The following is a 115,343-nucleotide window of genomic DNA, read 5'->3' as shown; positions in this document are numbered from 1 at the left end:
ACGCTGGTGAGTTTATCGACAGTCTCGTGTGCGAAATTCGATGCTTTATCTACGGTTTCCATGATGGTTTCCTGGGTTATTTAAGACGCATGTCGTTTTTGACCGACTCCACACCTTTTACACTGCGAGCAATCTCGACGGCTCGATTAATGTCCGCCCGATTACTGACGAAGCCGCTCAATTGCACGACACCCTTGAAGGTTTCGACATTGATTTGTCCCGATCTGAGATTGGGCTCGTCGAATAGCATCGCCTTCACCTTGGTGGTGATGACGCTGTCGTCGACATATTCGCCGGTTCCCTCGTGCTTGGACGTTGAAGCACAGCCGGTTGCGGTGATTAATGCGAGGGCCACAATAAATGCGGTTAACGCTTTGCTTAGTTGTTTCATGATGAGTTCTCCGATTGAAGAAGCGCTGATTAAGTCTCTCGACAGGCTCCGCCGCGTGGGCGGTTTGGATAGATGAACGGCGCGTGGTTGATAGCCGTTCATGGCGAGCTTGTCGAATCGTGGGCGGAATCAACGGATCGATAGATTCCTTGTGAAGCACTCTAGCCGCAACGTTGATCTTCGTCGGTACGCTAACGAACATACTCGTAGCGGATTTAGCGATTCACTCGATAAGCATTAACAGTGGGGATTTTTAGGCTATGTGCGGTAACGCACCGACGCCATGCGGATGTTGCAGTTAAGCTACAACTGAGATTTTGTAACAACATATCCTGCTTTTTCGTTGCTCATGAGTGAAGGGGTAACCGTTGCTTCGAGAAGGTGAGTGCGTTTCTGGAGTCCGGCGACGAGAGGATGTGGCGCGTGGACCTCGATTTTTTACATTTAACGAAAGGTAAGCATCATGCTGAAACTAAAACAATGGGGCATAGTATCGTTGGTCGGCGCGGGTTTCCTGCCGTTGGCCCAGGCCGCCGATCAATTCGACGACAATCGTTGGTACGTCGCGCCTTTCGCTTCGTTCGTGAATACCGGTGGCGATAGGCATGCTGCCGATGGCTGGGGGGGCGGCGTCGGCGTCGGCAAGATGATCGATAAACATTTCAATGCCGAATTGAAGGCTTTTTATGAAGGTTTCGGCGGCGATAACGGACCTTGGGACTTGGTTGGCGGTACGGCCGATCTGCAATACTATTTTTTCCGCGACAAGTTCTCACCGTATGCGGTGGTGGGTTTGGGTGGCATGAATACTTGCGCTTCCGCCAACTGCGGCGTGGGCTTCATCGGCGAAGCCGGCGTGGGGGCCAGTTACGAAGTTAACGATCACTTGTTGATCCGCAGCGACGTACGCTACCGCTATAACAATAATCTCAATGCCCACGTTCAAGCCGGTACCGACGAGTTTCACGACATGACGGTTAATTTGGGTGTGGTGATACCGTTCGGCGACAAGCCTAAATACGTGGCCAGATCCGAAACCCGCATGGAAATAGCTCCGGTTACTGCGGCCAAAGTCGATTGCAGCAAGCTCGATGCCGATGCCGACGGCGTCAACGATTGTCTGGATAAATGCCCCGGCACCATCAAGGGCGCCATGGTCGATGCCAAGGGCTGCGCGGTCAGGCTGATCCTCAGAGGTCAACACTTTAAATATGATTCCGCTGAACTGAGTTTGAATGCCAAGGAATTGCTGGATGGCGTTGCCAGGGATCTGATGGCCTTCCCGCAGAAAAACGAAATCGAAGTGCAGGGGCATGCCAGCAGTGAAGGCACGGATTCCTATAACATGAAGTTATCGGAACGCCGGGCGCATTCGGTGGTGGAATATCTGAAGATGAAAGGCGTCACCAATAAACTGTCCGCGAAAGGTTACGGGGAAACGCAGCCGATTGCCGATAACGCGACCGAGGCGGGTAAATCCGAAAATCGCCGGGTCGAATTGATCTGGATTGAAGAATGATGAATTTTTAAGCCAAAAGCGCTTGGGATTTAAACGAAAGCCTGCTGTTGAAGCGGGCTTTTGTCATAAAAATCAAATGCACATTTTCAGGTATTTGCGTCAAACGCCGTTTGGCGGAATTCAAGCGCGGCGACCGGCCTCCACTAGGCGTCGCATCGCCGACTGAAAAGACACACCACATCTCCCAGATTATTGCGGCAAAAGTGAATATCGCTTGCGCCGCTACCTTCCTCGGTATTTACACAAGCAAGCACAGACCATTCCGGCGCAATAGAATCTCGGTCACGGCCGGCAAATGGCGTTAAGTGCGCCCTATGAATATTGATTCCCTGTTCGGACCAAAAGCGTTATGTCTGTTAACGCACCGATAGAATGATCGTACTGTGTTATCTTGAAAATTATTAAGGACGGAGAACTAATTGGTCTGCAAACCTTATAAAACCTATCTAACAGATTCGCGCAAAGAGATGACAAAAATGTAGTGGCGTGTTTATCTGCATTCTTCCAATTCCAAGTGAGCTGAAAAATGGTTAAAACTCAAGCTACCACTGTAGGTTCCGACGCCTTAACGCTTATCAGCTCGCATCACCTAGCCTCCAAAGTCAAATCCCGTGCCGATAGCAATAGTACGCCGCCTATCATTGCTATAGGCGCATCGGCGGGTGGCCTGGATGCCCTGGAACATTTTTTTGCCCAGGTACCGCCTGCTAGCGGTGTGGCATTCGTCGTCATTCAGCATCTCGATCCCAATCATCAAGGCATGCTTCCGGAATTGTTGCAGCGCGTGACGCCGCTGACCGTCATTCAGGCTGGCGATCGCATGGCCGTCAAACCGGACTGGATTTACGTCATTCCGCCCAATAAGGATTTATCCATACTGCACGGCAAACTGCACCTTCTCGAACCTCAGGCTCTTAGAGGCTTGCGATTGCCAATCGATGCGTTTTTTCGCGCATTGGCCGACGACCAGTATGAACGGGCAATCGGCGTGATTCTGTCGGGTATGGGGTCGGACGGTACTCTGGGACTGCGCGCGATCAAGGAAAACGCCGGCTTGGCTCTGGTGCAAGCGCCGGAATCCGCGCAATTCGATTCGATGCCGCGTAGCGCCATTGACGCTGGTTTGGCGGATATCGTGGCGCCGCCACATGAGCTATGGGCAAAGATACTGGCTTATCTCCAGCACAGTCCGCGCGGTCTGCATGCAGTGACGAACATGGGTTTGGAATTGAAAAGCCGAAGCGCGTTGGAACAGATTGTTATCCTGCTGCGCGAGCGCACCGGTAACGATTTTTCGCTGTACAAAAAAAACACCATCTATCGCCGTATCGAACGGCGCATGGGCTTGCACCAAGTGGACGCGATAGCCAAATACGTGCGCTATCTGCGCGAGAATCCCCAGGAACTGGATTTGCTGTTCAAGGAATTGCTGATCGGCGTCACCAGTTTCTTTCGCGATCCTGCGGTTTGGGAGTCGCTAAAGAACGAGGCGATCCCGGCCTTGCTGGCCGAATATCCAGCCGGTAAAGCCCTGCGGGCCTGGGTGCCGGCTTGTTCGACGGGTGAGGAGGCCTATTCCCTGGCCATGATATTCAAGGAAGTATTGGCGGAAACCCCGAGTCCGCTGCCGTTTAAACTACAGATTTTTGCCACCGACCTGGATCAAGATGCCATCGACAAGGCGCGGCAAGGGTTATATCCGGCCAATATCGCCGGCGATATTTCCGAGGACAGGCTTAGTCGATTCTTTACCATCGATGGCAGCGGCTATCGCATTAAAAAGGAAATTCGCGAGATGGTGATTTTCGCCCCCCATAACGTGATCATGGCGCCACCATTTACCAAACTGGACCTGCTGTGCTGCCGCAATCTATTGATTTACTTAAGTCAGGAATTGCAGCAAAAACTAATTTTGCTGTTCCATTACACCCTCACCAGCCACGGCATTCTGACGCTTGGCAATGCCGAAACCATAGGCAATGCCAATCACTTATTTAGCGCGATCGACAATAAATTGAGGCTTTATCGGCGCATCGACACGCCTTTTCCGTTGAATGTCGACTTCCCCACCAAATATTTTCCTGTCGCAACCATGGTCGAAGAAACCGAAAAAAACCAACCTATCGCCAACCTGCAAACCCTGGCCGATCAATTACTGTTGCAGCACTTTGCGCCGGCGGCGGTATTGGTCAATGCCGATGGTGACATCCTTTACATCAGCGGCAGGACCGGTAAATATCTGGAGCCGGCCGCCGGCAAAGCCAATTGGAATATTCACGCCATGGCCCGCGAGGGATTGCGAAACGAACTGATGGGGGCGCTAAAGAAAGCCAGAACTCAATGCGACGTCGTGCAGATACCGGGACTGACGGTCGCGACGGACGGCGGTAGCCAAACCGTTAATTTGACGGTGCAAGCCATTAACAAACCCGATGCGTTAAAGGGCATGTTGATGGTGGTGTTTACCGATGTTGCGACACCACCGGCCGGTAAAATGTCGCGCAAGTCGCCGAACGCGGCGCAGAAACTACTCCAGGCAGAGCTGCTTCAAGCCCAGGAAGATTTACAAACCTTACGCGAACAAATGCAGACTTCGCAGGAAGAGCTCAAATCCGCCAATGAAGAGCTGCAGTCGACCAACGAGGAGTTGCAATCCACTAACGAAGAGTTGACTACGTCCAAAGAAGAGATGCAATCACTCAACGAGGAGCTGCAAACGGTGAATGCCGAATTGCAGGTCAAGGTCGACGATCTGTCGCGGGCCAGCAATGACATGAACAATCTGTTGAACAGCATGGAAATCGCCACGGTATTTCTGGACAGCGCGCTCAATATCCGCCGTTTTACCAGCCACATCAGCCGTTTGTTCAAGTTGATCGCCGCCGATGTCGGTCGGCCGCTGTCCGACATCGTCACCGATCTGGACTATCCGGAATTGCAACAGGACGCTCAAGAGGTGTTGCGTACGTTAGTGTTCGTTGAAAAACAAGTCAGAGCGAGCGACGAATGCTGGTTCAAGGTGAGGATCATGCCGTACCGGACTCAGGACAATTTGATCGACGGCGTGGTCATTACCTTTATCGATATCTCCGAAACCAAGAAGTTGGAAGCCGAATTAAGGAACAGCCATGAAAAATCGGGATAACGCCGCTGACCATAAATGGGACCTGCGCCAGCGTGCCGAAAAGCAGTTGGGTGATGATGAGCCGGACAAATCGGTTGATCCAAAACAACACCGTTTGCTGCATGAATTACAAGTGCATCAGATCGAGCTGGAAATGCAGAACGAGGCCTTGCGGGATGCCCGCGCCAGCGCCGAGCAGGCCTTGGAACGCTACGCGGAACTGTTCGATTTTGCGCCGATTGCCTACCTTACCCTGGGGGATGACGGCTGCATTCATCAAACCAATTTCAGTGGCGAGCGTTTGTTGGGAGTCGAACTCATCAAGATAAGCGGACGACGCTTTGCCGAATTTATTGCTAACGACTATCGGCCGGCATTCCATCAATTTCTGCAACAGGTCTTTGCCAATGTCGGCGTACAGCATTGCGAGATGGTTTTGGTATCGGGCGGTATCACCCGCTGGGTGACCATCGAGGCGAATGCCGATAAGCATAATCGAACCTGTCTGGTAGCAATGGTGGACATCAGCGAGCGCAGACGCAACGAGCAAGAATTGCAATTGGCGGCGACCGTCTACTTGGCTATCGAAGAGGCGATTATGGTTGCCGATGCCGACAGTCGAATTGTCGCGGTCAACCCTGCATTCAGCAAACAGACGGGGTATTGCGCGGAAGAAGCCATCGGGCAATCGACCTCGCTGCTGAAATCCAGTCGTTACGATGAGACTTTTTTTCAGCCGATGTGGCAAACCTTGAATCAAACGGGCCAATGGCAAGGCGAGCTATGGAACCGCCGTAAAAATGGCGAGGAATTTCTGGCCCGTTTAGCCATCAGCACCGTGTATGGCGACAACGGTCAGATCGTTAGACGGGTGGCGATGTTTTCCGACATTACCGAACAACGACGAGCGGAGGAAATCATTCAGAGACAAGCCAATGTCGATCCGCTTACCGGCCTGCCTAACCGGCGCCTGTTTCTTGATCGCTTGCAGCGAGCCATCAATAAAAGCCATCGCGGCCATCAAAAACTGGCGTTGATGTTCTTGGACCTTGATCATTTCAAAGACATTAACGACACCTTAGGGCATGACGTGGGCGATTGCTTGCTCAAGGAAACCACGCAACGTCTGATGGCCTGCATCCGCGAAACCGATACGCTGGCGCGGCCAGGCGGCGACGAATTTACCCTGATCATGGGTGAATTGCAGGACATCAACAGTATCGAGCGGGTTGCTCAAGCCATTCTGCGGACCATGACGGCGCCGTTCCAGTTGAAGGATGAACGTTGTTACATCTCGGTCAGTATCGGCATCGCGCTGTATCCGGACGATGCCGCTAATCTGGAGGATTTGCTGAAAAAAGCCGACCAGGCCATGTATGCCGCCAAGAAAATGGGACGCAGCCGGTTTTGTTACTTTACGCCCGCGATGCAGGAAGCCGCGGAAATTCGTTTGCGGCTGACCAATGATCTGCGCCATGCCTTGGTCGAAAAGCAAATCTGGGTGGCGTATCAACCCATTGTGGATCTGGCCTCAGGCGCGATTTACAAAGCAGAAGCGTTGATACGCTGGGAACATCCAACCCGCGGCCTCATCAATCCCGCCGAATTCATTCCCATCGCCGAAGACACCGGACTGATCACCGAAATAGGTTCCTGGGTGTTTCATCAAGTGGCTGAACAAGTCGCAGCCTGGCGCTGCAATCATCACGCTCAGTTTCAGATCAGTATCAATAAATCGCCCGCCCAGTTTCACAACAATAGCGACAAACTGGGCGACTGGTTCGACCATTTGCAGCGTCTCGGATTGCCGGGCGGTTGCATTGCGGTGGAGATTACCGAAGGGCTGTTGCTGGATGCGTCCAATACCGTCGCCGACAAATTGCGGGCCTTTAAAAACGCAGGCATGCAGATGTCATTGGACGATTTCGGCACCGGCTATTCGTCGCTGTCCTATCTGAAAAAATACCACATCGATTTTTTGAAGATCGATCAGACCTTTGTCTCCAACCTGACCGCCGGTTCCACCGATATGGCTCTGTGCGAGGCTATTATCATGCTGGCGCACATTCTGGGTATGAAAGTGATTGCCGAAGGCGTGGAAACCGAGGCGCAGCGAATTTTATTAACCCAGGCCGGCTGCGATTACGGACAAGGCTACCTGTTCTCGAAACCGGTCACGGCCCTGGAGTTCGAGAAACTGTTCAGTTCAACTCAGGCCTGAAGCTGTATGCGCTGATTTCTTGATTGACTCATTCGCCTCTGCTGGCGTCAACGAATTTCTCCGTCTCGTCATCCAATTGCCGACTGGCTCGTCCCAACGGTTGATGGACATATAGCGATTGCGACAGCGCCTTGGCGCTGGCGAATTGAGTATCGCGAACCGGCGGTTTCATTTGGTATTTGACCGGCATTTGGTGATCGGCCAGTTGCAGTGCCGGGTTGAAGACCTTGTCGAACTTCCATAAGTTGCCGACGAAATTGGTTTGCCCGCGCAACAGGTTGCCGCCGATGTTTTTTGACAGTTTTTTCATCGCCGTCCAGCCCATGTGCTTGGTGAACATCACCCGTTGGGTTTCAATCAATTCGGCGTAAAACTCTTCGATCGGCATCCGCGTCGGCAGCACCGCATGTTGTATGTCGAACAGGCGGTAATCACGGGTGGTCAGCTGGCGCGATTCGGTCAGCCAGCTTTCGGTGCCGGGGTAGGGCGTATTAATGCTGATATTGACGATTTCCGGCACCTCCTTGCACCATTCGCGGACCACTCTGAACCGCTCGTGATCCCAATCGGTGTCGGCGATGATATTGATGGCGACCATAATGTCCAGCGAGCGGGCAAATTCCAGCGCTTCGAAATTACGGCTCAAGTCAATGCGTTTGCGGTATTTTTCCAGACCGCCCTCATCAATAGCTTCAATACCCAAAAACAGATAACTCATCCCCAGCTGTTTCCAAAGCCTGAAGACGTCCTTATTGCGGAGCAGCACATCGCCTCGGGTTTCCAGATAATATCTTTTGCGGATGCCTTTTCTGATCAGCGCTTCGCCGATTTCAAAGCCCATTTTCTCCTGGATGAAGGCGACATCGTCGACGATGAAAACGCCCGGTTCACGGATGAGTTGCATTTCCTCGACAACTTTGTCCGGACTCATCACCCGATAGCTGCGGCCGTAAAAAGTCCAGGCGCTGCAGAACGAACAATCCCAGGGGCAGCCGCGGGAAAATTCGATCGATGCGCATGGGTCGAGCATGCCCAGAAAATATTTCTTGCGGTGTTTGAGCAGATCCCTGGCCGGGGACAAGTCGTCCAAATCGGCAATGAAGGTCGGTTGTCCACCCGCGCCTTTCATGGTCACGACGCCTGGAACGCTGTGAAGGTTGGCGCGGTCGTCTTTCAGGGCGTCCAGCAACAACGGTAGTCCCGATTCGCCCTCGCCCTTCATGACGGCATCGATTTTGCCTTCGCCGTGTTCCAACAATTCTTCGGCGGTGAAGGAGGCGCTATGACCGCCGATGAATACAAAACTGTTCGGCAAACGATCTTTTGCAGCCTTGGCCAGATCGATTACCTCCGGCACATTGGCCAGATAATTCAATGAAAAGGCAACGATGTCGGGTTGCCAGTCATTCAGCAGCCGGTTCAAGTCTTGCTGCGATTCCACCTGCAAATCGATCAGACGAACTTGGCAACCGGCGCGGCGCGCGGTATCGGCGACCAATTCCAAACCGAGCGGTTCGAGCCGCAAAAACACCTTGGTATACATCAACGGGCCGGGATGAACAGCAAGAAACTTCATGGCATTGACTCCTCGATGGGTAATGACTGTTCGCGGCGTTCCATGCTTCAGCATCAGCATAAACGTTTGCTGGTAACCTTGGATTCGAGTTCACTATAAGAACCCAAGTCGCGGCGGTCAAACTTAATTAATTCAAGGAATTAGACGGTGGCAAAGGGAGTTGTCTTATGTTCGATAGCGTACAGACCAGGCTCGATCAGGCTTTTAGAATGGCGTCAAGAGTACAGCGCACTGCCTATAGCGATTTCGAAGTTTGTCTAGCGGCAGTGTTTTCGCTCCAATTTGACGCGATTTTAAAAACACAAGCCAACAGGTAAGCCATGAACACCATCAATCAGCACACGCAAAACAAATTACTCGCCTTAAGTTGCATCCTTATAGCCTTGGGGCTTGGCGCCTGCCAACCCGAGCATTCGGCGGAGAAGGCCGGGCAAAAAATCGATAAGGCCATGGACAATGTCGGTCAAAAGATCGAGCAAACCAACGAAAAAGTCGGGCAGACAGTAGATGCGGCCAAACAAACGGTCGAACAGAAGGCGGAACAAACCGGCGTAGCCATGGATGAATCGGCACAGGCCTCTAAAGACGCACTGGAAAAAGCCGGGAAACAGTTTGATAAGGCCATCAACAACAGCGAAAAACGTATCCAAGGCGCCAAGGAATCGATCGTCGATGCAGGCAAAGCGACTGGCGAATACCTGGACGATGCGGCGATCACGGCCAAGGTCAAGACCGCGCTGCTAAACGATGATTTCCTTAAACTTGCACCGATCGAAGTGACCACGGTAAACGGCGTAGTGAAGCTGAGCGGTGCCGTTGATTCCGAACAACTGATCGGCAGGGCCATTGGCTTGGTCAATGTTCAGGAACACGTTAAATCGGTGCAAAGCGAATTGACGATTAAAGCAGCCACCCCGAGCAAGCCATGAGTGGCTGTTCCGGCTTCATGTTGGTCGCCGGCATTGCACTGATGCCGGTTGTTGCCCATGCTACGGTTGCCGACGATGCATACATCGCCGGTTATGCCGCCGCCGCGTTAAAGCATGATTTAAAACTCGATATGCCGACATTGGCAGTAAAAGATGGGGTAATAACCTTGCCCGCTGCCGATCTGACAAACACGCAACGGGTCGAAGCGACCAAGATACTGTCTGAGATCCACGGTGTTAACGCGGTCAAAATAGCGGAAACCACCAGCGAGCAATCTAGGGAAGCCGCTTCACTTGCCGGTGATACAACGACGGTAACGACAGTGGATACGCTGGTATTACCGACCGGGTTGTTGCCGACAGGTCATTTGTTCAAACCCTTGTTGGCCGATCCGCGCTGGGCGCATTTTTCCGCGGCCTACCGCAATTACCAAAGCAACAATTTCGACGGCCGGGACATCGCCTCGGTGAGTTTTGGCGAAACCATCCCGTTTTATCGCGCCAACATCGGCCATTCCACCGCGCAATGGGAAACCGGCATTCAGGCCGGCGTTTTTAGCGATTTCAACCTGGACGCTGCGTCGTCCGATCTGGTCAATACTGATTTTTTCGCCGCGCTCTATTCCAGCGTACGTGCAGGGCAGTTTTCCGCGTTTGGCAGGATTTATCATCAGAGTTCGCATCTGGGCGACGAATTCTTGCTGCGTAAGCTCGACACCAAGTTCGAACGGGTGAATCTGAGTTACGAAGGGGCGGATTTGAAGCTGTCGTACGAACTGCCTTACGGCATCAGGATATACGGCGGTGGCGGTGGTTTATTTCACCGGGAACCTTCGGCACTGAAAATATGGTCGGCCCAATACGGTATCGAGTTTAGAAGTCCCTGGCGCTTGGATTTCGCGGCGATGCGCCCCATCATTGCCGCCGATATCAAGAATTACGATGAAAACAACTGGAGTACCGATATATCGGCCAGAGCCGGCGTTGAGTTCGATAACTCAAAGGTCCTGGGCCGCAAACTGCAGATTCTGGTCGAATACTTTAACGGTTACACCCCGAGTGGCCAGTTTTACAAAGACAAGGTGGAATATGTCGGTTTGGGGGCACATTATCATTTTTAACTGTCGAAAGCGGGCGCTTTGCTAAGCGCCCTGGTGGGCCGAGTGTTTTCGTTGCGATTGGGAGGCCGCTGCCAGTGGGCGTGATGCATCGTTTGCAAATCAAGCACGTAACGACTTATCGGTACAGCGAAGTTGTAAGGTTTTTGCCGCACAAATTATTGTTGCGGCCTCGCGAAGGTCACGATATTCACATTGAATCGAATCAGCTGACGATTCAACCGAACCACCGCCTGCAATGGCAGCGCGACGTTTACGACAATGCTGTCGCTCTGGTCAATTTTACCGAACCCGGCAATTGCTTATCCATCGACAGTTGGGTTGTCCTTCAGCATTACGACGACCAGCCGCTGGATTTTCTGGTAGCGGATAGTGCCGTTTTTTATCCCTTTCTTTACGATCCCGCCGAATATGCCGACCTTGGTCCTTATCTGATCCCGATTTTTATCCCCGATCCGCAGCTAGGCGAATGGTTGCGAACGATCTGGCGACCGGGCCAGGTTCTGGAAACCTATGTCTTGCTTGACAGAATCAACCGCGCCATAGCCTCAGACTTCCGTCATTTGCAACGCGATCAACCTGGGGTTCAATCGCCGTTGTTGACCTTGACGAGCAGAGCGGGTTCGTGTCGCGACTTTGCTACCTTATTCATCGAGGCGTGCCATTATTTGGGCCTAGCTGCGCGATTTGTCAGCGGGTATCAATATTCGCCCGGCTTAATGCCGATGCAGGGCGCAACCCATGCTTGGTCAGAAGCTTATTTACCGGGTGCCGGATGGAAGGGCTTCGATTCGACGACGGGTACGGTAGTCGGCAACGATCACATTGCCGTCGCCGTCGGTCGGCATCCGGAATCGGTGCCGCCGGTATCCGGTTCGTTTGTCGCCAATCGCATGGAGTTTCCGCAGATGGAAGTGGCAGTCTCGGTCACGGAAATACAGGAATAGCTACCATATTGGACAACTTCTTTAATAAAGCGGAAAAGGGTGTTGATGCAACGGTGCTCTAACGTTTGGCGATGATCTTGGAAGCGAGTATCCGGGCTGCGCGTATCCAGTAACCCCAAAGCAGGGTGCCAGCCACCACCAGTAATGCCAATACGCTGCAAGCCCAGATAAACGCGTTGACGTAGGCCACGAGCACGGCACAGGTGGCGAGGTAGAAACCCAGCAGACTGAATTGCCAGCCTATCCGCATACCGTCCAACATGGTTGCCAATGACAATATCAATAGAATCACCAGACTGGCGCTAATTTCCGAAATATCGCCCGATTTATTTAATAAGGACGATGCGCCGACGATCAGCAAGGTTTGCAGCCAGTGTAAGCCCTGGATTCTGACGATTTCCCGGATGTCGTTTTCAAGGGTTTTGGCTTGCAACCAGGAAACAAAGATCGAAAGCGCGCCAAACACCAACACCATGAACATCCAGTAGCCGTAGCCATCGTGCTGTGAAAAGTCGGTAATGACGATGCCCAATAGCGATAGCATCATCATGACGACAAATACGGTTTCTTCAATGCTGAAGTGGCGCTTGTACGTACTAACCTGAAGTTCTTGTTGGTCAAGTTGCATGGTTTTTCCTCGTGGTAAAGAAGTATTGGTTCCGTGGTTAAGCAAGTCGGCACGCGAGCTTCCTTTCACGCGAGGTATTTAGGCGAAATCGACCCAAGGCGAGGTTGGCTTGGTTTATTGAAAGGCTTATTCCAGCGATAGAACCCCCGCTTGGCCAGTTCCACCACCAACAGATACGACACCGCCATTCCGGCCAGGATGAAATAGAATTGGGCAGGTGGTGGCACGAAGCCGAAGTAGTGGCCTAGCGGGGTGAACGGCAGGATGGCGCCGATCAACGCAATCGACAGCGAGGTGGCAACCAGCACCGGGTGGGCGCGGCTTTTGAATGGGTTGCCGCGAGTGCGGATGATGAAAATCACCAGCACTTGGGTGCATAGCGATTCGACGAACCAGCCGGTTTGGAAGAGGGCCTCGTCGGCTTTCAATACCGTTAACAGAATGTAAAAGGTCAGGAAGTCGAATGCCGAACTGATCGGGCCAATCACCAGCATGAAATTGCGGATGAAGTTCATGTCCAATATGCGCGGTTTGCGCAGTTCTTCCGCATCGACCTGATCCAATGGAATCGGCACTTCGGAAACGTCATACAAAATGTTGTTGAGCAGAATCTGCGTCGGCAGCATCGGCAAGAAGGGCAGGAACAGTGCTGCGCCCGCCATGCTGAACATATTGCCGAAGTTGGAGCTGGTGCCCATCATGATGTACTTCAAAATATTGCCGAAGGTGCGCCGGCCTTCCAGCACGCCGTCGTGCAACACCTGTAAATCCTGATCCAGCAAAATCATCTCCGCCGCTTCCTTGGCCACGTCGACTGCTGAGTCCACCGATAAGCCGACATCCGCCGAATGAAGCGACGGCGCGTCGTTGATGCCGTCGCCTAGATAGCCGACCACGTTGCCTCGGTCTTTCAAGGCCAGGATGACCCGGTTTTTCTGCGCCGGGTTAACCCGGCAGAAAAGGTTGGCTTTTTCGACGCGAACGCGCAAGGCGTGGTCGTCCATCGCCTCAATGTCTTTACCGGTCAACACACCTGTCACCGCTATGTTCAATTGTGCGCAGACGTGCCGAGTTACCAGGTCGCTGTCGCCGGTGACGATCTTTACCGTCACCCCGCTATTTTTCAGGGCCGCCAATGCCGCACCGGCACTTTGCTTAGGCGGATCGAGAAAGCCGGCAAAACCGGCGAAGATAAGCTCGCTTTCGTCGCCGACCACCGCATGCGGATGATCCGGCGGTACTTCGCGCCAGGCGATGCCCAACACCCGGAAGCCTTCTCGTTCCAGCGCATTATGTTGCTCGTGGATACGTGCTCGACTGACCGGATCGAGCGGCAGTTGCGCGTCGCTGCCTTGTTGTTCGTAGCGGGTGCAGAGGGTGATGATTTCCTCGGAAGCGCCTTTCACTACCAACAAGCGGCCGTTGCCTTTGTCCAGCAGCACCGACACCCGTCGCCGTTCGAAATCGAATGGCACTTCGTCGATCTTTTTCCAGGCGCCGACATCGATGGTTTCGTGGGCCAGAATGGCCTCGTCGAGCGGGCTTTTCAGGCCGGTTTCGAAGAAGCTGTTCAGATAAGCCAGTTCCAGCACTCGTGCGCTGGGCTGGCCTTGCGGGTCGACATGCTGTTCCAGTCTGATCTTGGCTTCGGTTAAGGTGCCGGTTTTGTCGGTGCAGAGCACGTCCATCGAGCCCAGATTCTGAATCGCGGCCAGACGCTTGACGATCACTCTTTTCTTGGCCATGTGCATGGCGCCGCGCGATAACGTAACCGATACCACCATTGGCAATAGCTCAGGTGTCAAGCCCACCGCCAGCGCCACGGCGAATAGAAACGATTCCAGCCAGGGTTTACCCAAATAGGCATTGACCAATAACACGAACAGCACCAGCAACACGGTCAGACGCATGATCAGCAAACCGAAACGGTGTGTACCTATCTCGAAGGCAGTCGGCGGCGGCTGGCGGGTCAGGCTGTCGGAGATGGCGCCGATCGCGGTGGCCGGACCGGTCTTTATGACGTGCATTTTCGCGCTACCGCTGATCACGGTGGTGCCCATGAATACGGCGTTGCTGGCGTCCTGCAAATCGGTGGCGTCGGCTGGTAATTCGCCCGGATGTTTTTCGATAGGGTAGGCTTCCCCGGTCAGCAAGGCCTGTTTGACGAACAGATCGCAGGCTTCTACCAGCAAACCATCGGCCGGCACCATGTCGCCGGCGGCGAGCAGCGCAACGTCGCCGGGAACTACCTCGATCACCGGCACGTCCCGTGGTTTGCCGTCGCGCATAACCCTGGCCTTGACCGAAACCGAATGGCGCAGGCTTTCGGCGGCCTTGCCGGCGCGGTGTTCCTGGACGAAATCCAGTGTGACGCTGAACAATACCATGACGCTGATAATCACGAAATTGGTGATCTCGCCGGTGAACGCGGAAATGGCACTGGCGACCAGCAATAAAATCACCAACGGGTTTTTGAAGCGGGACAAAAATTGCAGAACTAACGATTGCTGTTGGCGGTCGCGGAACAGATTGGGGCCGAATTCGGCCAACTTGGCTTTGGCTTCGGCGCTGGATAATCCGTCCATATCGTTAGCGCGTGCCGTTTTAAGTTGCGAGGCCGATTGCTGCCACCAACTTGCAGTTTCAGCGATTATTTCTTTGTTCGATATTGTCATGGGCTACTCGATGACGCAGTTAGTAGGACACTGTTCGGAAATGTTGGCAACTGCCATCGACAAATCCGGGGTGGGAGCCTGTCTCGCTGGCTGTTCTTTGGCCAGTAAGACTTTAACGCCTCAATACAGCCAAAGCCAACGATCGTCTTTCGACCGGTCCATACCGTGTTCGTGGGCATAGTTGCGACTGCCGATTTGGCGGTTGCGTAGGTAAATCATTCCAGCAGATCAGGGGTTAGTCTTGGGCGCACATCGAACCCGATGCTACAGCCTATACGGATAAGGCAAAGCAAGTCTGTGCGCTAGCGTACTTACTTAGGTCTAGTGTTAGCGGTGAAGGGATTAGGTTCTCAAGGTGAGGCGTGTAAGTACGCTGGCGCACAGACAACGACAGTGTTTGAGATTAGCCTTGGAGTAGCGCTCGATGCTGTTGAGCGCGGCTCGACTTAAGAGAGAGATTGCCTCTGCAGAGTCGCAAATAGGTTTTTCACGATGAGGTAACTATTATGAACACGATAATCACAAAGGAAAAAAACACCGAAGATTTTGCCGGACTCAAAAAACTGACCGCGACGGTTTACCTGTGTCAGGTATTAACGTTTGCCTTTGCGGGCCTACCTTTGTTGGTGGGTGTTGCCATTAATTTCATTTATCGGAGCAACGTCGCCGATACCTGGCTGGAATCGCATTTCAATTGGCAAATCAAAACCGCGTGGATGGCTTTGGCGGGATTTGCCTTTTCCGGTCTGGTGCTGATGGTGGACATGCAGATGAGTTTATTGATTTTGATTCCGACATTACTGCTTCTGATTTACAGAATCGTGGTCGGTTGGACGACGTTTTCGGCGGACCAAGCCATCGGCAGAGATATCAGCTGATGTCTGAGCGCGATTGTTGCCGGTGACTTTAGCTTAACGGGCAACCGACCCCCAGAATTCGCTCGTAGGTTTCGGTTTCGGTTCGATAACAGGCGCAAGCGGCAGTTTCCAATCCCGCTCGATCCAGAATCGTAATGTCGCCGCGCCGGTAACTGATCAACTTTTTCTGCTGTAGCGACAGCGCCGCTTTCGTGATGCCGACCCTGCGCACGCCTAATACATAAGCCAGGAAGATGTGCGTGACATGAAAGGTGTCGGCTTGCGCTCGATCATGAGTCATCAACAGCCAACGCGCCAGACGAGCCTCGACCTGATGATAACGGTTGCAGGCGGCGGTTTGCGCGAGCTGACTCATCGATACATACAGGTAGCGTTTTAACTCCAATTGCAATGCCTGGCTCCTTGCCAGTTCCTCCAGAAACAATGGCACCGCGATTCGTAAAGCGGAACCGGATCCTTGTACTAGCGCTTGAAATGGCGCGATATCGATGCCCAGCGTCAGGGTGATACCCAGTAAACCCTCGTTACCGATCAAGCCCACTTCCAGGCCACTGTTCTGATTCACAGGCGTGATCAGGGAAATAAAACTGCTGGTGGGAAAATAAACGTGATGAATACGTTCGCCGGCGAAATAGAGGATCTCGGCAAACACCAACTCAACCGGTTCGCAATGATTGAGCACGTTGTTGCGATCCATGGGGGGAAGTGCCGTCAGGAGCCGGTTGGTGGCATGAATGGATTGGTTGGATGGCAAGCTTGCTCTCCGGCGATGTCGTGGAAGCTAGACCGGAAAGTAACGTAATTGCCGGCGATTGCCGGAGTAATCATTTTCCGGGCATGGATAGAGTACGCAAGCGGAATTTTGTTGTCTGTATGTTGGCGCACGTTGGTGGGGTGCGTCCAAAAACTAAATTTCGGTTCGAGCCGGTGTTATGTGCCATAGCGTACAGACCAGGCAGAAATTTAAAGCTAATTTGTCATCACCCAGCAAACAAGATGGGGACGCTGTACGCGTTAAGTGACCATCAATTGTCGGGTGCATCTTCAATAAACTATTTATAAAGGTAACATTATGAAAATAAGTTATTTTTTGGTGGCGCTACTGTTGTCTTGCGTATCGTTGAGCGCGCAAGCTGCGGGTAGTCCGATGAACGAAAGTTTTACCAATCTGATCGCCCTGTCCAACAGCGCGGTTGAGATCGGTAAAAAAGGCGATACCCAAGGGTTTATCGACAGCACTAGAGCCGCTTGGGAAGCGTTGAAGCAACAAAACGAGAAAGGCAGTTCCATTCGCCTGCAACGGGCTAACTCCAAACTCAAGGCAGCGATCAAAGCGGCAAAAGCCGGTAATTTGCAAGAAGGCATCGCCGATGTCGAGCAAGGTATCGTGGAAATGCAGGCCGATCGCTAGGATCGAAGCTCGGACGGTGTTCGTCGGAGGTACTCGGCAAGCGGCTTTTTATTGATCGACTTGATCCTTCCCCTGCGGAACAATGAAGTGTGTTCCTAATTCAGCGACATCGGGGGGGGGGGGAAGAGTCGATCGGATTCGGCTTTGACGACGTGATAGCATTCGCAGACGCGGGCCTCCAGGCCCGCGCGATCGAGTATGGTGATGCGACCGCGGCTGTAATGTATCAATCCGGCCTGTTGCAATTTTCCCGCGGCTTCGGTGACGCCTTCGCGGCGCACGCCGAGCATATTGGCGATCAATTCCTGGGTCATGGTCAGTTCGTTTGTGGGCAGGCGATCCAGGCTCAGCAGTAGCCAGCGGCACAATTGTTGGTCCACCGTGTGGTGGCGGTTACAGACCGCGGTCTGGGCCATTTGGGTAATCAGCGCCTGCGTATACCTAAGCAACAACTGCAACATCGCGCCAAATTGGTTGAATTCCTGCATCATGAGCTGTCCCCGTAAGCGATAGGCCTGCCCCGCGCTTTGCACCACCGCCCGATTGGGCATGCTGCCGCCCCCCATGAACAATGCCACGCCAATCATGCCGTCGTTGCCGATCACGGCAATTTCCGCCGACGCGCCGTTTTCCATCACATACAACAGCGATACGATGCAGGTGAGGGGGAAATAGACATAGCGCAACTCGCCACCGGGCTCGTAAATTACCTCGCCGAGCGGCATCTCGACAAGTTCCAGATGCGGTTTTAGTCGTTGGTATTCAGCGCTTGGCAAATTAATTAACAAACGGTTAAGAGCTGAATGGTCGAGGTCGGTCATTGGCTACCTTCGAGAGAAATGGGTCATCGCGGATTGGCTCCATCAATCCGAGCTTAGTGTAGCGTCAATCGTACAGGGGGAGGGAGGTTTCGCTCTGTTCGCTACAGCACAGAGCATTTTGCCGGTTATATGCTAGATCTGGTCGTCGCGCGCGTTTGCTGGCTTTACCCGGGAGTATTGTCGCTATGTACGGCAGCGCACAGACCGTGAACGGCCCGGCGCTTAAACTGACTGTGGCGTTTTTAGCCATGCCGGCGCAATATCCAACCGCGTCGGTGTCGGTTGAAACCGCCAAGACAGTCTAACTAGGAACCATGGGGTGCCATTCGCCGCGGCAACGTCGTTACAGTTGCGGCGGTTTATTTTGAACGGCCAAGGGCCTGCGGGATACTGAACAGAGCTTACTCAGAGCAGCGAAGGCGGACCAATCTAAATCATGTTAACAGAAAACTCGTCACTGTCCGGCGCGGATATTGAGACCGCCGATTTCTGTCATTCCTCGTCAGTACTGGACAGGGCCATTGCCTCGGCCAAAGCCCAACTGCTAGGCTTGCAAAATCCGGCCGGATATTGGGTGTTCGAACTGGAAGCGGATTGTACGATCCCCGCCGAATACATCATGATGATGCATTACATGGACGAAATCGACACGGGCCTGCAGCGCAAGATCGTTAATTTTCTACGCCGCCAACAAAGCCTTGACGGCAGCTACCCGCTTTATAAAGGCGGCGAGGGCGAGCTGAGTTGTACCGTAAAAGCCTACTATGCGCTGAAACTGGCCGGCGAATCGCACGAAACGGCACATATGCGCAAGGCCAGGCTTTGGATACTTGCCCGAGGCGGCGCGGCCAAAGCCAATGTGTTTACCCGCATCATGCTGGCGATGTTCGAGCAAATTCCCTGGCGCGCCGTACCGTTTATCCCGGTCGAAATCATGTTGCTGCCCAAGTGGTTTCCATTCCATTTGGATAAGATTTCCTACTGGTCGCGCACCGTGATGGTGCCGCTGTCCATTCTTTGTTCGAACCGGGTCGCGGCGCGCAATCCGCTCAAAATCGGCGTTGCCGAGTTATTCATAACCGCGCCGGAATTGGAACGACAGTATTTTTCTCACGTCAACACTCGGTTGGGCAAGGCCATACTGGTGCTGGATCGCATCGGACGGCTGATGGAGCCCTTGATCCCCGGTAAGGTTCGCCGTAAGGCAACCGCCCAGGCGCAAGATTGGTTCATGGCCCGGCTGAACGGCTACGATGGTCTCGGGGCGATATTTACCGCGATGGTCAATGCCTACGAAGCCATGGATTATCTCGGTATTCCCGCCGACAACGAGCAGCGGCAAATCGCCAGAGCGGCGATCGATCGATTGTTGGTGGTCAAGGACGATATGGCCTACTGTCAACCCTGCGTTTCACCGATCTGGGATACTGGTCTGGCGGTGTTGGCATTGCAGGAAGCAGGGCTCCATGACCATGACGCGCAAGGACCGAAGGCCATCTACTCAGCCTTGCGCTGGCTGGCCGACAAGCAATTGGGCGACGAGCCCGGCGACTGGCAAGTTCAGCGTCCCAATCTGCGCGGCGGTGGCTGGGCTTTCCAGTTCGGCAACAGTTATTACCCGGACGTCGACGACACGGCGGTGGTTGCTTACGCGATGATGCAGGACGATAGCGAGGAATTTAGCGAGAATATTCACCGCGCAGCCAATTGGATTGCCGGCATGCAATCCAACAATGGCGGTTACGGCGCTTTCGATGCCGACAATACCCATTATTTCCTCAACCAAATTCCGTTTGCCGATCACGGTGCGTTGCTGGACCCGCCCACCGCCGATGTCAGCGCCCGCTGCATCATGTTGCTCGGCAAACTAGGTGCCCGTCATCTGGAGTATCGCGATGCGATCGACCGATGCCTGACGTATTTGCGCGACCAGCAGGAGCCGGACGGTTCCTGGTTCGGCCGTTGGGGCACCAACTATATTTACGGCACTTGGTCGGTGTTGTTGGGCTTCGAATCGGTCGGTATCGATAAACAAGATCCCGGCATCCGAAAAGCCGTTGCCTGGCTGAAATCCAAGCAACGCGACGATGGCGGTTGGGGCGAGGGCAACCTCAGTTATCACGATCCCGGCCTACGCGGCGAATTTTCGACCGGCACGGCCTTCCACACTTCGCTGGCGCTACTGGCCTTGTTGGCCTCCGGTGAAAGCGACTGTGCAGAGGTCAAAGAGGGCGTGAATTATCTACTGAAAAATCAAGGCGCCGACGGGTTCTGGCAGGACGAATGCTTTAATGCGCCAGGGTTTCCGAAGTTCTTTTACCTGAAATACCACGGTTACGACAAATTCTTCCCGTTATGGGCGCTGGCGCGCTATCGTAACGAGATTCGACGGCGCGTTGGGTAAATTGGCAACTACTTCGTTACCGACGCAATCCGCATGCAGGAGAATGATGTCATTCGTCTTTGCCATTCAGGCGAGACAGGCCTATTCGTCTAGGTCGTCCGGTTCAATCAGCTTAATTTTAGCGCGGGCACCTTTCTTTGCTTTGGGCTTTGTCTCGATTGTGACTTGTGCCGTTCCGTCTTTTTTCATGTCCAGCTTATTGGCGGCACCGGATGAGAGATCGATGACGCGATTATTGACGGTAGGGCCGCGATCATTAATAGTGACCTCGACTTGTTTGCCGTTATCCTGATTAGTGACGGTGGCTTTGGTGCCCATCGGCAAAGTGGGATGAGCGGCGGTCATCTTTTTTTGGTCGAAGGTTTCGCCGCTGGAGGTTTTCTGGCCTTGGAACCCCGGCCCATACCAGGATGCCTCGCCGACTTCCTTATTATTAACACGGCCCTCAAATACCCTGTAATTTGATAAAATAAGCGGATGGAAAAACAGAAAATTGATGCGCGGAAACTAACGATTGAAGGGCGTGCTTTATTACGTCAAATGGTGATTCGATTGCGCAAGCAGTCAGGTATGAGCCTCAAAGAGTTGGCCGATGTGGCCGGGGTTCATCATCGTACGATTGAAGAGTGGCTCGCCCGAGCCCGTAAGGAAGGCGAAGGTGCTTTACTGGAAAAAAGCCGAGGGCGTCGCGTTGGTAGCGGACGTAAACTAACCATGGCGGATGAATGCTGGTTGCGTGATCAAATCGTGGGCGAATGCCCACAGCAACTGAAGCTGCCGTTTGCCTTATGGACGCGTCCTGCGATCAAGGCACTCATCCGGGAACGCTTTGGCGTGGAGATGCAGGATCGCCTGGTGGGCAAGTATCTCAAGCGGTGGGGTTTTACCCCACAACGCCCGATCAAGCGCGCCCTGGAGCAAGATCAGGTCAAAGTCGCTACCTGGTTGGAGCAGACCTATCCACAGCTATTGGCGAGAGCCAAAGCAGAAAACGCCACGATTTTATGGGGCGACGAGACCGCCGTTAAAGAAGACACGCATTGGATTCGAGGCTATGCCCCTAAAGGCCAGACACCGGTGCTGAAGACACCGACGCGCTGGCACAAACTGTCCATGATTTCAGCCATTTCCGCACGGGGTGAATGTGCCTTTCAAATCGTCGAAGGCTCGATCAATACCCCGCGATTTCTGGAATTTCTTGGCCGCTTGATCGAAGGCGTGACACGAAAAATCTTTCTGGTGGTCGATAACCTCCGCGTGCATCACGCCAAACAAGTTAGCGAATGGCTACAGGACAAACAAGACCGGATTGAACTGGTTTTTCTACCGCCTTATGCGCCCGAATCGAACCCTGACGAATACCTCAATCGCGATTTCAAAACCGCCTTACGCAGTGGTCCCGTCAGCCAAAATGCGGAAGCGTTACTTGAAAAAGCCCACGCCTTCATGAACCGTATCGCGGCTCTACCCAATCATGTCGCCGCTTATTTCAGGCACCCAGCCGCTGCTTACGCAGCACAGGGTATTTAAGGGCCGGGTTAATAGGTTTCTTTGGAGCTTCCTGTCGAGGCACGACATCCGCCTTTTCGTCATCTTGACGGGACGGTTGATCCGAACTGCAACCGGCTACCACAAGCATATACCCCAGCAGCAACTGTTTGAAAAAAACCGAAAACCATCGATGGAAACGCATCGCCATTCTCCCGATCTACCCCTTATTGCATAAGATGCACTTGATCGATTGTCGAGTCTGTACGCTAGCACACCAACAGTCGATTGCTGTCAGCACGCCATAATAAGAATCGGCATAGTCGCCTCACTCGAGTATTTAGGACATCTAGCTTGGCTGAAGCACAACCCAATATTGAACGTCGCTTCCGCGTGCTTTTACCAAACCGAGATTGCTGCCTTCGATAATCATGCGCGAAATCAGATTGTCTCCATCAATCCAAGGCCATTGTAGCGTCAAGCGTACGGGGATAATAAACTCCATTGTGATAAAGCTAAGTAGAGGTAATTGCCGAAGGTTAGAGCGTCCCCAGTGCCCTTGGGCCGGTTGGCAGTTTGCTGGATAATAATTCCAGCCCCATCGGCATACCTTTGACAAAATGCTCATGGTGGTGCCATTTTGTTTGTTGTGTGGCAATTTTCTAGCCAAATTAATAGGCTGAGCTTGAACAAAGTGGAGGCTGAACATGAAACCAATGCAAACTAAAGAAGCGACTCCCGTTTCCATCAATATCCGCGCTAAGGCTAGGCAGCGGGATATCATTCATCAAGCTGCTGAGCGCCTAGGCCGCAGTCGATCAGACTTTATCTTGGAAGCCGCTTGTCGCGCGGCAGAAGATGTGTTGTTAAATCAGGCATTTTTCGCAGTCGATGACGGCGCATTTGCACAATTTCAAGCGTTGCTCGATCAACCCTTACCACCCACCGATAAGCTTCGCCGGTTACTTAAGACAAAAGCGCCTTGGGATAAATGACGGCTCTAGATCTGTCGCCCCCAGGACCTGTCACGTCAGATCATCGGTTAGTGGATTTCGATTGCGGAGATATGACGCTGAATGATTGGCTCAAAAAACGTGCCCTCAAAAACCATAGGGCAGGAGCTTCGCGTTGCTTTGTGGTAATTGCTGGCATGGATGTTGTTGCTTACTACCGCCTGTCTGCCGGTGCAATCAGCCATCAGGCTTCGCCCAAAGCCATGCGACGCAACATGCCCAATCCTTTGCCTGTATGCTGCTCGGCCGACTGGCTGTCGACAAGCGTTATCATAACCAAGGGATTGGCAAAGCGCTGTTGCGCGACGCAATGTACGGGCAGTCAACGTCTCGGGGGTTGGCTATTTTGGTTCATGCTCTGTCCGAACAAGCCAAACAATTTTATCTTTCACAGGGATTTGTGGAGTCACCTTTGCAAGCAATGACCTTGATGGCGACGTTAGAGACGGTTCGGGAAATTTTGGTTGAACCTGACTTATAGCGTCTATACGACCGGCTCCTTATGCGTTGGGTACCATAGGTCCATGATCGACCATAGTTTAAGGAAACACCTGTGAAGGCAAACGTGTCGCGACCAATCAAAACTTTTGATTTGATTAATTTTGGAGCCCGTAAATAGCTCGATTTGTCATCAGAATTCTGATGACAAATAAAATGAAACTTCTTTAGAATCAAGGGCCTGATTTGAGCTAATGATGACAAATGAGTTGATTAAGTCATTGATTAGTATATAAAACAGGCCTAATTGTGATTCCGGTTGTCGTGGGTTCGAGCCCCATCGTTCACCCCATCAAGATCAGATGTTTAGCCGTTTTGTGGTTGTAAACGAAAGTGTTAGCTTTCCTGGATAACGACTAGGCCATCAGAGATTTCGTCGTTCTGGCGAATAGCCTCATAAATAATTCAAAATTTACGATTTTTTCCTACGCAAAGTACAGCGTTCAGCTTAGAAAGCTACCGCTGCAACGTTTGCGATTGGTGTTGCATTTCTTCCCTGCGTAATAACGCAGCTTTGCGTTCCAGGCCCCAGCGATAACCCGATAATTTTCCGTCAATCCTTAATACCCGGTGGCATGGTATGGCTATGGCCAAAGGATTGGCGGCGCAAGCGCTTGCCACCGCACGCGCCGAATTCGGCGAACCTATGCGCCGGGCAATCTCGCTGTAACTAGCGGTGGCACCGACAGGGATTTCCCGTAATGCCTGCCAAACGCGCTGTTGGAACGGCGTTCCGCCTGTATCCAATGTCAGCTCCAGTCCTTGTTTCGGTACGTCGATAAATTTTCGCAATGCGGCGAAAATGCGTTCGAATTCGAGTGAGCCGTCTATAAACTCCGCTTCAGGATATTTATCCTGGAAGGCTGTGGTTAAATTGTCCGGAGCATCGCCCAAGGCGATTGCGCAAACGCCGGTTGGTTTAACCGCCACTAGCAGCCAGCCCAACGGACACATCCCGGTTGCAAATAGAATTTGGTTGCCGGGTTCACCGTTATGGTTCGGAGAAATAGTATTGTTCATATTTAGTCCCATATTTATGCTGGCCTACGGCAACAGTGTTTGGCAAAATTTGCTGTTCGCATGTTACTTAACAAAATAATGAAAAAATTACTGAATCAAAGCTTTTTAACTAACTTTATCTCCCTGCTGATTATCGCTGCCGGCTATGTCAGCCCGTTTTATCCGGAAACGCTGAAAGCAATTGGTTTTTTTGCATTTTCCGGGGCAATTACCAATTGGTTGGCTATTCATATGCTGTTCGAAAAGGTGCCGTTTTTGTATGGCTCGGGGATTATCCCGGCGCGTTTCGAAGAGTTTAAAGCATCGATCAAGGCCTTGATGATGCAGCAATTTTTCACGGTGGAAAATATCGAACAGTTCATCGAACGAGAGGAGCAGCAGGGCGGCAAGGTGTTGAATTTGCAGCCCTTGTTAAACGCTGTCGATTACGACAAGGTTTACGAAGGCTTGGTATCGTCCATTATGGCTTCTTCGTTTGGTGGCATGTTGTTGATGATGGGCGGCGAAGAGGCGCTATTGCCGCTAAAACAACCCTTCACCGAGAAAATGCAGCACACCCTCTCGGAAATGGTGGAGTCAGAACGGTTTAAACACGCTTTACAGCAAGGATTGAATGCGCACAAGATTGGCGAGGATTTGACCGGCAAAATCGAAATGGTGATCGACAGGCGTTTGAGCGAATTAACGCCGCAATTGGTCAAGGAAATGGTGCAATCCATCATCAAGCAACATTTGGGTTGGCTGGTGGTGTGGGGCGGCGTATTCGGTGGGATATTGGGCGCAATCTTCGGTTTTGCTTGAGCGCAGTGACGATGACGACCATCGAACTGGCTTACGATAGTTTCGGCGAACCCGGCGACACGCCATTACTGATTGTGCATGGTTTTCTGGCCGCCTCGCGTAACTGGCGTTCGGTGGCCAAACGCCTGGCTGAGCAGCGGCACGTTTATGTGTTGGATATGCGCAATCACGGCAGTTCGCCGCATGCCGAGGTGCTGGATTATCCCAGTATGGCCGCTGACTTGTTGGCTTTTATGGATAGCCACGCTATTCCCAGCGCGCATCTGCTCGGGCACAGCATGGGTGGCAAGGCGGTGATGTGGTTTGCCTTGCATCATCCGCAACGGGTGGCTGGTTTAATCGTTGCGGACATCGCGCCGGTCAGTTATCAGCATAGCTTCGACGATCTTGTAGACGCTCTGAGTCGTTTGCCAGTCAATAGCATCGGCAACCGAAAGCAGGCCGAAGAGGCGCTAGCCGAAGCGGTTCCGGATTTAGCCTACCGACAGTTTTTGCTGCAAAATCTGCTGCTGAAAGACGGCAATTACTACTGGCGGATCAATCTGGATATTATTCAAAAAAATGCCCATCACATAGTCGGCTTTCCGGAAGTCGGCGAACGCCGGTTTGTCCGGTCGGTGTTATTCATCGGTGGCGGCAATTCCAAATATCTGGATGAAGAAGCGATTTATGCAGTGTTTCCGCAAGCAAAGATCGCGAAAATTCCAGATACCGGCCATTGGTTATACGTTGAGGCGCCGGATGCGTTTTGTCGCTTGGTGGAAGATTGGTTGCTGGCCGCTTAGCGTTTAAGTGCTTGATCTAGGCTGGTTTAGAACCTTGGTACACTGGCGATAAATCGCAAGGACGATAAGCTTGCTACCGCAATTTAGCTAGTTCAGTGCGGAGCGGTAACAGATGACAGATAATTCATATCAACACATTCAAGGTATCAAACGAGGCAAACTTGCGGTGCCGCTTGAGGATTTGTTGCTCACACAGGCCGAACACGGGCTCAGCGATTATTTGTCGCTTTCGCTAAGCCATTGCGGTGAATTAACCAAAGTTAGTATCACTACGACCGATGTCGAGCCGCTAACCTACTCCGCTTTTATTCGGGCCTCCGCGCCACTGGATTTTGCTGCGGTAGTGTTTGTGGCGCAGCCGGTTAAGCTGGGTGAACTGAGCGATCATCGAACGTTGCCTGATAAAAGAAAAGCTTGTGTTAGAATCGCGCGGCTTGCACCGTTTTGGCGAGTGTTGCGGCAAAAGGGATCGCAACGCCGGCGCTGAGACGCGGCGATAGCTGATGGTTGGTACGCCGAGCCATCACACTTTTTCTTAACTTTTTATTTGAAACGCCCATGAACAAACCCAAAAAAGTTGCAATCCTCACGGCCGGCGGTTTGGCGCCTTGCCTGAACTCCGCTATCGGCAGCCTGATTGAACGCTACACAGAAATTGATCCTAGCATCGAAATTATTTGCTACCGTGGCGGCTACAAAGGCCTGCTGCTGGGTGACTCCTATGTCGTGACCGATGAAGTCCGCAAAAAAGCCGGCTTGCTGCAACGTTTCGGCGGTTCAGTAATCGGCAACAGCCGCGTCAAGCTGACCAATATCAAGGACTGCGTGAAACGCGGTTTGGTGAAAGAAGGCGAAGACCCGCAAAAAGTCGCTGCCGACCAGTTAATTAAAGACGGCGTCGATATTCTGCACACTATCGGCGGTGACGATACCAATACTGCGGCGGCCGATTTGGCGGCATTTCTGGCCAAAAACAACTACGGTCTGACCGTGATCGGTTTGCCAAAAACCGTTGATAACGACGTATTCCCGATCAAACAATCCCTGGGTGCCTGGACTGCCGCCGAACAAGGTGCACGTTACTTCATGAACGTGGTGGCCGAGAACAATTCCAACCCACGCATGCTGATCGTCCACGAAGTCATGGGCCGTAACTGTGGTTGGTTGACCGCTGCGACTGCACAGGAATACCGTAAATTGTTGGACCGCGCCGAGTGGCTGCCTGAGCTGGGCTTGTCTCGTGAATCGTATGAAGTGCATGCGGTATTCGTTCCGGAAATGGCTATCGATCTGGAAGCCGAAGCGGCGCGTTTACGCGCGGTGATGGATAAAGTCGATTGCGTGAATATCTTCGTGTCCGAAGGCGCCGGTGTGGAAGCTATCGTTGCCGAACTGCAAGCTAAAGGCCAAGAAGTGCCGCGTGATGCGTTCGGCCACATCAAGCTGGATGCAGTCAATCCAGGCAAATGGTTTGGCGAGCAATTCGCGCAAATGATCGGGGCGGAAAAAACCCTGGTGCAGAAATCCGGTTATTTCGCCCGCGCTGCTGCTGCTAATGTTGATGATATGCGTCTGATCAAATCTTGCGCTGATCTGGCCGTGGAATGCGCGTTTCGCCGCGAATCCGGCGTGATGGGGCATGACGAAGATAACGGCAACGTATTGCGCGCTATCGAGTTTCCACGCATCAAAGGCGGCAAGCCGTTCAATATCGATACTGATTGGTTCACCCAAACGCTGGCGGAAATTGGTCAGAAAAAAGGCGGCAAAGTCGAAGTTAGCCATTAACAAGTTTTTGGCTTGATCATAGGGGCGGATTTATCCGCCCTTTTTTATTTACTGGAAGCGAATAAATTCGCCTCTACCGCCAAGTTTCACAAGCCCAATTCGCTTAAACCGGCATGATCGTCTGGTCGCCGGCCCAACGGCCAATGGAATAAGCGGTCGTCGGCCTTAATCGGCAAATCGTTGATGCTGGCAAAGCGACGCTGCATGAATCCATACTCGTTAAACTCCCAATTCTCGTTACCGTAGCTGCGAAACCAGTTGCCGGCATCGTCATGCCACTCGTAAGCGAAACGCACCGCGATACGGTTGTCGGTAAAAGCCCATAATTCTTTGATTAGTCGATAATCCAATTCCTTGGCCCATTTGCGCTGTAAAAACTCACGAATTTGCCCGCGACCTACCGGAAACTCGGCGCGATTGCGCCAGCGGCTGTCTTCGGTATACACCTGCACGACGCGGTCCGGATCGCGGCTATTCCAGGCATCTTCTGCCATGCGGACTTTTTGCGTGGCAGTGTCGGCGGTAAAGGGCGGTAGAGGCGGTTTGCTGTCCATCGTTAAGCTCCTGACTGGGGTGAGAAAGTAAGTAGACAGGTTTGTCTACTTGTGGCGATGGTAGCAATTGTAGACAGACTTGTCTACAATCGAAACATGATCTCTGATTCCACCACACTGCTGTCGGACCGCCCGCCTCGCGAGCGGATATTACTGGCCGCGCATGATTTGTTTTATCGCGACGGCATCCGTGCCACCGGCATCGACAAAGTAATTGCCGAATCTGGGGTAACGAAAGTGACGTTCTATCGTTATTTTCCCAGCAAGAATGATTTGATCCGGGCGTTTTTGGCTTATCGGCACGACCTGTGGATGGCCTGGTTTGGCGACGCTTTACAGCGGCACGGTGGCCGGCCGAGTGGTGGCTTAATCCCGCTGGTAGCCACGCTGGAGGAATGGTTTCGCAAGCCTATTTATCGCGGCTGCGCGTTTATCAATACCGTCGCCGAATTGGGCGGCGTGTTGCCTGATGTGCTGGAAATTTGCTACCAGCATAAACAAGATATGGTGCGGGTAATTGCCGAACTGTTGCCGGACGGCCTAAACCGGCAGCAGTTGGCGAATGCGGCTGCGGTGGCGATAGACGGCGCGATTGTTAAAGCGCAGATGGAAGCGCCAGAGGTCGCGGAAAAGCAGTCCCTAAAAAGCTTGGAGACGCTATTAGTTGCACTGAATGCCTTCGCGCAATCAACGCCGGCGGTTAAAGCGCCGGACGACTAGTTTTTCCAGGCCTATCGCTACGTAAATAACCGAGCTAACCCCCAAAATCAACAGCCACTCCTCCCGACCGATTGCCTCGCTGCCGAATAAGGCCTGCATCGTTGGCCAATAGGTAAACAGCAGTTGCAGCAAAATCATGCTGAAGACACCAAAAATCAGCCATAAATTGGAAAAAACGCCGACTCGGAACATCGAGTAATTTAGCGAGCGACAGTTGAATAGGTAAAACAATTCGCCAAACACAAACATATTGACGGCGACTGTGCGGGCCTTAGCTAGGGTTGCGTTTTGCGATAGTTCCCATTCAAACAAGCCGAACGCGCCGGCCAGCAACAATAGGCCGACCAGACAGATACGAAACATTAGGCGTTTGGTCAGGATAGCTTGCTTGGGATTGCGTGGCTTATGGAACATCAGACCCGGTTCCTTGGGTTCGAAAGCCAACATTAAACCCAGCAGTACTGCGGTGGTCATATTGATCCAGAGAATTTGCAGGGGGGTAATCGGCAACGCCACATTGGCGAACACCGCGGCGGTAATCACCAGGCCCTCACCGAGATTGGTCGGTAAGGTCCAGGCGATGAATTTGACCAGATTGTCGAACACGCCGCGGCCTTCTTCGACGGCGGCTTCGATGGTGGCGAAATGATCGTCAGTCAGCACCATGGCCGCCGCTTCTTTGGCGACTTCGGTGCCGCCCATGCCCATCGCCACGCCGATGTTGGCTTGCCGTAGTGCCGGGGCATCGTTGACGCCGTCGCCGGTCATGGCTACCACGTGACCATTGGCCTGCAAGGCTTGCACCAATTGCAACTTTTGCTCCGGCGCGATGCGGGCAAAGACATCGCAGTCTTTGACGTGTTTGCGATAGTCGGCTTCGCTGTAGTGTTGCAAGTCGGCGCCGCTGATCACATGTTCGGTATAGCGCATGTTGAGCTGCTTAGCGATGGCCAGCGCGGTGACGGGATGGTCGCCAGTGATCATCTTCACCGAGATGCCGGCCTTATAACAGGCGGCAATGGCTCGGGCAGCTTCGGGGCGGGGTGGATCGATCATGGCTTGCAAGCCCAAAAAGGTCAGGCCGCCCCCCACTTCGCGGTGTTCAACCGCATCGTCATCATGCTCGAGGCGCGCAAAAGCCAGGACCCTAAGGCCTTGTGAGGCAAACGCTTCGGCTTGTTGGTTCAGGCGGTCTCTATCCAGTGGTACAAGTTGCATGTCGGCGGCAAAGGCCTTGTCGCAGCGCTGTAGCAGGCTTTCCAGCGAGCCTTTTAAATAAATATGCCGGGCGTCTTCGGCCAGGTTGTGATGCAGAGTGGCCATGAATTGGTACGCGGATTCGAACGGAATGGCGTCCAGGCGCGGATGGTCGCCGCTGACGCTGGCTTGATGCAGACCGGCTTTGTGGGCGGCTACCAGCAAGGCGGCCTCGGTAGGGTCGCCTTCGATACGCCAGTTGTCGGTGTCGGCGATTAATCGGGCGTCGTTGCACAGCAGGCCGGCTTTTAAACATTCCAATAGTGCTGGTTTAAGGGACGGGTCGACCGCTTGGTTATGGCTGGTAAATTCACCGTCCGGCGTGTAGCCGCTGCCGCTTACTTCGAATATTTCACCGCCTGCCTGCACGAATTGCACGGTCATTTGGTTTTGCGTCAAGGTGCCGGTTTTGTCGGAGCAAATCACCGTGGTGCTGCCCAGGGTTTCCACCGCCGGCAGTTTGCGGATGATGGCGTTGCGTTTGGCCATACGCGAGACGCCGATAGCCAGCGTAATCGTCAGCGCCGCGGGCAGACCTTCCGGGATGGCGCCGACTGCCAGTGCCACGGAGGCCATGAACATGTCCAGCATGGTTTCACCGCGCCAGACGCCGACCGCAAAGGTAATGGCCGCGCAGCCGACGATCACCCAGAGCAACAATTGACTGAATTGGCTCATTTTTAGCGTTAGCGGCGTTTCCAGCGGTTCGGCGCTGCCGATCAGCTTGTTGATGCGGCCAATCTCGGTGTTATCGCCGGTACTGACCACTACGGCCAGTGCGCTGCCGTAACTGACCAGCGTCGAGGAATACGCCATATTGGCGCGATCAGCCAATAAAGTGCCTGCTGGCAGCGTTTGTGCCTGTTTTTCCACCGGCACTGATTCGCCGGTTAGCGCGGATTCGTCGATTTTCAGTTCGCGGCTTTGCAAGAGGCGCAGATCGGCAGGCACCTTGTCGCCGGATTGCAGGAATACCAAATCGCCGGGAACTAACTCGGCAGCAGCAATACTTCGGCGCTGGCCGTCACGCAGGACGTTGCTGCTGATATTCAAGGTCTGAGCCAGGGCGTTAATGGCTTTCAGCGCGTTCGCTTCCTGAACGAAGCCGATCACCGCATTGATAATGACCACACCGAAGATGACGCTACTGTCGGTCCATTCCTCTAAAAAAGCGGTGGTGGCCGCGGAAAACAGCAGGATGTAGATCAAGGGCTGATGAAATTGCGCCAATAGCAAAAGCAAAGGGCCTTTGCCGCGGCGAGCGGTCAGGCGGTTGGCGCCGCTAGTCGCTCGGCGTTTTTGCGCTTCCTCGCTGCTCAGGCCTTGACCCAGCTCTACGCCGAAATGCGTTAATACGGTTTCCGGCGTTTGGCTGTGCCAGTTGGCTTTAGGGTAATGGTCCATATGCTCAGATTGATAGTTGAAAATGGCGTTGGCGTAGTTGCCCCAAGGCTAAATTAGCCTGAGGTTAAAACCATAAGTTGACAAAGAATACTTTGTGCTTGTTCCCTAAAAGGGATGGGGTTATAGTCCATGCCCGAGGTCTATGGCCTCATTCTAAATTAAAATAAAAACAAATAGTTGGAGGTATATATGGGCGGAGTTATCGAATTAGTGGTGTTGATGTTGATTATTGCCATCTTCGCTTTCGCACCGTTGGGGTATTTCATTTACATGTACACCATGAAGAATGGCGAACCGTTCGGCGACATCGAGCCGCACGGCGATAGCGATTCGGCGCTATTGAGAAATGTCAGCAAAGCCATTCTGATGGTTAAAGGCAAACTGGGAAAAAATTAATTACGTCTTATTTGCCAGCAATAGAAAGCCGGGATTAGCCCGGCTTTTTTATGCGGATTGGCTTATTTCTCGCCACAGCTCGGGCAATGTGGGTTTTTCTTCAAGCGCATGCTGTGCCATTCCATACTCAGTCCATCCAGCAACAGTAAGCGGCCCGTTAATGTGCTGCCGGTGTTGACTATCAGCTTTATCGTTTCCAAGGCCTGTATGCTGCCGACGATGCCGGTGATCGGCGCAATCACGCCGTTGCGGGCGCAATTTTGCAATTCCTCGCCATCGCTTTGATAAAGACAGTTATAGCACGGGCTATCGTTTAACCCTGGGGTAAATACGCTGACTTGACCCTCAAAGCGGATCGCCGCGCCGGATACCAATGGGGTTTGTTGGTCTACGCAAGCCTTATTGATGGCAAAGCGGGTGGTGAAATTATCGCTACAGTCCAGCACTACGTCGGCGTCAGCCACTTCTGCAAGTAGCTGTTCGCCGGCTAATCGCTGTTTGCGAGCCAATACTTTTACGCCCGGATTAATTTTTTCCAAAGTCTGTTGGGTTGAAATAACTTTATCCAACCCTATATCGCTGGTGTAGTGAGCAATCTGGCGTTGCAAATTGGTCAAATCGACTTGGTCGTCGTCGTAGACGGTGATCTGGCCGACACCGGCCGAAGCCAGGTACATTGAGGCAGGCGAGCCCAAACCGCCGGCACCGACGATTAATACTTTGGCATCGAGCAATTTTTGCTGACCGGCAATATCGATTTGCGGCAGCATGATTTGCCGGCTGTAACGGAGTAATTGTTCGTCGTTCATAGTGTGTATGGCTTGGGTAAGGCGCAGATGATGCCAAAGAGCTTGACAGAGTGCAAAAGCCGGATATTATTAGCACTCGTTGCTAGAGAGTGCTAATAAAACTGAGGCCGCTTAAAAGCTCGCTTCCTCCGTAAGGGGTAGCTGTTTTTTAAATCGCTTTACACAGTTTTTAACCTTTAACTTTATCTACATTAAGGAGACATTGATGAAAATTCGTCCGTTACATGACCGTATTGTCGTAAAACGTGTTGAGGAAGAAACCAAAACCGCAGGCGGCATCGTGTTGCCGGGTTCAGCTGCTGAAAAACCTAGCGAAGGCGAAGTGTTGGCAGTAGGTTCAGGTAAACCGTTAGACAACGGCCAAGTACGTGCCCTGGAAGTTAAAGTTGGCGACCGCGTGTTGTTCGGCAAATATTCCGGCACCGAAGTTAAAGTCGATGGCGAGCAATACATCGTCATGCGCGAAGAAGACATCATGGGTGTTTTGGGTTAAGCCCAACTCGTTCGACACACTCTTTTTCAATTTAACCAATATCTCAGGAATAAGAAATGGCAGCAAAAGACGTAAAATTTGGTGGCGACGCGCGTGCACTGATGGTGGCAGGCGTTAACGTTCTGGCAAATGCAGTAAAAGTGACTTTGGGTCCAAAAGGCCGCAACGCTGTATTGGATAAAAGCTTCGGCGCTCCAACCATCACCAAAGACGGTGTATCGGTAGCCAAAGAAATCGAATTGAAAGACAAATTCGAAAACATGGGCGCGCAAATGGTCAAAGAAGTGGCTTCAAAAACTTCTGACGTAGCTGGCGACGGTACTACGACTGCGACCGTTCTGGCGCAAGCCATCGTTAACGAAGGTTTGAAATCAGTCGCAGCGGGCATGAACCCAATGGACCTGAAACGCGGCATTGATTTGGCAGTCACCACAGCGGTTGCGGCGATCGAAAAAGCGGCTACGCCTTGCAGCGACAGCAAAGCGATCGCGCAAGTAGGTACCATCTCGGCTAACTCCGACGAATCAGTCGGTGCGATCATTGCCGAAGCGATGGAAAAAGTCGGTAAAGAAGGCGTCATCACCGTTGAAGAAGGCACCGGCCTGAACAACGAGCTGGACGTTGTAGAAGGTATGCAATTCGACCGCGGCTATTTGTCTCCATACTTCATCAACAAACAAGAAAGCATGAGCGTCGAATTGGACGATCCTTTCGTGCTGTTGTATGACAAAAAAATCTCCAACATTCGCGAAATGTTGCCTATTTTGGAAGGCGTGGCTAAATCCGGCCGTTCTTTGTTGATCATCGCGGAAGACGTTGAAGGCGAAGCCTTGGCAACGCTGGTTGTCAACAACATGCGCGGTATCGTTAAAGTGGCTGCCGTTAAAGCGCCTGGTTTTGGTGACCGTCGTAAAGCCATGCTGGAAGACATCGCGGTGTTGACCGGCGGTGTAGTCATTTCTGAAGAAGTAGGTCTGTCTTTGGAAAAAGCCGACATCAGCCAATTGGGTACTGCCAAACGTGTCCAAATCAACAAAGAAAACACCACCATCATCGACGGTGCCGGCAACGAAGATCAAATCAAAGGCCGCGTCGCGCAAATTCGCGCTCAAGCTGATGATGCGACTTCCGATTACGACCGTGAGAAATTGCAAGAGCGTCTGGCCAAACTGGCTGGCGGTGTCGCGGTGATCAAAGTCGGCGCTGCGACCGAAGTGGAAATGAAAGAGAAGAAAGCCCGCGTTGAAGACGCGCTGCATTCAACTCGCGCCGCGGTTGAAGAGGGTGTGGTTGCCGGTGGCGGTACCGCGCTGATCCGTGCACTGTCTGCCCTGGACGGCCTGAAAGGCATCAACCACGACCAAGATGTAGGTATCAGCATCCTGCGCCGTGCTATGGAAGAGCCTTTGCGTCAAATCGTCAGCAACGCCGGTGATGAAGCGTCTGTGGTTCTGAATGAAGTGAAAAAAGGCACCGGTAACTTCGGTTACAACGCTGCTACCGGCGAATACGGCGACATGATCGCCATGGGTATTTTGGACCCTGCGAAAGTGACCCGTTCTGCCTTGCAAAACGCCGCATCGGTTGCTGGCCTGATGATCACCACCGAAGTGATGATTGCCGATGCACCATCCGACAGCAAAGCCCCTGCAATGCCTGATATGGGCGGCATGGGCGGTATGGGCGGCATGATGTAATCGCCTTCGGCCTTGGCCTGAAAACCCCGGTTGCCGCAAGGTGCCGGGGTTTTTTATTGCCTGGCGCTTTGGGTGTGGAACGGTTTACGATGGTTTGCCGCACTATAGATTGATTTTTGCCGCGAAACATTCGATAACGGCATCAGCAAATTATTCACAGCTCGAAGCTATTAACCATGACCAACGATTTTTCGATTCTGATCGCCGACGACAATGAAATCAATCTATGGTTGTTACGCGAACAGTTGGAATACTGGACGACCAATATCACCTCGGCAAAAGACGGGCGGGAGGCCTGGCAATTGTTGCAAGAACGCCGCTACGACTTCATCTTTCTGGATGTGAACATGCCGTTTTTGAGTGGTTTCGATGTCGCCGCCAATTTGCGCGGCACCGAAAACTACAATCGGCAAACGCCGGCAGTCGCCGTCACGGCTCACGCGCAAAATCAGCAGCAGGAACGGGCAATTGCAGCCGGGTTTAACGAATGTCTGGTCAAGCCGGTCCGCCTTTATCAATTGGAACAACTATTGGTGCGTTGGCGGCAACACGAGCCAGTGAATGCCGAGTATTATGCCGGGCAACTTTTGCGTAAAGCCCAGGATAACAGGCAGTTGAGCCAAATCCTAATGGCCAAATTATTTGACCAGTTGCCGGGGTTGATACTTGAGATCGAGCGGGCTGTGGACAATCGCTTGCTGCAACAGGCTTGGGAGTTGAACCATAAACTGCATGGTACCTTTTGTTTTTACGATTTTGCCGACTGCCTGGCGGTCGTCGAGAACTTGCAAAAAGCGTTGGCACAAGCCGACGCAGAGTTGGCGCAACAGCGCTTTAATAAAATGAAAATTAAGCTGATTCGGCTGTTGGATAACCAGGATCAAGTTCTGAAATGTCTCGGTGACGATGACGCCATATTATGACCAAGGTGACACTCGCGTGGCTCTAATTTGGCCGCTTTTATCGGCTGCGGCGCTTTGGCGTTCGACGCGCCCGCGCAAATGATGCAAACTGCACCCTATATTGCAAAGTAAAGACAAGGTGGCTTTTATGAATACAGACCCCTGCACTTACGTCATTTTCGGTGCTACCGGCAATTTGGCGCGCTTGAAGCTCATGCCGGGCTTCTATCATCTGGAATTGGAAAAAAAACTGCCGGAAGGCACACGTATCCTGGCGGTGGGCCGCCGTCCCTGGGATAGAGCAACCTGGCTGGCCGAAGTGAAGGCCTTGCTACTTGAGCAGGCCAATACGCCGCTGGACGAGGCCGTATTCAATCGGTTTAGCGAACGGCTGGATTATCATCGCGGCGATCTCGATCAACCGGAATGCTATAAAACTCTGGCGGAAACGCTAAACGCTCAGCCGCGATTTTCCCGCAATATGGCCTTCTATCTGGCCATCGGTCCCAGCGATTTCGGCAACGTCATCGAGTCTTTGAGCCAAGTGGAGCTGCTGAACGAAGAATACGGCTGGCGACGAGTCGTGATCGAAAAGCCATTTGGTTACGATCTGGAGAGTGCACAGGCCTTGCAAAAACGTCTGAGCCGCTATTTAAGCGAAGACCAGATTTACCGCATCGACCATTATCTGGGTAAGGGCATGGTGCAGAACGTCTTGGTGTTTCGTTTCGCCAACGTCATGCTGGAGCCCTTGTGGAATCGCAATTACATCGACCATGTGCAGATCACCCACTCCGAAGAGCTGGGCATTGGCAGCCGCGGCGAGTATTACGACAGCGCCGGGGCCATGCGCGACATGCTGCAAAGTCACCTGTTACAGCTTTTGACCTTGGTGGCGATGGAGCCGCCGGTGTCCATGGATGCCGAATCGCTGCGCGACGAAAAAGTCAAAGTGCTGAAGTCCATTCGGCCGATCCCGAAATCGGCTGTGCATGCGCATGCCTTTCGCGGCCAATATGCCCGCGGCAATATCGAAGGTCAAAAAGTGGGCGGTTACCTGGAGGAAGCCAATATTCCCGCTGACAGCAGTACCGAAACCTATGCGGCAATGAAATTGTTGATCGATAACTGGCGCTGGCGCGGCGTGCCGTTTTATCTGCGCACCGGCAAGCGTATGGCCAAGGGCCAATCCTCGATTTCGATCTGCTTTCGCCACCCGCCGTTTCAGTTTTTCCGGGATACCCATGTGCAGTGCATGACGCCGAACTGGATATTGCTGGGGATTCAGCCGGAAGAATGCATCCGCATCGAAATGACCGTCAAGGAGCCGGGCTTAGAAATGCGTACCCGCACCACCAGCCTGGACGCCAGCTTTCGCAATCCCGACGAACGCCGCGTGGATGCCTACGAAGATTTGTTGTTGGATGTGATGAAAGGCGACCGTTCATTATTTTTGCGTTTCGACGAAGTGGAATACGCCTGGCGCATCGTCGATCCGATTTTGCAAAATTGGGTCACCGAGCGGGACTACATCGCCACCTATCCGGCTGGTTCCTGGGGGCCGGAAGAAAGCCGCCGCTTGTTCGAGAAGGAAGACCAGTACTGGCGCAGTTCCTTGATGCCGGAGTGTCAGTCATAACTGCGACTCCCTCGGTTTCTGTTAACAATGTGTCATGATGCGGTAGCGCCAAACTTATTCCGTTTTCGGATTAAGTGTTTCGGGCTAACGGAAAACAAAGCTGTGTGAAATGCCGAGATAGCTGCGGCATTTCACACAGTTTTATGAATGCTAACAAAGCTCTGATTTTTTCGAACGAACGAAAATCTCATATTTTCAGGCGGTTAAGTCTTTGAGTTCCGTCATGGCGTAAACTTTGCTGCGCCAAATGCCACGATTAACTCCAGCATGGCCTGGCTTCGCGCATGGCATTTTCAGACCACGATATTTACCGAATTTTTTTAAGTACCCGCCCGCAAATCCAGCGTTTTTTGCAGCAGCGCATTCGGTGCGACGACACTGCGGCCGATTTGATTCAAGACATTTTTTTGAGATTGACGCTGCTGAAGCCACCTCCCGCCAGTGAGACCGAAGTCCAGGCCTGGCTGTTTAAAGTGGCATCCAATCTATCTCTCGATCATCTGCGCACGCAAAAACGCCGTTGTGAATTGCTTGATCAATATCTGGGCGACGAAACCGACATCGACGCTTCGGCAGCGCCGGAACGAACGGCGGAAGCGCAAGATCAATTGCAGCACATTCAGCTGGCACTGGCCGATTTGCCTGATCAATGCGCCGAGATTTTATATTTAAGCCGTATCGAGGGCTTAAGCCATATTGAGATTGCCAAGCAACTGAAAATCTCGACCAGTTGGGTGGAAAAACAGCTGGCAAAAGCGTTGCTGCACTGCCGGCAGGCTGTTGATAGCCAATGTACTTAGTGTGGATTTAAGCGCCTTGGATCGTTATAGTAAATATCCCGCTCCAAACAACACCGTAATGAACGAAACTTCTTCAACTCGCCGAGCAGCTTTGCAGCAACAAGCCGTTGCCTGGCACGTGCGCCTAAAGTCCGGTGCTGCCGATGACACGGTATTGACTGAGTTCGAAAACTGGCGGTCGCAAACCCCCGAACACGAGCAAGCCTATCGTGATGTCGAGACCCTTTGGCAACACCTGCCGCGGCCGCTACTCGCTGATCGGCAACACCGTCGCGCGCTGGCGATAAGGCAGCGGCGAGGGCGTAGGCTAAAGCGCGGATTGGGCTTGGCTGCGGCCGCTGCGCTGCTGCTGTGCGTGATGAGTAGTTTTTATCCGGATTACTTGCAACATCCGCTGGCAGACTACCGTACCCGGATCGGTGAGCAGACCTCAATTACGCTGGCCGACGGCAGTATCGCCCATCTGAATACCGATACCGCCATCGATGTATCAATCAATGCCAATGAGCGACGCATTGAATTGCTGCGCGGCGAGGCCGAATTTGACGTGGCGCATGACGAGCACAAGTCGTTTCGGGTCGTATCCGGTGCTACGTCGACAGAAGCGTTAGGCACCCGCTTCATCGTCCGTTACGACGGCCAAACCGGCGCGGTTACGCTATTGCAAGGCAAAGTCCGCAGTAGCAGGCCGTCCGCGCACGGTGCGCAAGCCGATAGCGCCACACTGCAACCCGGCCAACAACTAAGCTTCAATACCGAGATGTTGGGCGTGCCGCAAGCAGTCGAATTAAGCAACGCCGACGCCTGGCGCCGCGGCCGCTTGTTGATGAATTTCGTACCGTTAAAACAGGTTATCGCCGAAATCAACCGCTACCGGCGCAGCCAAATCCGTTTATTGGACGACAGGCTGGCGGAGCGGGAAGTCAACATCGCCGTCGACATCCAGCAAATCGATGCCTGGCTGGAAGCCCTGCAACAGACCTTGCCGGTTAAAGTCATCCACGCCGGGCCGCTGGTGTTTTTGCAGTCCTGATGGCCCGCTTTGCTGCCTGCGACAATTTGTCACACATCCTTTAGTACGGCTCAGCCAGCCGCCAATCGTTCTCAGCTAAAACCCACTCAAACTGAGGACACATCATGAGAAAAACCGGAAACCCAAGCCGGACGCGAACAGCTCAAACTAAAGGCTCATCGACCATCGGTGCATTGCCGCTTTGTCTGAGCTTGATAAGCGCTGCGACGCTGCCGACAGCTCAGGCCGAAAGCCCCAGCGCCACTAGCGAAAGTCGCACCTACAACATCGCTGCGCAGCCCTTGTATTCCGCACTGAGCGCGTTGGCCGAACAGTCCGGCGTGCAGTTTGTTTACAACTCGGAGTTGGTCAAGGGTATCGACTCGCAAGGCGCTAGCGGACAGTATTCGCTGGAAGGCGCATTGAAATGCTTACTGTCCGGGTCGGGGATTAGTTATCGATTCAGTAGCGGTAACACCGTCACGCTGCAAAATACGGCCGAGTTGGAGCCGCAATCGGCTGCAACGATGCCGGCTGTGACGGTCGTTGGCAAAACCGATCTCAACTCCGATGATCCCTACAACTTGAGTTATACCCGCACCAACACGGCGCTGGCGACCAAAACCGACACACCCATCATGGAGACGCCTGCCTCCATTCAAGTCGTCAACAAGGCGGTGCTGCACGATCAACAATCCTACCGCTTACAGGACGCCATCAAGAATGTCAGCGGCGTGCAGTCTTACCATTCGTATGGCGGCGACCACGAACAATTCGTGATGCGTGGTTTTCTGCAAAGCACCGTCAACTATCGCAACGGCATCCGCATACCGTTTACTAAATTCGATCTGGCCAACGTCGAGCGCGTGGAAGTGATTAAAGGCGCATCGGCCATGCTGTTCGGCTTCGGCGATCCCGGCGGCTTGATCAGTACCGTGACCAAGCAGCCCAGCTCGACGCCCTACTATTCGCTGGAACAACGCTTCGGCTCCTACGATTTCTATCGTACCGAAGCCAGCGCAACCGGTCCGATCAGCAAGGAAGCCGGCCTGAATTACCGGTTGGACATGTCGTATCTGGATACCGGTTCGTTCCGGCAAAACATGGGTAATGACCGGATCTTTTTCGCGCCTACCCTGAGTTGGGAAGCCACGGCGGACACCAAGTTCACCTTATCCTATGAATACTTCGACGAGAACAACGCCTATGACTACGGTGTGCCCGCGGTCGGCAACCAATTGGCCAGAATTCCCATTTCCAGAACCTTCGTCGGCCGTTCGGATTTAAGAAATTCCACGACCAACAATTTGGTCGATTTCAGAATCGACCACCGCGTCAACGACCAGGTCAAGCTAAACGCCGGCGTGGTGTCGTCGCAGTATCAAAAGTATTGGCAGGGTTTCTATACCGGCCGCGTCAACGAAACCCCCGGCAACGCCTTCGGCAACGTGTCGCGCAATTACTGGTTTAGCCCGGAAAACGCCGAGTCACTGACCGCCTGGGTAAACGGCACGTTCGACTTCGAAACCTACGGCATCAAGCATAAACTGTTGCTCGGCGGCGAGTACTACAACAGTCAATTGAAATACGAGGTTGCCAGCGGCGGCGTCGACACGATCAACATCTTTAACCCGAATATTGCGGCCGTTACCGACGCTCAGGTAAGCCGAATCCGGAGTGCGTCTTACAACGACGTCATCGCTACCGAGAACACCTCAAAGGCCATTTACTTTCAGGATCAAATGACGCTTTGGGACAAGCTGCACATTATGGGCGGCTTCCGCTATGACTGGGTGGATAGGATGCAAGACCTGAGCTGGTGGGCGCCGGACGGCAAGGACGCGCGTAACGACGATGTGGTCAGCCCCAGGGTCGGCATCGTTTACCAGCCGGTCAACTGGCTGTCGTTGTTTGGCAGTTTCACCGAATCGTTCGGTCCGGCTAACGATTACGACAACGGCGGCGCCAAGTTGTACGATCTATTCGATGCCACCCAGTTCGAGGGCGGCGTGAAAACTCAATTTTTCGACGGCAAATTCAACGCCAGCGTAGCTTACTTCGACCTGGAAAGAACCCAATTTTTCCAAGATCCCAACAGCGATGTGATCTATGCGCAAGTGCCGGTTAAGGGCAGCAGTAAAGGCGTCGAACTGGACGTACAAGGTCAGCTGTACGAGGGCTTGAGTGTTATCGGCACCTACGCTTACACCAACGCCAAGGTCATCGACGACACGGGGACACCAGCCAACATCGGCAACCGTATGCCTTTTGCGCCCAACCATCAAGGCAGCGCTTGGTTGAAGTATGACTTCGACGGCGACATGCTGAAAGGCTTTAGTGTCGGTGCCGGGGTCTACGTTTCCGGACGCCGTTACGGCGATGCGGCAAACAGCTATTTCGACCGGTCCTATGCTCGGCTGGATTTGATGGCGGCCTACAAGCGCAAACTGGGCGGCATGAATTTGACCACCCAAGTCAACATCAACAACGTCAACGATGCCGAGTATTACGTGCTGCGCTCACGGCGAACCAATCTGCCCGCCGAGCCGTTGGCGGTCATGGGCTCAATCAAGCTGGAGTATTAGACCGTTCTAAGGGGCACGTAGGTCGGGTTAGGCGTTAGCCGTAACCCGACATGTTGGCTTGAGGTTGCCGGTTTAAGCACTATCGCGCTGACCCGGCCCACGCCCAGAAATAGCACTTTACGGCATTGCTTCCAAATTCTTCCCAGCGAAAAGTAACTGGGGCTTTCCGGGGCCAAAACGTCATATTTGGGAATCGCCGCTTTTTGATTTTTCCGGTTTCCGCATGCATTGGACTAAGCCGATGGACTCAATCGGATTTTTCATAAGGCGGCGGTTTTTACCTCGCATATTTTTCGCACCCTTTACCTGACCGTTTTACTATCGCCATGAACGCCATCCATCAACCATCGCGCTCGACCATTCCGGCGACTCCGCAAAACTCGGCCTTGTCCCGCCTGAAAGCCCGCCGCAAACGCTGGCTGGACGTGCATTTGTGGCTGGGTTTGAGCTTGGGATTTTTGCTGTCGATTTACGGGATTACCGGCAGCTTTCTGGTTTTTTACGCCGAGATCGACGAATGGCTGCATCCCGAATTATTGGTGGTTGAACAACCGGCTGGTGCACAGTATCGGCCGCTGGCCGAAATCTTTGCCGCCGGCAAAACCGTGATGCCGCCGAACGCCAAACATATTTTTTCGGTATATCCGCGCAATGCGGAGGCCGCCTTCAAACTGCGTTACCAATTTCCAACCACCGATACCGAAAACGAACGCTGGATCGTCGGCGTCAATCCCTATACGGCGCAAATCACCGGAAAAATGTTGCTGACCCGCTCCGGCGATTGGTTGCCGGCAACCTTCATCGATTGCGTGTTCGAGTTGCACTACGCCTTGTTGATTCCGTCCGAGGACATCAGCGCCGTCATCGTTGGCGTCTCGGCGGCGCTGCTGATTATCTCGACGCTGACCGGCCTGATCGTATGGTGGCCGTTGACCGGACATTGGCGCAACGCATTAACCTTCAAGGCCAAGGCCGGCAAAGTGCGCTTCAATTACGATCTGCATAAAACCAGCGGTTTTTACACCTTGCTGGTGATGTTGCCGGTGCTGTTCTCAGGGATTTACATGGTGCTGCCGCACAACGTGGTGCCGGTGCTGGAACTGTTCTCACCGGTGACTTACCGCTACTGGTTTCAATCCCAACCGCCTTATCCAAATGCTCCGGCCATCGGTATGGATCAGGCGGTGGCGATTGCCTTTAAGCAGTATCCGCAAGGCCGGCCGCATTGGATTTACGGCGCCAGCGAACCCACTAAAACCTATACGGTGTGCCAGGACGGCGTCGATGCGCCCGGCAGTATTTTGCAACGCCGTTGCACGGTGATCGACCGTTACACCGGCAAGATTCTGGATCTGGACGACCCCAGCCTGCCGACCGCCACAGCCGGCGAAATCTTTACTCATTGGCAGTGGCCGCTGCATTCCGGCCAGGCCTTCGGCATGACCGGACGGATTTTGGTGTTTATCACCGGCTTGGCTTGCCCTGTGTTGTTCGTGACCGGGGTGATTCGCTGGCTGCAAAAAGCCACCGCCCAGCAAAGACGCAAGTGTTGAAACCGACTGGTTTTTAGCTGCTGATAACCACTAGGGCGTAATGGCGGACCGATGCTTGGTATATGAATTTTCTGCTGTGTGAGTCGTGAATTGAAGCTGGAAGCACGAGTTTAAAGGTGTGTCATATGCCGCACTTTGCCGCTATGCGTCCAGGATTTTTGCCGTCAACTGATCGCAATCCCTTAATGCCACTGTTTTACGAAGTTAGAGGCTTAAAAATTGCCTTGGCATAAGACGTTTCATTTCCGGCTTTGTTTGCATGCGTGCAATCACCGATTTCGATTTACTTGCCAGCCCGCGTAGGTTAGGGTGAGGTAACGAACCCCAACATTTTTGGCCTTCAAATTGTCGGTAACTTTGATGTTCCGTTGCCGACAGTTGGAGGGTGGTTTTGCGCTTGTCGTGTGGTGGGCTATGGTTTCATGCCCGAAGGGTACACCCTAACCTACGCTCTCTACCCGGCCCTTAAAAACTGTTCGCCCTGAGATAGCCTGTCGAAGGATGTGAGGGAAAATCCGGCCATCCTTCGCCCCAACCGTTCACGCTTAGCCTGAGCTTTCGGCAATTGCGCTTGTATCCATGCAAGTCGAGCAGGAACGGTTTGGCGGGTAAGACGCTTCGGGACCTTATTTTTAGCGGCATCCTTAGCCTCCCGCCAAAACAGGAAATAGCTCAGTCAAGCCGTCGGCGATAAATTCGACGGCGGTCGAGGTCAATAACAAGCCCATCACCCGCGTCACCACGTTCATGCCGGTTTGTCCCATCACGGCGATGATGCGCGGCGCCAGCAGCAGGATGAGTAGCACGATGACGCTGACCGATACGATCACTCCGCTGAACAACAAATAATGCGCCAAGGACAAGTCGCGATGGGCATAGACGATGGTGGTGCTGATGGCGCCAGGCCCCGCCAACAAAGGAATCGCCAAGGGCACCACCGCGACCGAGGACTTTTCGTGTGACTCGGCGTCTTCTTCCGGTGTGTGCCGGGAACGATCATCGCTGACCCGCAGCATCGATATGCCCATCAACAGCAGCAAGAGTCCCCCCGCGACCCGAAAGGCTGGCAAGCCGATACCAAAGAAATTCAGGATAGGCTCGCCGGCCAACAGCGAAGTGAACAACACCATCGCCACGGCAAATGCGGTGCTTATTGCCGTTTGCCGGCGCTGCCCCGCAGATTTGGTCGCCGTCAACGACAGAAAAATCGGCATCGCACTGATCGGATTGACCACTGAAATCAAGCCGGCCAGCAATTGCATATATTCGTTCCAATTCATTCGGTGGGATTCCTGTTTTTAGACCCTATCGCGTCAAATAATTACGCCAGCCGCTACCGTGTGCAAAGACACTGGATCGATGACGATGAAACTGCCGGTGGTGCGGTTATCGGCATACGCATCCACTAACAGTGGCTGTTGCAATTTCAGTTTGACCCGCAGGATGTCGTTCATGACCGCCGTTTCCGGGGTGGCCTGGTGCTGCAGTGTGTTGACGTCAACCCGGTAACTTAAGGCTTCGAAAAACGCATTCACGGTGCGGGTGGTATGTTTAATTAGGTACTTGCCCCGCGCTTGCAGTGGTTGCTCGGACAACCAGCAAATATCGGCGGTGAGTGTCTTGACGACCTGCGGCGGCTGCACGGGGTTGGACAGCATATCGCCGCGCGAAATATCGATTTCACTATCCAGAGACACCATCACCGCGCGGTCTGCGCTGGCCACGGCCAATGCCTGTTCGGCCACATTCAAACGTGTGACACGCGCTCGCTGGCCGCTCGGCCACACCGCCACCTCATCGCCAACTTGTAGTTGTCCCGAAGCCAGTGTACCTTGATAACCGCGAAATTCCGTGTCGCTCGCACCGTTGGCGGCATTGCCGAGCATTACCCGCACCACCCGCTGCACCGGCAGTCTTAGCGGTGCCTGTTCGGCATCGCGTCGGGCCGGGACGGCTTCCAAATATTCCAGCAAACTGGGGCCGTGATACCAAGGAATCGCCTCCGCGCGCGTCGCCACATTAGTACCGTTTAATGCCGATAACGGAATGGCTTGCACATGATGACGACCCAAGGCACTAACGAAGGCGTTGAAGTTATCGACGATGCCCTGGTAAACCGCAGGTTGCCAATCCACCAAATCCATTTTGTTCACTGCCAGCACTAACTCGCGGATACCGAGTAAATGTGCCAGATAGGCGTGGCGGCGGGTCTGGGTGGTGACGCCTTTCCTGGCGTCGACCAACAAAATCGCCGAGTCGGCGCTGGAGGCGGCGGTGACCATGTTGCGGGTATATTGCTCGTGGCCGGGCGCATCACCGATGATGAATTTACGCCGCGATGTGGCGAAATAACGGTAGGCCACATCAATCGTAATGCCTTGTTCCCGTTCGGCGATCAGGCCATCGGTCAACAACGACCAATCGATAGCCGCCAGCCCGCGTTTTTGCGAAGTGGCTTGAATCGCCGCCAATTGATCCGCGGCGACGTTGCCGGTGTCGTACAACAAGCGACCGATCAGCGTGCTCTTGCCGTCATCGACGCTGCCGGCGGTGATAAACCGCAGCAGGCCGGAATTAGCGGGTTGCACGCTCTCGTCAAATTGGCTTTCAAGTGTCACATAGCTAGGTGCGTTCATCAGAAATACCCCTCTTTTTTACGTTGTTCCATCGCCGCATCGGAGGAGCGGTCGTCCAGGCGGGTGGCGCCGCGTTCCGTCAGCAGGCACTGGGCGGTTTCGGCGATGATGTCGGCCACGTTACCGGCTGACGACGCCACCGGTGCGGTACAGGAAATATCGCCGACGGTGCGGAAGCGGCAACTGATAGTCTCCACGGTATCGCCGGCCAGGGCCGGTGTCAGATGCGTTACCGGCACCAGAATGTCGCCGCGTCTCACCACTTCACGCGGATGGGCGAAGTAAAGCGCCGGCAGTTCGATGTCTTCGCGCTGGATGTATTGCCAGACATCGAGTTCGGTCCAGTTTGAAATCGGGAATACCCGTAGATGGTCGCCCAGTGCCACGCGGGTGTTGTACAAAGACCAGAGCTCAGGGCGCTGATTTTTGGGTTCCCATTGACCGAACTCGTCGCGCACGCTGACGATACGTTCCTTGGCCCGCGCTTTCTCTTCGTCACGTCGGGCACCGCCCAGACAGGCATCGAAACCAAATTCGGCGATTGCTTCCATCAAAGTCACCGATTGATAGGCATTGCGCGATTCCAACGTATGCCGCAAACGCACGGAGCCTTTGCGGATCGAGTCTTCGACGCTGCGCACGTGCAACTGGCAAGCGTAGCGTTCCGCCATCCGGTCGCGATAGGCAATTACTTCGTCATAGTTATGACCGGTATCGATGTGCAGCAGCGCGCAGCCAATGCGCTCGGGATGAAACGCCTTGTAGGCCAGATGTAACAACACCGCCGAATCCTTGCCGCCGGAAAACAACAACACCGGATGGCGACATTCAGCAATCACCTCGCGGAGGATGAACAGCGCCTCGGCTTCCAGTAAGTCCAGGTGGTCCGCCGCTACGTGTGTCTGGTTGACGGGTGTGTTTACTTGCTCGTTCATATTAGCTCTCCTTGCCAGAATCGGTGACGGCTAGCCAGTGCTGCGGCTGTAGATAGCGATAGCAGCGGTTGTCCAACGGATCGATGCGCGTCAGGTGTAACCAGTGGTTGTCTACCAATTGCCGAACCTCGGCGTGGTTTGCCAATACTTGCTCGATCATCTCGGCGGGTGCCTCGATGACCACGGTCAAACGCACCGGCTCGTGGCGCAGGGTTTTGCCGTCATGTAGCGATTGCCAAGGCAAGCCGGTGCGCAAATCGCCGCCGTTGCCTTCGAGAATGCCGATGGTGCCGACCACGTTATGCAAAGCCTTGTTACCGCTGCCGAAGCGGCAGTTATCCACGGTCGAAGCGTAGTACTGCAGATTAATCCAGCTGGCCACCACCATTGGCGCGCTCATGATCAGACTCAAAATCGCAGTATCCGAGTCTTGCCGGTAATCGTAGTTGTGTAGAAATACCCGACCGTCGAATTCAAAGTGATACGTGCGTTGTCTGGGTGCGGCAATAAAAGCCATATTCCCCGCCAGACCCCATTCCGGACGAATCTGCGACCAATCGCGGCTGCGTTGAGTCACGGCTTTCATTAGCGCAGCGGCATCGTGGCGGGGTAATCCCAAACCCGGCGCGCGCTCCTGGCGAGTGAGTTGTGAAGCCTGATTCAGCCAGCGCTGTAATAGCAACAGGTCTTCGCCGAAGCAATGCGGGATTTGCTCAAGGTCGAACAGCCGCACCTCATCCGTGGTCGTATCGTGCAAACCGGCGACAAACCAGGTGTCTTTCGGGATAGTCAGTCCCTGCGCAGCCAAGCCGGCGCGGACCTCGCGATCATTCAACACCGCCGCCGCCACCCTGGCGTTGGCTTCGCCGCTGTGTCCTCCGCATGCGCCGCAATCCAGGCCGGCAGCGTAAGGATTGTTGACGGTGGTGCTGCCGTGGCCGCATAACAACACCAGCCGGGCAAAACCGCCTGTCAGGCTCATGCCCTGCAGCGCTTTGCGCGCCAGTTCGATGCGATCGCCAAGGGCGATACCGGTTTCGACTACTGACCCCTTGGCAATCAGACGGCCGCGCTGGCGGGTAATGACCGGGCCGATGCGGTGGACGATGGCTTTGTCCAGACCGGCGATACCCGGTTTCACTACCGGCCGGGTCAAACCCAGGCTGTCGCTTAGCAATTTGCCGGCGAAGCTCAGACCGGAAATTTCCACGTAAGAGAAACACGACACCGCGGAATTTTTAAAGCCCTTCCAAAGTCTATTCAAGCGCTTGCGCAGCCAGCGCTTTTCCAGGATGCCGCGCAGTTCGCCGACATCGGCATCGGTTACACTTTCCCGAATCCGGAATCTAGGCTTCAGCAAAACCGGACATTGCGGCTGACCATGATGGTGCCCAAGAGCGATGTATTCGATGGGGAAACCGAAGAAACCGGCAAAACCAAGGGTTTCGATAGTATGAGATTGCATTTCCAGAGCGCGCCGATAAATTTCGGAACGCACGTCGATACAAAACACTGCCTGCAGGTTTTTACGCTGGGCTTGCCAAGGGCCTGTTGAGGCCAGCGCCGACGCGAGTTTTTCGAACAAGGGGCGTTGCGTTGCCAATTCGTAGGCCGACTGCATAATATGCCGTACTTCAAGCGCTACGCCGGTATCGGTATCTGTCAACGGCGCGTCTTGCCAATGGCCTCGCCATGTCTCGACATCTTGCCGGCTTGCCACCGCCGAAATGAGCGCATAGTCATAGCTGAGCCGTATGGCCAGTAGTTGCCGCAAGGCATCCTGGTTTTTCTCGGGGCTGGTTTGCCAATGTTTGTAACACACCCAAGAACTCCAGCCGGCCACCGTTAGCAACTGCCGATGACAGGCATCATCGAGTCGGGCGCTGGGCAAACCCATTTCAGTGAGTATCTGCGTAATCGCCTCAATGGGCTCTTCAGGCAAGGCGTTTATCGTCTGACGAAACGCCGACAGGCCGGCTAATTCCGGCGTGCGATCAAAGGCCGCAGCGCGGCGCCAGGCCGCATACAGCGGCAGCCCCCGCCAGGGCATGCGCCATGCGGATTGTCCTTGATCGAAGTAGGCCGCGCACCATTTGGATATTTCCTCGGTAATCAATACCGACCACTGGCTACCACGCATGGCGTCCAGATGCTCCGCCAAGGTCTGCCAGCGCTTGCCGGTCAACCCGAAATCCTGGCCCGACGCTTCATGCAATAGGGACAGGCATTGTTCTAGCGACATACTGCTGCCGGCAAGTTGTAGTGCCTGCCTGACATCGGACTCTTCAATGCGGCCCGAACGATAGTGTTCGGCATAGAAACTCGCCGGCATCAGCATCTCGCCTTGACCCATCCGCGCGCTAAAGGTGCAAGCGTCGCCAAAAGACCGCTCGCTCAGGCCAAGAAAGGGGTTGACCGCCACGAATTGTTGCAACGGCCATACCGGAGCGATGCGGTCGCAGGCACGCTCTATGGCTGCCAGTATGCCTGGGGTCTGCCAGGTATCCCGGCTATCAGCGCGGACGCCTGTCTCGGTGCCGTCGAATGGGTGGGTGGTTTTAAATGACAATACGGCTGAGTTCATTGCGGCATTCCTCCAGAGTGACGATGGCTAAGACTGACGAGCTTGGACCCATACCGATGGATCATGCGGTTGGCCAGAGCACTGATGTAAAAGCCGTTGTAGATATGCACGTAGGCTGCTTGCCAAACCTGGGCAGCCGCCGGGCCGGGGTACTGAATCTGTAACATCAAAATCGTGAAAAAGCCCGCCAGTACGATGATCAGCAAAACACTATCGAACAGGCTGTCTATCGGCATCTGGTCAGCAATGTCTGCGCGCAGTAAATGCAAGAAGCCGGTTTGCAGGGCGAAATACAAAAGGCTAACCCCGGCGGCAATCAGCAGGGCTTTGCCGATTTGCGCTGGACCGGTTTGATGGGCCACGGCATTCCACAACAAGTAGGTCAAGGCCATTTGCAAGATGGCACCCAACATTACAATGCCCGGCTCTTCCCTAAATGTCAGATCGAACAAGCCGGCACTGCCAACGGTCAAGCCCAAGGCCGCGATGAACGCCAGCAACAGTTCGCCTGGATGGCGACTGTCGCGAATCGGCGGAGCCCAGGCCGCGCGAGCAATGTCCACCACGCTGCCGCTGGATAAAAAGGCGTGGGCCTTGTACAAGGCGTGGGCGACGATGTGCAGCATCGCCGAGGAAAATGCGCCGAGTCCACATTGCAGCATCATGAAACCCATCTGGCCGACGGTGGAAAAGGCCAGCGATTTTTTGATACTGGTTTGGGTCAGCATCACCAATGAACCAAAAAGCGCGGTAATGGTGCCGATGACTGCCAGCAAGTGCAGCGCTACTGGCGCCTGCACCAGTAAATGGCTCATGCGGATCACCAGAAATCCGCCGGCGTTGATGATGCCGGCGTGCATCAGCGCCGATACCGGTGTTGGGGTTTCCATCACCTCTGGCAGCCAACTGTGAAAAGGAAATTGCGCCGATTTGATGACAGCGCCAATCACCAGCGCGAAGGCTGCGGCGTTCAATAAGCCGGTGTCCGCAACCGGTTTGTCTGCAAGGGCGAACAATTCCTTGAATTCAAGCGTACCGAAGACTTGATACAGCCAAACCCCTGCCAAAATCAGCGCGCCATCGCCTAGGCGGCTGAAGATAAACTTCTTGCGCGCGGCGATACGAGCGCCCTGGCGTTCCGGATAAAACAATAACAATTTGTGCAAACACAGACTGGTGAGAATCCAGGCCAGCACAAAGAGTATGAAATGGCCGGCGATTACTAAGGTCATCACTGCCGCGATAGTCCAGGCGAGCCACTTGAAAAACCTGCCCTGGCTGGGATCGCCATCCAGGTAACGACGTGAATAGCGGATGACCACGGCCCCGATGAAAGCCACCAGCATCAGCATCATGGCCGAGAGTCTGTCGATGTATAAGCCGTTATCTGCGACACTAGCCGGCAATGAGGCCTGAGAAAATATGCCGATGCAGGAAAGCCCGGCTGTCAGTACCGCCACGATAGATAAAGCGCCGCACAGTTTGCCCATTTGCTGCGGGTGGCGCGTCGCCCAGGAGGAGGACGGAGTGCCCGGATAGAAACAACAGCAGCGGAGTTGAAACCGCTAAGTAGCTGATCAAGGATGTCATGGCAGTAACTCCTGTCTAGTTAATAATGCAGCGTTACTGTCAGGTTGTTCGATACCTAAGATTGCCCAGCGGATAGTGCGGTTCATGAGAATCTCCGATGTGTTGAGGGTAGGGTCATGCTAGCAATCGGCTATTAATTCATCCAATATATGTCTTTAATCTAAACGTTCTTTTTTATTAATGTATAAATGGCCTCGCTGAACTATCACCATCTGCGCTATTTCTGGATGATCGCCAACGAAAACAATCTGACGCGGGCGGCTGAGCGCTTGCATGTGTCGCAGTCGGCACTGAGTATTCAATTGCGTCAGCTCGAAGAGTCATTTGGGCAAAAGTTGTTCGAGCGTGAGGGCAAACGCCTGCAATTAACCGAAGCCGGGCGGATTGCCTTGGATTATGCCAACGCCATTTTTCGAGCTGGGGATGAATTGATCAGCTTGATGCATGGCCGTTCGGCGGGCGAACGGCAGTTATTGCGGATTGGTGCGGTGTCTACGCTGTCGCGTAATTTTCAACTGGAGTTGGTCCGCTCCTTGGTCCAGCGCAGCGATGTCGAACTGGTGTTGCATTCCGGCAGCCTGCGCGAATTACTGGCGCAAATGCACACCCATACCATCGATCTGGTGTTATCCAACCGGCCGGTACCACGCGATGCGCAAACCAATTGGCATTGCCATCTATTGGACGAACAGCCGGTCAGCCTGGTCGGTAAACCCTGCGTCGACAATCTGCCGTTTCAATTTCCGCAGGATCTGCATGGCAGACCACTGCTGTTACCGAGCATTGAAAGCGAAATCAGGGCCGCGTTCGACTTCTTGCTGGAACAAGCCGGCGTGAGGCCAATTGTGGTGGCCGAAGTCGATGACATGGCGATGCTGCGCTTGCTGGCGCGCGAATCGGGACATTTGACTCTGGTACCGCCGGTGGTTGTGCTGGATGAATTACGCCAAGGCCTGTTGGTGGAGCGCTACCGTATCGCGGATATTCGCGAGCGTTTTTATGCCATCACGCCGAGCCGGCGTTTCCCGAATGCTTTAGTCAAGGATTTACTGGCCAACGCATCTGAATGAAGGGTTTCGGAGGTTGATCAGGTTTCAACAACAAGCAGCAAGGCATGATGCAGAATGGACATGCGTGGTGAGGTTGCATGCCAATTTACCGAGGCACTGGCAATGCCTGAAGTGCTATAAGAAACCATTAAGCTACTAGCGGAATGTTTAGCCTTGGAACTAAGCGTAGTGATTGGGAAGGCATCGCCCCGTAAACACTTCTGCCATTGCATTGCTGACAATGTTTTCCGAATGTTGCAATCTTGTCGCATCACTGTCTCAAAACAATACATACAAACTGTGACACATCCCTGAAAGTCCTTGTGTTTCCAGGCTTGCGGGCGTGGTGTTCCATGGCATTGATATTGCTGCGGGTCAATTGAAAACCATTGGGATTTTCAAGAGGGCGTCAGGTGCGTGCCAAAGCCTGTCGCCGATTTTTTGGCAATGTCATTAAGGTGATGAGATGAGTGAAGTGATATGGGTCGGTTTGATTATGTTGATTGTGGCGGCCTGCGCATTCGCGCCCTTGGGTTGCATGCTGTCGGCTTATGCAAAGTCCGTTAAATCCAGCGGCGCTAGCAAAGCAGCGGGCGATGTCAGTGGTTCAGCGCCGGGACTGCCCGAGGATTCGGTCCTCAAGCGGCATTTTTTGACGCAATTGCAAAGCGAGATTGAGGCAACCTTGTTTCCGCGGCCAACCGATTCGATGCTGCAACGGCATTACGATGCCTTGGTGGCGGCCAAGCTGGAAAACCGTTTGCAGATTATTGGAAAGTAAGCCCTGGTTGTTAAGGTCGCCTTGATGTTCCTGAGGGTACTGAGCCTGTCGAAGGACGCACCAGCCTGGACTTCGACAAGCTCAGCCCAAACGGCATAGCCTTGATCAATAGGGCTTGATTGAGAATCAGGCCAGGCGCTGACCAAGCAGCGCCTATGTTGCCGATACCCGTCATACCAGCAGTTTTTCTAAAAGCCAATGCGTATTTTGCTGGCGTTCTACCCGTCCGATTAGCGAAAATAGACGGCAGATGTGTCGCCTAGTAGCGATTTTTCCGTCACTCAGACCAAGCCTGCATGCTAAACGCCGCCGATCTCGATACCTTGTTTTTGACCTTTCGCGTGGCCAGTCTGGCTACCTTACTCTTGCTATTATTGGGCACGCCGCTGGCCTGGAAGTTGGCGCGCAGCCGCTCGCGCTGGAAAGGCGTCATCAATAGCGTGGTGGCATTGCCGCTGGTATTGCCGCCGACGGTATTGGGTTTTTACTTATTGGTGTTGATGGGGCCGGCCGGGCTGGTGGGAAAATTTACCCAATCGCTGGGTATCGGCACTTTACCGTTCAGCTTTGGTGGTTTGGTGGTGGCGTCGGTGTTGTATTCGTTGCCGTTTGTGGTGCAGCCTTTGCAGAACGCCTTCGTGGCAATGGGCGATGCGCCATTGGAAGCCGCCGCAACTTTGGGAGCCGGACCGCTGGATCGGTTTTTCAGCGTGGCGCTGCCATTGGCGAAGCCGGGATTTTTAACTGCCGGGGTGCTGGGTTTTACCCATACCGTCGGCGAATTCGGCGTGGTATTGATGGTCGGCGGCAATATTCCCGACAAGACCCGCGTGGTATCCGTGCAAATTTACAATCATGTCGAAGCCTTGGAATACGGCCAGGCACATTGGCTGGCCGGCGGCTTGCTGATCTTTTCTTTCTTGGTGTTACTGCTGTTGTACAGCAGCCAACAAACCCAAACGCTGACGCAATCCTTGAAATGATTATGTCCCCAGTGCCCAGCATTCAGGCGCGCCTGCGCTTGGCGTATGACCAATTTGCTTTGGATGTCGATTTAAACCTGCCCGCCAGCGGCGTGACGGTGCTGTTCGGTCATTCCGGTTCCGGTAAGACCACCTTGTTGCGGTGCATCGCCGGCTTGGAACGGCCGACGCAGGGCTTTTTGAAAATCGGCGCAACGCTTTGGCAAGACAGTGAACACGATTTTTTTCTGCCCACCCATCGCCGTAATTTGGCCTATGTGTTTCAAGAAGCCAACCTGTTTCCGCATCTTTCGGTACGGGGTAATTTGGATTATGCCGTGCGGCGTTTGCGAACTAAAGATAGGCTGTTTTCCCTGGGGCAAGCGATTGAATTACTGGCGATAGGACCGTTGCTGGAGCGTTTGCCGGACCGCTTATCCGGCGGCGAACGGCAACGGGTAGCGATAGCCAGGGCCTTGGCCGCCAGTCCGGATGTGTTGTTGATGGATGAGCCGCTGGCCGCGCTGGATGAGCAACGCAAGCAGGACATCCTGCCTTACCTGACCGGCTTGCATCAGAATCTGCAAATCCCGATTCTGTACGTCACCCACTCCTTGCAAGAGGTCAATCAACTCGCAGACCATCTATTGGTGATGGCTGCCGGCAAAGCAGTAGCGTGCGGGCCGTTGGCAGAAACCTTGACTCGGCTGGACGGCCCCATGGCTTTGGACCGGCAAGCGGCCAGCGTTTGGCAGGGCAAGTTGATCAGCCACGAAGCCGAATATCATCTCAGCCATGCCGAATTCGCCGGCGGCAGCTTGAGTTTGCCGTATTTGGACATGCCGGTCGGTAGCCCGGTGAGAATCAGAATTTACGCCCGCGACGTCAGTATTACCCTGCAACCGCCGGAAGCCTCCAGCATCCTGAATATTCTGCCGGCCAGGGTGCTGGCGCTCAGCGAAATGGGGCAAGGCCAAACCGTCGTGCAACTGGCGGTCGGCGACGAGGTTTTATTGGCGCATATCACCCAAAAATCGGCGATGTTGTTAGATGTGCAGCCAGGTATGGCCGTCTACGTACAAATCAAGGGTACTTCCATAGTTCGGTAAGGATTACCACTCACTTTTACGGATCGGCTGCAAATTGCGCTGCCCGCTGCCTTAGCGCCGAGCCGATTACTTGTCGCTGGTGCGCAATTCCGCCGCATGAAATGTGATAGCCCTCAAAAAACGCAATGAATTTGTCGATGTTGGCGCGTTGCGGACGCCTTATCGGCATTTAGCGACTATCTTGATAAACGGTTTGCCGGAGAAGGTATCGCTGGATGGATAGCCGACGGCCCTCCTCGTCAAAATAGTTGTCACCTCAAAATAATAAAAAAAATGAAATCAACGATATGGCTGACTGGCCGGTATCAAACACAAGCGACGAATCGATTAAATCTGTTCCTGTTCGGTGTGGCGCTTAACATCAATATCTTCGGTAGCGCGGTAGCCGATAACGCGCCGGATATCGAAGCTTTTTCCATCAACGAACTGATGCAAATGGAAGTGTCCTCGGCGTCCAGAAAATCGCAGACCGTATCCGATACCGCGGCGGCGGCGTTCGTGATCAGTCAGGAAGACATTCGCCGTTCCGGTGCCACCAGTATTCCCGACGCACTGCGCCTGGCGCCCGGTCTTGAGGTAGCGCAAATCAACGCCAGTGTCTGGGCGGTGACCGCGCGTGGCTTCAATAGCCGTTATGCCAATAAATTGCTGGTACTGATGGACGGCCGCAGTGTTTATACGCCTTTATTTTCCGGGGTGTTCTGGGATTTGCAGGACACCCTGATGGAAGACATCGAGCGTATCGAGGTCATCCGCGGACCGGGCGCGGTGATGTGGGGCGCCAACGCGGTAAACGGGGTGATCAATATCATTACCAAGAAGGCCAAGGACACCCAAGGCAATTTGTTCGTGGCCGGTGGCGGCAATCAGGAGCGCGGCTTTGCCGGTTACCGGCACGGTGGCCGTATCGGCGACGACGGCAGTTACCGGGTGTACGCCAAAACCTTTGAACGCGATACTTTTGTTAATGCGGCCGGAGACAGGCTGCACGACGATTGGCGCTCGGTGCAGGGCGGTTTTCGTATCGATGACCGGATCTCCAACGACAGCCGTTACACGATACAAGGCGATGTTTACCGCAAGACCATAGGCAATACCGTCACGCCGCAAACGGTGCTGCCGCCGTTTAACCGCGAGTTCAGCTTCGACGACCATGCCGACGGCGCCAACCTGCTGGCGCGTTGGGAAGGTAATTTCAGCGACGGTTCTGAATTCATGCTGCAAGGCTATTATGACCGGGTCGCTTTCAGCGCCGCAGCGTTGTCCGACAGTCAAGATATGGTGGACATCGACTTTCAGCATCGCCTGCATCCCAATGCCGACCACGATTTGATGTGGGGCGCCAGTTACCGATTCATTCACAGTACCACGGTCAATACCTCGGCCATCGCCTTTACGCCCAACAGCTTGGGTTACCACAACGGCAGCGTGTTCGTGCAGGACGACATCACGTTGATCGACAACACCTTGCGCTTGACGTTGGGTACCAAGTTGGAAGAAAGCCATTTCGGTAACACCCAAGTGCAGCCCAACGCCCGCCTGATGTGGACGCCGGATCAGGTGCATTCGCTGTGGGCCTCGGTTTCCAGGGCGTCGCGCACGCCGGCGCGCGGCGAAGCGCAGGCCAATGTGGGACTGGGTGGCGTACCGACCGGTTTGCCGGCGCCTTTCGATCAGATTCAAGTTATCGCGCAGCCTGACCCCAAGCTGCGCGCCGAAAAAATCTTTGCCGCCGAAATCGGTTACCGCACCCAATGGACCGAAAAATTCTCCACCGACATTACCGCCTTCAGCAATCATTATTCCGACTTGGTGCTGTTCCGCCGCGGCGAGTTGGTGGGCCTGACCCAGTCTTTGATCTGGAGTAACGCCCAGCAAGATTTCACCACGCGCGGCATCGAGATTGCCAGCGAATGGCATGTGTTGGATTGGATGCGCTTCAGCGGCAATTACAGCCACCTGAAAATGGAAATCCCCCAGGACCCGCTCAATCCGGATATCGCCGGTCTGAGTCCTCGCCATCGCGGCTCTTTGCGCTGGCAGATGGATTTGCCGGAAAAAATCAAGTTGGACTTTACCCTCAGGCATGTCGGCCGCTTGCATTCCAACAGCCAGGCCGTACCGGCCTACACCACCTTCGACGCCAGACTGGCTTACGAACCCTATAACGGTGTGGAGTTTGCCGTTATCGCCCAAAACCTGTTCTCGCCCAGCCATCCCGAATATAAGGATTCATCCGCACTGTCCTTGCCGAGTAGCGCGGTGGAAGTCCCGCGCTCGATCTACGGCAAACTCAGCTGGCGCTTTTGATTTTTCAACCCGTAAAGAGTATCGACCATGCGTAAGCTCTGGAAAAAATTGCCCTGGATTATTGCCGGGATTGTGTTGATTGTCGGCCTGCTGAAGCCGCCTTTATTGCCTTGGCTGTTGTTAGTATTAACCGTGCTCGCGTGTTTGTTCCTGCCGCGCCGCGGGCTGATCGGCCCGGTCGAATTACCGGCCGACGATGCGTTTTTACCCAGTGAACAAGTGCAGTGGTGGTATTGGACCGGGCATTTGTTCACCGACGACGGCCGCCGCTTCGGCTTCGAAATCGTGTTTTTCTCGTTCGACAGTTTGGTGATTTTTCGCGATCAGCTGGTGCAAGCAGCGGTGACCGATGTGAATGGTCAACGTTTCTCGTTCGAAGAGTTCGTTGAATTCCATCTGCCCAAGCGCATTCCCAACGGCTTTAACCTGACTTCCGGCGCCGACAATAAAGTGACGGCGGTTGGCGGCGACGGCCATGACCGCTTGCACGCGCAAGTCGGCGACTATGTGCTGGATCTGGAGCTCAATGCCACTCAGCCGCCGGCATTACATTACGGCGGCGATCCGCATCCCTATCGTTTCGGCGGCTATACCTATTACTATTCTCGGCCGAAAATGGCGACCACCGGCACTATCAGTATCGGCGGCCAGACTTTTCAAGTCACCGGCAACAGCTGGTTCGACAGACAATACGGCGAACTCTATCAAGCCATTCTGCAAGGTTGGCAATGGTTTGCGATCGAACTCGATGACAACCGGCAAATCATGTTGTTCGACTTCAAGGGCAGCGACACGTCGGTCGAAAAATCCGGCTCGATTACCGATGCCCAAGGGCAAACCGTCACGCTGGCGGCACACGAATTTACGGTTACCGTGCTGGGCGAATGGGTCAGTCCGAATACCGGCTGTACCTATCCTTCCGGTTGGGAAGTCGAGGTGCGCGGCGAAAAATTTACCGTGCAGCCCTTGGTGCTGGACCAGGAATTACACGCGCAGCATACTTTTTGGGTGGGGCCCACATACTGGGAAGGTGCGTGTAGCGTAGCCGGTGCCGCCGCCGGAAATGCCTACGTAGAATTGAACGGTTTTTGCCGTTGCCCCGGCCGAGGCGGTTAAACTATTAAATCATTCGACATCAAGCATAGAAACGCAAGCCGGTCCCCGACAGGACTGCTGGGGTTTGCGTTTCTACTTTCACAAACTTGATTGCCGGCTTCCGCCAAACCACATCGTCGTAAAGCTACCCGGACGGTTCTTAACCAAAACCCGATGCAAAAAGGATCTCGCATACATTCCGAAATGGCCGGACAGAAACGTTTAGCTGACGCGATGGGCGTGATGCGGGGTATTGTCAAAAACTATCTGCGCCCGCGTTTTTTCGCGCCGCAATCCAGACGCTATCTGGCGCGCCAATGGGTTTTCGCCTGTCTTTGCCTAGTGGTGCCAGGCTGGCAGGTATTGCCGGCCGCCAGCCTGTCGGAGGCGCAGATCAAAGCCGCTTATCTCTACAATTTTGCCAAATTCGTGGAATGGCCCGCCGACGTATTGCCGCCTGGTGCGGACATTTTGTTGTGTGTGGTCGGCAATAGCGCGCTGGACAGCGAGTTGCAAGCCCTGGACGGGCGCAAGGCTGGCGAACGCATTTTGCGGTTTGTCCAACATAACAATACCGATCCCGACTTGACTACGTGCCATCTGTTGTTTCTCGGCAGCTCCGAGAAATCTCACTTTGTGGTGACCTTAAAAGCACTAGGCGATGCGCCGGTGCTGACCCTATCCGACATCGACGACTTTGCCGAAAAAGGCGGCGGTATCAGCTTGCTGTTTCGCGAAAACAAGGTGGTATTTGAAGTGAATCTGGAACCGATTCGTAACGCCCGGCTGCATTTGCCCGGCCAACTGTTGAATATTGCCGCCATTGTTTACGGGAGATAGTGTGATGCGCGTTTTGCCCAATTTTGCCGACTGGTCTCTGCGGCGCAAACTGGTGTCCATCATCATGTTCAGTTGTGCGGTATGCCTGTTCGTCAGTCTATCGGTGATGGTGGTTAGCTCGGTGGTGAGCCGCTATCGCAGCGTATTGCACGAATTGTCCAGTTTGGCGGACGTGTTGGCCGAAAACGGCCAAGCCGCGTTGGTGTTTGCCGATAAATCCGAAGCCAGCCGTTTGCTGGAGTCGTTGAAAGACCGGCCGGAGCTGTATGCGGCCTGGATGGTGTCTGTCGATGGCAGCGTACTCGCTTCATGGAGCCGGGGAACGGCGAATATTGATGTACCCAGTGACTTTCGCCGGCCGTTCCGTGAACTGCGCACCAACTTCTGGAGCCGGCGCGCCGAGCTATTCACGCCGGTGATCAAAAATACCGAGTTGGTCGGTTATGTGTTGTTGCAAGCCGATTTCACCGCGCAATGGAACGATCAACTGGTCGATTTAGGCAAGAGTTTGGGGGCGGCGGGGCTGGCGCTGATATTGGTTTATCTGTTGGCAATCCGCTTGCAGCGCATCATTTCCAGACCGATTGAGGAGTTGGCGACGGCCGCGCGGCTTATCGCCGAGGATAAAAATTACACTTTGCGGGTGGCGCAGCGCGACCGAGACGAGATTGGCGATTTGGTGCAGGCGTTTAATACCATGTTGGGCGAGATCCAATTGCGCGATGAAACCCTTACCGGGCATCGCGACCGCCTGGAAGCCGAAGTGGCGCAGCGTACCGAAGAATTATTGCAAGCCAAAGACGAAGCGGAAGCGGCCTCGCGTTCCAAAGGTATGTTCCTGGCAAATATGAGTCATGAAATCCGCACACCGATGAACGCGATCATCGGTTTGTCGGATTTGGCCTTGAACAGCGATCTGTCGCCCAAGCTGCGCGATTATCTGCGGAAAATTCACACCTCATCGCTGGCCTTGCTGGGGATTACCAACGACATTCTCGATTATTCCAAGGTCGAAGCCGGCCGCATGGAATTGCAGGCCGAAGCGTTTAGTTTGGAGGATGTGCTGGAGAATGTGCTGAATCTGTTCATCGTCCGCGCCGAGGAAAAAGGCTTGGAACTGGTGCTGGAACTGGATTCCGCTTTGCCGCCGCGCTTGATTGGCGATGCGTTGCGCTTGGGGCAGATATTGAACAATCTGGTGGGCAATGCCGTGAAATTTACCGAGGCCGGGGAAATTCATATCAAAGTTTCCCAGTTGGCAAAAACCCACGGCTACTCCACTTTGAGTTTTTCGGTACGTGATACCGGTATCGGCATGTCTGCGGAGCAGCTCGAGCATTTGTTTCATGCCTTTACCCAGGCCGACGGTTCGATTACCCGCCGCTTCGGCGGCACCGGGCTGGGATTGACCATCAGCAAGCGGTTGGTGGAAATGATGGGCGGTAATTTAGCCGTGCAGAGCCAGCTTGGCGAAGGCAGCCTATTCGAGTTTACGCTGCTGCTGCCGTTTCCGTCCGAGCAGAAAGCCCGACAAATTCCCGGCCATCTGCAAAGCATGCGGGTGTTGATCGTCGATGATTTGGACATTTCCCGGCAGATGTTGCGCGATATTTTGCTGGCCTGGGGCTTTCAGGTCGAGGAAGCGGCATCCGGCGCACAAGCCTTGGAAGCGCTGCGCGCGGCCAACGACGCTGATCGGGACTTCGAATTGGTGTTGCTGGATTGGAAAATGCCCGGTCTGGATGGTGTGCAGGTCACCAGGGAGATTCGGGAGATGGTGCGCCGCACCGAAATCCGCAACGCCCCGGTGGTGATTATGGTGACTGCTTTCAGTCGTGAGAAATTGTTAAGTGCGGCCGGCGATGCGGTACCCGATGATATTTTGGTCAAGCCGGTGATGCCATCCACCTTGCTGGAAGCCTTGACGCGCTTGCAGGGCGGCAATCCCGAGCAAGGCAATGAACAAAGCCGGCCGCTGTTGGCGGGTATGGCCGCTTCGATACGCGGGGCGCGCATTTTGTTGGTGGAGGATAACGAGGTCAACCAAATGGTAGCCAGAGAATATCTGGAAAGCTCCGGCTTGCGCGTCACCGTGGTTAACAACGGCCGGGAAGGGGTGGAGGCGGTCAGGAAAAATCGTTACGACGCGGTGCTGATGGACTTACAAATGCCGGAGATGAGCGGTATCGAAGCGACCCGGCTGATCCGCCAGGATGCGCGGTTTGCCGATTTGCCCATCATTGCCATGACGGCTGCGGTGCAGGAGCGTGAGCGCAACGATTGTTACGCTGCCGGCATGAACGATCATATAGGCAAGCCGGTGTTGCCGCAGACTTTGATGGCTGCCCTGTTGCGCTGGATAAAGCCGTCCGAACGCAGTGTGTCGGTCGAGCCGGTGCCGCCGAAACCGGAGTCTATAGTCTCCGGCCTATCCAGGGAGCTGCCTGGATTCGATATGGGGTATATTCGGATTATGATTGGCGAGGACAGCCATAAATTGCAACTTTTGTTCGAGTGCTTTCGAGATAAATTTGCCGATACCATGCAACGCCTCAGAGCGTTGCATGGCGCCGGAAAAACCGAGCAGGCGGTTGATTTACTGCACAATTTGAAGGGCGCAGCCGGCGTGCTTGGCGCTGTAGAACTGAGCCGGGCCGCGGCGAACTTGGAGGAAGCTTTGCATGTCGGTATGCCGTTTGACGCTAGCCTCCCCGCATGCGAGGCCAGTCTGACGGCCACCCTGAACACGATTGCCGATTTCACCGCTATGGGTGCCGTTGCCGAGCTACAGAATCAAGCCGCCGATTGGTCGGCGGCAGACGAGTTGGCCGGCCAGTTGCGCGACTTGTTGGAAGGTAGCGATTTTGTCCCCAATGATTTGATCGAGCAATTGAAGGCCGCGCTACCTTGTCCGGAAACCCGGCTACTGATAAAAAAAATAGAAAAACAGGTCGGCAATATCGACTACGGTCAGGCTAGAGTGACCTTGGCGGAGTTGCTGGCCTTGATAGCGTCACAGCGACAAAACAGAGGATAGTCATGACTGCCGAGATCTCCAAGCCCTTGATTTTGATCGTAGACGATACGCCGACCAACATTCAGGTGTTGGCTGAAAATTTGATCGACGAGTATCGCATCAAGGTGGCGGTCAGCGGCGAGGCGGCGCTGGAGGCCATCGACCGGCAAGGTCCGCCCGATTTGATCCTGTTGGATGTGATGATACCGGGCATGGACGGTTATGAAGTCTGCCGGCGTTTGAAAAGCGACCCGCAAACTGCGGCAATCCCGGTGATATTTGTGACGGCTATGAACGCGGCGACCAACGAAGAATACGGGCTGAATTTGGGGGCGATGGACTACATTACCAAGCCGTTTTATTTGCCGGTGGTTAAGGCGCGGATCCGCAATCATATCCGCCTGAAACGGATGACGGACATGTTGGAAGCGATGGCCTGGATGGATGGCCTCACCGGTATACCCAATCGCCGGCGCTTCGATCAGGTCTTGGAAAACGAATGGAAGCGCGCGCAGCGCAATCAGTTGCCCTTGGCTTTAGTGATGGTGGATGTCGATTATTTTAAAGCCTATAACGATTGCCACGGCCACGGCGCGGGCGACATTTGTCTGCGGCAGGTGGCCACCATATTGGCGGCTTCGGTGAGTCGCTCCGGCGATTTGGTGGCGCGTTACGGCGGGGAGGAGTTTGTGATGCTGATGCCGGAAACCGACATTGAAGGCGCGCAGCGCGTATCCGAATTGCTGTGCCGGCGTGTTGAAGCGCAGCACATTTCGCATACCCGCTCCAGCGTTTCGCCTTGGGTGACGATTAGCGCCGGTTTTGCGGTGGTGGTGCCGGCGCTGCAACAATTGCCGTCCGAATTACTGGACGAGGCTGATCGGCAGTTGTATTTGGCTAAAGAAAACGGTCGAAACGGCGCCCGCGGAAGCTATTCGACCGTTTAGCTCGGCCGCTTGTTCGCTGGCCGAGCTGCGGGATTTGTTTTAAGCGGCCACAGCCGAAGCTTGCACCGATTGCAGGAAATCCTGGCAGTCGGCGTTAATCAGTTCAAAGCCCATTTTCGCGCTAAAGCGTTTTTCCTTGTCGGTAGGGTTTTTTCTTAAAAACCAGCCTCTATGTTCGTCGGCGCCATAGGTGATGTCGCTCATCACCATCCGCTCGGAATCGCGATTGAGCGGCAAACCCAACAACAGGTATTTTTTGCCTTTGCGGTACTCCTTTAAAAAGTCCGGAATCGCGAAACCGCCCATCAGCTCGGTGATGTAATCCACATAGTCGGCATCGGAGGCGATGTAATTGGCTTCGGGTTTTGGCGTGCCCATCGGTTTAAACAAAATCGGCAGATTTCTATCGACTTGTTCCTGCGGAATCTCGAAATATTGGCTGCCGTCGTAATGATAAATTTTGAAGCGAAAGGCGGTAGCGACGATGCGGGCTACGCCGACAATCAAGGTGTGTTCTTCGTCGGCATAACTGTCTTGCAATTGGGTATCCCGATTAATGTCGATCACATATTTGGGCCGCCATTCTTTCAGCCAGTCGTGCATCGATGCGCGGGTGTATTGAATTTGTCCGTAGGTTTTGTCAAGAAACTGCGATACATAGTTGCGGCCGCGCTTCAGCTCCTGGTTCATCGCTGCGCGCGGAAACTCGTACATCAGTTTCGGCGCCATCGGTTTGCCGCCGTTCATCGCCAAAATCAGGCTGTCGCTGTCGGCGGGCATCGGCTCTTGCGTCAGTTTGCTTTTGGCGTCGAACACCGCTCCCGGCCCCAGATAGGGAATGACTTGGTTATCGTACAAACCGCTTAGAATTTCGGAAAATACCGTATTTGACATGGTTGGCCCCAACTAAATGAAAAGTAATGCTTAGCCGAAGCAAAATTCAATCCACTTTAGCAGGATGGGCCACCAAGCCCCGATGTGGCTGAGATGTGGCCGGAGCGGGCTGCAGGAGATTTCGGTAACAACCGTACGAATTGGCGGTGATTTGTCGTAAGCCCGACAATTGCCACTGTTACCGGGGTAGTGCGTTAATGCCAGCCGCCATACTGAGTGGTAGGATCGCCGCGAAAACCGGCTGTGGTTTTGTTGGCATCCGGCACATGGGCGGTACTTTCCGCGGCTTGCACCATATTGTTATGGGTATAACCGCCCATGGCCTTGGCGTGTTTGGCAATGGCTGTGGTCGTGGGGTTGATGTCGTATTTGCTGGCGTCGGGATGGATCACCACGCTGATTAATTGCGCGTCTTTCGGCGCGTTGGGGGCGGGCGTGTAACTGAGAACGACCGGAAGCTCGGTGCCGGCGGGTACTTGAATTTCATAGCGCTGGCTATTGTTGAGCTCGGTACTGGCAAGCGTTTTTCCGGTTTCGGACAGTAAGCTGACGGTGCCGGTTTTGAGCGGTCCGGCGTTGTCGCTGACCGCGCCGAGCAACGATGTGGTTCGCAGGGTTTGTTTGACCGCGGCTTTGCCTGGAGTACTTGATTTTGCTTGGTCCTGGCCGCAACCGGACATTATCGGCAGGCTGAGGCAGGCGATCAGGGTAAGTGTGAATGTGGTCGGGTTTTTCATCGGTATCTCCGTCGGCGTTAGTTAAAGATACCCGCTAAACCGGCCACCGACAAGTGGGCTTTACGCGCCATCAATCGACATTGGGCGCTCATATAGCAGTTGAATAAAGCCGCTAAGGCCGTTATAGTTGCCCCACTTTTATACTTGTAAATCAATGCTATGCCATCATTCGACATCGTTTCAGAACTCGACAGCCACGAAGTAACCAACGCAGTGGACCAAGCCAATAAAGAAGTCTCCACCCGGTTTGATTTCAAAGGCTCCAATGCCTGTTTCGAGCAGCAGGAAGACAGCATCCTGATGAAAGCCGAATCGACCTTTCAACTGCAACAAATGTTGCCGATTTTGTATGCCAAAATGGGTAAACGCGGCATTGATATTTCCAGTTTGGAAAGCGGCAAGATTCAGGATACCGGCAAAACCGCTCAGCAATCCATCACCTTGAAGCAGGGTGTGGGTAGCGATCTGGCGAAAAAAATCGTCAAGCTGATCAAGGATAAAAAGCTCAAAGTGCAGGCCGCGATCAATGGCGATAAGGTGCGCGTGACCGGTAAAAAGCGCGACGATTTGCAGGAAGTCATTCAAATGTTGCGCACGGAAGATTTGGAGCAGCCTTTGCAATTCAATAACTTTCGGGATTAGTCCTCACCATTACGCCGACGAGCTTATCCGGCGTTGCAGCTATGGTGCCGCGGGTGTGGATTCCTCAGGGAGTTTTCAGTTAAATTCTCTCGGTTGGCACAAGGCGTCCGGTAAGCTAATGATGTTGGTTGACGGACGCTGAGCAACATAAATTTGGTCGGGACTTGGTTAAAGCTATCGGGGGCGCGCGATATGAAAACGGTAATGATTGGTCAAAAAGTACCGCCCCTATCGGTTTCCGACTGGGTGCAGGGACAGCCTGTCAATTTCGAACAATTGCTTGGACAAGTCGTGTTGGTGGCGGTGTTTCAAGTCAACTGCCCAGGCTGTTTCTTGTCATGTCTGCCGCAGGTGTTGGCGTTAAAACAACGTTATGCCGAGCGCGGTTTGACCGTACTGGGGCTGGCCACCGCCTTTGAAGACTTCGATAAAAATAATCTGCAAAATCTAAAACGTTTGGTTGAGACCGGTGAGGTGATCGGCGAAACCTTGAGGGTTTTAACGGAGCGAGGACTGCTACAGGACGGCAAGTTGCCGTATCGTATTGATTTTCCGGTAGCCATGGATAGATTGACCAAGCGCGAATTCGGCAGTATCGAAAGCGAAATTGACGCTTTTATCAGCCAACGCTTGAGCGATTTGGAACAAGACATCGGCTTACGCCAACCGCATGTGCGAGCGCAGGTAAAACAATATTTACAAACCCTGGATTATCATGCCGAAACCTTCGAGTTTTTCCAGTTACAGGGTACCCCGTCTTATATTCTGGTTGATAGAGCAGGCTTGCTGGTTCAATGCAGGTTTGGCGCGTATCCCGATCTGGAAACAGATATTCTCAAGCTATTGTAGTTCCCTTTCCTGCTCCGTAGGACCGTGCTACCGGCGAATGCCGCGCCCGCTTTCGCAAGGGGCTTTAGACGAAGCAGTTACAAGGCTGGCGGCTGCTTGTGGAGAAATCTTAAGGCGACATCCGTGTCTATTGTTAACGTTTTTTTAGCTGGCCCGACACGCCGTTTTAGGCAGCGTTAAGCTGGGGTGTAGCAATACTGTATTAAGCGATTGTTTTGCGACGCAAACCCATCAGGCCAGCCAATGCCGAGCCAAATAACCAAACCGCACCGGGAACAGGCACTGCGGTAGTTCCGCCTTCAATAAACGGTGTAAATACCAGGCTTTGTGATGACTGTTTTTTCTCGATCAATGCAGAATCACCCACATTGAAAGCTTCGGCGGTCAAGTCGTTTTGAATCCTGACACGCACATCCGCGTTACCCCATGCGACAGGCGTATCCAGTGTTGCGGCAGCCGACCAAGTGCTTAGCGGGCAGCCGGACGATGTGGCGCATGAGTCTGTCAACGGACCGGCGGAAAAATTGGTCGCGATATGATCCACGCCATTCCACAGATTGGTTAAACGCAATTGACCGGAAGCATCGACCGAAGGTGCCAGGGTGACGCTACCGGAGCGATTGACCAGGCGGTAATCACCGTTTTCCACCAGGCTTACGCTGCTTAAACTTAGATCCGCATCGGGTCTAATATCGAACTGCACATTGCTGTTGGCGAAGACCGTGCCCTGAGTACCGGTTGCTTGGGCTTTAAAATTTAACGGCGAGAATAAAACGCTCTTGCCGTCGCCCGATAAAGTCGGCGCGCCAAACAAGCCCAGATTCGTATCGTCATAGATGGCCGTAAAGCCGTTGCCGTCCAACGAAATTAATGCCGCCGAGGCATGTCCGCTTAACATTGAAATAACCCCGGCGCTTGCCAGGAACAAAGTCTTGATTTTCATAGGATCTCTAAATAATTCATGAATAGACAAGGTAACGAGCCGCCACAATAGCTTTACCTATCGGCTTATCGAAGCGGGTTAAAGTTTGCTGGCCGCATTATGTTTGGGGTTTGTCTAATGCGTTGCCGCGTCCATTGCCAGCTACCTGCTACCCGTCTTTGGTCGAGATAAGCTCGAATAAAAACAAAGTTATAGGCTTCTTCCTGTGAGTTCTGTCTCAGCGACCTAGCAGAGTTCTGGTCGGTGCGCAATCGTACGAATTGTCTAAGTCAAAACAGTTACCGGTCCGTGAAGGTTTGAAGAAATGTATTACAAAGGTATTCTGCCCATTGATAGATGGCGATACTGAAAGCCTGGGGCTGGCCTCTGTTTTACGGATACCAAACTGCTTCAGCGGCGGAACATAATGCCAACCTATACCTAACAATTCAGGTCATGGTATGGTGGCGCGACCTTTTTATCCTTGTCGCTTTTTTCAGGAAACGCCCATGACCGAACCCTTGCTGATTGCCAAATCCCAGACTGCCGAACTGTGTCTGCTGCCGAGCATGGCTAACCGCCACGGCTTGATAGCCGGCGCGACCGGTACCGGCAAAACCATCACCTTGCAAACCTTGGCCGAGGCTTTTTCGCAAATCGGCGTGCCGGTATTCATGGCCGATGTGAAGGGCGATTTATCCGGCATCAGCAGGACGGGGGGCGGCAATGCCAAAGTCGAGGCGCGGCTGGCTGAGTTGGGGTTAGCCGCCGACTACGCGGCGATGCCGACGCTGTTTTGGGATGTGTTGGGTAAAAAAGGCCATCCCTTGCGCTCGACGGTGTCGGAAATGGGGCCGCTGTTGCTGGCGCGGATGTTGGATTTGAACGAGGTGCAAAGCGGCGTCCTCACCGCGGCTTTCAAAATCGCCGACGACAACGGCTGGTTGCTACTGGACTTGAAGGATCTGCGGGCCTTACTGCAATACGCATCCGAAAATGCCTCCGAGTTGTCCGGTGAATACGGCAGCATCTCGGCGGCCAGCGTCGGCGCGATCCAGCGCGGCTTGTTGCAACTGGAGCACGAAGGCGGCGAGAATCTGTTTGGCGAGCCTGCGTTGGACTTTAACGACTTTCTACAAACCGACGGCGGCCTGGGTGTGATCAATATTCTGGCGGCCGACACGCTCTACAACTCGCCGCGTGTCTACGCCACTTTGCTGTTGTGGTTGTTGTCCGAGTTATTCGAAAATCTGCCGGAAGCCGGCGATCTGGACAAGCCTAAATTGGTATTTTTCTTCGACGAAGCGCATTTGCTGTTTAACGACGCGCCGTCCGCGCTGCTGCAAAAAATCGAGCAAGTAGTGCGTTTGATTCGTTCCAAAGGCGTGGGCGTGTATTTTGTCAGTCAAAATCCGTTGGATATTCCGGACGTGATCTTGGGCCAGCTCGGCAATCGGGTGCAGCACGCCTTGCGGGCGTTTACCCCGCGCGATCAAAAAGCCGTGAAAGCGGCGGCGGAAACCTTTAGAGCCAATCCGGGTGTGGATGTCGAAACTGCAATCACCGAGCTCGGTGTCGGCGAAGCTTTGGTATCTTTTCTGGATGAAAAAGGCACGCCCTTGCCGGTACAGCGGGCCATGATCAAGCCGCCAAGCTCTCATGTCGGCGCGGTCAGCGACGCTGAGCGGCAGGAATCGATCAATACTTCCGTCATCGCCGGCCATTACGAAAAACAGGTTGATCGCGAATCGGCCTACGAAATTCTCAAAGGCCGCGCCGAAAAAGTCGTGCCGCTCGAATCTGCTAGCGAAAGCGGCGATTCCGGATCCGGTTTCAATTGGGGCGAAGTGTTATTGGGCGGCGTCGGGGCCGCTACCAAATCCCGGCGCGGCCGCAGCAGCGGACAAAGCGTGCTGGAAGCCGCCGCGAAAAGCGCCGCCCGCAGTATCGGTCAGGAAGTGGGCAAGCAAATTATTCGCGGGGTGTTGGGCTCGCTGTTGGGTGGCCGGCGCTAACCAGAAAACATTGCTGACATAACGCTGTCAGGAGGGCTGTTTTAGGATGACGGCTCTTTTAACCACAACGAGGAGAACATCATGATCAACAACGTCGCAACCTGGTTTGAATTACCCGTCATCGATATGCCGCGCGCGCAGGGTTTTTATCGCAACATTTTGAATGCGTCTTTCAAGGAAGAGGAAATGAGCGGCTATCAAATGGCGATTTTCGACGCTGAAGAAGGCGCGGTCAGCGGTATGTTGATATTGGGCGAGCACTATCAACCTAGCGCAACCGGCGCGGTGGTGTATTTCAACGGCGGTGCCGATTTGAACGAGCCGTTGGCCAAGGTGGAGGCAAACGGCGGCAGCGTGTTGATGCCGAAAACCCCCATCCACGACGGCGAATGCGGTTACTTTGCGATGTTGCTAGACAGCGAAGGTAATCGGGTTGGCCTTTATTCCCAAGCTTAACGGCAATTAAAACAGCGGGCAGTCTCAAAATCTTGACTGCCCGTTCTGCAAATGCGCCGCGCCGATCGTCTGTTTCAAATCGTCCAAATCCTGCGTAACCGGCGAATGGTTACCGCCAAGGCGCTCGCCGAGCGTCTGGAAGTTTCCGAACGCACCATCTACAGAGACATCCAGGTGTTAAGCCTGTCCGGCATTCCTATCGAAGGCGAGGCCGGCGTCGGTTACATGCTGCGCCATAGTCTGGATATCCCTCCCATCATGTTCAGTGCCGCCGAACTGGAAGCTTTGGTCATCGGCGCGCGCATGGTGAAAACCTGGGCCGGTAAGGAGTTGGGGCATTCCGCGCAGTCGGTACTGGATAAGGTGACGGCGGTAGTGCCAGCGGAATTACGCGAGCAACTGGAGCGCAGCAAATTATTCGCGCTACGTTTTTCACAACGCGAAGATTTGGATGTGACCATGGATATTTGCCGTAAGGCGCTGGATGGCAAGCGTTTGCTGTCCATGGATTACCGACGTGCCGACGGCACGTTCAGCCAGCGGCGGATCAGGCCGCTGGGCCTGTATTTTTGGGGCAATGTCTGGACCTTGGTGGGCTGGTGCGAACTGCGTGGCGATTTTCGCAACTTTCGCTTGGACCGGATCCTGCGCGCGCTAGTACTGGAGGAAGTGTTTACCGACGACGCCGGCCAAACCTTGCAGGATTTTATTCGGCGGATGCATTGCTTGCCGCAGTGAGCTTGTCCGGTTAAGGTGAAGATTCGGGTTGCCGAACGCCAGGTTTTCTCTATCATGTCTGTTTAAACCGGCATTCTTACCGGTGTTTTCATTTTATCGACTCTCAACTGATCCTGCTCATGACAACAATCAACATCCAACAAATGATGGCCGACAGCGGCGTGGCGTTCGGTACCAGCGGCGCGCGCGGTCTGGTTAGGCAAATGACCGGCGAAGTCTGTGCGGCGTATACACTGGCGTTTATCCAAGGTTTAAATCTGGCGCAGCCCGGCCAAAAAATCGCCTTGGGCATGGATTTACGTCCGTCCAGCCCGGAAATCGCCCAAGCTTGCATAGCCGGCATTCGGCAGGCCGGCTGCGAAGTAGATTTTTGTGGGGTGTTGCCGACGCCGGCGCTGGCTTTGTATGCGTTGGCGAACAGTCTGCCGGCGATCATGGTCACCGGCAGTCATATTCCTTTCGACCGCAACGGTATCAAGTTTTATCGGGCTGACGGCGAGATCAGCAAAGCCGACGAAGCGGCGATGACCGATGCGACGGTGGATGTGCAAAACGTTTCCGCCGAATTGCCCACCGTAAATCCAGCCGCGTTGACGCAATTTCAGCAACGTTACACTCGCTTGTTTGGAAAGGATTTGTTAAACGGTTGGCGGGTTGGCGTCTACGAACATTCCAGCGCCGCCCGCGATGTGTTGAAGGAAATTTTGGCCGAGCTGGGCGCTGAGGTGATTGGCTTGGAGCGCACTGATACTTTCGTGCCCATCGACACCGAAGCCGTCGGCGAGGCGGATCGGCAACGCGGCCGCAACTGGGCCGCCGAATACAAATTGGATGCTTTGATCTCCACCGACGGCGACGGCGACCGTCCCTTGATCGGCGACGAAACCGGCGAATGGCTGCGCGGCGACATTGTTGGTTTGCTGTGCGCGAAATTCCTAGGTGCCGACACCGTGGTGACGCCGGTGAGCTGCAATACTGCCATCGAAGCCTCCGGCTGGTTCAAGCAAGTGGTTCGCACGCGGATTGGCTCGCCATACGTGATCGCCGGCATGGAGGATGTGCATAGCGGTAGCGTGGCCGGCTTCGAAGCCAACGGCGGCTTTTTGGCCGGGAGCGGTTTGTCGGTAAACGGCAAGGTTTTGGCGCCGTTGCCGACACGCGATTCATTGCTGCCGGCCTTGGCTTTATTGGCGATGGCGAGCACCCAAGGGGTGAAGTTATCGGGGCTGCTGCAAGGCTTGCCGCAACGTTACACCGCCAGCGACCGCATCCAGGCGTTTCCGGTCGCCAATAGCCGGGCCTTGCTGGAACGATTGCAAGCCGATGAGACCGCTTATCGCGGGCTATGGGGCGACACGCTTGGGGCTCCGGTTAATCGCGATACAACAGACGGCCTGCGCTTGACCTTCGCCAACGGCGAGATCGTGCATCTGCGTCCCTCCGGCAATGCGCCGGAATTGCGTTGCTACGCCGAGGCCGACGCTATGGCGCGCGCGGAAGAGTTGGTGGCTTCGACGTTAAAACGGATTGCCGGCTAGCGGTTAATCCGCCGTTAAGTTTCCTTGTAGTATTGTCTAATCTCGATAACAACTAAGTACGAGGGTAACACCATGCAACATAAAGCGATTTTATTCAGTTCTTTAGTCTTGGTTTCCGGTGCCGCGTTTGCGCAGTCGGCGGTATTGGAAGGCGTGGCCAAACAAGCGGCGAAAGATACCGCGACAGCCGTTGCCCCAGGCGCTGTGCAGCGCGCCGAACAAGCTAACGAAGCATTGCAGCGTGCCCAGGAAGTCAAGCAAGGCGTGGAAAATGCACCGGGCCAGTTGAAAAGCCAGGCCCAAGAAGCCGTTAAAGACGCTGCCCAACAAAAACTGGAACAAGCCGTGCCGGCCGAAGTGAAGCAAGGGGCCGAAACCCTGAAGGCTGGTAAGGAAACGGCAAAACAGTTGAAAGGTAAAGTCGACGCGGCGCCGAAATCAACCGGCGAAGCGGTCAAAGCCGTGAAAGGCAAAGCCAAGCAAAAAGCGGCGGCAAAAGCGCTGGATTTGTTGAACTAATCTGCTGGAAAAAGGGCGGCGAGGTTCGCCGCCCTTCCTAAATATCGCACAAGACCAGTGCTTGGCGAATACATCATTAACGAATCACTTCCCGATTTTTCAATGCAACGTAGATGTCATCGACGCTGTATTGATCGCAATCAAAGCTCAAATCGGCTGCGGCCGGTTTTCCATCAAGGCACAGGCACAATAAACCAGCGTTTTTGATCGCGGTAGCCAGCGCATCGTTGGCTTGTTCCAATACCGTCGTGGCATGGCCGGTATCGAACAGTTTGCGTTCCAATTGGTAAGCCACTTGTTGGGCATTGGCGCCGCTCAAGGCGATGATGCTGGCGGTTTGGCTGAAGCGTATCGCCCGCTCTGCCGCGGACACCGGTGACCAGTCTTCCGCGCTGGCGTCGCCCGTAATCATGCCGGCGCCGACCGTGACGTTGGTCAGGCGGTCTATGACGATGAAGGAGCCGGTGGTTTTGTTGCGTTTGTATGGGTCGAATACCACCGGCGCATTGACTGCCACGGTGCAAGAACCGATTTCGTTCAGTTTCAACTCATTGGCATCGTGGTGTTCCAGCGTGTTGACGTCGATACGGTGGTGAATCATCGACACTGAGCCGGACACGCTGCGCGTCGCCAGCTTAATCACATACTGCCGTCCAGGCACCATGGCTTGCTCGGTCATCCAGACGATAGTGGCTTTGAATTTGTCGGCGATGCTGGGCGCGGCTTGTTGCTGGCCCAGGATGATGTCGCCGCGGCTGACGTCTATTTCATCTTCAAGTGTCAACGTGACCGCCATGGCCGCAAACGCTTCGTCCAACTCGCCATCGAAGGTGACGATGGATTTGATCTTGCTGGTTTTGCCGGACGGCAGCGCAGTAATGGCATCGCCTTTATGAAATACGCCGGATGCGACGGTGCCGCAAAAGCCGCGGAAATCCAGGTTGGGGCGGTTGACGTATTGCACCGGGAAACGGGCGTCGGCGAAGTTGTGGTCGCTGGCGATTTCTATGCTATTCAGCAACTCCATCATCGGCATGCCGGTGAACCAGGGCATGTTGGCGCTGGGGTTGACTACGTTATCGCCGTCCAATGCAGACATCGGAATGAAATGCACGTCGTGCAAATCCAGTGATTTGATAAAGGTCAGATAGTCGTCTTGAATCTTGTGGAAGGTTTCTTCGCTGTAACCGACCAAATCCATTTTATTGATGGCGACGATGATGTGCTTGATGCCGAGCAAGGAGGCGATGAAGCTGTGGCGCTTGGTTTGGGTTTGCACGCCGTAACGGGCGTCGATCAAGATTACTGCCAAGTCGCAGGTCGAGGCGCCGGTGGCCATGTTGCGGGTGTATTGCTCGTGGCCTGGGGTGTCGGCGATGATGAATTTGCGCGTCGAAGTGGAGAAATAGCGGTAGGCGACGTCGATGGTGATGCCTTGTTCGCGCTCGGCCTGCAAGCCGTCGACCAGCAAGGCCAAGTCAATCTTGCCGGCGCCGGTGGTGCCGGACTTGACGCTGTCGGCCTGCACGGCGGCCAGTTGGTCTTCGTAAATCATTTTCGAGTCGTGCAGCAAGCGGCCGATCAAAGTACTCTTGCCGTCGTCGACGTTGCCGCAGGTTAAAAAGCGCAATAGCTCTTTACGTTCGTGTTGCGCCAGATAGGCGTTGATGTCGGTGCTGATGAGGTCGGATTGGTGGGACATGGGGTTCCTAAATGCCTTATTTGTAATAAAAGGTGCCGCGCTGTTAAAGCGCTTACTTGCAATGTTGTTTTAATAATTCGGCTAGTTCGTCACGACTCAATTGCCGGGTTGCTACATTAATCACCCATTCGTAGAGCTGGGTGTTATCCATGGCCGGTTGTTTATGGTTGGCAGCTAGAAAAACCAGCATACAGGCCGCAGCGGCTCGATTGTTACCGTCCAGAAACGGATGGTTATTGGCCAGCGAATAGCAGTATTGAGCGGCGGTTTGAAAAATGTCGCCGTTGTAGTGCCAAGTTTGCCGGGCTGCGCCGAGCGCCGATTCCAGCAAGGCTTCATCCCTGATGCCCTGCGTGCCGCCGAAGCGTTCTATCTGTTGCCGATGTATCGTCAATGCCAAAGTTTTCGAGATAAAAAACAACTCGGGCATGCTGTTACTGCGCTAATTTAGCAAAGGCGTCGGCATATTGATTCATCAATTGCTCGTGAATCTTTAAAGCGTCTTCATCGTTAATTACGCTATCGGGCAAGGCTTGCTGTTGTTTTTGTTCCAAAAACAAGACGAAATCCAATACCTCGGCTTGCAGACGGGGCTCCAGTCTTGCGAGGTGTTCTTGTATTTCTTCGTGTAATTGCATAGGTCACCCCTCAAATGATTTATCGGCACCACTGCTTTTCGCAGGGAACACCGTCATTGTTGCCGTCCATTTTGGTGTCCGGGCAGTTATTGATGAAATACGTCGCCTCTTCACACGATCTCATTTGCGAGCAATAGACGCGGCCGTCGCAAACGAAGTTTTGTGCATTGCGCTCTGTGGCGCCGGTTGTTGGATTGTTAGGCTCTGGTTTTGGGGCGCTTTCGAAAAGGCCTTTAACTTTGTCGGTTAGTTTTGAGGAAAGCGGCTGTTCTGCTTTCACTTCCGCGAGCGGTTTTAAATCCGGTGTCTTGCGATCCGCTTTGTGATCGCAAGCGGTATCCGAATAGACTACATGACCTTTAGCGTCGGTACATTTGTAAACACCGGCCAAGCTATCCGCGGAGTAAAACAGGATAAACAAGCACAAGAATTTCTTCACTATTCGTGTTTCCTCATTCGCTAATGGTACAAGCGTTTAGAAGTAACCTTCCCGTTTCTTCTGTTCCATAGACCCAGCCTGATCATGGTCGATCAAACGGCCCTGGCGTTCGGAAGTGGTGGTCAGCAGCATTTCCTGGATGATTTCCGGCAAGGTGGTGGCTGTGGATTCCACAGCGCCGGTCAAGGGATAGCAACCCAGGGTGCGGAAGCGCACCATTTTCATTTCCACTTTGTCGTTGGGGCCGATAGGCATGCGCTCGTCGTCGACCATGATCAGCATGCCGTCTTTTTCGACCACTGGCCGTTCTTTGGCAAAATACAGCGGCACGATGGGGATGTTTTCCAAGTGAATGTATTGCCAGATGTCCAGCTCGGTCCAGTTGGATAGCGGGAACACGCGGATGGACTCGCCTTTATCGACTTTGCCGTTATAAATGTTCCAGAGTTCCGGGCGTTGGTTTTTCGGGTCCCAACGGTGGTTTTTGTCGCGGAATGAATACACCCGTTCCTTGGCGCGGGATTTTTCCTCGTCGCGGCGCGCACCGCCGAAGGCCGCGTCGAACTGGTATTTGTTCAAGGCTTGTTTCAGCGCATCGGTTTTCATCACGTCGGTATGTTTTTTACTGCCGTGCGTGAACGGGCCTATGCCCTGGGCGACGCCTTCTTCGTTGATATGCACGATTAAATCCCAACCCAGATCTTTCGCCATGTTGTTACGAAACTCGATCATTTCCCGAAATTTCCAGGTGGTATCGACGTGCAACAACGGAAACGGCGGTTTGCCGGGGAAGAATGCCTTGCGAGTCAGATGCAGCATCACAGCGGAATCCTTGCCTATCGAATACAGCATGACAGGCTTTTCAAATTCCGCCGCCACTTCGCGAATGATATGGATGCTTTCTGCTTCGAGCTGTTTCAGATGGGTTAATTTATAATCGGTCATCAATTATCCGGGGCGCACGGCCATGTTTGCTGTGGAGTGTAAGCCCGCTATTTTAAAGGCAAAGCCCCATCGACGCCATCGGCAAAGCTTATGAGACAGATACACGGACTGGAAAAACTGGCCGGGCAGCAGCCCGGTCGGCTCAATGCGCCAAAACTGGCAGACCTGTTACTGATGGATTTGCGTCAATGCCGTTGCAGTATTTACGGCACTATCGGCGATGACGACAAGGTGTTGTTGGCGGAGCTGGCGCTGTTGCCGGAAAGCCTTGAATACGAAATGTTCGATCAGCGCATTGATTTCATCGTCGCGGGGCCGATACTGCGCAACGACTGTGTACCATTAATTTATCGGCTGCAGGGCGAGCAGTTTGCGCTTAGCGGCCGCTGCTCAATGATCGCTCGGGTGTGCGGTGTGGATTTGTATCTACAGCGCAGTTATACCGGTGTGATTGGCGATGTCGCCAGGCAAAAGTTCTCCATTCCGCTCAAACCACTGTTACAAATGCTGTAGCGCTTTAGTCCTTACCCCGATAAATCAGGCACTGCGTCGGATTTGGGGTACCATGAGGTTCAAGTCCCGCGTATCTTCGCGGGCCATTAGGCAAGATGGCGACGGAGTCAGGCAGATGAAATTCTATGATCGCAGTCGCAGCCTTTGCGAATGGGAGCGTTTCGAGGAATGGCGCGAGAAGATGCGTCTAAGCTTGGCGGCTCAGGAAAGCAATAAAGTCTCGCCGTTTCATTTGTTATCGATGACGGGGGTGTCGGCCGCGGAACAACGCTTGTGTGCTGATCTCTGGTTGAAAGATCGTATCGATGCTAGTGCGCTGGAACGAGCCGATCTGGCTTTTAACTACCCTACGAGCAACAGACCTAAAATTCGTTTGGGCTATTTGTCTTGCGATTTTCATGAGCATGCCACGGCATTTTTGCTGGCCGAGTTGTTCGAAGCCCATGATCGAGAGCAGTTTGAAGTGTATGCCTATTCTTATGGCCCGGACGACGGCCTGGGCATGCGCCAACGCCTGTGTGAATTTTTCGACAGTTTTGTCGATCTGCAAGCCCTGTCTTTATCTGAAGCCGCCCAAGCCATCCACCACGATAACATCGACATTCTGATCGATTTAAAAGGTTACACCCGCGGCACCCGCACCGAGATTCTTAGCTACCGACCAGCGCCGATTCAGGTCAACTACCTGGGGTATCCCGGTACCTTGGGCGGCGATTTCTGTGATTACATCATCACCGATCCCTACCTGACGCCGGCAGCCAGCGCAGCTGATTACAGCGAAGCCTTTGCCTACCTGCCGGATAGTTATCAACCGCACGGCCGGCATGCCGAAATTGGCAAGCCGACCAAACGCGCTCAGCATGGTTTGGAAGAGCACAGTTTTGTGTTTTGCTGTTTTAACCAGGCCTATAAAATTACCCCGGAAGTGTTCGATATCTGGTGTCGACTGTTGTATAGCGTGCCGGGCAGTGTGTTGTGGTTGTTAAAGAACTCCAAAGCCAAAGGCCGGCTTAGAAATGAAGCGTATCAACGCGGCATAGCGCCGGATAGATTGATATTTGCCGACGATTTACCGCAGGTCGAACACTTGGGCCGCCTGGCCTTGGCCGATCTGGTGCTGGATACTCAGCCCTACAACGCGCATACCACCGCTAGCGATGCCTTATGGGTGGGAGTGCCGATAGTCACGTGCGTCGGCGATACCTTTGCGTCGCGGGTTGCCGGCAGCTTGCTGCATGCGATCGGCTTGCCGGAGTTGATTGCCGCGGATTTGGAAGGCTATTACGATTTGGCTCTGGAGTTAGCCAGCAATCCCGCGCGCTTAAGTGAGGTCCGGCAGAAGTTGGCCGATAATCGCCTGAGCACGCCGCTGTTTGATATCAAGGCCTACACTCGGCATTTGGAAGCCTTGTATAAAACCATGTGGCAGCGGCATGTCGCGGGCGATTTGCCGATAGCGATCGGCCAAACCGAGCCGCGCTTATAGCTGGCTATTGACCCAGCGAACGATGTCTTGCGCGCTTAGCGCGCCGGCTTGTCTGGTCAGTTCTTTTCCTCCCTTGAATAGAATCAGCGTCGGAATGCTGCGAATATTGTATCGGGCGCTGAGCTGCTGCTCGGCTTCGGTGTCGACTTTGCCCAAACGCACGCGCGGTTCCAAAACTTGCGCGGCTTGCCCAAAAGCTGGCGCCATCATTTTGCAAGGTCCGCACCAATCCGCCCAAAAATCCACCAGCATCGGAATGTCGTTTCGCGCAAGATGGGTTTCAAAGCTTTTCGTAGTCAGCGCCAACGGATGACCGCTGAACAAGGCTTGATGGCATTGCCCACATTTTGGATTTTGCGACAAACGGTTTGCCGGTAAGCGGTTGACAGCTAGGCAATCTGGGCAGACTAAATGTAGGGATTCACTCATATGGTGTTCTCGAAATATAGGTTTCGGCGAATCTATTCGCCACTAAAAATTAACCAACTATCGCCACAAACCGCCGATGCGCCAACGAACTGGCCGAACAACCACCCGGTTACCGAAACTCGGAGCGATGAACGGTTCGTGCCAAAGCGTTTGCGGCCGGCTGGGGCTTAAGGCTTGCAGGCGGAGTACCCGTTCAGCGGTGGGCGGATGAGTGCGCAGCCAAGAAGGCTCCGGATTGCCCCAGCCCGGTAGCAGTATCGACTTCCAGCCGCCACTGACTCGTTCGATATGCGCCAAGGCTGTCGCCAAACCCAAGGGGTCGCCGGTCAGCGCCGCCGCATTCAGGTCGGCATCGTATTCGCGGATGCGTGATAAGCCCAGCTGCATCAATAAGGCCAGATGCGGCGAAAACAACAGCAGCAACAAACCCGGCCAATTGATTTGAAAACTGATCTCACCGAACAGCAGCAAAGGGATGGACAGCAACAAAAACAACTGTCCGGTGGCGGCGAATAAAGCGGTAATCCGGCTAATCGCATCGGCCAAGCCCATCACCCGCAAATCGTTATTGGCAATATGCGCCATTTCGTGCGCCAACACGCCGGCCAGTTCCCGCGAGTTAAGTTGTTTGAATAAACCGTCGGTCAACGCAATGGCCGATTGTTGGCGGCTGCCGACCGCAAAGGCATTGATAAGCGGGCTGGGAATGTAATACGGCGCCGGAACGCTCGGCAGTTCGGCGCGTTCGGTCAGTACCTGCAGCATTTGCCACAGCGCCGGCGCTTCTTGCGGATGGATAGGCCTCGCCCGGTAAAGACTTAGCGTCAAGCGCCAGGCTGCCGCCGGTTCGAAGATCAGCGCAATCGCGCCGGTAGCCAACGCAATCCAGATACCTTCTTCGCCGAACAACAGGCTGCCGGCCAAGGTGCAGATTACCAGTAGCGCCAACATTAAAAGTAATGTCTGCAGGCGGTTGAGCCAACTGTGGCGATGCCATTCGATAGTTTGCATGGTTACTCCAGGCCTGCCCGGCGTAATCGGCGGCGTAAGTCGTCAATTTCTTCTTGCATGTCCGCGACCAGTGCCGCTAGCTCAGGCAAGGCTTCGAAATTGCGTTCCAGGCTAACGATACGCCGCACCCGCACCAAGTGGGCGCTGGAAAAACGCCATTCGCTTTGCTGTTGCGGCAGCGGATTGAGCCAGCCTTCTTCTATATGCCGGGTAATCCATTCCGGTTCTACTGCGCAGATGGCCGCCAGTTGCTGCAAAGTCAGGCCGCTGTCTTCCAGAACGGCGTCGATCAAGTTCTCGGCTGATGACATGCTTTAGCTCCTGTGGTTTGTGCGCGGGTCGAAAGCCAGCTCGCGCGCCATGGTTTCGTAAAGTGCTTTAGCTTTGGCCGTGTTGGCCGGCGGCAATACCACCTGAATATCCAACAGCAAATCGCCGGGTGTCGCGCTGGGTATGCCCTTGCCGCGCAGCCGCAGTTGCTGGCCGCTTTGCGTGCCTTCCGGGATACGCACTTTCAGGCCGGTATCGAATAAATTCACCGGCACCATCGCCCCCAATGCCGCTTCCCAAGGCGTGACCGGCAAGCTCATATGCAGATTGCTGCCGTCCACCCGCAAACGCGGATGCGGATTGAAATGCACCTCCAGCAGCAAGTCGCCCGATTTGCCGTTACCCATGCCTGGTGCGCCCTGGCCGGCCAGGCGGATAATCTGGCCCTCGTACACACCCTTGGGGATTTTTACGTTCAAGGTGCGGGTGTCCAAAATCACATGGCCGCCGGCATCCATGCGCGGCACGCGCAAGCTGATTTGCCGGGCCGCGCCGTTAAAAGCGTCGGCTATATCCAGCAGCACTTTGGCGTGATGGTCCTCGCCTTGGGTATGGAAGTCGGCTTGGCCTTCGAATGGCCCGCCGCGCGCACGGCCAGCACCCATTTTGCCGAATAATTGACTGAAAAAGTCGCCGAAATCGGCCGTATCGGTGCTGGAAAACTCGAAGCCGGCATCCCAATTGGGCGGGGGATGGAACTCCTGGCCGGGCCGATAGCCACGTCCCAATTGATCGTAAGCTGCGCGTTTTTCAGTGTCCGACAGTACCGCGTAGGCTTCGTTGATTTCTTTCATGTGCGCCTCGGCATTCGCTTCCTTTGAAATGTCCGGGTGATATTTGCGCGCCAGCTTGCGGTAAGCTTTTTTGATGTCCGCAAGCACCGCGTCGCGATTGACGCCGAGAATTTGATAATAGTCTTTGTATTGCACGCCATGCCTCCTATGACCGACGTTGACCAAGCTAAATCTAATTGTTGCCCGGCCCTAATTTACCGCAGACATATTGTTCTGGCAGAACTTGTCGAAGCCCACGGTTGGGGTGCCTTCCGACGAACTCCAGGCGAACGCTGCTCAAGGCCCAGGTTAATAACGGTTTTATAGCGGATTGCCTGGAGAGCGACAATCTTAAATAAAACCTATCAACCGAAGATGCCTGAAAAAATGGAGGTGCGCTGGTCTAAAAACAAGAGGCTTTGCCCTGCGGTTATTTTTCGGAAGAACTTGAAATCGTTGATTTCAAACCCATCTTACTGACAATTATTTTATCGATTTGATAAGATATAACTTCTTGGGGGTGACATGGCTTCGACGTGGGTAGCAAAACCTCAGGTGCATGCCGAGCACAGTACAGCTCGTAAAACCTACTGAAAACAAGTATTCGCAAACGACGAAAACTACTCAGTGGCCTTAGCAGCTTAAAACCTGCACCACTTCTCTGACCAGATGTACTTATGCGTCTGGAGTCTCTTTCGAGAGGCGCTCAGGGATCATATTACATAAGATCGCGCCAGGGCTTAGTTCGGAGCCTGAATCGCTAAATCCAATCGAAATCGCTGTTGATCCTCTTGGCCCGACGGGTAGTCAACAGTTAAATTAAAAGCGCGGGATAAGCATGTAGAGCTTGTGGCGGAGTGCTTGCGGACGGGGGTTCAATTCCCCCCACCTCCACCACCTAAGATTAAGAACGGGGCTAAGGCCCCGTTTTTTATGGGTTAAAGAAATTTTTATCTTGCTGGATTTTTCTAATCCAATATTGAGGTCACTAACAGAGCCGCATGATCGGGCAAGCAAGCTTGAGACAAGTAGCTTATTTATGGAAAAACAATCGTGCTTCCTAAATCTTGGTGCTTTGCTTTAAAGCTAATGAGCAAACCATAGTAGTTATAAATACTCATCAATGGCCATCAAAAAATCCGACCTCTATTCCTCCCTATGGGCCTCGTGCGACCAATTGCGTGGCGGCATGGACGCCAGTCAGTACAAGGACTATGTACTGTTCATGCTGTTCATCAAATACATCACCGACAAATACGCCGACAGCGACGACTTCGCGCCGCCGGTGGTGATTCCGCCCGGCGCCAGTTTCAAGGACATGATCGCCCTCAAGGGCAAATCCGACATCGGCGACAAGATCAACACCCAGATTATCGGCCCCTTGGTCAACGCCAACGCCCGCTTGTCGAAAAGCGACTTTCCCGACTTCAACGATCCCAACAAACTCGGCGAAGGCAAGGACATGGTGGAGAAGCTCTCCAACCTGATCAGTATCTTCCAGAAGCCCGAGCTGGATTTCTCCAAAAACCGCGCCGAGCACGACGACATTCTCGGCGACGCCTACGAATACCTGATGCGCCACTTCGCCACTGAAAGCGGCAAAAGCAAGGGCCAGTTTTATACACCATCGGAAGTCAGTCGCGTCATCGCCAAAGCCATCGGCATCTCGCCGGAAAACGCCAAAGGCTCCACGACCGCTTACGACCCGACTTGCGGTTCCGGCTCCTTGCTGCTGAAAGTCGCCGCCGAAGCCGGCAAACATATTACCCTCGAAGGCCAGGAAAAAGACGTCACCACCGCCGGTCTGGCGCGGATGAACATGATCCTGCACGACTTCCCAACCGCCAACATCCTGTCCGGCAACACGTTGGCCGCGCCCAAGTTCAAGGATGGCGAGCAACTGCGCACTTACGATTACGTGGTCGCCAATCCGCCGTTTTCCGACAAGACCTGGAGCACCGGCCTGACGCCGGGCGACGATGCTTACCAGCGCTTTACTTGGGGCGAGCCGCCGGCCAAACAAGGCGACTACGCCTATTTGCTGCACATCATCCGTAGTCTGAAAGCGGGCGGCAAAGCCGCCTGCATTCTGCCGCACGGCGTGCTGTTTCGCGGCAATGCCGAAGCGGTGATCCGTCAGCAACTGGTCCGCTCCGGCTACTTGAAAGGCATCATCGGTCTGCCGGCCAACCTGTTTTACGGCACCGGCATTCCGGCCTGCATCCTGGTCATCGATAAAGAAAACGCCGCTGCACGCAAAGGCGTGTTCATGATCGACGCCAGCAAGGGCTATATCAAGGACGGCAACAAGAACCGCCTGCGCGAGCAGGACATCCACAAAATCGTCGACACCTTCGGCAAGCAAGCCGACGTGCCGCGCTATGCGCGGATGGTGGCGTTCGATGAAATCGCCGAGCCCAAAAACGACTTTAACCTGAATCTGCCGCGTTACATCGACAGCAGCGAGCCGGAAGATATTCAGGACATCAACGGCCACCTCAACGGCGGCATCCCCGAACGCGACCTGGATGCGCTGGCCGATTACTGGCAGGTGCTGCCCGGCGTGCGCGCCGCTCTTTTCTCCCCTCACCCCAACCCTCTCCAGCAGGAGAGGGAGCGACCCGGTTACGCGCAATTAACGCTGCCACTGGCCGAGGTCAAACCCGCCATCTTCGGCCATGCCGAATTCACAGCCTTCAACGCCGAGGCGACTGAACGCTTTCAAGGTTGGCGCGACGCTACCACGCCACAACTGACCGGCTTTGGTAAAGAAGGCCACCCCAAAGCCTTGATCGAAACCATTGCCGAAGATCTATTAAATACCTTCAAGCCCGCGCCGCTGCTGGACGCCTACGACATCTACCAGCACCTGATGGACTACTGGGCCGACACCATGCAGGACGACTGCTATCTGATCGCCGCCGATGGTTGGGTGGCCCAACCGACCCGCATCGTCGAAACCGATAAAAAGGGCAAAACCAAGGACAAGGGCTGGGTCTGCGATCTGATCCCTAAGCCCTATATCGTCGCCCGCTACTTTGCCGACGAACAGGCTGCCATCGAAGCCAAACAGGCCGAACTGGAAACGGCGACCGCTAGCCAAACCGAATTGGAAGAAGAGCACAACGGCGAAGACGCCATCTTTTCCGGTTACGACAACATCAATGCCGCCGCCGTTAAAGACCGGATCAAGGAAATTGGTAAAGACCCGGACGGCACCGACGAGTTGAAAGTATTAAAACAGTGGCTGGAACTCGGCAACCAGATCATCGGGTTAAAAAAGCAGATCAAGGAAGCCGAAGCCGCGCTCGACCAACTGGCCTACGAAAAATATCCAAAGCTGAGCGAAGCCGAAATCAAGACCCTAGTCATCGACGACAAGTGGATGGCGCACCTGTCCGCAGCCGTGCAGGGCGAACTGGATAGAGTCTCGCAAACCTTGACCGGCCGCATCCGGCAATTGGCCGAACGCTACGCCACACCGCTGCCTCAACTGGAAGACGAGGCGGCGGCCCTGGCCGTTCGCGTGGCAGAACACCTCAAAAAAATGGGTGTGGTATGGCCATGAATGAGCATAACGTAGGGTGGATAAGCGCTAGCGCATCCGCCGATATTCCTACACCGGCAACATGAGCGATTACCAACGCATCCGGATTCCGGGCGCTTGTTATTTCTTTACCGTCGTCACTTGGCGGCGCAAGCCGGTTTTTATCGATGATGCGCGGGTTTCGCTGTTTCGAGAGGCCTTGCGTAAAGTCAAGGCAAGCCGCCCGTTTCAAATCGACGCAATGGTCATTTTACCGGATCACCTGCATTGTATTTGGTGTATGCCGGATGACGACGCGGATTATTCCGGTCGTTGGCGCGAAATCAAAAAAGCCTTTTCCCGCCAAATCGATACCACCACCAATGCCAGAAACGAGCGATTGGTCTGGCAACGGCGGTTTTGGGAGCATACGATTCGCGATGCGGACGATTGGCGGCGCCACGTGGATTACATTCATTACAACCCGGTCAAACACGGATTAGCGCAGCGCCCCAGCGATTGGCCGTGGTCATCGTTCGCCGGTGCCGTCAAAAAAGGTTGGTACGATGCCGATTGGGGTGCCACGCCGCCAAACCACATCAGCGACATGGAGCACGAATGACCGCAAAAGCACCCAACGTAGGGTGGATAAGCGAATGCGTATCCACCATTATTTGCCGAGGTCCGGTGGATGCGCTGGCGCTTATCCACCCTACTACTACTTGCCCAAGGTTCAACGGTTCAACGATGCCGTGGAAAATGCAACCCAATGAGTAATCAACCAACAAACCATGCCGAGGCGGTCAACGAAGCTAGCGCGGCTTATGGTTTGCGGATCGACAAGGAAGCGCGGTATGACGAATCCTCCCGTAGGGTGGATAAGCAAAGCGCATCCACCGAGTCATTGAAGCCTCCGGTGGATGCGCGTTCGCTTATCCACCCTACTACTTATCGCTTGCCGGTTGGAAATGCGACTTTGATTAAGCCGGGTTACAAGATGACGGAGGTGGGGGTTATTCCGGAGGATTGGAGTGTGAAATCAGTCAACGAAATTGGCCAAATTAAGACCGGCCCCTTCGGGACTCTGCTAAAGGCCAGCGAGTATTCCGACAATGAAGGAGTCCCTCTTATTTCTGTTGGCGAGGTCGGTGAGGGTAGTTTTCGCGTCACAGATCGCACACCACAAATACCAAAAAATGTAGTACGTCGTCTGCCTCAATATGTCCTTCGGAGTGGCGACATTGTCTTTGGCAGAAAGGGGGCCGTAAATCGCTCTGCGCTTGTTTCCCCTGCTGAAGATGGCTGGTTTTTGGGCTCTGATGGAATCAGCGTCAGACCAAACAACAAGTGTTACCCTCCGTACTTGGCTGCTCAATTTCAAAGCCGAACTGTGCAATCCTGGCTAGTTCAGAACGCTATCGGAACGACGATGCCGTCTTTAAATCAAGGCATATTGAGTCGAGTTCTGATTCCGTATGCCTCCGAGGTCGAACAACGCGCCATCGCGGCGGCGTTGAGCGACGTGGATGCGCTGCTGGACGGGCTAGAGCGGCTGATCGCCAAGAAGCGCGATCTCAAACAAGCCGCCATGCAACAACTCCTCACCGGCCAAACCCGCTTGCCTGGATTTAGTGGGGAGTGGGAGTTTAAACGTTTAGGTGATCAGGCAGAATTGGTTATCAAAGGAACAACCCCTTCATCTTTGGGTAAAGAATTCACTAATTCAGGTGTAACTTTTATTAAGATCGAGGCTATAAGCGCAAGCGGCATAATCATCCAAGATAAACTCGACTTTATTGATGAGGAAACCGATAAGCTACTTAGCAGGCTGGTGAAAAACTCGAAAAGCCAAGTAAGCTAAGGCATAGATGAGCGGCTAACTGTTAAAATAGGCTACCTAAATTTGGAGCCTTTCAATGCGCGGACACGATGCCATTCAAAACAGCTGGTTCAGCTATGTTAGCCTGGAAGACCGTATTCCCAAACAGCATCCGTTGCGTCGTTTACGGCTACTGGTTGATGGCGTATTGGCCTCAATGGATGCCGTCTTTGCCGAGCGTTACTCGCACACAGGCCGTCCCTCGATTGCCCCTGAAAAACTGCTGCGCGCCTTGCTGTTGCAAGTGCTGTACACCGTTCGCAGTGAGCGTCAGTTGATGGAACAACTGGACTACAACCTGTTGTTTCGCTGGTTTGTCGGTCTGGGCATCGACGACGCCGTGTGGGAACGCACAGTGTTCAGTGCCAACCGCGAACGCCTGCTGTCCGAAGCCCTGAGTCGCGAATTTTTTGAGCGGGTACTGGCCATAGCCGAATGGCAAAATCTGGTGTCCGACGAACACTTCAGTGTCGACGGTAGCCTCATTGAAGCCTGGGCCTCGCACAAAAGCTTCGTCAAAAAAGATGGTAGTGGTCCCGATAAACCCGCCGGCCGCAATCCCGAGATCGACTTCAGTGGCGAAAAGCGCAGCAACGCCACCCATCAAAGTACAACCGATCCCGAAGCCCGGCTTTACAAGAAAGGCGAATACACCGAGGCCAAACTGCGTTACATCACCCATGCCTTGTCCGAGAATCGCAACGGCCTGATTGTCGATGTCGAAACCACTCAAGCCACCGGCACCGCCGAAATCGAAGCCGCGCAAAAAATGATCAAACGCCGCGTGCCCCAAGGTGGCAGCGTCAGTGCCGACAAAGGCTATGACCAAGCGGCGTTCGTCAACGGACTCGAGTCCCGTGATATCAAAGCCCATGTGGCCCGCAAAAAGATTGGCAGTGCCGTCGACGGCCGCACCGCGCGCGGCAAAGGTTACGCCCAAAGTCTCAAGCGCCGCAAAATCGTCGAAGAAGCCTTTGGCTGGGTCAAAACGGTCGGCGGCCTGCGCAAAACCCGTCACATCGGCTTAGCCAAAGTCGCGGGTCAGGCCTTGTTTTGCTTTGCCGCCTACAACCTGACGCGCATGCTCAACCTATTGGTGTTCACGCCGAAACCGGCGTGGAGTGCACCCGCCTAGGGTGAAGTTCGCCTGAAAACCGTCCACAGACGGCTTCAGGCGAATAAAAAGCCCTTGAAACCGGGGCAAAACGCTTGAAACTCGATGTCATGACCGATTTCAACTCGAAAAAATCACGAACATCGTGGGTAAGGGGAAATATCGGCGGGTTTTTCACCAGCCTGTTAGTCGTTCTAGGTTAAAAGCTGGTGATTTATTATTTTCAATCGCTGGCGCTCTGGGTCGTGTTTGTATAGTACCTTCGTGCGTTCTACCGGCAAACACAAACCAAGCATTGGCAATTGTTAGACTTAAACCGAATTCGGATTTGAATTTGCTCTTCACTTTTTTTGTATTGTGTTTTTCTGAAATAAAACAACATATCGAGGGTATAAGCGTTCAAGGTGCTCAAGCTAATTTATCTTTACAGCAGGTAAGAGACTTTCCAATTTTCTCACCTGATTATGAAGAACAATCCGCTATCGCCACCATCCTCTCCGACATGGACGCCGAACTCGACGCCCTGGAAGCCCGCCGAGACAAAACCCGAGTCCTCAAACAGGGCATGATGCAGGAACTGCTCACCGGCAAGACCAGGCTGCTATGATCATGCCTGCTAAATCCTTTTTTACCCATGGAGCTCTCGATGAACGTACTTGACGAAGACAGCTTGCGGTTTCAGGAAGTCTTTATTCCGGAATTGGCCGAGGGCGCCATCAAACAGGCTTATTACCAGACACTGGCCGCCGGTTATTCGGTGCTGGAAGCGGTGGATGGACAATTGATCGAATCCTCGCCGGATGGCTCACGTCGGGTAGTGAAGGCATTGCCCAAACCCATCCCAGTCAGGCCCGGCCAGCGTTTGCGTCGTCTGCAAAAATGACTTCGGCAACACCGCGGCTGCGGATGATGTTTGCCGGGCCGAATGGGTCAGGTAGCCGCAGGCCGATATACTACCGTTAGTATGAGTAGCTATCAGCCTCCGTTCCAGCTCAGTCATAACATGCTTGCCAAAGTGGCGGAGATCGCCGAGTTACTGGGGCGCTGGAAACAGGCAGGCCGGGACACGTTGGCGCCGCAACTGCGGCGGGGGAACCGTATTCGCACCATTCAAGCATCGCTGGCTATCGAACAGAACACACTGTCGGTGGAACAGGTGACGGCCGTGCTGGCCGGTAAAGCCGTGCTGGGATTGCTTCGTCCGCTTTGCATTATGAACTGGAATTTATTCATCCTTTTAGCGACGGTAATGGACGCATGGGCCGGTTGTGGCAAACGCTGATACTGAGCCGTTGGCAACCGATTTTGGCTTATTTGCCGGTCGAGACGGTGATTAAAAGCCGGCAGGACGATTACTACCGTGTGCTGGGCGAGGCCGACCAAGCCACCGATTGCAGTGGTTTCATCCTGTTTATGCTTGATGCGATCGGTGAAGCTCTGCAACAAGCGATCACCAGCGAAACGCCGGTTGAAACGCTGGTTAAAACGCCGGTGAAAACTCCCGAACAGATTTTAGCCCTGCTGCGGGAGCAGCCGACTTTAACCCTGGCGGAGGTTGCTGTTCGTTTGGGTAAATCGACCAGCGCTGTGGAACGCGCCGCTCGCAAACTTCGAGAGCAAGAACGTTTGCGCTATGTGGGCCCGCAAAAAGGTGGGCATTGGGAGATAAAGGAATAATGGATCAAAACACCCGCTCCGAACGTAACACTCAAAACCGAATCGTCAGTCTGTTCACCGATCCGTCACAGCTCAATTGCCTGGGTTACCGCTATCTTGGCGAATGGAGTAAACGCCAGAACAATCGCCCTATCGAAACCGCACTGCTTCGCGATAACCTGATGGCACGCGGCTATTCCGCCGCCCACATAAGTGCTGCTTTGCAAAAACTGGACACTGCTGCCGACGTCAGCGGCATCACGCTTTATCAAGCCAATCTTCGCACCTATCAGTTATTGCGCTACGGCATTCCGGTGCAAATCGCCGCCGGTCAGCTGCACCTACATCTATCTCGACAACGAGCTGCGCGACCATAATCTGTTTCAGGCGATCTGCCGTACCAACCGGCTGGATGGAGACGACAAGGACTACGGCCATATCGTCGACTTCAAAAAGCTCTTTGGCGACGTGCAACAAGCCATCGCGGTCTACAGTTCCGACGAACTGGACATCGACCAGGGCAACGGCGGCGAAAACAACGTGCGCCTGAAAAACTGGCTGGAAGAAGGCAAGAGGCAACTGGACGATGCCCGTCAAGCACTGCACTACCTGTGCGAACCGGTACTGCCGCCGCGAGAAGTCGAACAGTACCTGCATTATTTCTGCGGCGATGCCGCCAACCCCGACGCGCTAACCGAAACCGAGGCATTGCGGGTGACCTTCTACAAGGCAGTGGCGATCTTTGCCCGTGCCTACGCCGACATCGCCCAGGAACTGATTGAGGCGGGTTATTCCGAGGCTGAGGCCGAGGCATTGAAAAAGGCAGTAGAGTTCTACGCCGAGATTCGGGCCGCCATCAAGAAACACTCGGGTGAAGAACTGGACATTAAGCCTTACGAGGCTGACATGCGCCACCTCATCAACACTTACATCCAGGCCGACCCGGCGGCGGAATTAGGGGAACTGGGTGAAATGTCGCTGACCGAGCTGATCATCGAGACCGGTATCCACGACGCCATCGCCAAGAAACTGAACCAGAAAGGCAAGCTGTCGAAGAATGCTATCGCCGAGGGGATTATCAACAACGTTCGCAAGACCATCATTCGCGACCAGCTCACCGACCCCAGGTTCTACGCGCAGATGTCCAAGCTGCTAGACGATCTGATCAAGCAAAGCCGAGCGGATACTGCCGCTTATGAGGCGTTTTTGCGCAAGGCTGAGGAGTTGGTCAAGCGCTTGGCGGCCAAACAACCCGAGGCCGGCATTCCCGCCATTTTGCATGGCAAGCACGAGGCCATCGTCATCTACAATAATCTCGCAGACCTGATGCCCGAAGCCACGCCGACGTCACAGGTGCAGGAACCCACGACCGACTATAGCGATGAGCGTGCGCAACTGGCGCTAAAAATTGATCATGCCATGAGGGAGCAAGCGCCGGCGGGCTGGAAGGGTGATGAAACCAAAGAGCGCGTCGTTCAGAATTTCTTGTACCCAATGCTGAACAAGAACCCGAATGCCACGCTGGCCCTATTCGAGATCATCAAGAACCAGCCGGGATATTGATGTCGGAAACAATCGAGCTTGGCGACATAAGCATCGCTGTTACCCGCAAGGCCATCAAGAACGTGCATTTGTCGGTGCATCCGCCGGAAGGCCGCGTCACCTTGGCCGCGCCGCTGGAAACCCGTTTGGAAGTGGCCAGGGCTTACGCGATTTCAAAGTTGGGATGGATACGCGATCAACAGGCCAAACTGCGTAATCAGGCCAGAGAGACCCCCAGGCAGTTTGTCGAGCGCGAGACCCACTATCTTTGGGGACGGCGGCATTTGTTGACCATCATCGAGCGCGGCGGCAAGCCGTTTGTGAAGGTCGATCATCGGCGTATTACGCTGTACCTACCGGCAGACAGTGCATTAGAAAATCGTGCAGAGCTGATTCACGAATGGCACAAGGTATTGTTGCATCAAGCCATCCCACCATTGATTGCCAAATGGCAAGTAAAGCTGGGGGTCGAAGTGGCGCACTATTTTTTGCAACGTATGAAAACTAAATGGGGCAGTTGCAATCCGCGAGCGCGTAATATCCGTTTAAACACCGAATTGGTCAAAAAGCCTAAGCACTTGTTAGATTATGTCGTTTTGCACGAAATGGTGCATTTATTGGAGCCTACCCATAATGAGCGCTTCCTAACCATTTTGAGTGGTTATTACCCTAATTGGCAGGAAGCGCGAGCCGAGTTGAATGAATTACCGTTGTCTGCTGAAAATTGGAAAGAGTAATAGTAATCTTCAATATTGGGGGCATGAAGAAATGCGGTTCTTATAATTTTTATGTAAAACAATGCCTGCAGAGCTTAATACAATAGTCCCCACCCACCAAATTATCAAAGCCCAACTGGTTTCAGTTGGGCTTTTTTATTGCCTGTTGGTTTCGACATCGGGTTCTAATTAATGCGCTCTTGGGTTTGAGTCAACTTGGTGCGTATTTTTGTGAAATCCAACGGGAAGTTCGTCCTTTTGGTGCGTCGCACCCTTATTTGGCTTAGGAGGTATCGGACAATATTGCTGGCGAGAAAATTGCTGGTAGATCGGCATGTCTAAACTGAAGGCGCATCAAAATGTCCGTATTGCTGGTTAACTCGTTTCTCGGTCGCTTCAAGCTAAAAAATAAATTTGCGCTGATATTGACGCTAATTGTATTGGCCAGTGTGCTGCCCTTGGCTATGTTCGTCGATGCGGGCGTGTCAATTTCCGGGCCGCAATGGTTGGTGATTGTATCCGCTAATCTGGCTTGGATACTGGTGTTGTCAGCATTATATTCGTCCCTATCGGGTGCGATTGCGGCATTGATCGGCGCACATAGGCAGTTAGAGCTTGGCAACTTTAATATGCGTCTACAGCTTACCGGTCAGGACGAGCTGTCACAGTTATATAGCGGTTTTAACGAAGCCGCCAAAGCCCTGGGCCGGCGCATAGGCGATGTGCATGCGTCTATTCAAGAAGTGACCTATGCCGCCGACCAACTCAACCAGGGAGCCGGTTTCGTCGCCGAAAAACTCGATAACCAACGCGAAAGAACCACGATGATGGCGGCGGCCATCGAACAAATGTCGGCCAGTATCATGGGCGTGGCGGGGCAATGCCGGGATGCCGAAAAAATATCGTCGACCACGCAGCAGCTTTCCCAGCAAGGCCATCGGGCCATCGAAAGCTTTATCGCCGATATGAACGCGCTGTTTGGCGAGATTCAGGACCTGGCTCAATTGATGCAAAATCTGGAGTTACATTCCCAACAGGTTGCCAGTATCTCGGAAGTAATTAAGGCCATTTCCGATCAGACCAATCTCCTGGCGCTAAATGCGGCGATAGAAGCGGCGCGAGCCGGAGAATACGGTCGCGGCTTTGCCGTGGTAGCCGACGAAGTACGCTCTCTGGCAAAACGGGTGCGACAGTCTGCTGAGGAAATAACCGGTACCACTGAAGCCGTCCGGGAAAAAATTCATCTAGCCGTTCAATCCATCGCCGCCACTCGGGATCAAACGGAACAAGGCATTAACAAAGCTTTCCAAGTTGAGCAATCGCTGGCCGAGATTCGGCAGTATGCGGATCAAGCCTTGAATAACGTCACGATGATAGCAACCAGCGCCGAACAGCAAACCCAGGTAAGCCAGGAAATCGGCCGTAACATCGAGACGATTGCGCACAGTGTTGAACAAAACAGCAATGCGGCCCAGGAATCAGCTGAAATAGCCAGGCATTTGGCTAAATTGGCGCAAATCGTTGCTCATTAACCAATAAAAGGGGAATTAGACGTGCCCGATTATGTTTGTGTATTGTTTTTATTGGCGGCGGTGATCACCAGTGCTGCTGCATTTATGTGCTACAAAAATCGCCGGACGCGCCTTGAGCATCTACGTGGGCAGCTGCATTACCTGGAAATGACCGGCGCCTTGAAAAACCTGTTGACGCAGATACAACAACATCGCGGCATGGTGAGCGCTTATTTGAACGGCGATCTGAGCTTTAAATACAAAATCACGGTCTTGCAATCCGACATTGATCGGCAGCTCGAGCAACTCTCCGGGCAGTTTAAGCAGTCGCCGGAATCGTTGCAGTCGTTCGTTGGTATCCGCGAAGCCTGGAAACAACTACACCCTTCCGTACTGCATCTGACCAGGGAAGCAAGTTTTGAACGACACTGTTTATTGGCCGGCACTATTCTCAATTTGATTCGAGATATAGCGGAGCATAGCCAATTACACCAGGAAAGTATTTGTCCGTTCAGCTTTATAGAAATTCTGTGGCATCTCTTGCCGGATACCGCTGAGGCAATAGGTCAGGCGCGGGCTATCGGCACCGGTATCGCTGCGGCCGGCCGCTGCCGGATCACCGATAGGATCAAGCTGGGTTTTCTGATTACCCGCATCCGTCAGGCCATCGAACGGGTTGAAGCCGGCATGGGTAACGCTAACATGTCCATGGTTGCCGATAGCAGTTTCCAGCAGGCTTCGGCTGCGGTTTATGTTCACATCACCGGTTTTATTAGTCATATCGAGCAAAAATTGCTGACCGCGGATAAGCCGGCGATTGATCCGGCGGCTTTCTTTGACACCGCCACGGGGACATTGAACAGTATTTTTGCGCTTTACGATCAGGGCGAAGTGATTACAAATCATGCCCTGCAAAACCAGCTTGCAAGTGCCAGACGCAGTAGCAATCAGTCTTTCGCCATCGTGTTGGTAAGCTTGGTGTTTTTGATGGCTTCGCTGGTGTTGCAGCACTGAGTCGTTTAACCGGCGAGACCAAGAGCCACGCTTTCGATGGCGGCAAACTACTTTTAGGGAAGCTGTAGTACAAAATAAGAGGTGTCATTTCGAATTTGCCTGGTTAACGTAAGCCGTCTACACCCTCTTTATTGGGAAAAAATCCTGGAAAAGGCAGGATGTCAGTGCGCTTGGCCAAGCTAACCTAGGCAAGACCCGTTTGTTGCGCTATGGTTAAGCCCCATTTCCCCCGGCCCCTATAGCTTCGCGTATAGCGGGTCGGCCGAATAGCACAAAGCGTCGCTAACCTAAACATCCACGTTCATCCCCATTCCCCGACACAATGGCTCAACCATCCGACAGAATCCGAGCCAAATGCCTGTGCATCGACATTGAAACCGCCCGGCAGGATAGCCTAAAGCTGCGGGAGATTGGCGCGTATCGACCGGACACCGATGCCCGTTTGCGTTTATCCGGCAAGGCTGCCGATCTGACACAAAAGCTGGATCACATCAGCGAAGGCGCGGCGTTTGTGTTGGGGCATAACGTGATTGCCTTCGATCAGCCGGCTTTATCCGTGTTGCATCCCGATCTTGCTTTGCACCGCTTGCCTTTGGTCGATACGCTGGAGCTGTCGCCGGTGGCCTTTCCGCAGAATCCTTATCACCGCCTGGTGAAGGACTACAAACTCTGCACCACCACCCGCAACGACCCGGTCCGCGACGCGGAACTGGCTTATGAGCTGTTTTTGGATCAGGCCGACGCCTTGCGCCAGCGGGTGGCTGAACATCCTGACGAGGCGTTGTGCCTGCATTTTTTATTGGCGCCGGAAAACGGCAAGGGCGTAGCGAATTTCTTCGCGACCTTGCGCGCGGCGCTAAGGCCGTCGTTAATCGATGCGCAAGCGGCTTGGCGGCGCGCTACCGACGGCAAGGTGTGCCGGGCCGGGCAGCAACACATCGTCAACGACTATTTGCCGGAGCCGGATTGGCACAAGCCGTTGGCGTATGTGTTGGCCTGGCTGCGGGTGTCGGGTGGCAATTCCGTACTGCCGCCTTGGGTGAGTTTGTCGTTCCCGAAAACCCGCGAGTTGATCGCGACCTTGCGCGATGTACCATGCGGCGATGCTGGGTGCGACTGGTGCCGGGAACAGCATGATCTGTCGCAATTGTTGCCGCGCTATTTTCCGGGCATTACGCAATTCCGGCCGACGCCGACTACCGAGGATGGTCGGTCCTTGCAACAAGTCATCGTTGAACACGGTTTTGCTGGCGCGCCGACCCTGGCGATTCTGCCGACCGGCGGCGGTAAATCGCTATGTTACCAATTGCCGGCCCTGGCGCGGTTTTACCGCAACGGCAGCCTGACGGTGATCATTTCACCGCTGCAATCCTTGATGAAGGATCAGGTCGATAACCTGGAAGCGCGCGGCATCACTTGCGCCGGTTACATCAACAGTTTGCTGAATCCGCTGGAACGACAAGTGATGTTGGATAAGTTACGCTTGGGCGATTTGGGTTTGATCTTTGTGGCGCCGGAACAATTCAGAAGTACGGCGTTTGCCAAGGCTTTGCAGCATCGCGAAGTCGGTGCCTGGGTGTTCGACGAGGCGCATTGTTTGTCCAAATGGGGCCATGATTTTCGCCCGGATTATTTGTACGTGTCGCGCTTTATCAAGACTCGGCAAAAGGACAAGCCGTCGCCGGTGTTTTGTTTTACCGCCACCGCCAAGCCGGATGTGGTGCAAGACATTGTCGAGCATTTTCGCAAGCGCCTGGGGATCACATTGGCGTGCTTGAGCGGCGGCGTCAGTCGGGAAAACCTGTTGTACGAAGTGCATGCGGTGCCGGCCCAAGCCAAATATCCGGAAGTGCTACGTTTGCTGGAGCAAAGCTTGCGCGATGAGGGCGGCGCCATCGTGTTTTGCGCCCGGCAGAAGACCGTGGAGGAAATGGCCGAATTTTTAAAACAGGCCGGCCTGGATTGCGGCTACTTTCACGGCGGCATGCAGCCGGAGCAAAAGCGCCAGGTGCAGGAAGCTTTTATCGCCGGCGAACTGCGCGTCATCGCCGCCACCAATGCCTTTGGCATGGGTGTGGATAAGGCCGATGTGCGGCTGGTGATTCATTTGGATACGCCGGGCTCCTTGGAAAATTATCTCCAGGAAGCGGGCCGGGCGGGCCGCGATCAAGACTTAGCGCGCTGTGTGTTGTTGTACGACGATGCCGATCTGGATGTGCAGTTTCGCTTGTTGCGTAATTCGCGGCTGACGCAACATGATATTTCAGCGATTTTAAAAGCTTTACGCAGCATCGAGCGCAAAGACCGCAGCGAAGGTTCGGTGGTAGTCACCAGCGGCGAAATTTTGTTGGAAATCCCGGATAAGCACGGCATCGATCCCGACGCCGCCGATGCCGACACCAAGGTCCGCATCGCGGTGGCCTGGCTGGAGGAAGCGCGTTTGCTCGAGCGTCAGGAAAATCATACCCGGGTGTTTCCGGGCAGCTTGCAGGTGGCCAGTATCGATGAAGCCCGAGTCTTGCTGCAGAAAAAACTGGGGCCGAACGCCGACATCGAGCCTTACATCGCGCTGTTGTCGCAATTGTTTTATAGCGAAGACGACGAAGGCATCAGCACCGACGATTTAATGCTGGCGACCGGTCGCAATTCCCACGAAGTGCAGAGCATGTTGCGGGACTTGGATCGTTTTAAACTGGTATCCAACGATACCGAAATCGGCGTGACCTTGTACCGCGACCCCGATACCGCCGACAGGCTGGAAGACTTGCGTAAGTTGGAAGACGCCTTGATTGCCAGCCTGCGCGAGGCCGCGCCGGATGCGGATCGCGAGCAGTGGCAGATCCTGAACGTGCGCCGGCTATGCGACAGCTTACGCCGCGAGGCTGGCGTGGAATTGACGCCGGACAAATTGACCCGTTTGATGAAATCGTTCGCCGAAGCCTTTGGCGATGGCACCGGCCTGCGCGGTTTTTTCGCGTTGCGTCCGGCCGGTCAGGATAATCGCTATTTGAAATTGCTGCGCAGTTGGCAGGATATCGACACCATCCGCCATAAGCGCATGCGTTTGGCTCAGGCTTTGTTAAATTACTTTCTAGCAAAACGCCAAGGCAATAATCTGCTGGTTACCTGTAAGCAAGGGGATTTGGAAGCGGCTTTGCAAGCCGATCTGACCTTGCAGGATCTGGATGTGCGCGATTGGCAACTGGCCTTGGCGGCGGCGCTGATTTATCTGGACAGCAACGAAGTATTGCATCTGGCCCGTGGTAAGGCGGTGTTCCGCGCGGCGATGAGTATTCAGCTCAATGCCGAGGCCCGGCGCCGGCAATTTAAAAAATCCGATTACGCCGAGCTGGCTTTGCATTACAAGGACAAGATTATCCAGGTGCATGTGATGGCGGAATACGCCCGGCTGGCGCTGGGCAAGATTCAGGCGGCGATGGCCTTTATCGTCGATTACTTTGGTATGGACAGACACGAATTCGTGCGCCGCTATTTCGCCGGCCGACAGGATCTTCTGGAAATGGCCACCACCGAAGCCGCGCATAGGCGCATCCTCACCGACTTGCAAAATCCAGAGCAACAGGCCATCGTCGCCGCGCCGCCGGAAGGCAGTCAATTGGTATTGGCCGGCCCCGGCTCCGGCAAGACCAAGGTGATTGTGCATCGGGTGGCCTGGCTGCTGCGCGAATGCATGGTGTTGCCGGAAGACATTATGGTGTTGAGTTATAACCGCTCGGCGGCCGTCGAAATCCGCAAGCGTTTGTGGGCCTTGATCGGCGCCGATGCCGCCGGGGTGACCGTGCAAACCTTGCACAGCCTGGCGATGCGGCTAACCGGCACCAGTTACGCGGTGGCCGCCGAGCATGGCGAACAAGTCGACTTTAAGGCGGTGTTTAAATCCGCCACGGCATTATTGCAGCAAGCGGAGCAGGGCGACGAGCTCGGGCCGGGCATCCAACGCGACCGCTTGTTGTCCGGCTTGCGCTATTTGCTGGTGGACGAATATCAGGACATCAACGCCGAGCATTATGCGTTGATCAGCGCGTTGGCCGGCCGGGCGATCAACAGCGAGGAAGACAAATTGTCGTTGTTGGCGGTGGGCGACGATGACCAAAATATTTATGCGTTTGACGGCGCCAACGTGCGCTTCATTAAGCAGTTTGCCACGGACTATCAGGCCAAGACCTACTATCTGATTGAAAATTATCGCTCCACCGCGCAGATCATCCATTGTGCAAACCGGGTAATTACGCCGGCGCGGGAGCGGATGAAAACGCAGCACGCCATCCAAATCAATTACGCGCGTCGGGATGCGGCGGACGGCGGCGAATTTGCCGAACTGGATAGTTTGACGCAAGGCCGGGTACATATCCTGGAAACGCCATCACCACTCCACGGTGAAGTCGAAGTGGCGTTGGCCGAGCTGGTGCGGTTGAATCATTTGGCAAACGCGGGCCAAGTCAGCCATTGGGGCCGGTTTGCGGTGATTGCCAGACATTGGGAAACATTGGAGCCTCTGGCCGAATTATGTCGTCTACAAGGGATCCCGGTGAGGCTGCTGCGTGACAGTGCTTTGCTGAATTTGCACGGCACAAGGGAAGGCCACAGCTTACTGGCTTTGTTGAACAAGCTGCGGAGCAAGTCCGGTAAATCCAGAGTATTGCTGCGCTACGGAACCTTGTCGCGCTGGTTTAAGCGCCGCTACCGGCAATCTGTCGATGAGCTGATCGAACATCCTTATCGCGCCATGCTGGCGCAATTCATCATTGCCTCCGAGGCGGTCGCGCCGGGTTGTCAGCATGTGGTTAGCAACGTCGTCGAAGCGCTTTACGAATTCGGTTCCGGTAGCCAGTCCGGGGCAAACGACAGCCGGCACGCCCCGCTGCTACTGTTGACCGCGCATCGAGCCAAGGGTTTGGAGTTTGACCATGTGCTGATTCTGGACGGCGGCGGTTGGCAGCAGAGCAGCGATGACGAGCGGCGGCTGTTTTATGTGGCAATGACCCGCGCTCGCAAAACCCTGACTTTGTGCGCCAAACAGGGTGGGCGGCATGCTTTTATCCGAGACTGCGAAGCGCTTTGCGTTAAGACCCAGCCGCAATTCAGTCGAGAATTGCCAGCGCTGGGTCAACGTACTTGGGTGGCCGATTTGGAGCAAGTTGTCCTGTCATGGCCAGGATATTTCGCGGCGGATAAGCCTATTCATCGGGCGATTGCGGCATTGGAGGTCGGCAGCGAGTTGATATTGCGCGCCAGAAGCGATGGGCAAAGCGGTTGGGAACTGGCGGATTTAAACGGCATGGCAGTCACGCGGATGGCCAAGGCTTTTATGCCGCCAGCAGGTAGGATAGTGGCGGTGCGGGTTGTCGCCATTTCGGTAAGGCATAAAACCGCCGGCGATACCGAAAGTCTGCGTTGCGAGCATTGGGAATTGGTATTGCCGGAAATTTTGTATCTGCCCGCCGATAGGGATCCAAGGTCGTGATTTAACAATTTCGGCTGTCCGGTAGGCTGTTCCGGAAGCCCTGCCTTCTGTCGTCAAGCCGTTCGTGCTGAGTCTGTCGAAGCATGATCGGCTTGAACGCGGGAGACCGAAATTTTTCCGGCCACCCTTGAGTCCTTAGCTTTTCAGCTTGGCAATCAACATCTTGTTCACTTCGCCCGGATTGGCTTTGCCTTGGGTTTCTTTCATGATCTGCCCGACCAAAGCCATCAACGCTTTGTCCTTGCCGGCCCGATATTGCTCGACTGGCACCGGGTTGGCGGCTATCACTTTATCGACGATGGCTTCTATCGCACCGCTGTCGGTGATCTGCTTCAAGCCTTCTTTTTCGATGATCTCGTCGGCACTGTCGGTGCTGTTCCAGAGCTTATCGAATACCTGTTTGGCGGTTTTACCTGAGATGGTGTTGTCGGCAATGCGTTTGAGCAGGCCGGCCAGGCGCTCGGCATTGACCGGGCAATCGCCGATTTCCAATCCGGCTTTGTTCAATGCGCCCAACACGTCGCCGGTCAGCCAGTTGCCCGCCAGCTTCGCTTCGCCGCCCGAGGCTTTGACGACTGTTTCGTAAAAGTCGGCTAATTCGCGCGACGACGTCAAGGTGGTTGCGCTTTCGTTATCCAGGGCGTACTGCTCGATGAAACGCTGTTTCTTGGCATCCGGCAGTTCCGGTAGCGTGGCACGAATTTCGTTTTTCAACGATTCTTCAATCAATACCGGCAACAGGTCGGGATCGGGGAAGTAGCGGTAGTCGTTGGCTTCTTCCTTGCTGCGCATGGAGCGGGTTTCGTCTTTGTTGGCGTCGTACAGGCGAGTTTCCTGAACCACTTTGCCGCCGCCTTCGATGACATCGATTTGCCGCTCGATTTCGTGATTGATGGCTTTTTCGACGAATTTGAAGGAGTTGATGTTCTTGATTTCGGCGCGGGTGCCGAATTCAGCTTGGCCTTTCGGGCGCACCGAGACGTTGGCGTCGCAGCGGAACGAACCTTCCTGCATATTGCCGTCGCAGATTTCCAGGTAGCGCACCAGTTCGTGCAGCTTGCGCATGTAAGCGACCGCTTCCTTAGCCGAACGCATATCCGGTTCGGAAACGATTTCCAGCAGGGGTGTGCCGGCGCGGTTCAAGTCGATGCCGGTCAGGCCGTGGAAGTCTTCGTGCAAGGATTTGCCGGCGTCTTCTTCAAGATGGGCGCGGGTGATGCCGATGCGTTTGCTGACACCATCGACTTCGATGTCCAGATGGCCATTGCCGACGATAGGCAGTTCGAACTGGCTGATTTGGTAGCCTTTCGGTAAGTCCGGATAAAAATAGTTTTTGCGGGCGAACACCGAATGCGGGGCAATCTCGGCGTCAATCGCCAAGCCAAAGGTGACGGCCTTGCGCACCGCGTCTTTATTCAATATGGGCAAAACCCCCGGCAAGCCCAAGTCGACAGCGCAAGCTTGGGTATTGGGTTCCGCGCCGTAAGCGGTGGCGGCACCGGAGAAGATTTTCGATTTTGTAGACAGTTGGGTGTGGATTTCCAGGCCGATGACGGCTTCCCATTGTGAGTTCATTCGTGGTTCCTTTAAAGCTTATTCGGCAAAAACGTCGTTCAGGTCGATTTGCAGGTCGGGGAATAAATAGGGTGTAGCGATTTCGTCGCCGGGGTGCATGGCGTGCAACTGATACTTTTGATTTTGGTCGAGCACGAACTGATACAGGGTTTGTTCATAGGGGTGCACGATCCAGTATTCAGTGACTGCGCTTTCCTGATACAACTGGAATTTCAACCTTAATTCCCTCTGGCTGTTGCCAGGCGACAAAATCTCGATGATCCAATCCGGCGCGCCGTCACAGCCCTGTTCGGTCAATTTTTCCTTGTCGCAGATGACGCACAAATCCGGCTGCACGACGCTGAACACTTCGCGGTCTTGCAGCAGGGGTTTACGCCGATCATAGAGTTTGACGTCGAAAGGGGCAACGTACACATTGCAATGCTTGTGCTTGAAATGATTGCCCAAACTGACGGATAAATTTAGCGACACACTTTGGTGTTTCCTACTAGGCGCCGGCGACATCGCTATGATCTTTCCCTTGATCAACTCTACACTTTCTTCCAGCCGCCAGGTCAGATAATCGGCGTAGCTATAGGTGCCGTTGGGGTCGAGTTGCGACAATTGCGTGATCGGCGCCATCTTGCCTCCCGTGTTATTCGAAACCTTTCGGTATTTGCAAATGCCAATCGGTCGCTTGCTGGTAGCGGTGGCCGACATTCAGCAACTTGGCTTCGCTGAAATAATTGCCTATCACGTGTAAGCCCACAGGTTTGCCGTCCATGAATCCGGCCGGAATCGACATCGCCGGCAAACCCGCCAAGTTGATGGCAATGGTGTAAATATCTTCCAGATACATCTGAATCGGATCGCTGGTTTTTTCGCCGATTTTGAATGCCGTGCTTGGCGTGACCGGGCCCATTAGTACGTCGACTTCGCTCAAAGCGCGTTTGAAGTCGTCGCTGATCAGGCGGCGCACTTGCTGGGCTTTTAAATAATATGCGTCATAGTAGCCAGCTGACAGCGCATAAGTGCCCATCAAAATCCGCCGCTTCACTTCCGCGCCGAAGGCTTCGCCGCGCGAGCGGGTGTAAAGGTCGGTCAAGTCTGCGGGATTTTGGCAACGGTAACCGAAGCGCACGCCGTCGTAGCGCGATAGGTTGGACGAGCATTCGGCGGAAGCGATCACGTAATAAGCAGGGATTGCCAACTGCAGATTCGGCATGTCCACTTCTTTGACTTCCGCGCCCAGTTTTTGATATTCGGCAACCGCGGCGTGGATGGTGGCGGCCATTTGGCTATTCAGCCCTGTGCTGAAAAACTGTTTCGGCAGACCGATTTTCAGGCCTTGTAAACTATCGTTCAGGCTGGCGCTATAGTCAGGTACGGGTTGATCGACGCTGGTCGAATCTTTGGGATCGAAGCCGGCCATCACCTGCAAAAGTAAAGCCGCGTCTTCGGCGCTACGCGCCATCGGGCCGCCTTGATCCAGGCTGGAAGCGTAGGCGATCATGCCATAACGCGACACGCGGCCGTAAGTCGGTTTCAATCCGGTGATACCGCACAGCGCTGCCGGCTGGCGAATCGAGCCGCCGGTGTCTGTGCCGGTCACCGCAGGCGCCAGACGCGCCGCGACTGCCGCCGCCGAGCCGCCGGACGAGCCACCGGGGACGCAATCGGTCGTCCAAGGGTTGCGCACCGGGCCGTAGAAACTGTTTTCGTTGGACGAACCCATCGCAAACTCGTCCATGTTCAATTTGCCTAGCATCACCGCGCCGGCCCTGTTGAAGCGTTCAACCACCGTGGCATCGTAAGGGGCGATGAAGTTATCCAGCATTTTCGAGCCGCAGCTGGTTTTAGTGCCTAGCGTGCAGAAAATGTCTTTTTGGGCGATGGGGATGCCGGCCAATGGTCCGGCGTTGCCGGTAGCCAGCAACTGATCGGCCGCCTGGGCCTGTTGCAAGGCGCTGTGGGCGTTTACAGTGATAAATGCGTTCAGGTTCTGGTGCTGGTGGGTGCGGTCCAGAAAATGTTGAGTCAGTTCTATGCTGGAGAATGCTTTGCTGCGCAGCCCGGCTGCCAGCTCGGTGAGGGTAAGTTTGTGCATAATCGTCCTTAATCGATGACTTTGGGGACCAGGTACAATCCGGCTTCGGTTTGCGGGGCGATGGTTTGGAAATGGTCGCGCTGATCGGTCTCGGTGACGGCGTCATCGCGCAGGCGCTGCATTTGATCCAGCGGATGCGCCATGGGCGTCACGCCGGTCGTGTCTAATTGGCCCATTTGCGTCATTAATTCCAGTATGCCCGATAGGTCTTTTGCATAGTGTTCGACATCTTGTTCAGCAATGCCCAGCCTTGCCAGGTGAGCGATTTTTTTAACGTCATTCGCCGTTAACGACATTCTTGTAACTCCAGGTTTTCTTAGTAAAACTATGATACTTTATATCTTGCTCAAATACCTGCTTGATTGTTAAAGTAGCGGGATTTTCCGTGTGCGCTTAGGGTACTGCATAAAATGTTTAAAAGAATTCGTGGCCTGTTTTCCAATGATTTGTCTATCGATTTGGGTACGGCAAATACGCTGATTTATGTTCCGGGCCAGGGAATCGTACTCAACGAGCCTTCCGTGGTGGCGATTAAAGAAGACAAAATTCGCGGCCAAAAAACCATCGCCGCCATCGGCGCCGACGCCAAAAGCATGCTGGGCCGTACGCCCGGCAATATCACCGCTATTCGGCCGTTGAAAGACGGCGTGATTGCCGACTTCGCCGTGACCGAACGCATGCTGCGGTTTTTTATCAAAAAAGTGCATGAAAATAAATTATTGCGGCCAAGCCCGCGCATTTTGATCTGCGTGCCTTGCGGCTCTACCCAAGTAGAACGGCGGGCAATTCGTGAATCGGCGGCCATGGCCGGCGCTAGAGAAGTTTATTTGATTGAAGAGCCTATGTCGGCTGCAGTTGGCGCTGGTTTGCCCGTGGATACCGCCCACGGTTCGATGGTGCTGGACATTGGCGGCGGTACATCGGAAGTAGCGGTGATCTCCTTGAACGGTATCGTGTATTCGGCGTCGGTCAGAATCGGCGGCGACCGCTTTGATGATGCCATCATCAGTTATGTGCGCCGTAATTACGGTACCTTGATCGGCGAAGCCACCGCCGAGAAAATCAAACATCAAATCGGCGCCGCGTATCCCGGCAGCGAAGTGCGGGAGATGCAGGTCACCGGCCGTAATCTGGCCGAGGGCGTGCCACGCAGCTTCTCGCTGAACAGCAATGAAATTCTGGAAGCCTTGCAAGAACCCTTATCGGGCATCGTCAGTGCTGTGAAAGTGGCCTTGGAACAAACTCCACCAGAACTAGGCGCGGATGTGGCCAGTCGCGGTATCGTGTTGACCGGTGGCGGCGCATTGTTGAAAGACATCGACCGCCTGATTTCCGAGGAAACCGGTCTGCCGGTGTATATCGCCGACGATCCTTTGACTTGCGTGGCCCGCGGCGGCGGCATGGTGTTGGAAATGTTGGACTCTAAAGGTGCTTCGGCGTTTTCTTTGGAATAAGCCCTGTACTGAATATCTCTGAAAGGCCGCTGTGACCGCGTAAAGCGGCTACAGCGGCCTTTTCTACGAATTTATGCCGCTCGGCACATGAACTGCCCATGAGCGGAGCTTGATTGTTCTTGCTGTCGCGTCGATGGGTGCCGGTCTTGCCCGTCGCGTTTTGATTGTTAGAGGTTTGCCATAAAACTCTTATTTGCCAAAGGCCCTTCACTTAATACCCGCTTACTGGTGGCATTGCTGGTATCAATTTCGATGTTAGTGATTGATTATCGCAGTGAACGCCTGGATCGGCTGCGTTCCTTGTTATCGGTGTTCACCTATCCACTACAGTCGCTGGCCAGTCTGCCGGTCGATTTTTATCAAACGGTTTCTGGAACGGTCATTTCTTTTGTGGAATTGCAAAAAGAAAACCGCCGCTTGAAAGAGGCTCAGTTCGTCAACGATGCGAAATTGTTGAAATTCGCAGCCTTGGAAAAGGAAAACACCCGGCTGCGAATGTTGCTGGAAAACTCCTTTCAGCTGGGCGAACAGGTTCTGGTAGCTGATCTGGTGTCGGTAAAACTGGCGCCTTACGAACACACCGTGGTGGTCAACAAAGGCTCGCGTTTTGGCGTGCATCCGGAACAGCCTGTTTTGGATGCCAACGGCATCGTCGGCCAAGTGGTGCGAGCATTACCGTCCAGCTCGGAAGTGATGCTGATCACCGATCCCGACCATGCCGTCCCGGTACAGGTTAACCGCAACGGTTTGCGTACCATTGCTTTCGGTACCGGCCAGCCCAATCGACTGCATTTGCCGTTTCTTGCCAATAACGCCGACATCGTGCCGGGTGATTTGCTGGTTACCTCCGGGCTGGGCGGCGTATTTCCGGCCGGTTATCCGGTGGCGGTAGTGGATAAATTCGAAGCCAGGCCGGACAAATCCTTTGCCAATATTTACGCCACGCCCAAGGCGGAATTGGATAAAAGCCGCGAGTTTTTGATCGTCTGGAGTCATTCCACGCCGGTGGTGTTAGGCGAGCAGGGTAAAGCGCCAGCCGAGCCGGAAGCCAAGGAAGCCGAGCATGTCGCGCCTTGATTTTGCCGCCACCGTTTACTTCATCGTTACCATAGGCGCGGCGATGGTGCTGCGGGTAATGTCGCTGTTTCCCAGTATGGATGTATTCAATCCGGACTGGATTGTGCTGGTATTGATCTATTGGTCGATTGCCTTGCCGGAACGGTTTGGCGTATTCAGCGCTTGGTCGATAGGTTTGTTGACTGACGTATTAACCGGCCGTTTGCTGGGGCAGTATGCCTTGATTTATGCGCTGATTTGCTATTTCAGTATCAACGAGCATCGGCGTTTGCGGCAATTTCCGATGGTGCAGCAATGCTTGTTTGTGTTTTTGTGCTTGTTTGCATCGCAGAGCATTATTTTCGGGACCGAAAGCATGCAAGCCGGCAATCGCCTATCCCTGGCGTTTTGGTATCCGGTGTTATCCGGCACCTTGGTGTGGCCGCTGGTGTTTGTGGTGCTGCGTTATATCCGGGTAATGGCACGCATCGTCTAACGGAGCATGGATAGAAAATTCGCCATTAAAGATCCGCTCGCCGAAAGTCGCTTATTTTTAAGCCGCATCGTCGCGGCGTTTATCTTGATCCTGTTTTTGATCGCCGGTTTGGTTACCCGTTTGGTGTATTTGCAGGTGGTTGGCCACGAGCACTACGCAACCTTATCCAAGGACAACCGCATCAAGATTTCGCCGCTGCCACCCACCCGTGGCGTGATTTACGACCGCAAGGGCCGGATGCTCGCAGAAAACGTGCCCACCTACAGTTTGGAACTGATCCCGGAGCAGATCGAAAATCTTGACGACACCCTAGTCAGGCTACAGAAGCTGCTGGACATTTCCGAAGAAAAAATCGATCTGTTTCAAAAGCAGCGTAAGCGCAACAAATCCTTCACCAGTACGCCGTTACTGCAGAATCTGAGCGACGAGGAAGTCGCTAAATTTGCCGTGGTCAGGCCGTATTTCCCTGGTGTCGATGTCTACGCCCGCTTGGTGCGCCATTATCCTTACGGCGACTTGGCTTCTCATGTGGTCGGCTATGTCGGTCGGATTAACGAGAAGGAAATGCAAACCTTACCACTGGCCAAATATCGCGGTACCAACCACATCGGCAAAACCGGCATCGAAAAAACCTATGAAGAGCATTTGCTGGGCACCGCCGGCTACGAGGAAATAGAAACCAACGCGCAGGCCAGGGCCGTCAACACAGTGGCGACGGTGGAGCCGGTGGCAGGTTCCAACATCTATTTGACGCTGGACATCGATTTACAAAAAATCGCCTACGATGCCTTGTCGGAATACAACGGCGCGGCGGTGGCGATTGAAATCAAAACCGGCGGGGTGCTGGTGTTCGCCAGCCGGCCCGGTTTCGATCCCAATCCGTTTGTTTCCGGGATTTCCGGCAAAGAATACAAAGCCTTGCAGGACTCGCCGGATCAACCTTTATACAACCGAGCCTTGCGCGGCCAGTATCCGCCGGGTTCCACCGTCAAGCCGTTTCTAGGCTTGGCCGGTCTGGAATATGGCGTCACCGATTTTAACCACCGTTTGTTCTGTCCGGGTTATTACAAGCTGCCGAATGTCGATCACAAGTATCGCGACTGGAAAAAGTGGGGGCACGGCATGGTGGATATGAACGAGGCGATTACCCAGTCTTGCGACGTGTATTTTTACGACCTGGCCTTAGCATTGGGTATCGATAAGATGCACGACTTTATGGACAAATTCAGTTTCGGTCGAAAAACCGGGATCGATTTGGTTGGCGAAGTCGATGGTTTGATGCCGTCCAAAGAATGGAAAAAACATTACCGTAGCCAGGCGTGGTTTCCGGGCGAAACGCTGATTACCGGGATCGGCCAGGGTTACACGCAAGCCACGCCGCTGCAGTTGGCTCACGCTACTGCTACGCTGGCTAACTACGGCAAAGTGATCACACCGCATTTGGTGCACAGTATTATCAGCGCTGATTACGCGGACATGATAGGCGGTAAAGCCGATGCCTTGATTCCGTTGAAGACTCAAAATGTCGAAAATATTATTAAAGGCATGACTAACGTGGTGCATGGAACCAGGGGAACCGCCGGTCGCTTGGCTAAGGCCATTACCTATCAAATTGCCGGCAAGACCGGTACAGCGCAGGTGTTTACCATCAAGCAGGAAGAGAAATACAACGAGGACGCCATCGATTTTAAAATGCGCGATCATGCTTTGTTCATCGCCTTTGCGCCGGTCCACGATCCGCAAATTGCGGTGGCGATTATCGCCGAACACGGCGGCCACGGCGGCTCGGTGGCGGCGCCTATCGCCGGCGAAATTATCGATGCCTATCTGAATCAAAAAAAGGAGCCGCAGCCATGAGAACCGAAATGCGCAATGAGCAGTTTCAGCCGCCATCGCTGCTGGGTAATTTACTCAGAAAGCTGCATATCGACATCCCGTTGTTTATCGGGCTGTTGCTGATTTGCGCTACCAGTTTTGTGATCTTATACAGCGCCGGCGGGCAAGAGGTGCCCTTGTTGATTCGGCATGCCACCCGCATGGGTTTCGCCATTTTATTGATGATCGTTTTGGCGCATATCAACCCGCGACGTTTCCAAAGTTTTTCGGTGGCCTTGTTCTCGATTTGCGTGTTGTTGTTACTGGCAGTGGCGGTGATGGGACAGATCAGTATGGGGGCGCAGCGTTGGTTAGATCTGGGTTTCTTTCGTTTTCAACCGTCCGAATTCACCAAAATCAGTGCGCCGATGATGGTGGCCTGGTATCTGTCGGAACGGGCCTTGCCGCCCAAGCCCAAGCATGTGTTGGGCGCGGCGACGCTATTGATAGTGCCGGTTTTACTGATTGCAAAACAGCCGGATTTGGGGACCTCCTTGCTGGTTGCCAGCTCCGGGGCGGCGGTGTTGTTCTTCGCCGGCTTGTCGTGGTGGTTCATGCTAGGCATTGTGGCTTTACTGGCGTCCTTGACCCCGGTGTTGTGGCATTTCATGCGCGACTATCAGCGCAACCGCGTATTGACGTTTATGAATCCGGAAGCGGACCCCATGGGCGCCGGTTACCATATCATTCAATCCAAGATTGCCATCGGTTCCGGCGGCATCAATGGCAAGGGCTGGTTGGGTAGTAGTCAGGCGGAACTGGATTTTTTACCGGAAAGCTCCACGGACTTTATCTTTGCGGTGTTTGCCGAGGAATTTGGCTTGTTCGGCTGCGTCGGGCTGCTGGTTTTGTATCTGCTGGTCATCAGCCGGTGTTTCTACATTGCCGTGCAAGCCCAGGATACCTACTCGCGCTTGTTAGCCGGCAGTTTGGCCTTTACTTTTTTTGTCTACGTTTTTGTGAATATCGGCATGGTGATCGGCGTGCTGCCGGTGGTCGGCGTGCCGCTACCATTGATTAGCTACGGCGGCACCTCGATGGTGACGCTGATGGCTGGCTTCGGTATTCTGATGTCCATCCATACTCACCGTAAACTACTACCCGTTTAATTGGCTTATGAATATGCACACGAAACTATCCGCTTGGCTTTTAGCTGCTACGCTACTGGGTCCGGTTTCCGCCTCCGCTGAAGTTGCCGAAACAGACAGCTTCAAACAGTTTATCCACAACATGGTCAAGCAGCAGCATTTCAACGAAGCTGAATTGCGGAATTTGTTCAAGGCCGTGCAAATCCAGCAGCCGATTTTGGATGCGATGTCCAAACCGGCGGAGGGCAAGCCCTGGTTTCAGTATCGCGAGATATTCATGACCGAGGCGCGTATTGCGGGCGGTGTGCAGTTTTGGAAAGACAACGAGGCAACCCTAAAAGCTGTGGAAAGCCAATACGGCGTGCCGGCGGAAATCATTATCGCCATCATCGGCGTGGAAACCAAATACGGCGCGCATACCGGCAAATATCGGGTGATCGATGCGCTGGCTACCTTGGGTTTTGCCTATCCGCCGCGCAGCGAATTCTTCCTGAAGGAACTGGAGCAATTTCTGGTGCTGGCCCGCGAAGAGCACATGGACCCTCTGCAACCCATGGGGTCTTACGCCGGGGCGATGGGTTTGCCGCAATTCATGCCCAGCAGTTTTCGCGGTTATGCCAAGGATTTTGATCTGGACGGCAAACGGAATATCTGGACTAACAGCTCAGATGCGATTGCCAGTGTGGCTAATTATTTCGTGCGCAACCAGTGGCAACCGGGCGGGGCTGTCGCTTACCCGGTTAGTGCCCGTGGCGAAGCCTATCGGCAAGCATTAAGCAAGGGCGTTAAGCCCGACACCAATGTCGGTGAATTGCGTCGTTTAGGGGTAGATGTCCCGACAGAACTGGCCGCAAGCGAAACCGTCAAGCTGTTGGCGTATCAGCAGCAGATGGGGGAAGATTTATGGGTAGGCCTGCATAACTTCTATGTCATCACCCGTTACAACCACAGCCCGCTATACGCTATGGCGGTGTACCAACTCAGCCAGGCCATTGCCGCCCGCAAGGCCTCGTAAGCACGACAGTCGTTGTTGGACTATGCTTGCTCGGCACTGGCAAAAGGAAACTTGCCAGCATTTAGGGGGATCTTGTTTTGCCGTTACTGATAATAAAAGGCGACTAATGTTGTTACTCGCTAAAGCCCCTACCACATACCGATAGCAAGGTCTGGCGTAAGCGCTGCAACGACGAGGCAAATTGATGGAAGACGATAAAACTGTTTTCATGGGAGTCAGTCCGTTTAAAGCAGCGGAAACGGATGCTGATCGCACGGTATTAGCCAAGCCCGAGACGCTTCTGGTCGATTTGCTGAATATTAGCGGACAAATAATCGGCAATTTCGCTTTCGAAAACAGTTTCAACGTTGGCCGGTCCCCAGAGAATTCGGTGGTCGTCAACGATCAATCAATCAGCCGGCATCATTTGGAAATTAAGCGCGAACCGGATGGCTGGTGGCTTTATGACTTAAATAGCACGCACGGCGTGTATCTGGACAAACAACGGCTGGCTGCTAAAACCAAGTTGCATTTGCCGGTGTTGTTGGGCCTGGGCGTTTCGCCGTTTGAACTAAAAATCGCCTCCGCGAATGTAAAGCCCGTTTTGCCCACGGCAAAAGACGATGCCACTTTATTTGCCGCTGCCCAAACGCCTGTTTTAAATCAGCCCATAGCCCCACCACCCAAGCCGCAGCCGAATTTATCTGCCGACGCCATCAAAAACCGCCTGTTGTCCGAAGAAGAATCGGCGGATATGGGCGATTACACGCGCATGGTGCGGCGGGTGATCCGCGAGGATAGAACCGTCAGAACCAAAAATTACAAAAAACTGATTTGGTCTTTGGGAGTCTTGTTTGTAATCGCCGCCGGCTTGGTCACTTACCAATACCTGGCGCTGGACAATGCCCGCAAGCTGGCGATCAATATGTTTTACGACGTGAAAACCTTGGAAGTCAGTTTGTCGCAAGCCGATATTCGCTTGGCGGAAAATATCGAATCTCTGGGTAAGGCTCTGGAGGAGTTAAAGGACGAAAAACTAAAGGTCTCGCAGGAGCGCATCAAAGCCGAGCAGGCGAAAATTCTGGAAGAAAAAAAACGCCTGGCCGAGGAACGGCAGAAGCTTAAGCTGATGAAAGCCAAGTATCAGGAATACCTGAAAGAAATCGATTTTCTACGCCTGAGCTTTCCGACCGACGAACAATACGAACGTGAGTTAATCACTCGTGTGGTCAGAGGCTTTGGCGAAAGCGAATTGGAACTGCCGGACGAGTTTGTCACGCAAGTACGGCAATACATCAAAAACTGGCAGGATACCGGCAGATTGCGCCTGGCTATTAAAAACATGCAAGACAACCAATACGGCCCGATGGTGCTGGAAGCCTTGGATAAGGAAGGTCTGCCCGCTTATTTTATCTATTTGCCTCTGCAGGAAAGCAATTACGACACGAAAGCGATAGGGCCGGAGACCCGTTTTGGCATAGCCAAGGGTGCCTGGCAATTCTTGGCCACCACCGGCCAGGAATACGGACTGCCGCCCGGACCGCTGGCGAATGTCAGAGAATACGACGAGCAGGATGCGCGTTTTGATTTTGCGCAGGCCACCCAAGCTGGCGCCAAATACCTGAAATACATCTACAGCAAGCAGGCGCAGGCATCGGGCTTGTTGGTGATGGCCAGTTATAACTACGGCCACAATAAGGTACGCGGGATGGTGGAAAAAATGCCGGATAACCCGCGCGACCGCAACTTCTGGAAATTCATCCAGCAATACGAAATTCCAGTAGAAACCTATGATTACGTGTTTTACATCGTCTCGGCGGCGGTGATAGGCGAAGACCCTAAGCATTTCGGTTTTGACTTCAGCCCGCCGCTGTTACAAATATCTCAGGCCGTTAATTGATAGGTCTGATTTAATCGGTAGCTTCGATAACACTGGGTATGTTGCAGCACACAAGCTTGGGCTTGAACCTAGCGGCATATTCCGATGCGGAACGCCGGCCGTAAACTTCCGGCGTCATACAGACACTTTGTACTGGTCAGTGGCAATGCGGGGTGGTTCATCGGAGCCTTCGGAACGCTTGACGGAGACGGAAAGCTTTCCAACGTTTCCGCAATCGATGTCTATACGTTTGCCGCCCCCAAGAACTTCGGATACTGGGCTGTCACTGGACCGGTTAATCCTTGAAGTCCAGAAATACCTTTGTTATGGCTATCAAAGCGAGCCATTACTTCGGCAAGACAGCGCTTATTGGTACACCCCATTCAATTCTCTACCCACCACAAGGAAACAACGATGAGTATGACGCTTTGGTTGAATATCCGTAACGGCGAAACTTACGAGAGCAACGGCGAAGATCATTCCGCTGTCTTCTACCTGCAAGAGCCACTGGATGCGTTGGCTGACAAACTCAATGTCACCCCGCTTAGCGCCTTTTATGATGATACTGACGTTCGCTATAACATGGACGAAACCGGCGAGTTTGAAGACTGCGAAGAAGGCTGGTCGGCATCAGTCGCCAATTGGTTTCCGGCCGCAGCCGTATTGTCTTCGGTATCCGTGATATTGGACCACCTGCAAACCAATCCTAACGCGCTAACGACCGCGGACGGCTGGAAGCAAGACGATGCCATTGACGAGCTTACCGATTTTAGGTCTGAGCTTGAGCGTGTCGCAGCGCAGTCAAGCATGGTCCATCTATGTATCGTCATGTGACGCCTAGCCTGGTAATCAAACGGACCTGCGCAAAAAAAAGTGCAGATCCGTTATTTCTAAGGTCGATCCAAAGGCGTCCGAATGGCCGACTAAAGCGGAAATTTGTGCCGCTGTTTGACACCATGGTACCTGTAAGGATGTGGCGGCTCCCGGGCTGGGCTCGGGCGATTTACAATCGATCAAGAACAAAGTAGATGCTGACTGATCAAATTCGACTCGAAGTAGCCAATGACCATGAATTTGAACAGACAAGAACAGACCGATAAGATGCCTTCAATTATTATTCAAGTCAGACACCATGCAAGGCCGTAAAGCGCAAATAACCAAAGCGTTGCGCCAAATGCTCGAAGGCCAAAATTCGGCGCAATACGGCTACCGCCTATTAAGTCCTGCGTGGGCTGGCATAACAAGCGAGGCCGAGAGAACGCATTAAAACAACTAAAAGCCAAACCGTATCATCTGCGCCAAACCAGCATATCGGTCCGCGCGTGGCGGATGGCAAGAAGCCCAATGCTGAACACGGTGCTCAATAAGTCATTGGGTTCAACCGCCGGATTCGGAAAACCTCAAGTCCGGTGGTGTGGTAGAGGTGACCGGCGCAATGCCCGTCATCCCGTGCCGATCATCATCTTAACTTAACGGCATTGTCCTTGCCGAACGGAATATTTATTCCGTTCGTAACGGTTTACTCGCGTGGATTGCCGACTTAAAACGTTGGGGACGGATTTACAAAATCCGTCTCGCTCACGGCGGCAAGTTAGGCCAAATTGGTTGACTGGGGCCATGAAAAGCCCAATCGTGCCGCCACGGTTTCCAGCCATTTTGGTAAGCGGTCTTGGCGTTGCCGGGTAAACTGTTGCCAGACATCCAGCCAGTTTTGCTCAGGCAGTGCCTCGGCGTCGTATTGAGCTAACCAAGCACAAACACATAAAAACTCGGCGCGATTATTTTGCTGATCTGACTTGGTCAGTTGCGACCAGAGGGCGATGGCTCGCTGAAACTGCTGAGCGGCATTTTGGCTTAAACAGCCTTGCACAAAACGCCCATAAAACAGACAGACGGGTTGTTTGTGTATGGCAATAAAATCCGGTAATTGATCAATTTGCTCAAATTCTAGGCTAACCGAAGCAGTCGATAAGCTCAGCCATTCAGCAAATAACCAATAACATTGAACATTAAAGTGGTCGATGTTAAATCGTTGCGGGGTTTTCAGCGCCAAGCGTTCAAGAATTGTCAGCGCCTGCCGGGCATAGTCTACCGCCTCGTCGTTCCGGCCTAAATCACCGAGGCGATTCGCATAATTGCTGAGCGACATAGCGTAATCCGGCTCAAACCGATCCGGTCTTTGTTGCACCAAGCGTTCATAGATTGCCAGCGCCTGCTGGGCATAGTCTGTCGCCTCATCGTTCCGGCCTAAATCACCGAGACGATTCGCATAGTTGCTGAGCGACAGGGCGTAATCCGGCTCAAACCGATCCGGTCTCTGTTGCGCCAAGCGTTCGTGGATTTCCAGAGCCTGCTGGGCATAGTCTGCCGCCTCGTCGTTCCGGCCTAAATCACTCAGGCGATTCGCATAATTGTTCAGCGAGTTGGAGTAACCCGGCTCAAATCGATCCGGTCTTTGTTGTGCCAAGCGTTCACGGATTGCCAGCGCCTGCTGGGCATAGCCTGCGGCCTCATCGTTCCGGCCTAAATCACCCAGGCAATTCGCATAATTGTTCAGCGAGTTGGCGTAACCCGGCTCAAATCGATCCGGTCTTTGTTGCACCAAGCGTTCACGGATTGCCAGCGCCTGCTGGGCATAGCCTGCGGCCTCATCGTTCCGGCCTAAATCACTCAGATGACTCGCATAGTTGCTGAGCGATACAGCGTAATCTGGCTCAAATCGATCCGGTCTTTGTTGCGCCAAGCGTTCACGGATTGCCAGCGCCTGCTGGGCATAGTCTGCCGCCTCGTCGTTCCGGCCTAAATCACTCAGATGACTCGCATAGTTGCTGAGCGATACAGCGTAATCTGGCTCAAATAGATCCGGTCTTTGTTGCGCCAAGCGTTCACGGATTGTGAGCGCCTGCAGGGCATAGCCTGTCGCCTCATCGTTCCGGTCTAAATTCATCAGGTGACTCGCATAGTTGCTGAGCGACATAGCGTAATCTGGCTCAAATCGATCCGGTCTTTGTTGCGCCAAGCGTTCGTGGATTACCAGCGCCTGCTGGGCATAGCCTACCACTTCAATGTTTTGGCCTAAATCACTCAGGTGACTAGCATAGTTGTTGAGCG

The 115,343-nt window shown here is 53.9% G+C and carries 101 protein-coding genes and 1 other RNA gene (2 of these 102 cut by a window edge); 67 read left to right on the top strand and 35 right to left on the bottom strand.

Features of this window, described 5'->3' with window-relative positions:
• Positions 1 to 62: the beginning of an ElaB/YgaM/YqjD family protein gene (locus tag ACR02O_RS22550; RefSeq protein WP_096875998.1), read on the bottom strand. The gene continues 169 nt to the left of window position 1, outside the view; 62 of the gene's 231 nt are visible here — the first part of the coding sequence; the start codon lies at positions 60 to 62; its stop codon lies off the left edge, out of view.
• 14 nt (positions 63 to 76) lie between these two features.
• Positions 77 to 391: a BON domain-containing protein gene (locus ACR02O_RS22545; RefSeq protein ID WP_096875999.1), complete on the bottom strand. Its 315-nt coding sequence runs from the start codon at positions 389 to 391 to the stop codon at positions 77 to 79.
• Between the two features lie 463 nt (positions 392 to 854).
• On the opposite strand from ACR02O_RS22545, the gene ACR02O_RS22540 reads away from it, so the two are divergent.
• The 3 genes from ACR02O_RS22540 to ACR02O_RS22530 all read left to right on the top strand — a co-directional run bounded on the left by ACR02O_RS22540 (position 855) and on the right by ACR02O_RS22530 (position 7,255).
• Entirely contained in the window at positions 855 to 1,910 is a 1,056-nt protein-coding gene (locus ACR02O_RS22540; RefSeq protein ID WP_096876000.1) for an OmpA family protein, read from the top strand.
• Positions 1,911 to 2,436: 526 nt separating this feature from the next.
• Positions 2,437 to 5,055 carry a chemotaxis protein CheB gene (locus ACR02O_RS22535; protein WP_494522427.1) on the top strand — a complete coding sequence of 873 codons (2,619 nt, stop codon included), beginning with the start codon at positions 2,437 to 2,439 and terminating at the stop codon, positions 5,053 to 5,055.
• Entirely contained in the window at positions 5,039 to 7,255 is a 2,217-nt protein-coding gene (locus tag ACR02O_RS22530; RefSeq protein WP_494522426.1) for a putative bifunctional diguanylate cyclase/phosphodiesterase, read from the top strand. The genes ACR02O_RS22535 and ACR02O_RS22530 overlap by 17 nt, the downstream gene beginning before the upstream one ends.
• 28 nt (positions 7,256 to 7,283) lie before the next feature.
• On the opposite strand, the gene hpnR is transcribed toward ACR02O_RS22530, so the two are convergent.
• The gene (hpnR, locus tag ACR02O_RS22525; protein ID WP_096876003.1) at positions 7,284 to 8,831 is read right to left on the bottom strand and encodes a hopanoid C-3 methylase HpnR; all 1,548 of its coding nucleotides are present in this window, start codon (positions 8,829 to 8,831) and stop codon (positions 7,284 to 7,286) included.
• 320 nt (positions 8,832 to 9,151) lie between these two features.
• Between hpnR and ACR02O_RS22520 the strand changes: the two genes are divergently transcribed.
• From ACR02O_RS22520 to ACR02O_RS22510, 3 genes are all read left to right on the top strand, one after another.
• Entirely contained in the window at positions 9,152 to 9,760 is a 609-nt protein-coding gene (locus ACR02O_RS22520; protein ID WP_096876004.1) for a BON domain-containing protein, read from the top strand.
• Positions 9,757 to 10,881, top strand: a complete 1,125-nt coding sequence (locus ACR02O_RS22515; RefSeq protein WP_494522425.1) for a DUF1207 domain-containing protein — start codon at positions 9,757 to 9,759, stop codon at positions 10,879 to 10,881. Before ACR02O_RS22520 ends, ACR02O_RS22515 begins: the two co-directional genes overlap by 4 nt.
• Before the next feature lie 83 nt (positions 10,882 to 10,964).
• A complete protein-coding gene (locus ACR02O_RS22510; RefSeq protein WP_096876734.1) occupies positions 10,965 to 11,825 on the top strand; it encodes a transglutaminase family protein in 861 nt (286 codons plus the stop codon).
• A 58-nt stretch (positions 11,826 to 11,883) separates the two neighbouring features.
• Here the strand turns inward: ACR02O_RS22510 and ACR02O_RS22505 are convergent, their stop codons facing one another.
• Entirely contained in the window at positions 11,884 to 12,453 is a 570-nt protein-coding gene (locus ACR02O_RS22505) for a hypothetical protein (protein WP_494522424.1), read from the bottom strand.
• 65 nt (positions 12,454 to 12,518) lie between these two features.
• Positions 12,519 to 15,128, bottom strand: a complete 2,610-nt coding sequence (gene mgtA / locus ACR02O_RS22500; RefSeq protein WP_494522423.1) for a magnesium-translocating P-type ATPase — start codon at positions 15,126 to 15,128, stop codon at positions 12,519 to 12,521.
• A gap of 506 nt (positions 15,129 to 15,634) precedes the next feature.
• Between mgtA and ACR02O_RS22495 the strand changes: the two genes are divergently transcribed.
• Positions 15,635 to 16,006 (top strand): DUF4870 family protein, encoded by a 372-nt coding sequence (locus ACR02O_RS22495; RefSeq protein WP_096876008.1) that lies wholly within the window; start codon positions 15,635 to 15,637, stop codon positions 16,004 to 16,006.
• 28 nt (positions 16,007 to 16,034) lie between these two features.
• Here the strand turns inward: ACR02O_RS22495 and ACR02O_RS22490 are convergent, their stop codons facing one another.
• On the bottom strand, positions 16,035 to 16,760 hold the full coding sequence (locus ACR02O_RS22490; RefSeq protein WP_096876009.1) for a Crp/Fnr family transcriptional regulator: 726 nt from the start codon (positions 16,758 to 16,760) through the stop codon (positions 16,035 to 16,037).
• 318 nt (positions 16,761 to 17,078) lie between these two features.
• Here ACR02O_RS22490 and ACR02O_RS22485 point away from each other — a divergent pair, with 318 nt between their 5' ends.
• Positions 17,079 to 17,417 carry a hypothetical protein gene (locus tag ACR02O_RS22485; RefSeq protein WP_494522422.1) on the top strand — a complete coding sequence of 113 codons (339 nt, stop codon included), beginning with the start codon at positions 17,079 to 17,081 and terminating at the stop codon, positions 17,415 to 17,417.
• 95 nt (positions 17,418 to 17,512) lie between these two features.
• Here the strand turns inward: ACR02O_RS22485 and ACR02O_RS22480 are convergent, their stop codons facing one another.
• Positions 17,513 to 18,238, bottom strand: coding sequence for a Crp/Fnr family transcriptional regulator (locus ACR02O_RS22480; RefSeq protein ID WP_096876011.1), 726 nt, complete (start codon positions 18,236 to 18,238; stop codon positions 17,513 to 17,515).
• 436 nt (positions 18,239 to 18,674) lie between these two features.
• On the opposite strand from ACR02O_RS22480, the gene shc reads away from it, so the two are divergent.
• Positions 18,675 to 20,642, top strand: coding sequence for a squalene--hopene cyclase (gene shc, locus ACR02O_RS22475; protein WP_494522421.1), 1,968 nt, complete (start codon positions 18,675 to 18,677; stop codon positions 20,640 to 20,642).
• Between the two features lie 81 nt (positions 20,643 to 20,723).
• Here the strand turns inward: shc and ACR02O_RS22470 are convergent, their stop codons facing one another.
• Positions 20,724 to 21,113: a septal ring lytic transglycosylase RlpA family protein gene (locus ACR02O_RS22470; RefSeq protein ID WP_494523479.1), complete on the bottom strand. Its 390-nt coding sequence runs from the start codon at positions 21,111 to 21,113 to the stop codon at positions 20,724 to 20,726.
• 6 nt (positions 21,114 to 21,119) lie between these two features.
• Here ACR02O_RS22470 and ACR02O_RS22465 point away from each other — a divergent pair, with 6 nt between their 5' ends.
• Entirely contained in the window at positions 21,120 to 22,172 is a 1,053-nt protein-coding gene (locus tag ACR02O_RS22465) for an IS630 family transposase (protein ID WP_494522420.1), read from the top strand.
• A gap of 307 nt (positions 22,173 to 22,479) precedes the next feature.
• On the opposite strand, the gene ACR02O_RS22460 is transcribed toward ACR02O_RS22465, so the two are convergent.
• Positions 22,480 to 22,839 (bottom strand): hypothetical protein, encoded by a 360-nt coding sequence (locus ACR02O_RS22460; RefSeq protein WP_494522419.1) that lies wholly within the window; start codon positions 22,837 to 22,839, stop codon positions 22,480 to 22,482.
• Here ACR02O_RS22460 and ACR02O_RS22455 point away from each other — a divergent pair.
• Complete coding sequence (locus ACR02O_RS22455) at positions 22,838 to 23,125, top strand: type II toxin-antitoxin system TacA family antitoxin (protein WP_494522418.1); 288 nt, start codon at positions 22,838 to 22,840, stop codon at positions 23,123 to 23,125. The two genes, ACR02O_RS22460 and ACR02O_RS22455, sit on opposite strands and share 2 nt — an antisense overlap.
• A 133-nt stretch (positions 23,126 to 23,258) precedes the next feature.
• Positions 23,259 to 23,624: a GNAT family N-acetyltransferase gene (locus tag ACR02O_RS22450; protein WP_494522417.1), complete on the top strand. Its 366-nt coding sequence runs from the start codon at positions 23,259 to 23,261 to the stop codon at positions 23,622 to 23,624.
• A gap of 473 nt (positions 23,625 to 24,097) precedes the next feature.
• On the opposite strand, the gene ACR02O_RS22445 is transcribed toward ACR02O_RS22450, so the two are convergent.
• Complete coding sequence (locus ACR02O_RS22445) at positions 24,098 to 24,661, bottom strand: methylated-DNA--[protein]-cysteine S-methyltransferase (RefSeq protein WP_458138383.1); 564 nt, start codon at positions 24,659 to 24,661, stop codon at positions 24,098 to 24,100.
• Between the two features lie 78 nt (positions 24,662 to 24,739).
• On the opposite strand from ACR02O_RS22445, the gene ACR02O_RS22440 reads away from it, so the two are divergent.
• From ACR02O_RS22440 to ACR02O_RS22425, 4 genes are all read left to right on the top strand, one after another.
• Entirely contained in the window at positions 24,740 to 25,462 is a 723-nt protein-coding gene (locus ACR02O_RS22440) for a DUF445 domain-containing protein (RefSeq protein ID WP_458138382.1), read from the top strand.
• An 11-nt stretch (positions 25,463 to 25,473) separates the two neighbouring features.
• The gene (locus tag ACR02O_RS22435; RefSeq protein ID WP_458138381.1) at positions 25,474 to 26,247 is read left to right on the top strand and encodes an alpha/beta fold hydrolase; all 774 of its coding nucleotides are present in this window, start codon (positions 25,474 to 25,476) and stop codon (positions 26,245 to 26,247) included.
• Positions 26,248 to 26,359: 112 nt separating this feature from the next.
• Positions 26,360 to 26,734 (top strand): hypothetical protein, encoded by a 375-nt coding sequence (locus tag ACR02O_RS22430; RefSeq protein ID WP_458138380.1) that lies wholly within the window; start codon positions 26,360 to 26,362, stop codon positions 26,732 to 26,734.
• 71 nt (positions 26,735 to 26,805) lie between these two features.
• Positions 26,806 to 28,035, top strand: a complete 1,230-nt coding sequence (locus ACR02O_RS22425; protein ID WP_445367058.1) for a pyrophosphate--fructose-6-phosphate 1-phosphotransferase — start codon at positions 26,806 to 26,808, stop codon at positions 28,033 to 28,035.
• Between the two features lie 86 nt (positions 28,036 to 28,121).
• On the opposite strand, the gene ACR02O_RS22420 is transcribed toward ACR02O_RS22425, so the two are convergent.
• Complete coding sequence (locus tag ACR02O_RS22420) at positions 28,122 to 28,589, bottom strand: nuclear transport factor 2 family protein (RefSeq protein ID WP_458138379.1); 468 nt, start codon at positions 28,587 to 28,589, stop codon at positions 28,122 to 28,124.
• Positions 28,590 to 28,685: 96 nt separating this feature from the next.
• Here ACR02O_RS22420 and ACR02O_RS22415 point away from each other — a divergent pair, with 96 nt between their 5' ends.
• Positions 28,686 to 29,309: a TetR/AcrR family transcriptional regulator gene (locus tag ACR02O_RS22415; protein WP_458138378.1), complete on the top strand. Its 624-nt coding sequence runs from the start codon at positions 28,686 to 28,688 to the stop codon at positions 29,307 to 29,309.
• On the opposite strand, the gene ACR02O_RS22410 is transcribed toward ACR02O_RS22415, so the two are convergent.
• Positions 29,277 to 31,970 carry a cation-transporting P-type ATPase gene (locus ACR02O_RS22410; protein WP_458138377.1) on the bottom strand — a complete coding sequence of 898 codons (2,694 nt, stop codon included), beginning with the start codon at positions 31,968 to 31,970 and terminating at the stop codon, positions 29,277 to 29,279. The two genes, ACR02O_RS22415 and ACR02O_RS22410, sit on opposite strands and share 33 nt — an antisense overlap.
• Before the next feature lie 189 nt (positions 31,971 to 32,159).
• On the opposite strand from ACR02O_RS22410, the gene ACR02O_RS22405 reads away from it, so the two are divergent.
• The gene (locus tag ACR02O_RS22405) at positions 32,160 to 32,366 is read left to right on the top strand and encodes a hypothetical protein (protein WP_033156006.1); all 207 of its coding nucleotides are present in this window, start codon (positions 32,160 to 32,162) and stop codon (positions 32,364 to 32,366) included.
• A gap of 62 nt (positions 32,367 to 32,428) precedes the next feature.
• Here the strand turns inward: ACR02O_RS22405 and ACR02O_RS22400 are convergent, their stop codons facing one another.
• Complete coding sequence (locus ACR02O_RS22400) at positions 32,429 to 33,175, bottom strand: HesA/MoeB/ThiF family protein (RefSeq protein WP_458138376.1); 747 nt, start codon at positions 33,173 to 33,175, stop codon at positions 32,429 to 32,431.
• A gap of 205 nt (positions 33,176 to 33,380) precedes the next feature.
• Here ACR02O_RS22400 and groES point away from each other — a divergent pair, with 205 nt between their 5' ends.
• The 8 genes from groES to ACR02O_RS22360 all read left to right on the top strand — a co-directional run bounded on the left by groES (position 33,381) and on the right by ACR02O_RS22360 (position 43,856).
• A complete protein-coding gene (gene groES, locus ACR02O_RS22395; RefSeq protein ID WP_020484651.1) occupies positions 33,381 to 33,668 on the top strand; it encodes a co-chaperone GroES in 288 nt (95 codons plus the stop codon).
• A gap of 56 nt (positions 33,669 to 33,724) precedes the next feature.
• On the top strand, positions 33,725 to 35,365 hold the full coding sequence (groL, locus tag ACR02O_RS22390) for a chaperonin GroEL (RefSeq protein WP_033156008.1): 1,641 nt from the start codon (positions 33,725 to 33,727) through the stop codon (positions 35,363 to 35,365).
• A 176-nt stretch (positions 35,366 to 35,541) separates the two neighbouring features.
• A complete protein-coding gene (locus ACR02O_RS22385) occupies positions 35,542 to 36,288 on the top strand; it encodes a response regulator (RefSeq protein ID WP_033156009.1) in 747 nt (248 codons plus the stop codon).
• A 127-nt stretch (positions 36,289 to 36,415) separates the two neighbouring features.
• Positions 36,416 to 37,906, top strand: a complete 1,491-nt coding sequence (gene zwf / locus ACR02O_RS22380; protein WP_033156158.1) for a glucose-6-phosphate dehydrogenase — start codon at positions 36,416 to 36,418, stop codon at positions 37,904 to 37,906.
• Positions 37,907 to 38,190: 284 nt separating this feature from the next.
• Positions 38,191 to 38,706 (top strand): RNA polymerase sigma factor, encoded by a 516-nt coding sequence (locus ACR02O_RS22375; protein WP_033156010.1) that lies wholly within the window; start codon positions 38,191 to 38,193, stop codon positions 38,704 to 38,706.
• Positions 38,707 to 38,764: 58 nt separating this feature from the next.
• Positions 38,765 to 39,739: a FecR family protein gene (locus ACR02O_RS22370; protein ID WP_033156159.1), complete on the top strand. Its 975-nt coding sequence runs from the start codon at positions 38,765 to 38,767 to the stop codon at positions 39,737 to 39,739.
• Positions 39,740 to 39,843: 104 nt separating this feature from the next.
• Positions 39,844 to 42,303: a TonB-dependent siderophore receptor gene (locus tag ACR02O_RS22365; protein ID WP_033156011.1), complete on the top strand. Its 2,460-nt coding sequence runs from the start codon at positions 39,844 to 39,846 to the stop codon at positions 42,301 to 42,303.
• A 326-nt stretch (positions 42,304 to 42,629) separates the two neighbouring features.
• On the top strand, positions 42,630 to 43,856 hold the full coding sequence (locus ACR02O_RS22360; RefSeq protein WP_494522416.1) for a PepSY-associated TM helix domain-containing protein: 1,227 nt from the start codon (positions 42,630 to 42,632) through the stop codon (positions 43,854 to 43,856).
• 644 nt (positions 43,857 to 44,500) lie between these two features.
• Here the strand turns inward: ACR02O_RS22360 and ACR02O_RS22355 are convergent.
• Genes ACR02O_RS22355 through ACR02O_RS22335 form a run of 5 tightly spaced genes read right to left on the bottom strand, consistent with a single transcriptional unit; the run spans position 44,501 to position 51,501 of the window.
• A complete protein-coding gene (locus ACR02O_RS22355; protein WP_494522415.1) occupies positions 44,501 to 45,136 on the bottom strand; it encodes a MarC family protein in 636 nt (211 codons plus the stop codon).
• Positions 45,137 to 45,169: 33 nt separating this feature from the next.
• On the bottom strand, positions 45,170 to 46,492 hold the full coding sequence (locus ACR02O_RS22350; RefSeq protein WP_494522414.1) for a sulfate adenylyltransferase subunit 1: 1,323 nt from the start codon (positions 46,490 to 46,492) through the stop codon (positions 45,170 to 45,172).
• Positions 46,492 to 47,427 carry a sulfate adenylyltransferase subunit CysD gene (cysD, locus tag ACR02O_RS22345; protein ID WP_494522413.1) on the bottom strand — a complete coding sequence of 312 codons (936 nt, stop codon included), beginning with the start codon at positions 47,425 to 47,427 and terminating at the stop codon, positions 46,492 to 46,494. Before cysD (ACR02O_RS22345) ends, ACR02O_RS22350 begins: the two co-directional genes overlap by 1 nt.
• 1 nt (position 47,428) lies before the next feature.
• Entirely contained in the window at positions 47,429 to 50,011 is a 2,583-nt protein-coding gene (locus ACR02O_RS22340; RefSeq protein WP_458138369.1) for a YbcC family protein, read from the bottom strand.
• Positions 50,008 to 51,501 (bottom strand): proton-conducting transporter transmembrane domain-containing protein, encoded by a 1,494-nt coding sequence (locus tag ACR02O_RS22335; protein WP_494522412.1) that lies wholly within the window; start codon positions 51,499 to 51,501, stop codon positions 50,008 to 50,010. The genes ACR02O_RS22340 and ACR02O_RS22335 overlap by 4 nt, the downstream gene beginning before the upstream one ends.
• A 288-nt stretch (positions 51,502 to 51,789) precedes the next feature.
• Here ACR02O_RS22335 and ACR02O_RS22330 point away from each other — a divergent pair, with 288 nt between their 5' ends.
• From ACR02O_RS22330 to ACR02O_RS22290, 9 genes are all read left to right on the top strand, one after another.
• Positions 51,790 to 52,671 (top strand): LysR family transcriptional regulator, encoded by an 882-nt coding sequence (locus ACR02O_RS22330; RefSeq protein ID WP_445367044.1) that lies wholly within the window; start codon positions 51,790 to 51,792, stop codon positions 52,669 to 52,671.
• A gap of 445 nt (positions 52,672 to 53,116) precedes the next feature.
• A complete protein-coding gene (locus tag ACR02O_RS22325; RefSeq protein ID WP_033156012.1) occupies positions 53,117 to 53,431 on the top strand; it encodes a hypothetical protein in 315 nt (104 codons plus the stop codon).
• A gap of 296 nt (positions 53,432 to 53,727) precedes the next feature.
• A complete protein-coding gene (modB, locus tag ACR02O_RS22320; protein WP_458138366.1) occupies positions 53,728 to 54,414 on the top strand; it encodes a molybdate ABC transporter permease subunit in 687 nt (228 codons plus the stop codon).
• A gap of 11 nt (positions 54,415 to 54,425) precedes the next feature.
• On the top strand, positions 54,426 to 55,502 hold the full coding sequence (gene modC, locus ACR02O_RS22315) for a molybdenum ABC transporter ATP-binding protein (protein ID WP_458139195.1): 1,077 nt from the start codon (positions 54,426 to 54,428) through the stop codon (positions 55,500 to 55,502).
• Positions 55,503 to 55,775: 273 nt separating this feature from the next.
• Positions 55,776 to 57,812: a TonB-dependent receptor plug domain-containing protein gene (locus ACR02O_RS22310; RefSeq protein ID WP_494522411.1), complete on the top strand. Its 2,037-nt coding sequence runs from the start codon at positions 55,776 to 55,778 to the stop codon at positions 57,810 to 57,812.
• Positions 57,813 to 57,839: 27 nt separating this feature from the next.
• On the top strand, positions 57,840 to 58,928 hold the full coding sequence (locus tag ACR02O_RS22305; RefSeq protein WP_494522410.1) for a lipocalin-like domain-containing protein: 1,089 nt from the start codon (positions 57,840 to 57,842) through the stop codon (positions 58,926 to 58,928).
• Positions 58,929 to 59,081: 153 nt separating this feature from the next.
• A complete protein-coding gene (locus tag ACR02O_RS22300) occupies positions 59,082 to 59,747 on the top strand; it encodes a YfiR family protein (protein ID WP_494522409.1) in 666 nt (221 codons plus the stop codon).
• A gap of 4 nt (positions 59,748 to 59,751) precedes the next feature.
• Positions 59,752 to 62,784 (top strand): hybrid sensor histidine kinase/response regulator, encoded by a 3,033-nt coding sequence (locus ACR02O_RS22295; protein WP_494522408.1) that lies wholly within the window; start codon positions 59,752 to 59,754, stop codon positions 62,782 to 62,784.
• A gap of 2 nt (positions 62,785 to 62,786) precedes the next feature.
• Entirely contained in the window at positions 62,787 to 63,710 is a 924-nt protein-coding gene (locus ACR02O_RS22290) for a diguanylate cyclase domain-containing protein (RefSeq protein ID WP_319960353.1), read from the top strand.
• Positions 63,711 to 63,749: 39 nt separating this feature from the next.
• Here ACR02O_RS22290 and ACR02O_RS22285 read toward each other — a convergent pair whose 3' ends face one another.
• Entirely contained in the window at positions 63,750 to 64,604 is an 855-nt protein-coding gene (locus ACR02O_RS22285) for an SIR2 family protein (RefSeq protein ID WP_033156019.1), read from the bottom strand.
• A 194-nt stretch (positions 64,605 to 64,798) separates the two neighbouring features.
• Positions 64,799 to 65,341: a hypothetical protein gene (locus tag ACR02O_RS22280; RefSeq protein WP_415879854.1), complete on the bottom strand. Its 543-nt coding sequence runs from the start codon at positions 65,339 to 65,341 to the stop codon at positions 64,799 to 64,801.
• 159 nt (positions 65,342 to 65,500) lie between these two features.
• On the opposite strand from ACR02O_RS22280, the gene ACR02O_RS22275 reads away from it, so the two are divergent.
• Positions 65,501 to 65,983 (top strand): YajQ family cyclic di-GMP-binding protein, encoded by a 483-nt coding sequence (locus tag ACR02O_RS22275; protein WP_033156023.1) that lies wholly within the window; start codon positions 65,501 to 65,503, stop codon positions 65,981 to 65,983.
• Between the two features lie 192 nt (positions 65,984 to 66,175).
• Positions 66,176 to 66,832: a thioredoxin domain-containing protein gene (locus tag ACR02O_RS22270; RefSeq protein WP_319960356.1), complete on the top strand. Its 657-nt coding sequence runs from the start codon at positions 66,176 to 66,178 to the stop codon at positions 66,830 to 66,832.
• 202 nt (positions 66,833 to 67,034) lie between these two features.
• Here ACR02O_RS22270 and ACR02O_RS22265 read toward each other — a convergent pair whose 3' ends face one another.
• Positions 67,035 to 67,775, bottom strand: a complete 741-nt coding sequence (locus ACR02O_RS22265) for a hypothetical protein (RefSeq protein WP_033156025.1) — start codon at positions 67,773 to 67,775, stop codon at positions 67,035 to 67,037.
• A gap of 488 nt (positions 67,776 to 68,263) precedes the next feature.
• Between ACR02O_RS22265 and ACR02O_RS22260 the strand changes: the two genes are divergently transcribed.
• The 5 genes from ACR02O_RS22260 (at position 68,264) to ACR02O_RS22240 (ending at position 73,020) form a co-directional block, all read left to right on the top strand.
• A complete protein-coding gene (locus tag ACR02O_RS22260; RefSeq protein WP_458138361.1) occupies positions 68,264 to 69,769 on the top strand; it encodes a helicase HerA-like domain-containing protein in 1,506 nt (501 codons plus the stop codon).
• A gap of 81 nt (positions 69,770 to 69,850) precedes the next feature.
• Positions 69,851 to 70,225, top strand: coding sequence for a VOC family protein (locus ACR02O_RS22255; protein ID WP_494522407.1), 375 nt, complete (start codon positions 69,851 to 69,853; stop codon positions 70,223 to 70,225).
• A 51-nt stretch (positions 70,226 to 70,276) separates the two neighbouring features.
• Positions 70,277 to 70,963 (top strand): helix-turn-helix transcriptional regulator, encoded by a 687-nt coding sequence (locus tag ACR02O_RS22250; RefSeq protein ID WP_458138359.1) that lies wholly within the window; start codon positions 70,277 to 70,279, stop codon positions 70,961 to 70,963.
• Positions 70,964 to 71,082: 119 nt separating this feature from the next.
• On the top strand, positions 71,083 to 72,501 hold the full coding sequence (locus ACR02O_RS22245; RefSeq protein WP_494522406.1) for a phosphomannomutase: 1,419 nt from the start codon (positions 71,083 to 71,085) through the stop codon (positions 72,499 to 72,501).
• Positions 72,502 to 72,573: 72 nt separating this feature from the next.
• Entirely contained in the window at positions 72,574 to 73,020 is a 447-nt protein-coding gene (locus ACR02O_RS22240; protein WP_458138357.1) for a hypothetical protein, read from the top strand.
• A 76-nt stretch (positions 73,021 to 73,096) separates the two neighbouring features.
• Here the strand turns inward: ACR02O_RS22240 and cysN are convergent, their stop codons facing one another.
• From cysN to cysD (ACR02O_RS22215), 5 genes are read right to left on the bottom strand one after another with little or no spacing between them, the layout of a single operon-like run.
• Positions 73,097 to 74,722 carry a sulfate adenylyltransferase subunit CysN gene (gene cysN / locus ACR02O_RS22235; protein ID WP_494522405.1) on the bottom strand — a complete coding sequence of 542 codons (1,626 nt, stop codon included), beginning with the start codon at positions 74,720 to 74,722 and terminating at the stop codon, positions 73,097 to 73,099.
• A gap of 52 nt (positions 74,723 to 74,774) precedes the next feature.
• Complete coding sequence (locus tag ACR02O_RS22230; RefSeq protein WP_033156032.1) at positions 74,775 to 75,152, bottom strand: type II toxin-antitoxin system death-on-curing family toxin; 378 nt, start codon at positions 75,150 to 75,152, stop codon at positions 74,775 to 74,777.
• Positions 75,153 to 75,156: 4 nt separating this feature from the next.
• Positions 75,157 to 75,360, bottom strand: coding sequence for a hypothetical protein (locus tag ACR02O_RS22225; RefSeq protein ID WP_033156033.1), 204 nt, complete (start codon positions 75,358 to 75,360; stop codon positions 75,157 to 75,159).
• 19 nt (positions 75,361 to 75,379) lie between these two features.
• Positions 75,380 to 75,799, bottom strand: a complete 420-nt coding sequence (locus ACR02O_RS22220; protein ID WP_051669815.1) for a DUF4124 domain-containing protein — start codon at positions 75,797 to 75,799, stop codon at positions 75,380 to 75,382.
• 36 nt (positions 75,800 to 75,835) lie between these two features.
• The gene (cysD, locus tag ACR02O_RS22215) at positions 75,836 to 76,744 is read right to left on the bottom strand and encodes a sulfate adenylyltransferase subunit CysD (protein ID WP_033156035.1); all 909 of its coding nucleotides are present in this window, start codon (positions 76,742 to 76,744) and stop codon (positions 75,836 to 75,838) included.
• 90 nt (positions 76,745 to 76,834) lie between these two features.
• On the opposite strand from cysD (ACR02O_RS22215), the gene ACR02O_RS22210 reads away from it, so the two are divergent.
• Positions 76,835 to 77,257, top strand: a complete 423-nt coding sequence (locus ACR02O_RS22210; RefSeq protein WP_458138355.1) for a hypothetical protein — start codon at positions 76,835 to 76,837, stop codon at positions 77,255 to 77,257.
• A 115-nt stretch (positions 77,258 to 77,372) separates the two neighbouring features.
• On the top strand, positions 77,373 to 78,743 hold the full coding sequence (locus tag ACR02O_RS22205; RefSeq protein WP_458138354.1) for an O-linked N-acetylglucosamine transferase, SPINDLY family protein: 1,371 nt from the start codon (positions 77,373 to 77,375) through the stop codon (positions 78,741 to 78,743).
• Here ACR02O_RS22205 and trxC read toward each other — a convergent pair.
• Genes trxC through ACR02O_RS22185 form a run of 4 tightly spaced genes read right to left on the bottom strand, consistent with a single transcriptional unit; the run spans position 78,738 to position 81,442 of the window.
• Positions 78,738 to 79,172 carry a thioredoxin TrxC gene (trxC, locus tag ACR02O_RS22200; RefSeq protein ID WP_458138353.1) on the bottom strand — a complete coding sequence of 145 codons (435 nt, stop codon included), beginning with the start codon at positions 79,170 to 79,172 and terminating at the stop codon, positions 78,738 to 78,740. The two genes, ACR02O_RS22205 and trxC, sit on opposite strands and share 6 nt — an antisense overlap.
• A gap of 57 nt (positions 79,173 to 79,229) precedes the next feature.
• Positions 79,230 to 80,183, bottom strand: coding sequence for a zinc metalloprotease HtpX (locus ACR02O_RS22195; RefSeq protein WP_458138352.1), 954 nt, complete (start codon positions 80,181 to 80,183; stop codon positions 79,230 to 79,232).
• 2 nt (positions 80,184 to 80,185) lie between these two features.
• Complete coding sequence (locus tag ACR02O_RS22190) at positions 80,186 to 80,494, bottom strand: chaperone modulator CbpM (RefSeq protein WP_171696580.1); 309 nt, start codon at positions 80,492 to 80,494, stop codon at positions 80,186 to 80,188.
• Between the two features lie 3 nt (positions 80,495 to 80,497).
• On the bottom strand, positions 80,498 to 81,442 hold the full coding sequence (locus ACR02O_RS22185) for a DnaJ C-terminal domain-containing protein (protein ID WP_458138351.1): 945 nt from the start codon (positions 81,440 to 81,442) through the stop codon (positions 80,498 to 80,500).
• Between the two features lie 360 nt (positions 81,443 to 81,802).
• Between ACR02O_RS22185 and ssrA the strand changes: the two genes are divergently transcribed.
• The 15 genes from ssrA (at position 81,803) to ACR02O_RS22110 (ending at position 99,729) form a co-directional block, all read left to right on the top strand.
• Positions 81,803 to 82,183: a transfer-messenger RNA gene (ssrA, locus tag ACR02O_RS22180) on the top strand.
• 226 nt (positions 82,184 to 82,409) lie between these two features.
• The gene (locus ACR02O_RS22175; protein WP_494522404.1) at positions 82,410 to 84,854 is read left to right on the top strand and encodes a type I restriction-modification system subunit M; all 2,445 of its coding nucleotides are present in this window, start codon (positions 82,410 to 82,412) and stop codon (positions 84,852 to 84,854) included.
• A gap of 61 nt (positions 84,855 to 84,915) precedes the next feature.
• Positions 84,916 to 85,434 (top strand): REP-associated tyrosine transposase, encoded by a 519-nt coding sequence (locus tag ACR02O_RS22170; protein ID WP_494522403.1) that lies wholly within the window; start codon positions 84,916 to 84,918, stop codon positions 85,432 to 85,434.
• Between the two features lie 147 nt (positions 85,435 to 85,581).
• Entirely contained in the window at positions 85,582 to 86,673 is a 1,092-nt protein-coding gene (locus ACR02O_RS22165; RefSeq protein WP_494522402.1) for a restriction endonuclease subunit S, read from the top strand.
• A 55-nt stretch (positions 86,674 to 86,728) separates the two neighbouring features.
• Positions 86,729 to 87,826, top strand: a complete 1,098-nt coding sequence (locus tag ACR02O_RS22160; protein WP_458138937.1) for an IS5 family transposase — start codon at positions 86,729 to 86,731, stop codon at positions 87,824 to 87,826.
• A gap of 124 nt (positions 87,827 to 87,950) precedes the next feature.
• Complete coding sequence (locus tag ACR02O_RS22155; protein WP_494522401.1) at positions 87,951 to 88,412, top strand: restriction endonuclease subunit S; 462 nt, start codon at positions 87,951 to 87,953, stop codon at positions 88,410 to 88,412.
• 39 nt (positions 88,413 to 88,451) lie between these two features.
• Complete coding sequence (locus tag ACR02O_RS22150) at positions 88,452 to 88,688, top strand: hypothetical protein (protein WP_494522400.1); 237 nt, start codon at positions 88,452 to 88,454, stop codon at positions 88,686 to 88,688.
• A gap of 81 nt (positions 88,689 to 88,769) precedes the next feature.
• Complete coding sequence (locus tag ACR02O_RS22145) at positions 88,770 to 89,087, top strand: hypothetical protein (RefSeq protein ID WP_494522399.1); 318 nt, start codon at positions 88,770 to 88,772, stop codon at positions 89,085 to 89,087.
• Entirely contained in the window at positions 89,012 to 89,482 is a 471-nt protein-coding gene (locus ACR02O_RS22140; protein ID WP_494522398.1) for a Fic family protein, read from the top strand. Before ACR02O_RS22145 ends, ACR02O_RS22140 begins: the two co-directional genes overlap by 76 nt.
• Positions 89,482 to 89,838, top strand: coding sequence for a hypothetical protein (locus ACR02O_RS22135; RefSeq protein ID WP_494522397.1), 357 nt, complete (start codon positions 89,482 to 89,484; stop codon positions 89,836 to 89,838). Before ACR02O_RS22140 ends, ACR02O_RS22135 begins: the two co-directional genes overlap by 1 nt.
• Before the next feature lie 91 nt (positions 89,839 to 89,929).
• Entirely contained in the window at positions 89,930 to 91,024 is a 1,095-nt protein-coding gene (locus tag ACR02O_RS22130; protein WP_494523481.1) for a hypothetical protein, read from the top strand.
• On the top strand, positions 91,024 to 91,740 hold the full coding sequence (locus ACR02O_RS22125; RefSeq protein ID WP_458138349.1) for a M48 family metallopeptidase: 717 nt from the start codon (positions 91,024 to 91,026) through the stop codon (positions 91,738 to 91,740). The genes ACR02O_RS22130 and ACR02O_RS22125 overlap by 1 nt, the downstream gene beginning before the upstream one ends.
• 338 nt (positions 91,741 to 92,078) lie before the next feature.
• Positions 92,079 to 93,251, top strand: coding sequence for a methyl-accepting chemotaxis protein (locus ACR02O_RS22120; RefSeq protein WP_101052065.1), 1,173 nt, complete (start codon positions 92,079 to 92,081; stop codon positions 93,249 to 93,251).
• A 21-nt stretch (positions 93,252 to 93,272) separates the two neighbouring features.
• Complete coding sequence (locus ACR02O_RS22115) at positions 93,273 to 94,244, top strand: nitrate- and nitrite sensing domain-containing protein (RefSeq protein WP_494522396.1); 972 nt, start codon at positions 93,273 to 93,275, stop codon at positions 94,242 to 94,244.
• Positions 94,245 to 94,566: 322 nt separating this feature from the next.
• A complete protein-coding gene (locus tag ACR02O_RS22110; RefSeq protein ID WP_494522395.1) occupies positions 94,567 to 99,729 on the top strand; it encodes a RecQ family ATP-dependent DNA helicase in 5,163 nt (1,720 codons plus the stop codon).
• Between the two features lie 135 nt (positions 99,730 to 99,864).
• Here ACR02O_RS22110 and gatB read toward each other — a convergent pair whose 3' ends face one another.
• From gatB to gatC, 4 genes are read right to left on the bottom strand one after another with little or no spacing between them, the layout of a single operon-like run.
• A complete protein-coding gene (gene gatB, locus ACR02O_RS22105) occupies positions 99,865 to 101,304 on the bottom strand; it encodes an Asp-tRNA(Asn)/Glu-tRNA(Gln) amidotransferase subunit GatB (protein WP_458138346.1) in 1,440 nt (479 codons plus the stop codon).
• Between the two features lie 18 nt (positions 101,305 to 101,322).
• Positions 101,323 to 101,925 (bottom strand): Uma2 family endonuclease, encoded by a 603-nt coding sequence (locus ACR02O_RS22100; protein WP_458138345.1) that lies wholly within the window; start codon positions 101,923 to 101,925, stop codon positions 101,323 to 101,325.
• 13 nt (positions 101,926 to 101,938) lie between these two features.
• On the bottom strand, positions 101,939 to 103,390 hold the full coding sequence (gatA, locus tag ACR02O_RS22095; protein WP_458138344.1) for an Asp-tRNA(Asn)/Glu-tRNA(Gln) amidotransferase subunit GatA: 1,452 nt from the start codon (positions 103,388 to 103,390) through the stop codon (positions 101,939 to 101,941).
• Positions 103,391 to 103,398: 8 nt separating this feature from the next.
• Positions 103,399 to 103,686, bottom strand: coding sequence for an Asp-tRNA(Asn)/Glu-tRNA(Gln) amidotransferase subunit GatC (gatC, locus tag ACR02O_RS22090; protein WP_494522394.1), 288 nt, complete (start codon positions 103,684 to 103,686; stop codon positions 103,399 to 103,401).
• A 114-nt stretch (positions 103,687 to 103,800) separates the two neighbouring features.
• On the opposite strand from gatC, the gene ACR02O_RS22085 reads away from it, so the two are divergent.
• The 8 genes from ACR02O_RS22085 (at position 103,801) to ACR02O_RS22050 (ending at position 113,066) form a co-directional block, all read left to right on the top strand.
• Positions 103,801 to 104,844, top strand: a complete 1,044-nt coding sequence (locus ACR02O_RS22085) for a rod shape-determining protein (RefSeq protein ID WP_020484718.1) — start codon at positions 103,801 to 103,803, stop codon at positions 104,842 to 104,844.
• A 180-nt stretch (positions 104,845 to 105,024) separates the two neighbouring features.
• Positions 105,025 to 105,921 carry a rod shape-determining protein MreC gene (gene mreC, locus ACR02O_RS22080; RefSeq protein ID WP_051669820.1) on the top strand — a complete coding sequence of 299 codons (897 nt, stop codon included), beginning with the start codon at positions 105,025 to 105,027 and terminating at the stop codon, positions 105,919 to 105,921.
• Positions 105,908 to 106,396, top strand: coding sequence for a rod shape-determining protein MreD (mreD, locus tag ACR02O_RS22075; RefSeq protein WP_033156055.1), 489 nt, complete (start codon positions 105,908 to 105,910; stop codon positions 106,394 to 106,396). Before mreC ends, mreD begins: the two co-directional genes overlap by 14 nt.
• Positions 106,397 to 106,402: 6 nt before the next feature.
• Positions 106,403 to 108,253, top strand: a complete 1,851-nt coding sequence (gene mrdA, locus ACR02O_RS22070; RefSeq protein ID WP_494522393.1) for a penicillin-binding protein 2 — start codon at positions 106,403 to 106,405, stop codon at positions 108,251 to 108,253.
• Entirely contained in the window at positions 108,250 to 109,380 is a 1,131-nt protein-coding gene (gene rodA, locus ACR02O_RS22065; protein WP_033156057.1) for a rod shape-determining protein RodA, read from the top strand. The genes mrdA and rodA overlap by 4 nt, the downstream gene beginning before the upstream one ends.
• Positions 109,381 to 109,393: 13 nt before the next feature.
• A complete protein-coding gene (mltB, locus tag ACR02O_RS22060; protein ID WP_494522392.1) occupies positions 109,394 to 110,374 on the top strand; it encodes a lytic murein transglycosylase B in 981 nt (326 codons plus the stop codon).
• A 184-nt stretch (positions 110,375 to 110,558) separates the two neighbouring features.
• Positions 110,559 to 112,253, top strand: a complete 1,695-nt coding sequence (locus ACR02O_RS22055; RefSeq protein ID WP_494522391.1) for an FHA domain-containing protein — start codon at positions 110,559 to 110,561, stop codon at positions 112,251 to 112,253.
• Positions 112,254 to 112,646: 393 nt separating this feature from the next.
• A complete protein-coding gene (locus tag ACR02O_RS22050; RefSeq protein ID WP_458138340.1) occupies positions 112,647 to 113,066 on the top strand; it encodes a hypothetical protein in 420 nt (139 codons plus the stop codon).
• Between the two features lie 757 nt (positions 113,067 to 113,823).
• On the opposite strand, the gene ACR02O_RS22045 is transcribed toward ACR02O_RS22050, so the two are convergent.
• Positions 113,824 to 115,343, bottom strand: partial view of a tetratricopeptide repeat protein gene (locus ACR02O_RS22045; protein WP_494522390.1) — the end only. It continues 2,914 nt past the right edge of the window; the window shows 1,520 of its 4,434 coding nt (coding positions 2,915–4,434); the start codon falls outside the window, past its right edge; its stop codon occupies positions 113,824 to 113,826.

Source organism: Methylomonas sp. PHL2-19, assembly GCF_059331595.1.
Note: the sequence above shows the minus strand (reverse complement) of the source record. Positions and strands in the feature narration are given on the sequence as shown.

Coding starts and splice junctions, on each gene's coding strand:
- ACR02O_RS22545 (WP_096875999.1), bottom strand. CDS start 391: ATGAAACAACTAAGCAAAGCGTTAACCGCATTTATTGTGGCCCTCGCA.
- ACR02O_RS22540 (WP_096876000.1), top strand. CDS start 855: ATGCTGAAACTAAAACAATGGGGCATAGTATCGTTGGTCGGCGCGGGT.
- ACR02O_RS22535 (WP_494522427.1), top strand. CDS start 2,437: ATGGTTAAAACTCAAGCTACCACTGTAGGTTCCGACGCCTTAACGCTT.
- ACR02O_RS22530 (WP_494522426.1), top strand. CDS start 5,039: ATGAAAAATCGGGATAACGCCGCTGACCATAAATGGGACCTGCGCCAG.
- hpnR (WP_096876003.1), bottom strand. CDS start 8,831: ATGAAGTTTCTTGCTGTTCATCCCGGCCCGTTGATGTATACCAAGGTG.
- ACR02O_RS22520 (WP_096876004.1), top strand. CDS start 9,152: ATGAACACCATCAATCAGCACACGCAAAACAAATTACTCGCCTTAAGT.
- ACR02O_RS22515 (WP_494522425.1), top strand. CDS start 9,757: ATGAGTGGCTGTTCCGGCTTCATGTTGGTCGCCGGCATTGCACTGATG.
- ACR02O_RS22510 (WP_096876734.1), top strand. CDS start 10,965: ATGCATCGTTTGCAAATCAAGCACGTAACGACTTATCGGTACAGCGAA.
- ACR02O_RS22505 (WP_494522424.1), bottom strand. CDS start 12,453: ATGCAACTTGACCAACAAGAACTTCAGGTTAGTACGTACAAGCGCCAC.
- mgtA (WP_494522423.1), bottom strand. CDS start 15,128: ATGACAATATCGAACAAAGAAATAATCGCTGAAACTGCAAGTTGGTGG.
- ACR02O_RS22495 (WP_096876008.1), top strand. CDS start 15,635: ATGAACACGATAATCACAAAGGAAAAAAACACCGAAGATTTTGCCGGA.
- ACR02O_RS22485 (WP_494522422.1), top strand. CDS start 17,079: ATGAAAATAAGTTATTTTTTGGTGGCGCTACTGTTGTCTTGCGTATCG.
- ACR02O_RS22480 (WP_096876011.1), bottom strand. CDS start 18,238: ATGACCGACCTCGACCATTCAGCTCTTAACCGTTTGTTAATTAATTTG.
- shc (WP_494522421.1), top strand. CDS start 18,675: ATGTTAACAGAAAACTCGTCACTGTCCGGCGCGGATATTGAGACCGCC.
- ACR02O_RS22465 (WP_494522420.1), top strand. CDS start 21,120: ATGGAAAAACAGAAAATTGATGCGCGGAAACTAACGATTGAAGGGCGT.
- ACR02O_RS22455 (WP_494522418.1), top strand. CDS start 22,838: ATGAAACCAATGCAAACTAAAGAAGCGACTCCCGTTTCCATCAATATC.
- ACR02O_RS22460 (WP_494522419.1), bottom strand. CDS start 22,839: ATGTTCAGCCTCCACTTTGTTCAAGCTCAGCCTATTAATTTGGCTAGA.
- ACR02O_RS22445 (WP_458138383.1), bottom strand. CDS start 24,661: ATGAACAATACTATTTCTCCGAACCATAACGGTGAACCCGGCAACCAA.
- ACR02O_RS22440 (WP_458138382.1), top strand. CDS start 24,740: ATGAAAAAATTACTGAATCAAAGCTTTTTAACTAACTTTATCTCCCTG.
- ACR02O_RS22435 (WP_458138381.1), top strand. CDS start 25,474: ATGACGACCATCGAACTGGCTTACGATAGTTTCGGCGAACCCGGCGAC.
- ACR02O_RS22430 (WP_458138380.1), top strand. CDS start 26,360: ATGACAGATAATTCATATCAACACATTCAAGGTATCAAACGAGGCAAA.
- ACR02O_RS22425 (WP_445367058.1), top strand. CDS start 26,806: ATGAACAAACCCAAAAAAGTTGCAATCCTCACGGCCGGCGGTTTGGCG.
- ACR02O_RS22420 (WP_458138379.1), bottom strand. CDS start 28,589: ATGGACAGCAAACCGCCTCTACCGCCCTTTACCGCCGACACTGCCACG.
- ACR02O_RS22415 (WP_458138378.1), top strand. CDS start 28,686: ATGATCTCTGATTCCACCACACTGCTGTCGGACCGCCCGCCTCGCGAG.
- ACR02O_RS22410 (WP_458138377.1), bottom strand. CDS start 31,970: ATGGACCATTACCCTAAAGCCAACTGGCACAGCCAAACGCCGGAAACC.
- ACR02O_RS22405 (WP_033156006.1), top strand. CDS start 32,160: ATGGGCGGAGTTATCGAATTAGTGGTGTTGATGTTGATTATTGCCATC.
- ACR02O_RS22400 (WP_458138376.1), bottom strand. CDS start 33,175: ATGAACGACGAACAATTACTCCGTTACAGCCGGCAAATCATGCTGCCG.
- groES (WP_020484651.1), top strand. CDS start 33,381: ATGAAAATTCGTCCGTTACATGACCGTATTGTCGTAAAACGTGTTGAG.
- groL (WP_033156008.1), top strand. CDS start 33,725: ATGGCAGCAAAAGACGTAAAATTTGGTGGCGACGCGCGTGCACTGATG.
- ACR02O_RS22385 (WP_033156009.1), top strand. CDS start 35,542: ATGACCAACGATTTTTCGATTCTGATCGCCGACGACAATGAAATCAAT.
- zwf (WP_033156158.1), top strand. CDS start 36,416: ATGAATACAGACCCCTGCACTTACGTCATTTTCGGTGCTACCGGCAAT.
- ACR02O_RS22375 (WP_033156010.1), top strand. CDS start 38,191: ATGGCATTTTCAGACCACGATATTTACCGAATTTTTTTAAGTACCCGC.
- ACR02O_RS22370 (WP_033156159.1), top strand. CDS start 38,765: ATGAACGAAACTTCTTCAACTCGCCGAGCAGCTTTGCAGCAACAAGCC.
- ACR02O_RS22365 (WP_033156011.1), top strand. CDS start 39,844: ATGAGAAAAACCGGAAACCCAAGCCGGACGCGAACAGCTCAAACTAAA.
- ACR02O_RS22360 (WP_494522416.1), top strand. CDS start 42,630: ATGAACGCCATCCATCAACCATCGCGCTCGACCATTCCGGCGACTCCG.
- ACR02O_RS22355 (WP_494522415.1), bottom strand. CDS start 45,136: ATGAATTGGAACGAATATATGCAATTGCTGGCCGGCTTGATTTCAGTG.
- ACR02O_RS22350 (WP_494522414.1), bottom strand. CDS start 46,492: ATGAACGCACCTAGCTATGTGACACTTGAAAGCCAATTTGACGAGAGC.
- cysD (WP_494522413.1), bottom strand. CDS start 47,427: ATGAACGAGCAAGTAAACACACCCGTCAACCAGACACACGTAGCGGCG.
- ACR02O_RS22340 (WP_458138369.1), bottom strand. CDS start 50,011: ATGAACTCAGCCGTATTGTCATTTAAAACCACCCACCCATTCGACGGC.
- ACR02O_RS22335 (WP_494522412.1), bottom strand. CDS start 51,501: ATGGGCAAACTGTGCGGCGCTTTATCTATCGTGGCGGTACTGACAGCC.
- ACR02O_RS22330 (WP_445367044.1), top strand. CDS start 51,790: ATGGCCTCGCTGAACTATCACCATCTGCGCTATTTCTGGATGATCGCC.
- ACR02O_RS22325 (WP_033156012.1), top strand. CDS start 53,117: ATGAGTGAAGTGATATGGGTCGGTTTGATTATGTTGATTGTGGCGGCC.
- modB (WP_458138366.1), top strand. CDS start 53,728: ATGCTAAACGCCGCCGATCTCGATACCTTGTTTTTGACCTTTCGCGTG.
- ACR02O_RS22310 (WP_494522411.1), top strand. CDS start 55,776: ATGAAATCAACGATATGGCTGACTGGCCGGTATCAAACACAAGCGACG.
- ACR02O_RS22305 (WP_494522410.1), top strand. CDS start 57,840: ATGCGTAAGCTCTGGAAAAAATTGCCCTGGATTATTGCCGGGATTGTG.
- ACR02O_RS22300 (WP_494522409.1), top strand. CDS start 59,082: ATGCAAAAAGGATCTCGCATACATTCCGAAATGGCCGGACAGAAACGT.
- ACR02O_RS22295 (WP_494522408.1), top strand. CDS start 59,752: ATGCGCGTTTTGCCCAATTTTGCCGACTGGTCTCTGCGGCGCAAACTG.
- ACR02O_RS22290 (WP_319960353.1), top strand. CDS start 62,787: ATGACTGCCGAGATCTCCAAGCCCTTGATTTTGATCGTAGACGATACG.
- ACR02O_RS22285 (WP_033156019.1), bottom strand. CDS start 64,604: ATGTCAAATACGGTATTTTCCGAAATTCTAAGCGGTTTGTACGATAAC.
- ACR02O_RS22280 (WP_415879854.1), bottom strand. CDS start 65,341: ATGAAAAACCCGACCACATTCACACTTACCCTGATCGCCTGCCTCAGC.
- ACR02O_RS22275 (WP_033156023.1), top strand. CDS start 65,501: ATGCCATCATTCGACATCGTTTCAGAACTCGACAGCCACGAAGTAACC.
- ACR02O_RS22270 (WP_319960356.1), top strand. CDS start 66,176: ATGAAAACGGTAATGATTGGTCAAAAAGTACCGCCCCTATCGGTTTCC.
- ACR02O_RS22265 (WP_033156025.1), bottom strand. CDS start 67,775: ATGAAAATCAAGACTTTGTTCCTGGCAAGCGCCGGGGTTATTTCAATG.
- ACR02O_RS22260 (WP_458138361.1), top strand. CDS start 68,264: ATGACCGAACCCTTGCTGATTGCCAAATCCCAGACTGCCGAACTGTGT.
- ACR02O_RS22255 (WP_494522407.1), top strand. CDS start 69,851: ATGATCAACAACGTCGCAACCTGGTTTGAATTACCCGTCATCGATATG.
- ACR02O_RS22250 (WP_458138359.1), top strand. CDS start 70,277: ATGCGCCGCGCCGATCGTCTGTTTCAAATCGTCCAAATCCTGCGTAAC.
- ACR02O_RS22245 (WP_494522406.1), top strand. CDS start 71,083: ATGACAACAATCAACATCCAACAAATGATGGCCGACAGCGGCGTGGCG.
- ACR02O_RS22240 (WP_458138357.1), top strand. CDS start 72,574: ATGCAACATAAAGCGATTTTATTCAGTTCTTTAGTCTTGGTTTCCGGT.
- cysN (WP_494522405.1), bottom strand. CDS start 74,722: ATGTCCCACCAATCCGACCTCATCAGCACCGACATCAACGCCTATCTG.
- ACR02O_RS22230 (WP_033156032.1), bottom strand. CDS start 75,152: ATGCCCGAGTTGTTTTTTATCTCGAAAACTTTGGCATTGACGATACAT.
- ACR02O_RS22225 (WP_033156033.1), bottom strand. CDS start 75,360: ATGCAATTACACGAAGAAATACAAGAACACCTCGCAAGACTGGAGCCC.
- cysD (WP_033156035.1), bottom strand. CDS start 76,744: ATGACCGATTATAAATTAACCCATCTGAAACAGCTCGAAGCAGAAAGC.
- ACR02O_RS22210 (WP_458138355.1), top strand. CDS start 76,835: ATGAGACAGATACACGGACTGGAAAAACTGGCCGGGCAGCAGCCCGGT.
- ACR02O_RS22205 (WP_458138354.1), top strand. CDS start 77,373: ATGAAATTCTATGATCGCAGTCGCAGCCTTTGCGAATGGGAGCGTTTC.
- trxC (WP_458138353.1), bottom strand. CDS start 79,172: ATGAGTGAATCCCTACATTTAGTCTGCCCAGATTGCCTAGCTGTCAAC.
- ACR02O_RS22195 (WP_458138352.1), bottom strand. CDS start 80,183: ATGCAAACTATCGAATGGCATCGCCACAGTTGGCTCAACCGCCTGCAG.
- ACR02O_RS22190 (WP_171696580.1), bottom strand. CDS start 80,494: ATGTCATCAGCCGAGAACTTGATCGACGCCGTTCTGGAAGACAGCGGC.
- ACR02O_RS22175 (WP_494522404.1), top strand. CDS start 82,410: ATGGCCATCAAAAAATCCGACCTCTATTCCTCCCTATGGGCCTCGTGC.
- ACR02O_RS22170 (WP_494522403.1), top strand. CDS start 84,916: ATGAGCGATTACCAACGCATCCGGATTCCGGGCGCTTGTTATTTCTTT.
- ACR02O_RS22165 (WP_494522402.1), top strand. CDS start 85,582: ATGAGTAATCAACCAACAAACCATGCCGAGGCGGTCAACGAAGCTAGC.
- ACR02O_RS22160 (WP_458138937.1), top strand. CDS start 86,729: ATGCGCGGACACGATGCCATTCAAAACAGCTGGTTCAGCTATGTTAGC.
- ACR02O_RS22150 (WP_494522400.1), top strand. CDS start 88,452: ATGAACGTACTTGACGAAGACAGCTTGCGGTTTCAGGAAGTCTTTATT.
- ACR02O_RS22145 (WP_494522399.1), top strand. CDS start 88,770: ATGAGTAGCTATCAGCCTCCGTTCCAGCTCAGTCATAACATGCTTGCC.
- ACR02O_RS22135 (WP_494522397.1), top strand. CDS start 89,482: ATGGATCAAAACACCCGCTCCGAACGTAACACTCAAAACCGAATCGTC.
- ACR02O_RS22125 (WP_458138349.1), top strand. CDS start 91,024: ATGTCGGAAACAATCGAGCTTGGCGACATAAGCATCGCTGTTACCCGC.
- ACR02O_RS22120 (WP_101052065.1), top strand. CDS start 92,079: ATGTCCGTATTGCTGGTTAACTCGTTTCTCGGTCGCTTCAAGCTAAAA.
- ACR02O_RS22110 (WP_494522395.1), top strand. CDS start 94,567: ATGGCTCAACCATCCGACAGAATCCGAGCCAAATGCCTGTGCATCGAC.
- gatB (WP_458138346.1), bottom strand. CDS start 101,304: ATGAACTCACAATGGGAAGCCGTCATCGGCCTGGAAATCCACACCCAA.
- ACR02O_RS22100 (WP_458138345.1), bottom strand. CDS start 101,925: ATGGCGCCGATCACGCAATTGTCGCAACTCGACCCCAACGGCACCTAT.
- gatA (WP_458138344.1), bottom strand. CDS start 103,390: ATGCACAAACTTACCCTCACCGAGCTGGCAGCCGGGCTGCGCAGCAAA.
- gatC (WP_494522394.1), bottom strand. CDS start 103,686: ATGTCGTTAACGGCGAATGACGTTAAAAAAATCGCTCACCTGGCAAGG.
- ACR02O_RS22085 (WP_020484718.1), top strand. CDS start 103,801: ATGTTTAAAAGAATTCGTGGCCTGTTTTCCAATGATTTGTCTATCGAT.
- mreD (WP_033156055.1), top strand. CDS start 105,908: ATGTCGCGCCTTGATTTTGCCGCCACCGTTTACTTCATCGTTACCATA.
- mrdA (WP_494522393.1), top strand. CDS start 106,403: ATGGATAGAAAATTCGCCATTAAAGATCCGCTCGCCGAAAGTCGCTTA.
- rodA (WP_033156057.1), top strand. CDS start 108,250: ATGAGAACCGAAATGCGCAATGAGCAGTTTCAGCCGCCATCGCTGCTG.
- mltB (WP_494522392.1), top strand. CDS start 109,394: ATGCACACGAAACTATCCGCTTGGCTTTTAGCTGCTACGCTACTGGGT.
- ACR02O_RS22055 (WP_494522391.1), top strand. CDS start 110,559: ATGGAAGACGATAAAACTGTTTTCATGGGAGTCAGTCCGTTTAAAGCA.
- ACR02O_RS22050 (WP_458138340.1), top strand. CDS start 112,647: ATGAGTATGACGCTTTGGTTGAATATCCGTAACGGCGAAACTTACGAG.